A 112,918-nucleotide genomic window follows, 5' to 3' on the forward strand; every position below is an offset into this window, starting at 1 on the left:
CGAACACCGGCGGCTTGTCGTCCTGCATGTCCTTGGAATAGGCGAGCGGCAGGCCCTTCATCGTCACCATCAGCGCGGTCTGGCAGCCGATGATCCGCCCGGCATGGCCGCGCACCAGCTCGGCCGCATCGGGGTTGCGCTTCTGCGGCATGATCGACGATCCGGTCGAGAAGCTGTCGGGCAGCTTGACGAAACCATAAGGCTGGCTCGCCCAGATGATGAACTCTTCGGCCAGGCGCGACAGATGCAGCGCGCACTGTGCGGCCGCATTCAGGTAATCGAGCGCGAAATCGCGATCGGACACGGCATCGAGCGAATTGGCCGTCGGGCGGTCGAAACCTAGCGCCTTCGCGGTGGCGTCGCGGTCGATCGGAAAGCCCGTGCCGGCGAGCGCCGCCGAACCCAGCGGACACTGGTTCATCCGTGCGCGGGCACTGGCGAAGCGGTCGCGGTCGCGCGCGAACATCTCGTAATAGGCGAGCAGATGGTGGCCCAGCGTCACCGGCTGGGCGATCTGCAAATGGGTGAAGCCCGGCATGATCGCGTCGACATGGCTCTCGGCGCGGTCGACCAGAGCGGTCTGCAGGGCTTTCAGCGCGGCATCGGCGGCATCGCAGGCATCGCGCACCCACAGGCGAAAGTCCGTCGCGACCTGGTCATTGCGCGAGCGCGCGGTATGCAGCCGCCCGGCTGCGGGCCCTATCAGCTCGGACAGCCGCGCCTCGACATGCATGTGAATGTCTTCGAGCGCCCAGTCCTCGGCGACACCATTGGCGGCATATTCCTCCGCGATCTGCTTGAGGCCTTGCGTGATCGCCTCGGCATCTTCGGCGGGAATGATGCCCTGCGCGCCCAGCATCGCGACATGCGCCAGCGACCCGTCAATATCCTGCCGCCACAGCGCCTTGTCGAACGGGATCGAAGCATTTATGGCCCGCATCACGTCGGATGGCCCGGCGGCGAAGCGTCCGCCCCACATGCTGTTGGAGTTGTTTCCCATGCCTATCGTCCATCTTTCGCGCCGCAGCCTCTGGCCGGTGCTGGCCCTGGCCGCGCTGACAATCGGCGGCTGCGATAGGCAATCGCCCGCCGGGGAGCAACCCGCAGGCGCGGAAAAAACCGCAGAAAAGGCCGGGGCCGATGTGCCGCTCTCGGGCACGCTCGATATCTCGCAGCGGGGCAAGGCCGCGCCCGACGTCAGCTTCAAGGCTCCCGACGGCAAGACGGTCACGCTCGCCGCGTTCAAGGGTAAGCCGGTGCTGGTCAATCTCTGGGCGACCTGGTGCGGCCCGTGCGTGGTGGAGATGCCGACACTGGATGCCCTGGCCGCGCGCGAGAAGGACCGGCTGGTCGTGCTGACCATCTCGCAGGACATGCAGAATCTGGACAAGATCGCGCCGTTCTTTGCCGAAAAAGGCTTCAAGAACCTGCAGCCCTATACCGATCAGGAAAACAATCTGGGCTTTAGCTATCAGACCGGCGTGATGCCGACGACGGTGCTGTATGATGCGCAAGGCAAGGAGGTCTGGCGGATGATCGGCGGGATGGACTGGAACGGCACCCGCGCATCGGCGCTGATGGAAGAAACGCTCGCCGCCAAGGGTTGAGCGCTAAGCATCACATCAGGATCGGCGCGATCACGCGGCAGCGCTTGCGCGGGCTTTCCTTCTTGGCGCGGGTCGGCATGGTCGCCACGCGCTTCTTGCCGATGCACTCTTCCTGCGCAGGAATATTGCGATCGAGGTTGACGAACGTCACCGGCAGCAGCGGCAGGGCTGCACCCAGAATCACGGTGAGGACATACTGGCTCGACATGCGCGTGTGATGTGGCGCACAGCCTGACCGGTAGCTGAACGAAACCGGCTTCGTGGAATTTTGCCGAACGGCGTTGCCCTTGCGCAACGCATTGCCGACCATGGTGGGCGATGACAGGCTCGAACTGCCGACCCTCTCGGTGTAAACGAGATGCTCTACCAACTGAGCTAATCGCCCATGGTCGCTGGCAAGGCGCGTCCCCTGCCATTTTTGCACTCGGCTGGCAAGAGGCTTGGCGCTTTCCAATCTGCCAACCGCCCGCTATCGGCGCGGAACGGACAGCGGGTCCGACCTATTGGAGAATCACTTATGCGCCCATCCGGCCGCGCCCCCGACGAAATGCGGACCATCAGCATCGAAACCGGCTTTACCAAGCATGCCGAAGGCAGCTGCCTGATCGGTTTCGGCGATACCCGCGTGCTGGTGACTGCAAGCATCGAGGAGCGCCTTCCGCCCTGGCTCAAGGGCAAGGGCGAAGGCTGGGTGACGGCGGAATATTCGATGCTGCCGCGCGCGACGCACACGCGCGGCCAGCGCGAGGCGGCCAAGGGCAAGCAGTCGGGCCGTACGCAGGAAATCCAGCGGCTTATCGGGCGTTCCTTGCGCGCGGTCGTCGATCTCAAGAAGCTCGGCGAGCGTCAGATCACGGTCGATTGCGACGTCATCCAGGCCGATGGTGGCACGCGCACCGCGTCGATCTCGGGCGCGTGGGTGGCGCTGCGCCTCGCAGTCAACGGACTGATGGCGCAGGGGCTGATCAAGGAAGACCCGATCACTGCCAAGGTCGCTGCGATCAGCTGCGGCATCCACCAGGGCACGCCGGTGCTCGACCTCGACTATATCGAGGATTCGAATGCCGATGCCGATGCCAATTTCGTGCTGATCGAGGGCGGCAATATCGCCGAAGCGCAGGCGACCGCCGAGGGCGCGCCCTATGATGAGGAAGCGCTGTTGCGCCTGCTGCGCCTCGCCCGCATGGGCTGCGCGCAGATTTTCGAAGCGCAGGGCAAGGCGGTCGGTTGACGTCATGGCGGCACGCAGGCTCGAACCCGGCAGGCTGGTGATCGCCAGCCATAACCAGGGCAAGGTGCGCGAGATTCGCGCGCTGCTCGAACCGTTCGGCATCGAGCCCGTCTCGGCGGGCGATCTCGGCCTGCCCGAGCCCGAAGAGACCGGTACGACCTTCGCCGAGAACGCGCTGCTCAAGGCGCATGCCTCGGCCAAGGGGGCCAATTGCGTCGCACTCGCCGATGACAGCGGTCTGTGCGTCGCGGCGCTGGACGGCGCGCCCGGCGTCTACACCGCCGACTGGGCGGAACGTCAATGGTTCGAAGGCGCACCGGGCCGCGACTGGTATATGGCCATGGGCAAGGTCGAGGGGCGGCTGTGCGAACTCGGCCCCGATGTCGATCGCAGCGCCTATTTCATCTGCACCCTGGCGCTCGCCTGGCCTGATGGTCATGCTGAAGTGTTCGAAGGCCGTGTCAGCGGATCGCTGACCTGGCCACCGCGCGGCAAGCTCGGTTTCGGCTACGACCCGGTGTTCGTCGCCAATGGCTTCGAGCAGACCTTTGCGGAACTGGACCCCGAGCACAAGCACGCCATCAGCCACCGCGCCGATGCCTTTGCCAAGCTGGTCAAGGCCTGTCTTGAGCGCTGAACCCGTGACTGCGTCTCCGGTGGCGGATGACCGGGCGGAGCCGCTGGCGCTCTATATCCACTGGCCGTTCTGCGTCTCCAAATGCCCCTATTGCGATTTCAACAGCCATGTCCGCGAGAGCGTCGACATCCCTGAATGGCAGGCGGCCCTGCTCGCCGATCTCGCGCATGAAGCCGCGCTGCTGCCGGGTCGCAGGCTCGGCTCGATCTTCTTCGGTGGCGGCACGCCGTCGCTGATGCCGCCCGCCTTGGTCGAGGCGCTGATCGAGGCGGCCACCGGCCATTGGCCCGCCAGCCAGGACATCGAGATCACGCTCGAAGCCAACCCCTCTTCGGTCGAGGCCGCGCGCTTTGTCGATCTCGCGCGCGCGGGGGTCAACCGCGTGTCGCTCGGCCTGCAGGCGCTCGACGATGCGACGCTCGGCTTTCTCGGACGTGCGCATGGCGTCGAGGAGGGAGTACGCGCGCTCGCTACCGCGCAGCAGCATTTCGGCCGCGTCTCGTTCGACCTGATCTATGCCCGGCCCGGCCAGACGCTCAGCCAATGGGAGGCCGAGCTGCGCCGCGCGCTCAGCTTCGGCACCGGGCATCTCTCGCTCTACCAGCTGACCATTGAGCCCGGCACGCGCTTCGAGACGCTGGTGCGGCGCGGCGAGCTCATTCCCGCCGATGACGACCATTGCGCCGACTTGTTCGAACTGACCCGCAGCCTGACCAGCGCGCACGGCCTGCTCGCCTATGAGATCAGCAACCACGCCCGCCCCGGCGAACAGAGCCGCCACAATCTCACCTATTGGCGCTATGGCGATTATGCCGGGATCGGTCCCGGCGCGCACGGGCGGCGCGGTAGCCTTGCGACCGAGCGGCACCGCAAGCCGGAAAACTATCTCGGCGCGATTGCGCGCAACGGTCATGGCCTGTCGGTCGAGCGCCCGCTGGATGCGGAGACGCGCGCGATGGAAGCGCTGCTGATGGGCCTGCGCCTGGCAGAAGGTGTCGATCTGGCCCGGATCGCCGCGCTATCGGGCGTGGAAGAGGCTGCGCTGATCGACCGGGCGGCTGCCGAAAAGCTGGCGGCGCTGGGCCTGGTGCACATGACCGACTCGCATCTGACCGTGACCGAGCAAGGCATGCCGCTGCTCGATGCCCTGCTCGCTGAACTGGTTGCGATTGAGCCGCCGCAAGCGCTCTGATAGCCTGACAGCATGACCGCGAACCCGCCCCCGCACCTGCTCGAGCGCTGGCGGTCGCACCTTGCCGACAATCGCCGCCGTTCGCTGCACACCGTGCGCGCCTATGTCGCCACCGCCGAGCGGCTGGTCGATTTTCTGGGCGATCATTGGGGTGAGGCTGCGACCGACCGCCGCCTTGCCAGCGCGACTCCGGCGGACCTGCGCGCCTTTCTGGCGTCAAGACGCGGCGATGGCCTGAGCAACCGCAGCACCGCACGCGAACTGTCGGCGATCCGCGCCTTCCTCGCCTTTGCTGCGTCCGAAGCTGGTAGTGAGGTTGCACCTCCCCGCCTCAAGGGGCCAAGGCTCAAGCGTTCGCTCCCTCGCCCGATCGCGCCCGATGACATCATGGCGCTGGGCGACAGCATGGCGGCGCGCGACGCTCCGGCCTGGGTGCAGGCACGCGACTGGGCGGTGCTGCTGCTGCTCTATGGTGCGGGCTTGCGCATCAGTGAGGCTGCGGGACTGAAGGCCGAGATTTTGCCGGTCGGCGAGACGCTGCGCATCATCGGCAAGGGCAACAAGCCGCGCGTCGTACCGGTGCTGCCGCAGCTTCGCGAGGCGATTGCGCATTATGCCGCGCTGGTTCCCTTTGGGCTGGAGCACGACCAGCCGCTGTTCCGGGGTACGCGCGGCGGGCCGCTTTCCCCGGCTTTGGTCCGCCGCGCGATGATGAATGCGCGCCGCCTCCTCGGACTGCCTGAGGATGCGACGCCGCACGCCCTGCGCCACAGCTTTGCGACGCATCTGCTCGCGGGCGGCGCGGACCTGCGCTCGCTGCAGGAATTGCTCGGCCACGCGAGCCTGTCATCGACCCAAATCTACACCCAGGTCGATGCCGCGCATCTGCTCGACGTGTACGAGAACGCGCATCCGCGCGCCTGATCGCGCTCAGTCCTGCTGGACGGGATCGGGATGCGGCCGCCAGAAGATCACGCGGATCACATAGACCAGCACGATGATACCGATCACTGCGGTCGACGCCGGGCCGGTATATTTGTCGATTTCCTCGAACCGTGCGCCCAGCTGATAGCCAATGCTTGCGAACACGACGTTCCACACGCCCGCACCCGCGAAGGTCCAGACGAGGAACTTGGTGCGGCTCATCTCGAAAATCCCTGCGGGCAGCGAGATCAGCGTGCGCACCGTCGGGATCATGCGCGCGAAGAACATGGTCGCGCCGCCATAGCGGTGAAACAGCGTGGTAAATCGATCAATCTCATACCGATCGAGCGTGAACCAGCGGCCCCAGCGCGCGACGAAATGATCCAGCCGCTTGAGCCCGAACGCGCGGCCGATGGCATACCAGAAATAATTGCCGGCGACCGATCCGATGGTGCCTGCGAAGATCACCAGCCACAAGTTCATGTTGCCCTTGCCCGCCTCGATGCCGGCCAGGCCCATGATCACCTCGGAAGGGATCGGCGGAAACACGTTTTCCAGCGCCATCAGGAACGCGACGCCCCAATATCCGCCGCGCGCGACCAGATCGATGACGAAATCGCTCATGCCTTGTTCTCCAGCCGCGCCTCGATCGCGTCCCAGATCATGCCCGCAACATCGCTGTTGTTGAACGCGCTGATCGCAACGATGCCGGTCGGCGAGGTGACGTTGATCTCGGTCAGCCAATGGCCCCCGATCACATCGATACCCACGAACAGCAGCCCGCGTTCCTTAAGCTCGGGCCCCATGGCGTCGCAGATCTCCTGCTCGCGTGTCGTTAGCTCCGCCGCCTCGGCATAGCCGCCGACCGCGAGGTTGGAGCGGAATTCGCCCTCGCCCGGCTTGCGGTTGATCGCGCCGGCGACCTTGCCATCGACCAGCACGATGCGTTTGTCGCCCTGTGCGACTTCGGGAAGGAAGGGCTGGACCATGAACGGCTCGCGCCAGATCTGGCCGAACAGCTCGACCAGGGCGGAGAGGTTCGCGCCATCCTCGCCGATCAGGAACACCGCCTTGCCGCCATTGCCGTGCAGCGGCTTGACCACGATCGCGCCGTGCTTCGCCTGGAAGCGCTTCACCTCGTCGAGCGATCGGGTGATCAGCGTCGGCGGCATGAAGCGCTCGAAATCGAGCACATAGACCTTTTCGGGCGCATTGCGCACCGATGCGGGGTCGTTGACCACGAGGGTGCGGCCCTTCAGGCGCTCGAGAATGTGCGTCGCGGTGATATAGCCGACATCGAAGGGAGGATCCTGCCGCATCAGCACGACATCGACATCCTCGCCGAGATCGAGCCGCACCGGATCGCCGAAGCTGTAATGATCGCCCGGAACGTTGCGCACCGTCACCGGATGCGCGTGGCACGTGATCTGGCCCGCCTCGTAGCTGAGCGTCGCGACGTCATAATGATAGAGCGTGTAGCCGCGCGCCTGTGCCGCCAGCATCAGCGCGAAGCTGCTGTCACCCTTGATGTTGATGCCGGGCATCGGGTCCATCTGCACCGCGATTTTCATGGGGGAAAAGCCTTTGTTCGAACCAGAAAGAGGGGCAGCGGCGGTCAGTCACCCTGCCAGACGTGCGTCAGATGGCGCGGCAAGCGCCCCGGCGCAAGCAGGATCACGTCGATGCGTGCATCCTGGCCGTCGCGCACGAAGCGCGGCATCAGCGCCTCGGCGGCGGCAGCGACGCGGCGCAGGCGGTGATGATCGATCGCCTCGTCGAGCTCGCGCAGGCTCTGGCGGTGCTTGACCTCGACAAAGGCGACGATGCGCCCGCGCCGCGCCACCAGATCGACCTCGCCAAAGGGGGTGCGCACGCGATGGGCCAGGATGCGCCAGCCCTTGAGCCGCAGCCACCAGGCCGCGAGCGTCTCGGCGCGCCGTCCCGCCGCCTCGGCCTGCTTGCGCCGCGCTTCAGCCATCGCGCTCGGCCATGATCCGCGCATAGAGCGCCTTGCGATCGAGCCCGAAGCGCTTTGCGACCTCACCTGCGGCCTTGCCCGGGGGCATGGCGGCGAGCGCCAGTTTCAACGCGGTTTCGACCTCATCCTCGTCCGCCTCGACTTCATCCTCCAGTGGCGGGCCGACGACGATCACGATCTCGCCCTTGGGCGCTGCATCGGCATAGCTTTCGGCCAGCTCGGCAAGCGTACCGGTGCGGGTTTCCTCGAATTTCTTGCTGATCTCGCGCACCACCGCCGCCTCGCGGTTACCGAGCCCCGCGTGCAGTGCTGCGAGACACGCCGCGAGCCGCTTGGCGCTTTCGTAGAAGACCAGGGTCGCAGGGATTGTCGACAGCGCCGCAATTTCGCGGTCGCGCGCGCCTGCCTTGTTGGGCAGGAAGCCGTGGAAGTAAAATCTGTCGGTGGGCAGCCCCGCCAGGGTCAGCGCGACGATCACCGCCGACGGTCCCGGCACCGAATGGATCGCCACCCCTGCCGCGCGTGCCTCGCGCACCAGCTTGTAACCGGGGTCGGAGATCAGCGGCGTGCCCGCATCGCTGACCAGCGCGACAGGCCCTTGTAATGCCGCGGAAATCAGCCGCTCGCGATCCGATGCGCGGGCATGGTCGTCATACCGTATGAGAGGGCGCTTGAAGCCGAGATGATGGAGCAGGCCGCCCGTGACCCGGCTGTCCTCGCACGCGATCAGATCGGCCTGTTCCAGCACCTGCCGGGCGCGTTCCGAAAGATCACCAAGGTTGCCGATTGGGGTCGCAACGATATACAGGCCGGGTTCGGGATCATGAATCACGCGGATGTTCATGGACCGGCAGGGCGGGAGCGACAAGCAGTGAAACAGTTTTATCGCAAATGGCAGGCCATTCTCATGCTGGTGCTGGGGTCGATGGCTTTGGCGGCGTGCCAGACGATGGTACCCAAGACCGCCCCGCCGCCGACGCCCAGCCAGCAGCCGGACAAGCCTGTGACCAAGCCCGATGACGGCAAGATCACCGGCGTGCTGCCGACCGACGAAACGCGCCATCGTATCGCCCTTCTGCTGCCGCTGTCGGGCAAGGACGCCGCGGTCGGCAAGTCGATCGCCAATGCCACGACGCTCGCGCTGATGGACACCAAGGCCAGCAACATCCGCATCACCAGCTATGACACCGCGCTCGGCGCGCAGGCCGCCGCGCAGCGCGCGATCGCCGATGGCAACCGCCTGATCCTCGGCCCGCTGCTGGGCGACGACGTCGTCGCCATCGCCGCCGCCGCCAATGCCGCGCGCGTGCCGATCATCAGCTATTCGAACGATGTCGGCATCGCTGGCAACAACGTCTTCGTCATGGGCTATGTGCCCGCCCAGTCGATCGACCGCGTCGTGCGCCATGCCCGGTCGCAGGGCATCACCCGCTTTGCCGCGCTCGTCCCCGCCGGCACCTATGGCCAGCGCGCCTCATCCGCCATGCTCGCCTCGGTCAAGGCTGCGGGCGGCACGGTCGTGTCGATGCAGAGCTATGGCGCGGGCAATGCCGCGATTACCGCTGCGCTGAAGAAGATGCAGGGCGACACCGCCTATGAAGCGATCCTGATCGCCGATAGCGGCGCGGCCGCGATCCGCATCGTACCGCTGATCCGCGCCAATGGCGGGACCGATGCGCGCATCCTGGGTACGGAATTGTGGAACACCGAACGCGCCCTGCCTTCGTCGGCCGCGATGCGCGGCGCGTGGTTCGCCAGCGTCTCGGACGGCCTTTACCGCCAATATGCCGCGAAATACCGCGCGCAATTCGGCACCGATCCCTTCCGCCTCTCAACGCTCGGCTATGACAGCGTGCTGCTCACCACCCGCATCGCCCGCGACTGGAAGCCCGGCACCCCCTTCCCGATGGACCGCCTGCGCGACGAAGGCGGCTTTATCGGCCTGGACGGCGCGTTCCGCTTCAACCGTGCGGGTGTTGCGGAGCGTCTGCTCGAAGTGCAGCAGGTGGGCGCGGGCACGCTGACGGTCGCGTCGCCTGCACCGAAGAGCTTTGCAGATTGATTAGCTATCGTAACCCCAGTTCCATCGCAAATTCGGCGGCTCCCAATATGGTGGTACGTTGGTGGCGGCGCAGGACAAGTAAGTCGTCCTTGTCCCCTGTTACCAGCCGATCGGCAGCCCCTGCCTCACATAGAGCCAGAAGAAAATCGTCCCGGGCGTCGCGGGAGCGTTGAACCGGGGGAAGCCGGACGGGAATTTCGGCAAGCGAGGTTATGCGGTTAAGCAAGCGTCCTGCCTCATGGGGTTTGACCAGTGCTTTGATCTTTTCGCGTCTGCTTACCTCGCGGAACTCGGCAAACTGAAGTGCATGACTGACCAGTGTGTATCGATTATCAATCCATGCTTGGATCAATATCGCTGGAATGCCATTGGGTGAAATGACGCCGCTGAGCAGGACGTTCGTGTCCAGCACCACGCGCATGCCCTAGCTGCGCTGATCCGGCCAAAAATTCGCACGGACGTCCCGCATCTCGTTTTCAATCACCTGCTCGACATCGGCTGCGCGCAGATGAGCGTTGCGTGCATGGATGTCGTTGATCATTTCTCGCAAAACCTGACGGTTCACCGCATCTTCGACAAAGCGTGACAGGTCTCCGCGCTTCGCACCCTTACCAGCCAGCCATTTGCGCAGAGCGCTATCTGTGTCGCTCGAAACCGACAGATTCCAGCGTACGGCTTCTTCCGGCAATGCGTTGGAGCGCTTGGTCATGGCATCATCCATACACCAAGAGCAAAGATTCAACAATCAGTGGCCCTGCCGAAAGCGACCATTACCCGATCGACTGCCCCGTCTTCGCCCAGTCGGCCATGAAGCCCTCGATGCCCTTGTCGGTCAGCACGTGCTTGAACAGGCCGCGGATCACGCTCGGCGGCATGGTGGCGACGTCCGCGCCGATGCGGGCGGATTCGAGGACGTGGATCGGGTGGCGGATCGAGGCGACCAGGATTTCGGTGTCGAAGGCGTAATTGTCGTAAATCAGGCGGATGTCCTCGATCAGCGCCATGCCGTCGAAGCCGTTATCGTCATGACGGCCGACGAACGGCGAGATGAAGGTCGCGCCCGCCTTGGCCGCGAGCAGCGCCTGGTTGGCCGAGAAGCACAAGGTCACGTTGACCATCGTGCCGTCGTCGGTCAGCTTCTTGCAGGTCTTGAGGCCGTCGAGCGTCAGCGGCACTTTGATCGCGACATTGTCGGCGATCTTGCGCAGGATCTCGGCCTCTTTCATCATCGTCTCATGGTCGAGCGCGACCACCTCTGCCGAAACCGGGCCTTCGACCAGCGCGCAGATTTCCTTCGTCACTTCGAGAAAATCACGGCCCGACTTGGCGATCAGCGACGGGTTGGTGGTGACGCCATCGAGCAGGCCGGTCGCGGCGAGATCGGCGATTTCGGCGGTGTCTGCGGTGTCGACGAAGAATTTCATGGGCTGGCTCCTCAGCAAGGGGGCGATTCTCGCTGGCCTATAGCGCGCGGGGGCTTGCGCGTTAACGGAAATCGGCCCGAGGGCGATTGTCGCCCATGCAAAAGGCCCGCCCCGCGTGGTGCGGAGCGGGCCCTTATCTGTCCTGGTTCCGGCAGATCCGGAACGCAGCGGATCAGTAGCGATATTCGTCCTTCTTGAACGGACCGGTCAGCGGCACGTCGATATAGGCTGCCTGTTCCTTGGTCAGTTCGGTCAGCTTCACGCCCAGCTTGGCGAGGTGCAGACGGGCGACCTTCTCGTCGAGGTGCTTGGGCAGCACATAGACCTGGTTCTCGTACTTGTTGGCGCCGCTGAACAGTTCGATCTGTGCCAGCACCTGGTTGGTGAAGCTGGCCGACATCACGAAGCTGGGATGGCCGGTGGCGTTGCCGAGGTTGAGCAGACGGCCCTTGGACAGCATGATGATGCGCTTGCCATCGGGGAATTCGACCATATCGACTTGCGGCTTGATCTCGGTCCACTTCATGTTCTCGAGCGCACCAACCTGGATCTCGTTGTCGAAGTGACCAATGTTGCCGACGATCGCCATGTCCTTCATCGCGCGCATGTGATCGAGCGTGATGACGTCCTTGTTGCCGGTGGTGGTGACGAAGATGTCGGCGGTCGACACGACGTCTTCCAGCGTCTGCACGGCAAAACCGTCCATCGCCGCCTGGAGCGCGCAGATCGGGTCAATTTCGGTGACGATCACGCGCGCGCCGGCGCCCTGCAGCGAAGCCGCCGAACCCTTGCCCACATCGCCATAGCCGCACACGACGGCGACCTTGCCGGCCATCATCACATCGGTACCGCGACGGATGCCGTCGACCAGCGATTCCTTGCAGCCGTACTTGTTGTCGAACTTCGACTTGGTGACGCTGTCGTTGACGTTGATCGCGGGGAACGGCAGCTTGCCCTTCTTGGCGAGGTCATACAGGCGGTGCACGCCGGTGGTGGTTTCTTCCGACACGCCCTTGATATTCTGGACGGTCTTGGTGAGGTAGCCGGGGGTCTGGGCCAGGCGGCGCTTCAGCACCTTGACGAAGCACTCTTCTTCCTCGTTGGTCGGGGTGAACAGCTCTTCACCCGCTTCCACGCGCGCGCCCCACAGCGCGTACATGGTGGCATCGCCGCCATCGTCGAGGATCATGTTGCAGGTGGTGCCTTCTTCGGCGCCCCAATCGAAAATGCGATCGACATATTCCCAATATTCTTCCAGCGTCTCGCCCTTGATGGCGAACACGGGGATGCCCTGCGCGGCGATCGCGGCAGCGGCGTGATCCTGGGTCGAATAGATGTTGCAGGTTGCCCAGCGGACTTCGGCACCCAGCGCGACCAGCGTCTCGATGAGCACGGCGGTCTGGATGGTCATGTGCAGCGATCCGGTGATCTTGGCACCCTTGAGCGGCTGGGCGGCGCGATATTCTTCGCGGATCGCCATCAGGCCGGGCATTTCGGTTTCGGCGATCGCGATTTCCTTGCGGCCGAAATCGGCGAGCGAAAGGTCGGCAACGACATAATCGTTGCGGTCGAGGGTCGGGGCACTGGCCACGCAATATCTCCTGAATGTCTGTCCGAATGGCCAAGGGGGCGATCGGAAACTCCGGCTCCCATAGCCAGACTCGGCCTGACAGGCAAATATAAAGATTCCTTTATATGCCTCGACCAAGACCAACAATCGGGAATTGGGGCAGGCTCGGCGATGGGCTCTTGCAATGCGCTGGCGACGGGACAACATGCAGCCCGGTTCCAATATCCAGCAGGAGACGAATGCCATGATCAACGTCGGCGACACCATCCCCAACACCAAGTTCGTCCGCGCGACCGCCGAAGGGCCGCAGCAGGTCGAGGCGAAGGATTTCTTCGCGGGCAAGACCGTCGCGCTGTTCTCGGTCCCCGGTGCGTTCACGCCGACCTGTTCGGCCCGTCACCTTCCCGGCTTTGTCGAAAAGGCCGATGCGCTCAAGGCCAAGGGGGTCGACGAGATCGCCTGTACCGCCGTGAACGATGCGTTCGTGATGGGCGCCTGGGGCAAGTCAGCCAATGCCGATTCGATCGCGATGCTCGCGGATGGCAATGGCGATTTCGTCGAGGCTCTGGGCCTCACCATGGACGGCACCGGCTTCGGCATGGGCAAGCGCGGCCAGCGGTTCGCCATGGTCGTCAAGGACGGCGTGGTCGACAAGCTGTTCGTCGAAGAGCCGGGCGACTTCAAGGTCAGCAGCGCGGATTACATGCTCGAGCAGCTTTGAACTTTGCTGAATGCCCTCTCCCCTGGCAGGGAGAGGGCTATTCGGGCCTCAATAGCCCATCAGGCCCATCACTTCCTTGCGCGAGCGATGGTCATCCAGGAAGCAGCCGAGAAGGCGACTGGTGATCATGCCGACACCCGGGGTGCGGACGCCGCGCGCGGTCATGCAGCTGTGGCTCGCCTCGATCACCACCGCCACGCCATGCGGCTGCAGATGCTCCCAGATGCAGGCGGCGACTTCTGCGGTCAGACGCTCCTGTACCTGCAGCCGCCTGGCATAGCCGTGCAGCACGCGCGCCAGCTTGGAAATGCCCACCACGCGATCCCTGGGCATATAGGCGATCGAGGCCTTGCCGATAATCGGCGCCATATGGTGCTCGCAGTGCGACTGGAACGGAATGTCCTTGAGCAGCACCAGCTCGTCATAACCACCGACCTCCTCGAACGTGCGGCTGAGATGCACGCTCGGATCGTCGCCATAGCCCGAGCAATATTCCTTCCACGCCCGTGCGACGCGCAGCGGCGTATCGCGCAAGCCTTCGCGCTCGGGATCGTCGCCGGTCCAGCGCAGCAATGTGACTATGGCCTGCTGAACGTCCTGGGGAACGGGTATCTTGCCCTTTTCCGTCAGATCGCCGTCATCCTCGGCATCATGGTACAACATCAGGCATTCCCCCTTCATCGTGAACTTCCGCGTCAGATAGGGTGCGCGACACCGCACTACAACCTTGCAAGGGAGCGCGCTCGGCCTGGTCCGCTACAACCTGACCACGATTGTGGAACAATCCTCGCATTTGCGGGTTGCGCCAGATGAGTTGCAAAAAACAAACATAGATTAGTTGTTAATTGCAACTTTTTTCTCTGGACCTTCCGTTACGTTTCCGCCACGATGTTGCGGTGCAATATCAAAATCCGGAGTCACTGATGCGCGTCCCCCCCAGATGCGCGCTCTTCGCGGCAGCCTTCGCGCTGCTCGTCAGCGCTTGTTCGTCCGAGCCACCCACGCCGCCCCCGCCGCCCGCCGCGACCGTCGCCGTGCCGTTGCAGCGCGAGGTCGTCGATTGGGACGAATATATCGGTCGCTTCACGGCGGATGAGGATGTCCAGCTGGTCGCTCGGGTCTCCGGGCCGATCTCGCGCGTCGCATTTCGCGATGGCGGCGATGTCGGCAAGGGACAGTTGCTCTTCGTGATCGATCAACGACCCTTCCGCGCTGCGCTGGCCGAGGCTGAAGCGAGCGTCGCCAGCGCGCGTGCCGCTCTCGCCAATGCTCGGGCGCAGGCCACGCGGGGTCGCGAGCTTGTCGGCTTCGATGCCATCAGCAGGGAAGAAGCCGATACGCTCGCCGCCAATCTGCGCAGCGCTCAGGCATCATTGGCCGCTGCACAGGCGCGGCGACAGCAGGCCCAGCTCGATCTTTCCTTTACCGAAGTGCGTGCTCCCATCTCGGGCCGCACCTCGAACCGGATGGTCGATGTCGGCGATTTCGTCACTGCCGGGCAGACCGAGCTGACGCGCATCGTCCGCATCAACCCGATCCGGTTCAGCTTCGATGGTGCCGAGGCCTTCTACCTCAAATATATCCGCCAGGATGCAGGCGGCGAGCGGCGCAGTTCGCGCTATGCGCCCAATCCGGTCGAAATCCAGCTCGCCGACGAGCCCAGCTTCCGCTGGCGCGGTCGCATGGCGTTCCTCAACAACGGCATCAGCCCCGATACCGGCACGATCACCGCCTATGCGATGGTGGACAATCCCAACGGTTTCCTGGTCCCGGGCATGTTCGGGCGCGCGCGATTGCTGGGCTCGGGCACGTACAAGGCGTTGCTGGTGCCCGACGAGGCGATCATCACCGATCAGACGCGCAAGCTGGTCTTCGTTCTGGGCAAGGACAACAAGGTCGCTCCGCGCCCGGTCCAGACCGGACCCATGGTGGAAGGGTTGCGCGTGATCCGCGAAGGCATCGCGCCGACCGAGCGGATCGTCATCGACGGCCTCACCCGGATGCAGCCAGGCATGGTGGTGACCCCGCGCAAGGGCCAGATCAAGGCACGCGCCAGGGATGACGCACCGATCGCGCAGCCCATTTCCACCCCCGCCCCCGCCCAGGCAACGGCGAGCTAAGCCATGCGCATCGCCCATTTCTGCATCGACCGCCCGATCTTCGCGGCGGTCCTGTCGATCCTGATCGTCATTTTCGGTGTGGTCGCCTATCCGACGCTGCCGGTATCGCAATATCCCGAGATCGCGCCGCCCACGGTGGTGGTGAGCGCGAGCTTCCCGGGCGCCAGCGCCGAAACCATTGCCGATGTCGTCGCCGCGCCGCTCGAGGAGTCGATCAACGGCGTCGAGGACATGCTGTACATGTCCTCGTCCTCGACCGGTGATGGCAACCTGGCGATCACCGTCACCTTTGCCCAGGGCACCGATGTCGACCAGGCGCAGGTGCTGGTGCAGAACCGCGTCAGCAGCGCCGAACCGCGCCTGCCGCAGGAGGTGCGCCAGATTGGCGTCACCGTGCGCAAGAACTCGCCCGACCTGCTGATGGTCGCGAATTTCTACTCGCCCGATGGCTCGCTGAGCCAGCCCTATATCAGCAATTATGCGACGCTGCAGATCATCGACCGCATCTCGCGCATCGAGGGCGTCGGCTCGGCCAGGCTGTTTGGCGGGCGCGATTACAACATGCGCGTGTGGATCGATCCCGAGCTTGCGGCCAGCCGCAACCTTACCGTGGACGAGATCGTCGGCAAGATCCGCGCGCAGAACGCGCAGGTATCGGCAGGCTCGATCGGCCAGCCGCCGTTCAACAGCGGCGGCACCGCGTTCCAGCTGGGCGTGCAGACCCAGGGACGGCTGAGCACGCCCGAGGAGTTCGGCCAGATCGTGATCAAGCGCGACGGCCTGGCGCTCACGCGGCTTGCCGATGTCGCGCGGATCGAACTGGGCGCGCAGGATTACAGCGTCAACGCCTTTGCCAGCGGCAAGCCGACGGTGGCGCTCGCCATCTCGCAGCTGCCCGGGTCGAATGCCCTGACCGTCGCCAAGGCGGTCGAGGATGAACTCAAACGCGCCGAAGGCAATTTCCCGCCGGGCATGGCGTACAGCATCCCCTATAACCCGACGAGCTATGTCGAGGCGTCGATCGCAGCGGTGCAGGACACGCTGGTCGAGGCGATCATCCTCGTCGCCATCGTCGTTCTGCTGTTCCTGCAGAGCTGGCGCGCGGCGATCATCCCGATCATCGCCATCCCGATTGCGCTCGCGGGTGCGATCGCGGTGCTGGCGGCCTTGGGCTTCTCGCTGAACTCGCTTTCGCTGTTCGGCATGGTGCTGGCGATCGGCATCGTCGTCGACGACGCGATCGTGGTGGTCGAAAATGTCGAGCGCCTGATGGAGGAAGAGGGGCTGAGCCCGCTCGATGCGGCGCACAAGACGATGGACGAGGTTTCGGGCGCGCTGATCGCGATTGCCTTGGTGCTGTGCGGCGTGTTCATTCCGACCGCCTTCATCCCGGGCATTTCGGGCGCCTTCTATCAGCAGTTTGCGGTCACCATCGCGGGTGCGACGGCTTTCTCGGCATTCGTGTCGCTGACGCTGTCGCCGGCGCTGGCCGCGCTGCTGTTGCGTCCGCGCAGCCACGAGGACAAGGACATTCCCGCCGGATGGCGCGGATGGGGCGCGCGCTTTGCACGCGGCTTCAACCGCGGCTTTGCCAAGCTGTCAGAGCGCTATGGCCGCCTTACCGCGCGCACGATCCGCAGCCTGATGTTCATGGGGCTCGCCTATCTCGCGCTGATCGCGGTGGCGGGATGGCGCTTTGCCGCCACCCCTGCGGGCTTCATTCCCGCGCAGGATCAGGGCTATCTGATCGGCGTGGTGCAGATGCCGCCGGGCGCCTCGCTCCAGCGCACCACCGCGACGCTCGAGGAAGCGCAGGCGCTGGCGCTGAAGAACCCGAATGTCGTCAGCACCATTGCCTTTGCCGGCTTTGACGGCGCGACCTTCACCAATGCGCCCAATGCCGGCGCGATCTTCATCACGCTGAAGCCGGCGGGCACGCGCATCGGCGCGACCGAGGTCGCAGGCGAGCTGTTCGGTGCGATGGCGCAGATCACCGCGGGCAACATCCTGGTGATCGCCCCGCCCCCGGTCTCCGGGCTGGGTACCGGCGGCGGCTTCAAGATGATCATCGAGGATCGCGGCAATGCTGGCTTGCAGGCTCTGGAAGGGGCGGCCTTCGCCATGATGGGCGGGGCCAACCAGACCGAGGGCATTGCCGGCGCGTTCACCACGTTCAATACCCGCACGCCGCGGCTCTTCGCGGATATCGACCGCGCGCGCGCCGAACAGCTGGGCGTTCCGGTGGAGAATATCTTCTCGACGCTCGGCACCTATCTCGGCTCGAGCTATATCAACGACTTCAACTTCCTGGGCCGCACCTTCCGGGTGACCGCGCAGGCCGATGCCCCCTATCGCGACGATGTCTCGGATATCGGACGGCTGCGCACGCGCTCGTCCACGGGGCAGATGGTGCCACTCGATGCGGTGATGAGCCTGCGTAACGATTCGGGGGCCTATCGCGTGGTGCGCTACAATCTGTACCGCGCGGCGGAGCTGCAGGGCGACACCTTGCCCGGCTATTCGAGCGGCCAATCGCTCGATGCGATGGAGAAGCTGGCGCAGCGCGTGCTGCCGCAGGGCTTCGACTATGAATGGACCGAAATCGCCTATCAGCAGCGCGCCGCCGGAAGTACCGGGACCCTTGTCTTCGCGTTGGGCGTGATCTTCGTCTTCCTGCTGCTCGCCGCGCAATATGAAAGCCTGGTGCTGCCGCTGGCGGTGATCCTGATCGTGCCGATGTGCCTGCTCGCCGCGATCCTCGGCGTGAACCTGATGGGGCGCGACAACAATATCCTTACGCAGATCGGGCTGGTCGTGCTGATCGGTCTGGCGGCAAAGAACGCGATCCTGATCGTCGAGTTCGCCAAGCATAATGAGGATCATGGCCAGTCGGTGCTGGAGGCAGCGCGCCATGCCGCCGCCCAGCGCCTCCGCCCGATCCTGATGACGTCGCTCGCGTTCATTCTGGGTGTGCTGCCGCTGGTGATCTCGTCGGGGCCGGGGGCGGAAATGCGCCAGGCGCTAGGCATCGCGGTGTTCTTCGGCATGATCGGCGTGACGATCTTCGGCCTGCTGTTCACCCCCGCCTTCTATGTGATGGTGCGGACGCTCGAGGAGCGGATCAAGGCGTGGTCGCGCCGCCGCCGCAAGGATGATCCGCCCCCGCCCGCCCCAAGCCAGCCCGTTCTGGAGGGCAACCAGCCATGACCTTGAAATTCCGTCTGCTCGCCGCCGCAGCCCTCAGCGCCACGCTCGCTGCGTGCACCGTCGGCCCCGATTTCGAGCGACCGACCACGCCTGCCAGCGCTGCACAGGGCTTTGCCGAAGGCGGTGATCCGCGCTTTGCCGCCACGCCGCTGCCCGAAGGCTGGTGGAGGCTGTATCAGGACCCGGCGCTCGATGCGCTGGTCAGCAAGGCGCTCGAGCGCAATACCGATGTGCGCGAGGCCAGCGCCAATCTGCGCCGTGCGCGCGCGCTGATCCGCGAGGCCCGCGGACGGCTGTTCCCCAGCCTGAGTACCAGCGCCTCGGCCAATACCAACCAGGTCGGTACCGGGCAGAATGCCGGAGTGGGCTTTGCCCCGCCCGAGCCGCTGACCTTCGATTTCTATCAGCTCGGCAGCGATGCATCCTATGAGATCGACCTGTTCGGCGGCGTCCGTCGCTCGGTCGAGGCGACGCGCGGCGATGCACTGGCCGCGGCGGCCGATCTCGATGCGGCGCGGGTCAGCGTGGCAGCGGAGGTCGCGCGCAACTATGCCCTGGCCTGCTCGAGTCGCTTGCAGGCTGACATCGCCCGTGAATCGCTCGCCACGCAGCAAAGGACGCTCGATCTCAACCAGCGGCTGTTCGCCGCAGGCCGCGGACAGCGGCGCGATGTTGCCAATGCCGAACTGCTCGTCGCCCAGGCCCAGGCCCAGGTACCGCAGTTCGAGGCGGAACAGCGGGCAGCGCTTTATGCGCTCGCCACGCTGACCGGCGATACGCCGGCCAGTATTGATGCCGCCGCAGCGGCCTGCACCACGCCGCCACGGCTCGACAACGCGATCCCGATCGGCGACGGCGCTGCCCTGCTCGCGCGGCGTCCCGACGTCCGCGCGGCCGAAGCCAGGCTCGCGGCAGATACGGCGAGGGTCGGCGTGGCGACCGCCGCGCTCTATCCCTCGATCCGGCTGGCTGGCTCGCTGACCATTGGCGGAACCAGCCCGAGCGCGCTGGGCGAATCGAACAATATCGGCTTCAGCCTGGGCCCGTTGATCTCATGGTCGCTGCCGATCGATGGCGCGGCACGCGCGCGGGTCAATGCGGCCTCGGCGCAGGCCGATGCCCGATTGGCGGCCTTTGATGGTGCGGTGCTCACCGCACTGCAGGAGACCGAACAGGCGCTCGCGCGGCTCAAGGCCGCCATCGAGCAGGAAGCCAGCCTGCGCGATGCGGCCAAGGCCGCCGAGGAGGTCGCGCGGATAACGCGAATCCGGTTCAGAGCGGGTCGCGACAATGCGCTGCAACTGCTGGAGGTGGAACGCAATCTTCTGGCGGCGCGCGCTTCCAGCGGGTCGGCCGCCGCGGCGCGCGCAGAGGCCGAGGTCTCGCTGTTCCGAGCCCTGGGTGGCGGCTGGGAAAATGCGCCGCCGGTGCAGGAGGTCAGCGCGACGAAGCGCAACTGACCGGCGTGGTCAGTTGCGCAGTCGCTCGATCGCCTGGGCCAGCGCGACGTAAAGCTTGCCCGTTTCCGACGACAGCAGCGTGACCCCCATCACGCCGCCGTCGCGGGTGGACAGCACGGTGCGCAGCATGCTCTCGAAATCGTGGATATAGCGGTTCACCAGCTCGAAAAATTCGGGGTCGTTCTCATAGGCGGACGCGATATCCTTCGCCTCGCCATTGTCGATCAGTCGGACGGCACGCCGCGTGAACACGCCGCGATCGCCGCGCAGATAGGCCGACCAGGCCGTATCGCTGACCTCGGCAGAGAGGATCTTGTCGACATCGATCGCGGTGGAATTGAGCGATTCGGTGAGCAGCGCCAGCCGCCGCGCAAAATCATTGTCGGTGCGCTCTTCGGCCAGTTCGCGCGCATCGGCAACGCGGCGCTCGAGATGCGTGGCAAGATCGTCGACCCGTGCCAGCTGGTCCCTGAGATGCAGGCTGGCATCGCTGGTAGCGCCGACCGCACGGTTGATCGCGCTCTCCAGCTTGCCGACCAGCTCTTCCGCCTTGCCGCGCAGCACCTTTTCGAGCGCTGCGGCACTGTCCTGACCCAGCTTGTCGGTCGCGCCTGCAATTGCGCGGTCCATGGCCCTGCGCGCCTCGTCGGCAGCCGCCTGCGCTTCGCGATGAACATCGCGCATCGTTTCGACCAGCTTGATCGCCGAAGTTTCGTTGATCTGGTCGATATCGTCGCGCGCGGCGCGCATGGCCGCAATCAGCGCGCCGATATCGTCGGCCCGCTCGCGCCAGCCAGCCTCGCTGCTTCCGGACAGTCTGGCGATCTCGGCCGATTGTTCAGCTATGCGCTGCTCGAAATTGCCGAGGATCGAGCCCAGCCGGATCATCTCGTCATCGACCTGCGAAACATGCGCGCGCAGGCTAGTTACGCCCTGTTCGCTCGTGCCGGTCTTGTGATCGAGTTCATCCAGGGCAGCGGGAATCGTCACTTCCGCCTGCCGCTCGATCGACTCGAGCAGCGTGCGAACGCGCTGCGACTTGCTATCGAAAATCTCGGCATGTCCGCTGCCTGCAGCCAGTTTCTCGGACAGGCTCTCAACATTGGCATCGAGCGCCGAGAGGGCAAAGGCCAGACGGGCGAGCGCCTCGCTGCTATGTTCGTCCATCGCCTGCAGGCGGCGCTCGGCATTGCCGATCTGCGCATCGGCGGCGGCAATGATATGGCGGATCGTGGCTTCGCTCTCGCCAGCAGACGTTGCCAGCGTGCCCAGCGTCAGCTCCAGATCCCCGGCAGCGGCACGCATGTCCTGGCGACTGCGCGCGGCGCGCTCCGTCATCGCTTCGGCCAGGGTTGCGAGCGAACGTTCGAGCTCGGTGACATGTGCGTGCAGCTGTTCGGCCTGGGTCTCTGCCGTCCGATCGAGATTGCTGCGCGTGTTGGCCAGGCGGCTGGCGACCGTTTCGATCGCGCGGTCCATCTGCTCGCTTGCCTCGGCGACATGGCCGGTGAGCGCGGCACCGCTGGTTTCGACCGACTGAGCAAGCCGGGCCGTCGCGGCATCCGATTGCTGCACCAGAGTGCCGATCTGGGCGCTGGCCGCCTGGCCGAATTCGTTCAGCTTCTGGAACGCGGCGATCATGCTTTCGACCTGGCCTTGCGCCGTGCGCCCGGCATTGCCGATCTGATTGGTCACATCCTTGGCCGAATTGGCAATTACCGGCAGATGGTTGCGCAGCTTTTCCATATTGCCCTGCGCGGCCGCGCTGACCTCGCCGATCGCGCGCATCCCGGTGTCGCTGGCCTGGATGGTCGCGCGCAGTTCCTCGGCAAAGCTGCGCAGCCGGTCGCTCGAAACCCGCCCGAGCGATTCGAGCTCGAGGCTCTGATTGGCAAGGAACTCGCGCGCCAGCGACAGCTCGGCATTGACGTGCGCCAGCCGGGTTTCCAGCAGGCTGCTCTCCGCCCGCAACGACCCGGCAAGCTGCGCGAAACGGCGCGCTTCGCTGTGGCTGTTGCGCTGCATGACCAGATAGAGCGCGGCGATCAGTGCTACCGGCATTGCCCATTGTGCGATCGCCTGCATCGCCAGTTCGGGGGTCATCATCGCGAGCCACATCGGCAACGACGCCCAGACGAATGCCGCCGTCCAGGCAACGCCCAGCGCCAGCGCGGCCCAGCCCCACCGTCCGATCACCGGCGCGGCCACAGGCACTTCCTCGTCGCTCGCCCAGGGCGCGTGCGAATCGCGCGGCTCTTCGGCTCCCGCACGCGCCATATTGGTCGGTGCCGCCATGTCCGGAACCGGCTCCTGCGCCGCAGGATTTTCTTCGCTGCGGCCATGCCGCAGGTCGATGATCTTCTTCCCCTCACCCATGCCGACATGCTTAACAGATTTTGCCCGGCCAGAAACTGAAAGTTAAGGCGGTTGGTCTATTCCGATGCTCCATGGCATATGAATCCGGAGCTTTGAACGCGGCGCTGGCCGCCGCTGTCGGCAGCGATCCCGATCTGGTCGCTGAGCTGCGCGGTGCCTTTATCGAGAGCGCCGCACGGCAGATCGACCTTCTGGGCCGGGCGCGGTGCGATGCCAACTGGCATTTCGCGGCGCTGCGGCTCAAGAGCCTGGCCGCCAGTTTCGGTGTGCAGGGCATTGTCGATCTGGCCGACCAGGCGCTCGAGGGTGCGCCGGGCGATCCCGTGGTCTTGCGCGAACTGGCCGCCGCGATGCGCGACTTCGGCGAGATCCCGGCCTCCGACCTGTAAACTTGCGCATTGCACCTTCGGCTGCGCCGCAGCTGGTTGGCATCCCCGTGCCCAACCGATAAGAGGGCCGCTCCCGTTCATCTGGAGCTCCATGACGTGCGTACCGCACTGATATCGCTGATCGAAACCGTGCCCGGCAGCACCGCGCTGCGCGGTGCGCTGCCGCTCGCGCACGGTCGGCTGGCGATGCTGCATATCGATCTGGCGGTCCAGGCGGGCGCTGGCGAAATCCTGTGCCTCGTCGGCACGGTCGACGATCGCATCCGCGAGATCGAGGGCTATGCCGCTCAGCGAGGACTGGCGTTTCACCTGGTACGATCGGTTGCCGATATCAGCGTGCGGCTTGCCAGCGAGGACGAACTGCTGGTGATCGCGGATGGTCTGTATGTCGCTCCCGCCGACATGGACAGGCTCGCCCGCGAGACTGGACCCTTCGTCGCCAGCTTCGCCCCCGGTGACGGCGCGCGCGTGCTGATCGAGCGGTTCGAGCGGATCGATATCAACCATGTCTGGGCGGGGCTCGCCTGTGTTCGTGCACGCGATCTGGTCGAGGCGCGCGACCTTCCCGAAGACTGGAGCATCCAGTCTGCGTTGCTGCGCCTGGCGGTGCAGCGAGGCTATCGGCGCGAGGTGCTGCCGTTCTCGCTGGCCGAAGCCGGGCGGATCGCGATCGTGCGCGAAGCGGGAGAAGCCGAGATACTCGCTCTGCAGGAGCTGGCCGGAGTATCGGGAGGGCTGGGCGGCAAGGTCGTTCAGACCGGCGCGATGGCCTCGCTGGCAAGACGCGTCTGGTCGGCCGGATGGAGCCGCCCGGCGCTCAGGCTCGCGGGCATCGGCCTGCCCGTGATCGGCATCGGTATGGCAGGCGCGGGATGGGGCATGGCGGCGCTCGCCATGCTCGTGATGGGGCGCGCGGCGGGCCATGCCGCCAACCGGCTGTTCGGGCGCTTTGTCGGCAGTCTGACAAGGCCTGCCGAACAGATCGCGCGCGACATGGCGTTCGCGATCGCCTTCATCATCGTCACGGTGCTCAGCGTGGCCGCGTCGGACCGGCTGTCCGGGCTGTTCGCGGCGTTGCTGCTGCCGGGTCTTGCCACCGTGCTGGACCGGGTGCCGGGACCGCTGCCGCAGCTGTGGCGCAGGCTTGCGGGATCGGCTAGTCTCGTCGCCCTGGCGGCCATGGTTGCGTTGCCGCTCGGCCTGCTGATGCCGATGCTGATGCTGTGGAATCTCGCGCTGACGGGGCTTTTGCTGTGGCAGACGCACCGCGCGCCGCTTGCAGCGGACAAGGCCTGAACCCATATCGATGGCAGGGCGCTGATCCTTTCAACTAACAGCATTTTAACCAGCCATTGGTAGGGCAAGGCGATGAGTACCGACATGGCCCCCGCACGCCCGACCTTACGGGACGTAGGCGCGCTGCTGCGCCAGGCCGACGTTCAGGCCCGGCAGGCCATGGCGGTCCCCACGATGGTGCGCCAGCAATTGCTCCCCGAACAGGCCCAGGCGCTGCGTGAGGACGACCTCAGCCTTACCGGCGGCTTTGTCGAATCGCTGGCCGTGCAGCTCGCCGAGGCGCTCACCGGCTCGGCCGATCTGGGTCCGGACATAGCGCGCCATGTGGTGCTGGCGCATGCCCCGACCACGCGGCTGCTGTTTGCCCGCGCCATCGAAGCGCGGCTTTGCCGCCAGTCCTCGCTGGTCGGCCACGGAACACCCGAATTGCCTCCACGTGTCGAAGCCCAAGTGGGCGATGCACAGGACGAGCTTGCCGAAGCCGCGATGGCACTGATCATCGCGCAGAGCCGGTTTCTGAGCCGCGCACAGGCATTCGCGATCGACACCGGCGAACTGCCGCCCGAGACGCTGCACGGAGTGGTGCGGAGATGCCTGGCCTTTCTGCAGGAACGCCCGGATAGCGACCCGCTGGAGCTGAACAGGGCGGCTGCAGCATTTCTGCAAGGCTTTGACGAGCGTCGCGGACGCCCGCACCGGCTGATGCGGTTCTGCCATTTGTTCGAACTGCCCCGCAGCGCGGAAGCCTGGTCGCTCGCCGAAAATGGCGCGAGCCTGACCGTCGCGATGCTGGAACGGGCGAGTGGGCTCCCCGCCGATCTTCTGTTCGACATGCTGCGCGATGCCGATCTCGCGCGGCTGGCCGTGGTCTTGCGCGCCTGTGGCCTGGAGACCGATTTGGCCGCCGGGCTGCTGCAAGGGCTGGCTGCCCTCGCCTCCTTGCGACCTGACGCCTTGCCGCCTGCCGCAGACCTGCGCGCGCTCGTTCCGGAGGATGCGGCCCGGCTCGTGGCAGGCTGGCGCAATCTCGATCCGCTGGCGCATCCGGGAGCCCTGTGGTGATCGCTCGCGCCAATCCTTCGGAGGCAGGCCCGGCAAGCGCCAAGGCCGATTCCCCACACGTCGTGAAGATTGATCGCGACGGGCGGCTGCTGCATGCCGACGCCCGGGTGGCTGAGCTGCACAAGGCGCTCGGTGGTGCAGAGGGCGAGGTGCTCGCCATTCCCGCGCTGCTCGATCTGGCCCGCCACGCGATGCGGCTGGGCATGCGCCTGTCGCGACCGCTGACGATTATCGGCCCGAAGGAATCGGTCGATCTGTGGTGCGACTGCGAACCGGGTACGCAAGGGATCGATCTCCGGATCAGCCAGTGGCGAGAAAGACCGCTGCCCGAAGCCGGACCTGCCGCCCCGCTGCCCATCTTCGTGCCTTCTTCCGAGACAAGCGTGGATATTCGCGTCGATCCGCTCGGCCGCATCCTGCATGTGCAGGATATGGTGACGCTGCCGGCTCACTGGGATGCCGAGCGCGTCACGCTGAAGCCCGTGGGCGCGCTGATCGCGACCGAGGATGGCGCGCCGCTGGTGCTGGCGGATTGTCACAACGGCGTGCGCGTCCGCCTGATCGGCGACCCCCGGTGCTGGACCCTGTATCGCTCTCGCAGCGATGCTGGCGCCGGATGGAACCTGCAACTGACCGAAGCGCCCGCCGCACCGGAGCCGCAAGCCGCCCCTTCCCCCCCGCCGCTGTTCGATGGCGAACGCCTCGCGCATATGTTCGGCAGCCAGATCGGACCGGCGCTGCGCCAGCCGATCGGACGGATCATCGCCAATGCCGAGACCATCGGTGGTCGGCTCGAGGGACCGTTGCGTTCGGATTATGCCGGCTATGCTGGAGATATCGCCTCAGCCGGACGACACCTGCTGGCGCTGATCGACGATCTGGCGGATCTGGAAGCGATCGAAGCCAGCGGGTTCAGCGCTGCGAGCGAACCGGTCGATCTTGCCGATCTCGCCCGGCGCGCAGCGGGTCTTCTCGCGCTCAAGGCCGCCGACCGCTCGATCCGGATCGACAAGCCTGCCGAGGACGAAAGCCTGGCTGCGACCGGCGAATTCCGACGCGTGCTTCAGGTCCTGCTCAATCTGCTGGGCAATGCCATCAATTACGCGCCCGATGGATCGATGATCTGGCTGCGGCTCGACGAGGGTCCGGATTGGGCCAGCGTGACCGTCGCCGATCAGGGACCCGGGCTTTCGGAAGAAGATCAGCAGCGGCTGTTCAACAAATGGGAGCGGCTGGGCCGTAGCGGCGACGGCGGCAGTGGCCTCGGCCTGTACATATCGCGGCGGCTGGCGCTCGCGATGCAGGGCGACCTGACAGTAGAAAGCGCGCCCGGACAGGGGGCGCGCTTTACCTTGGTGTTGCCGAAAATATAGGGCGCGCGCCACGAGGCGCGCCCCAGTTCATTTTGGCGTGACGGGCGCCTGCGCACAGCGCTTGCGGTCGCCAGCGTTGCAGGCGGCAACATCGGCTTCCCACTGCGTGTAGATGGCGTCGTAGAGCTTCTTCACCTCGGCATATTCGGACTCGGCCCGCGCGCGCGAATCGACCGTATTCTCGTACAGCTTCATCTGGTTTTCGTAGCTGGAACGGCGCGCCTCGTAATTCGCGAGATTGGCGGCATTCTGCGCGAGCTGTGCGTTCGACGCTTGCACCTGCGCAGCATTGGCGGCTTCGCGCTCCGCCTGTTCCGCGGGCGTGCTCGGATTGCGGGTAACGGGCGACGGCTCCATGGATCCGCTATCGGGCTCAGCGGCGGCGGGGGCACTGGCCTGCTGTGCGAAAGCGGGCATGGCGAGCGCCGAAGCAGTCAAAGCGATGGCCAGCGAGGCGCGGCTGAACGGGCGAAAAGTCATCATCATATTCCCTCAAGACAAAGTTGATCTCGATTAACACGGCTACGATCATCGCTCAAAGCGGTTCCATTCGTCGCACGCCGCGCCCTTGCAGCCAGCGTGCCGCAGCACCATGTTCCGCCCGCGACCCGGCTCCAGCGCCGCACCGTGCTTTCTGCCGCTTGCCAGCGGAACATCAATAGAACATAAGGCCGTTCATGCTCACTCACATCTCTGTGCGCGGCGCGCGCGAACATAATCTCAAGGGCGTGGACATTGATCTGCCGCGCGATCAGCTGATCGTCATCACCGGGCTTTCTGGCAGCGGCAAGTCGAGCCTGGCGTTCGATACCATCTATGCCGAGGGTCAGCGGCGCTATGTCGAGTCGCTCTCGGCCTATGCGCGCCAGTTCCTCGAGATGATGCAGAAGCCCGATGTCGAGCATATCGACGGGTTGAGCCCCGCGATCAGCATCGAGCAGAAGACCACCAGCCGCAATCCGCGCTCGACGGTCGCGACCGTCACTGAAATCTACGATTACATGCGCCTGCTCTGGGCACGCGTCGGCGTGCCTTATTCGCCCGCGACCGGCCTGCCGATCACCGCGCAGACCGTCAGCATGATGGTCGACCGCGTAATGGCACTACCCGAAGGCACGCGCTTCTATCTGCTCGCGCCCGTCGTGCGTGGTCGCAAGGGCGAATATCGCAAGGAACTGGCCGAGTGGCAGAAAGCCGGTTTCACCCGCGTACGCATCGACGGCGAGATGTACGAGATCGACGCCGCGCCTGCGCTCGACAAGAAATACAAGCATGACATCGAGGTCGTCGTCGACCGCATGGCGGTGCGTGAGGGCATCGAGACACGGCTGGCCGACAGTTTCGAGACCGCGCTCAAGCTCTCCGATGGGCTGGCCTATGTGGATCTGGCCGATGGGACGGTAAATGCCCTCTCCCCTTCAGGGGAGAGGGAGGAGCCGCGCAGCGGCGGAGGGAGAGGGGAAAATGCATCCGATGCGCCTGCCCCCCTCCCAACCCTCCCCCCTAAAGGGGAGAGGGCGCAAAAGGGCATGAAGAACGCGGGCATCCCCGACAACCGCATCATCTTTTCCGAACGCTTCGCCTGTCCTGTATCGGGCTTTACCATCGAGGCGATCGAACCGCGGCTGTTCTCGTTCAATGCGCCGCAAGGCGCCTGCCCCGCTTGCGATGGCCTTGGCGAGAAGATGTATTTCGACCCGCAGCTGGTCGTCCCCAACGAGGAACTGAGCCTCAAGAAGGGCGCGATCGTGCCCTGGGCGAAATCAAACCCGCCCTCGCCCTATTACATGCAGGTGTTGGCCAGCCTGGCGCGCGAATTCGGTTTCTCGCTCGATACGCCATGGCAGGACCTGCCCGGCGAGGCGCGGCTGATCATCCTGCACGGCACGGCGGGCAAGCCGGTGACGCTGCGCTTTCAGGACGGGCGCAAGAGCTATGAGGTCAAGAAGCCGTTCGAAGGCGTGATCGGCAATCTGAACCGCCGCATGCTGCAGACCGACAGCGCCTGGATGCGCGAGGAACTGAGCAAGTATCAGACCGCGCAGCCCTGCGAAGTCTGCGATGGCGCGCGCCTGAAACCCGAAGCGCTTTCGGTCAAGGTGGCGGGCGAGGACATCTCGATCTCGACCCGCCGCTCGGTCGCCGATGCGCTGCATTTCTTCGAGACGCTGAGCGACAAGCTCGGGCCGCAGCAGCAGCAGATCGCCAAGGCGATCCTCAAGGAAATCATCGAGCGGCTTGGTTTTCTCAACAATGTCGGGCTGGATTACCTGAACCTCGACCGGACCTCGGGCACGCTCTCGGGCGGCGAATCGCAGCGCATCCGGCTCGCCAGCCAGATCGGCAGCGGTCTTTCGGGCGTGCTCTATGTGCTCGACGAACCGAGCATCGGCCTGCACCAGAAGGACAATGACCGGCTGCTGGTGACATTGAAGCGCCTGCGCGATCTGGGCAACACCGTGATCGTCGTCGAGCATGACGAGGATGCGATCCGCACCGCCGATTATATCGTCGATCTCGGCCCCGGCGCCGGCGTGCATGGCGGCGAAGTCGTCGCCAAGGGCACGCTGCCCGAGCTGCTCAAGGCGAAGGATTCGCTGACAGCGCAGTACCTTACCGGCGAACGCAGGATCGAGGTGCCCAAGAAGCGGCGCAAGGGCATTGGCAAGAAGCTGACCGTGCACAACGCGCGCGCCAACAACCTCACTGGGGTGACCGCCTCTATCCCGCTCGGAACCTTCACATGCATTACCGGCGTGTCGGGATCGGGCAAGTCCAGCTTCACCATCGACACGCTGTTTGCCGGCGCCGCGCGCGCGCTCAACGGCGCGCGGATCATCGCGGGGCCGCATGACAAGATCACGGGTCTCGAACATTGCGACAAGGTGATCGACATCGATCAGTCGCCGATCGGTCGCACCCCGCGTTCGAACCCGGCGACCTATACCGGCGCCTTCACCAACATCCGCGACTGGTTTGCCGGGCTGCCCGAGAGCCTTGCGCGTGGCTACAAGCCGGGCCGGTTCAGCTTCAACGTCAAGGGTGGGCGTTGCGAGAAATGTCAGGGCGATGGCGTCATCAAGATCGAGATGCACTTCCTGCCCGATGTGTATGTGACCTGCGAGGAATGCGGCGGAAAGCGCTATAATCGCGAGACTCTCGAGGTGAAGTTCAAGGGGCACTCGATTGCCGATGTGCTCGACATGACGGTCGAGGATGCGGTCGAGTTCTTCAAGGCAGTCCCGCCGATCCGCGACAAGATGGCGATGCTGTGGGAAGTGGGCCTGGGCTATGTCAAGGTCGGCCAGCAGGCGACCACCCTGTCCGGTGGCGAGGCGCAGCGCGTCAAGCTCGCCAAGGAACTGTCGCGCCGCTCGACCGGGCAGACGCTGTACATCCTCGACGAACCGACCACCGGGCTGCATTTCGAGGACGTGCGCAAGCTGCTTGAGGTGCTGCACCGGCTGGTCGAACAGGGCAACAGCGTGGTGGTGATCGAGCACAATCTCGACGTCATCAAAACTGCGGACTGGATCATCGACATGGGCCCCGAAGGCGGGGTCAAGGGCGGTCAGATTGTTGCTGAAGGCACTCCCGAACAGGTCGCCAAGGTCGCAGGCAGCTATACCGGTCAGTATCTGGCTCCGCTGCTCAAGCGATAAGGCGTCCGCGCGCCGAGCCCGCGGCGCGGGTTCGGGCGCAATCGGTCGGCTCTTGGCACGTTGTAGACGATCGCAAACCGGTGGTGGGTCACGCTTGTGCATGGCCCGGCCTTCAGCCATGACAATATCCGCCATAACATGGATCAATCGGCCCGGATAACCGTTCGACCAGCGGCAGGTTAGTCTATATCATGGAAAACTGCGTTCGGGGGGAAGCTTCCCGATAGAAAAAACCAATTGCTCCGATAAACCGCTTTCGAATGGGCTTATCGGCGAGGTCGCCTATTTCGTGCGCTGGCGACCTTGGAACAACGGGCAGGCAAAAATGGCATCATCTTCCGAACACCATATCATGGGCGCGCGCGAGGCTATTCGCTGGATGTTTGGCCTGTTGAAGGGCGAACGCAGCTTTCTTGCGCTGGCGCTGGTCTATGGTGTCGCGATCTCCGTGCTGTCGCTGGCAACACCGATTTCGGTGCAGATGCTGATCAATTCGGTCGCGAATACCGCGCTGGTGACCCCGCTGGTGACCCTGGCAGGCACGCTGCTCGGACTGCTGCTGATCGCGGTGCTGCTGTCTGCGCTGCGCATCTACACGATGGAACTCTTTGCCCGGCGTTTCTATTCGCGCCAGGTTGCGGAGATCACCATCCGTTCGATCCATGCCCGCAACCCGTTTTTCGAGGACAGCAAGCGACAGGACCTGTTCAACCGCTATTTCGACGTCAACACCGTGCAGAAGGCGGTTCCGAGCCTGCTGATCGGCGGCTTCACGATCATCCTGCAATCGGCGGTGGGCTTTGCCGTCACCGCTTTCTATCACCCGTTCTTCCTGGCCTTCAACCTGATCGTCATCGGGCTCGCCGTGCTGATTCTGCTGGTCTGGACGCGCGGCGCGATCCGATCGGGCATCGCGCTCAGCCATGCCAAATATGATGCTGCGCGCTGGCTCGAGAATGTCGGCGCGTCGAACGGCTTCTACAAGTCGGGCCGTCACGTCGATTACGCACTCGATGGTTCCGAAGCCGTCACCGCCACTTATGTCGCGGCCAAGGCCAAGCACTTCCGCTACACCATGTCGCAAACCGTGGCCTTTCTGCTGCTTTACGCGCTGGCAAGCTCTGGCCTGCTCGCGCTGGGTGGCTGGCTGGTTATCCAGGGCGAACTGTCGATCGGCCAGCTTGTGGCCGCCGAGCTCATCTTGTCTGCCGCGTTTTTCGGTCTCGGCCAGATGGGTGCCTATCTCGATACCACCTACGATCTGATCGCTGCGGCCGAGGAAATCGGACTGATCTATCAGATCGAGCAGGAGGAAGAGATTCGCGAAGGCCAGGATGCGATCAGCGGCAGCGATCTGGTTCTGCGTCGGGTGACCCATAGCGCAACCGCGCCCGGCATTACGCTCGACATCTCGATCCCTGCGGGCACGCAGCTGATCGCGCAGGCGCAGAATCATGGCATCCAGCGGCTGTTCACGCACGCGATGAAGCGCTATCTGACCCCGGAAACCGGCGTGGTCACTCTGGGCGGGCAGGACATTGCGATGGTCGACATGTTCCGGTTGCGCAGCGAGATCATCGTGCTCGACCGTCCGACGATCGTCCAGGCCAGCATTCGCGATTACCTGCGCCTTGCTGGCCCCGAAACGACGTCGGGCGATGTGCTCAAGGCGCTTGCGCTCGTGCGGCTCGAGGATCGGGTGATGCGCTTGCCCGACGGTCTGGACACGCAGCTGTCGACCAGCGGCTGGCCATTGTCCTATGCCGAGGCGCTTCGCCTGAAGCTGGCCGGCGCGATGCTCAAATGTCCGCGCCTGCTGATCCTCACCGGGCTTTTCGACATGATCGACCCCGCCATTCTTGCCGATGTCCGCGCCGCCATGCGCGCCGAAGGATCCACCGTCATCCAGTTCACTTATCGCCCCTCGGGCACCGAAGGTTGCCGCTATCTCTGGTTGGGTGATGATGGGCAGAGGATCATCGATGACCCCGCAGAGTTCCTAAGCATCGTCGATCGCAAGGCAGAGGAGGCAGCCCATGGCAACGCGTGATCGCGCCCTGGTTCGCTTCCGCACGCTTGCGGCCCAGCGAACCCCCCGCCCCCTGCGCGCCATCGCGCTGATGGTGGTGCTCTCCCTCGCCGCCGCGATCGTGTTCATGATCTACGTGCCCTGGATCCAGACCGCCTATGGCGCGGGCCAGGTGATCGCGCTCAACCCGCAGGACCGGGTGCAGAACGTGACGGCGCTGGTCTCCGGCCGCATCGAGCGCTGGTATGTCGAGGATGGCGCCGTCGTGCGCGAAGGCGATCCGATCGTCCAGATTTCCGACAACGATCCGATGCTGCTTGAGCGCCTGCGTGTCGAGCGCAGCCTGGCCGAAGCCAAGGCCGCCGCGGCCGCCTCTGCGCTCAGCACCGCACGCAACGATGTCGGCCGAACCGGCACCCTGTTTTCCGAGGGCCTGGCATCGCGGCGCGAGAATGAACTGGCGCGCATCAAGGTTGCAGAAATGGAGGCCAAGCTCGCCGAAGCGCGCGCCGCCATCACCCAGATCGACATCAATCTCGCGCGCCAGTCGCTCCAGCTCGTCCGCGCCCCGCGCAACGGAGTGATCCAGCGGATCAGCGGCGGGGACAAGGCAACCATGGTCTCGCAGGGCGATGTCCTGGCAACCTTTGCGCCGACCGAAGCCAAGCGTGTGGTCGAAATCTATGTCGACGGCCGTGATGCGCCGCTGATTCGCAAGGGCCAGCAGGTGCGGCTCGAGTTCGAAGGCTGGCCCGCGATCCAGTTTTCCGGCTGGCCCTCGGTCGCGCGCGGCCTGTTCGATGGTGAGGTACAACAGGTCGACCTCGCCGCCTCGCAGAACGGGCTGTTCCGCGTGCTTGTTCGCGAAGCTCCGGGCAAGGCCCGCTGGCCGGGTGAACCCTATGTCCGCCTGGGCGCCAATGTGCGCGGCTGGGTGGCGATGGAGCAGGTCTCGGTCGGCTTCGAACTGTGGCGCCAGCTCAATGACTTCCCGCTGCAGAACCCGGCGCTCACCGAGCAGGGCAGCACCGGCATGACGCAGACCGGAGGCAAGGCATCGTCCTCGTCGTCCTCGTCGTCGGGCTCCTCGAGCAGCTCTTCGGGGAAGAAGTGATGCGCAAGGCATGGATGCTGACCGGGCTGGCCGTTTCGGCCTTGCTCGCTGTTCCGGTCGGAGCGCAGCCGCTCCCTGCCCCGGTCAGCGCGCCCGATCAGGTGCCGTCGTCGCGCGGATTGCAGCTGTCCGAGGTGCTGGCGTCGTCACGCCGCTTTGCGCCGAGCATTCTCGAGGCGCTGGCCAATACGCGCGCGGCGGATGGACGGGTGCTGGCGAGCGAAGGCGCATTCGACCTGCTGTTCAGCGGCGAAGGCTTTTCGCGCATCGCGGGCTTTTACGATGGCACCTATGTGCAGGGAAAGGCGATCCAGCCGCTCACCAACAATGGTGGCCAGCTGGAAGCGAGCTACCGCGTCTCGCGCGGCGACTTTCCGGTCTATGAGGACTACAGCTTCACCGACCGGCTGGGCGAGCTCAAGGTGCGCGGCGTTTTCGCGCTGCTGCGCGACCGCTATATCGACGATCGCCGCTTCGGCCAGCGCAACGCGCTGATCGAGCGCGACATTGCCGGGCTCGACGCGCTGATCATCGCGATCGGCGTGCAGCAGCGGGCGATCCAGGCCTATGGCCAATGGGTCGCGGCAGGCCAGCAGGTCCGCGTCTATCGCTCGCTGGTCGGCCTGGCGCAGGACCGGCAGGACGGTATCCGCCGCCAGGTGCAACTGGGCGCGCGGGCTGCCATCCTGTTGACTGAAAACGAACAGAATTTGCTGCGCCGTCAGTCGCTTCTCGTCGCCGCCGAGCGCGATCTGGCCAATGCGGCCCAGCGGCTCTCGCTGTTCTGGCGCGATGATGATGGGCGGCCGCGTGTGGCGACGCCCGCAGATCTGCCGACATCGCTGCCGATGGTCCGCCAATTGCGCGACACCGATCCCGCAGCGGTGCTGGCGCGGCGCCCGGATATCCAACTGATCGAGCAGCGCCTCGCGCAGGGCGAGGCGAAGCTCGAACTCGAACAGAACAAGCTGCTGCCTTCACTGCGTCTGTTTGCCGAGGCGGGCAAGGATTTCGGCGAGCAGGGACTGGGCGGGCGCTCGCGTGATCCGTTCGAGGCGGTAATCGGGTTCACCTTCTCGATGCCGCTGCAGAACCGCGCCGCCAAGGGCAATGTCGCGGCGGCCGAGGCCTATATCAACGCACTCGAATGGAAGCGGCGGCAGAGCGAGGAACAGATTCTGGCCGAGATCGCGCAGCTTTCGACCAACCTGACAGCAGCCGAGCGGCTCGCAGTGCTCGCGCGCGACGAAGAGGTTCAGGCGGAAAAGCTCGCCGCCGGGGAGCGGCGGCTGTTCCAGGCCGGCGCAAGCGACTTCTTCCTCGTCAACCTGCGCGAGGATGCGGCGGCCAACGCAGCGATCCGCAGACTCGATGCCGAGTTCCGCCTCGCCCAAGCCCGCGCCGATCTGGTCGCTGTTGCGGCCGATCTCGATGCGCTGCAGCTGGGCGAAGACCTTACCGGCGCGCTGCAGCCCTGACCGGAGCCAAGGCCGCGGTCAGACGCGCGGTCAGCGCCCCGTCCATTTGCCAGGGCGCTTTTCGACGAACGCCGCCATGCCTTCCTTCTGGTCCTCGCTGCCGAACAGGCCGTGGAACAGGCGGCGTTCGAACACCACGCCCTGCTGCAGCGTCGTTTCGAACGCGGCATTGACCATTTCCTTGACCGCCAGCGTTGCGAGCGGTGCCATGCCGGCGATCGTCTGAGCCGCCCTGACCGCTTCGTCGACCAGATCGGCCAGCGGCACGACGCGCGCGACGAGACCCGATTGTTCGGCCTCGGTGGCGTCCATCATCCGCCCGGTCAGGCACATGTCCATGGTCTTGGCCTTGCCGATGGCGCGCGCCATGCGCTGCGATCCGCCCATGCCGGGGGTCACGGCGAGCTTGATCTCGGGCTGGCCGAACTTGGCATTGTCAGCCGCGATGATGAAATCGCACATCATGGCAAGTTCGCAGCCGCCGCCCAGCGCATAGCCGGCGACCGCCGCAATCACCGGCTTGCGGGTCGCGGTGACGCGATCATACCCAGCGAAGAAGTTGCTGCCGTACATGTCGGCAAAGCTCTGGGTCGACATCTCCTTGATGTCGGCACCGGCGGCAAAGGCCTTTTCGCTGCCGGTAAGGACTGCGCAGCCCTGCGACGGATCGGCATCGAACGCGCCCAGCGCCGCGATCAGATCGGCGAGCACCTGGCTGTTCAGCGCATTGAGCGCCTGCGGACGGTTGAGCGTGATCAGCGTGACGGCACCGCGCTGTTCGACGAGAAGCGTTTCGTAGGTCATCGGGCAATCTCCAGGGGGGTCCAGGCCTGATCCTCAGGCAGCGGCGCAAAGATGGTGTCGAGCAGCGCGTCGGTGACACCTTCGGCGGTGTCGGGGTTCCAGCGCGGCGCATTGTCCTTCTCGATGATCAGCGCGCGCACGCCCTCGATGAAGTCGTGCATCTGCACCACGCGCGCGCCGATCGCATATTCCTGGCGCATTTCAGCAGCAAAGTCAGCCATTTGCGCGCCTTCCTTGAGCTGACGCAACGCCACCTTGCAGGTCTGGGGCGACTTGGTCGAGAGCGTCTTCAGTTCCTTCGCACTCCAGTCCGATCCATCGGCTTCGAGCGCGGCGAGAATGTCCTCGTAGCGATCCGAGGCAAACAGCTGGTCGATCTGCTCGCGATTGCCCAGGATGCGCGCCTCGGGTGGGGCGACCGACAGATCGGAAAGAATGGCGTCCACATCCTGCGGCGCGGCGGCGATGCGCTGTTTCGCTTCGGCGAGCTTTTCGGCAGGCAGATAATGTGTCGCCAGACCCAGCGCATGGCATTCGGCGCCATCGAGCCGTGCTCCGGTGAGCGCGAGAAATTGTCCCACCCGGCCCGGCAGGCGCGAGAGGAACCAGCCGCCGCCCACATCGGGGAACAGGCCTATCCCCGTCTCCGGCATCGCAAAGCGCGTGTTCTCGGTCGCGATGCGATAGCGCGAGGGCATGGCAAGGCCGACGCCGCCGCCCATGGTGATGCCGTCCATGAAGGCGATCACCGGCTTGGGATAGACGAACAGCAGGTGGTTGAGGCGATATTCGACGAAGAAGAACTCGCGCGCCTCTGTGCCATCGGCCGCGCCGCTGGTCGCGAGCATGCGGATGTCTCCGCCCGCGCAGAAGCCGCGCCCTTCGGCATGATCGATCATCACCGCATCGATCGCCGGATCGGTCATCCAGCCGACAAGCGCTTCGGTCATCGCCTGGCACATCGGTGTGGTCAGCGCGTGGATGGCACCAGGGCGGTTGAGGCTGATGACGCCGGTGCGTCCCTCGATACGGGTGAGAATATCGCTGGTCATGGCAGTTCCCTTACTGGCGCAGCATCTCGCGCGCGACGATCATCCGCATCACCTGGTTGGTGCCTTCGAGGATCGAGTGCACGCGCAGATCACGCCAGAAGCGCTCGATCGGATAGTCCTGCAAATAGCCATATCCACCAAAGAGTTGCAAAGCATCGTTGACAATCTTCGAACCGCTGTCGGTGCTCAGACGCTTGGCCATCGCGGCGAACTTGGTCTTGTCGGGGGCGTTGGCGGTCACCTTGGCGGCGGCGAGATAGAGCAGCGCGCGCGCCGCCTCGAGATCGGTCGCCATGTCGGCGAGCATGAACTGGGTGTTCTGGAAATCGTTGATCCGCTTGCCGAACTGCTTGCGGTCATTGGTATAGGCGATTGCCTCGTCGAGGCAGCGCTGCGCCCCGCCCAGCGAGCACGCACCGATGTTCAGGCGGCCGCCGTCCAGACCCATCATCGCGAAACGAAAGCCATCGCCTTCGGCTCCGACCCGGTTGGCCACGGGAATGCGCGCATCCTCGAAGATTACCTGCGCGGTGGGCTGGCTGTGCCATCCCAGCTTCTTCTCGTTCGCGCCGAAGCTGACACCGGGCGTGTCCTTGTCGATCACCAGGCAACTGATCCCCTTGGGACCATCCTCGCCGGTGCGGACCATGGTGACATAGACGTCGTTCGCGCCCGCGCCGCTGATGAACTGCTTGGAGCCGTTGAGCACATAATGGTCGCCATCGCGCACCGCCTTGGTCTTGAGCGCGGCAGCGTCCGATCCCGATCCCGGCTCGGTCAGGCAATAGCTGGCGATCTTATCCATCGTGACGAGGTCGGGCAGATAGCGCGCCTTGAGCTCGTCCGAACCGAAGCTGTCGATCATCCAGGCGGCCATGTTGTGGATCGAGATGAACGCACTGGTCGAGGGGCAGCCATAGGCCATCGCCTCCATGATCAATGCTGCCTCGAGCCGCCCCAGGCCGATACCGCCGCTTTCCTCGCTGACATAGATCGCAGCGAAACCAAGATCCGCCGCCTCCTTGATGGTGTCGCGCGGGAAGATATGCTTCTCGTCCCATTCGGCGGCAAAGGGCGTGATACGGTCGGCGGTGAACTTGCGTGCCGCTTCCTGGATGGCAAGCTGGTCTTCGGTGAGCTCGAACTGGTCGGTCATGGTCATCCTGTGGCCTGTTGCGGGGAATGCCGCTTTTGATCTGGCGATTAATCCAACCGGGTGGCTTTGGCCAGAGTGCAGGCCCCTGTCCTTTTGGGCCAAGGTGATGCGAAAATGCAGGAAACTTGGCGCTTGGTCGCGATAATGCGGCGAAACTGCGCATTGCCGGGATGACGCGCGCGCTTGCTGCTGTTAGCAGGGCTGCGATGGACCTGCCCGAACCGACTCCTGCCCCTGGTGAGCACCGGAACCAGGCGCTTTCTGCCATCGTCATCCGGTTGTTCGCCGCCATTTCGATCACCGCGATGTTCGCCTGCGTCAAGCTCGCCTCCGACCGCGGGGTGCATGTGCTGGAGAGCGTGTTCTATCGCCAGCTGGCCGGAATCATCGTGCTGATCCCGATTGCGCTGGCGGGGCCCGGGCTCGCTGCGCTGCGTACGGATCGTCCCTGGGCGCATGTCAGCCGGATGGTTATCGGCATGGTTGCGATGTCGCTGAACTTTCTGTCCTTCGCGCTGCTGCCGATTGCCGAAGCGACCGCCATCGGCTTCATGGTGCCAATTGTCGCCACCTTGCTTTCGATCGTGCTGCTGAAAGAAGCAGTCGGAGTACACCGCTGGAGTGCGATTGCAGCCGGGCTCGCGGGCGTGCTGATCGTGGTGCAGCCTGGCGACGGGCACATTCCGATGCTCGGTGCGATCGTGTCCTTGGCCGGCGTGGCGGTGACGGCCTTTGTCAGCATCATCATCCGCAAGCTCGGAGAGACCGAGAATCCGATCACGACGATGTTCTGGTTCTCGCTGAGCTCCATGGTGCCACTGGGCATTGCCATGCTGTTCGTCGGCCAGATGCACGACGCGCACACCTGGGGCATCATCGCGCTGATGGGGCTGTTCGGGGCCTTTGCACAGCTGGGCATCACCTGGTCGCTGCGCCTCGCACCGGTATCGGTGGTGCTGCCGATGGACTATTCCAGCCTCATCTGGGCGGCGCTGTTCGGCTATCTCATCTGGGACAAATGGCCGGTGCCCGCGACCTGGATCGGGGCACCGCTCATCATCGGCTCCGGCATGTACATCGCGCTGCGCGAGAACCGGCTGGCGAAGCTGCGCGATCAGGCGACCGCGCGCTCCTGACCCTCCCAATATGGCGCGCGCAATTCGCGCCGCAGGATCTTGCCCGTGGCATTGCGCGGCATTTCCGGAATGACATCCACGCTCTTGGGAGCCTTGAACGGTGCGATCCGCTCGCGGGCCCAGGCGATGACCGATGCCGGATCGACCTCGTGCCCCGGCTTCGGCACGACCACGGCCTTGACCGCCTCACCCCACTTCTCGTCGGGAATGCCGATCACCGCGACCTCGAGCACATCGGGATGCCCGAAGATCGCGTTCTCGACCTCGGCGGGATACACGTTCTCGCCGCCCGAGATGATCATGTCCTTCACCCGGTCCTGGATATAGACATAGCCGTCATCGTCCATATAGGCCGCATCTCCCGTGCGCAGCCAGCCATCGCCATCCACCGTCTCGCGGGTCTTGGCGTCGTTGCGCCAATAGCCGGTCATGTTGAGCGGTGAGCGCGTGGCGATCTCGCCGATCGTGCCGTTGGGCACCGGGTTGCCTGCCGCATCGATGATCCGGATCTCGACCCCGGGAAGCGCCTTGCCAGCGGAACGCATCCGCTGGTTGCCATTGGGGTCATGGTCTTCCGGGGGCAGCGCGCAGAAAGTGCCAGTGGTTTCGGTCATGCCATATTGCTGGCAGAATTCCGCGCCCATCACGTGCATGCACTGGCGGAGCAATTCGAGCGGGATCGGCGCGGCACCGTACATGACGAGCTTGAGCCGCGCCCAGTCGGTCGTCGCGGCGCGCGGATGGTTGACCACCATCTGCAGCGCGGTCGGCACCAGGAACATGTGCGTGACGCCGTCGCTCACGCAATCGAGCACCGCATCGGGCGAGAATTCGGCGCGGATGACCGCGCGGCAGCCATTGTAGAAGGCGATCGTGCCGACACCCGATCCGGCAATATGTGCGACGGGCATGATGACCAGCATCGAATCCTCGGCACTCACCTTGTACCAGTCTACATCCGATGCCTCGATGATCGGTCGTAGCGCAAACATGTTGCGGTTGCACAGCACTGCGCCCTTGGGATGCCCGGTCGTGCCCGAGGTGTAGAGCTGCAGCACCCCGCGCTCGGGATCGACCTGCGGCAAGGCAGCATCGCCCTGCGCGTTCGCCCAGGCGTCGAGCGATTGCAGGCCCGAGGCGTCGCTCTCGACATCGATCAGCAGCGTCTTCAGGCTGTCCAGCCCCTCGGCTGCCGCCTTGGCGGTCTCGGCGGAAAAGGGCTGGCAGACCAGCAGCGCCGCCCCGGTATCGGACAGGATATAGCGCACTTCGGGCACCGCGAGCCGCCAGCCCACCGGCACCATCGCGAGACCGGCGCGGCTCGCAGCGATCAGCAGCGTGAAATAGAGGCTCGCATTCTTGCCCAGCCAGGCGATGCGGTTGCCTGGCGTCAGGCCCGAAGCGACAAAAGCGCGGGCATAGCGATCTGCCATTTGGTCGAGCTCGCGATAGCTGATACGGGTGATGCCATCATCCATGGCGATGGCGTCGGGTCGCTCTTCGGCCCAGTAGCGGATGGTGGAACCCAAGTCGGTACGCGCATTGGTGGCGGTAGCCAGCATCTCTCTCTCCCACAGGTTCGGCAGGGGGGCGGACCTTTGCGGCCCTGCCCTCGCTCGCACAGGCTAGGCAGAAAGGCTGGCGCTTGACAATAGATTTGCGTCAGGCGCGCCGATAGACGAGCGACAGGTTGTTCGCGGGCATCTCGATCAGCTCGCCGCGCACGAAGCCGCATGCAGCGGCAGCACCGTCGATATCGGCAACATCACGCAACCCCCAATCGGGATTGCGCGCTTTCAGCGAGGCGTCGAACGCCAGGTTGCTGTCGGCCGTCATGACGTCATCACGCACGAACGGGCCATAGAGATACAGCGGCGCACCGGCGGGCAGCAGCGCGGCGGCGTGGCGCAAGAGCGCCAGCGTCGCGCTCCACGGGCTGATATGCACCATGTTGATGCACAGGATCGCATCGGCACATCGGGCGGGCCAGGCTTCCTGCTCGACATCGATCGACACGGGAGGAAGGACATTGACAACGCCGCTTTCTGCCGTCCAGGCAGCGATCGAGCGGAGCGCGGACTGCTCGCAATCGCTCGGCTGCCATTGCAGATGTGGAAAGGCCGCTGCGAAATGCACGACATGCTCTCCGCTGCCGCTGGCAATCTCGAGCACCACGCCGCTTTCGGGAAGGATCTTGCGCAGCACCTGCGCGATGACATCGCGGTTGCGCAGCGTCGCGGGGGCATGGCGGCGGGCTTCGCTGCCCGCCTCGTCGATCAACCAGGGCCTGGGTTCGGTCATCATGGCATCATGGCGCGAAGCGCGGCTATCGGCAATCGTTTGGCTTGCGTCGGCCACGGTGAGGCTCCAGTTTGGGCAATATGGACGACGAACCACCCCAATTGCCGCGCATCGACCCCAGCATTGCGCCATCGGTGGGTTTTCCGCCGCCGCTGGTGTTCCTTGGTTTCCTGATGCTCGGCCTTTTGCTCGACGACGTCATGAGCCTGCCGCCCATACCGATGGGCCGCGCGTTGGAATGGCCGGGCTTTGCACTGATGATGGCAGGGATAGGGCTGATCATCGTCTCATTGGGCATGTTCAGCGCCTATGGCGAGGATCCCCAGCCCTGGACACCGAGCCAGGCCATCATCGCGCGCGGACCCTATCGGCACAGCCGCAACCCGATGTATCTGGGCATGCTGATGATACAGCTGGGCTATGCGCTGTGGGAGGCGAGCATGGGCGTGCTGGCCTTTGTGCCGTTCGCCTTCATCGCCATCGACCGGGCCGTGATTGCCAAGGAAGAGAGTTACTTGCGCCGCAAATTTGGCAAGGCGTTCGAGGACTATTGCGCGCGCGTGCGCCGCTGGATCTGACGAAAAAGCCCGCCCGGTGCAGAACCGGGCGGGCAGTCCGAAGGGATCACTCTGCAGCTTCGGCCTGTTCGACCACCGGCTCGGTCCAGACCAGTACCGGTTTGCGTGCAGCCTGGGTCTCGTCGAGGCGGCGACGCGGCGCGAAGTGCGGCGCGCTGTGCAGCGAGGGATCGCCCTGCTTGGCGCGCAGGGCCACCGAACGCAGCGCGCCGATGAACTCGTCGAGCGCAGCCTTGCTCTCGGTCTCGGTCGGTTCGACCAGCATGGCGCCGTGCACCACCAGCGGAAAATAGACCGTCATCGGGTGGAAGCCCTCGTCGATCAGCCCCTTGGCGATATCGAGCGTCGAGAAGCCCTCAGCGAGACCGTTGTCCGAGAACAAGGCCTCATGCATGCAGGGTCCGGCACCCGCGAAGGGCGCGTCGAGCACGTCCTCGAGCGAACGCAGCACGTAATTGGCGTTGAGCACCGCATCCTCGGCGACCTGGAGCAGGCCGTCGGCACCGTGGCTCAGGATATAGGTCAGTGCGCGGCTGAACATGCCCATCTGGCCGTGAAAGGCGACCATGCGGCCGAAGCTGGAGGCGTGGTGGTCCTCCATGCTCTCTTCCTCTATCAGCGCGAGCTTGCCGTCCTCGGTGCGCTCCACGAACGGAAGCGGCGCAAACGGGGCGAGCGCCTCGGAGAACACCACCGGACCCGAACCGGGGCCGCCGCCGCCATGCGGGGTGGAGAAGGTCTTGTGCAGGTTGATATGCATCGCGTCGACGCCCAGATCGCCCGGACGCACCTTGCCGACCACCGCGTTGAAGTTCGCGCCATCGCAATAGACGAAGCCGCCCGCCTCATGCACCGCATCCGAGATGATCTTGAGATCGCGCTCGAACAGGCCGCAGGTATTGGGGTTGGTGATCATCACGCCCGCGACATCGGGGCCGAGCCGGGCCTTCAGCGCATCGACATCGACACGGCCGTCGGGCTTGGCGGGAATGTCCTCGACCTGATAGCCGACGAACGCCGCGGTCGCAGGGTTGGTGCCGTGCGCGCTTTCGGGGACCAGGATGACCGAACGCTTGTCGCCGCGCGCTTCGAGCGCCGAACGGATCGCGAGGATGCCGCAAAGTTCGCCATGCGCGCCCGCCTTGGGCGACATCGCGACGCCGGCCATGCCGGTCAGCTTGACCAGCCATTCGCCCAGCTCGTCGATGACCGCCAGCGCGCCCTGCACCGTGTGGATCGGCTGCAGCGGGTGGATATCGGCAAAACCCGGAAGCCGCGCCATCTTCTCGTTGAGGCGCGGGTTGTGCTTCATCGTGCACGATCCCAGCGGGAACAGGCCGAGGTCGATGGCATAGTTCTGACGGCTGAGGCGCGTGTAATGGCGCACCGTTTCCTGCTCCGAAAGGCCTGGCAGACCGATGGCGGCCTTGCGCTCCAGCCCGCCGAGCCGCGAGGCGGCCTTCGGGGCTTCAGGCAGATCGACGCCGGTGCGGTTCGAATCGCCGATCTCGAAGATCAGCGCTTCCTCGAGCATCAGTGCGCGGTTGCCGGTGCTGGTCGCCTGCGCCGAGGATGCGGCGCTATCCTCGGCAGGTCGGGTGGGGCGTCCCTGATTGTTCATGCTCATGCCAGCAGCTCCTCAAGGTTCGTGGCAAAGGCTTCGATGTCTTCGAGCGTCGCGGTCTCGGTGACGGCAACGACCAGTCCGTTGGCAAGGTCAGCTTCTTCCGGATACAGGCGGCCCAGCGAGACGCCGCCCAGGATCCTGCGATCCGCCAGCGCACGCACGATCGTCCGAGCATCCTTGGGAAGAACCAGTGTGAACTCGTTGAAAAAGCTCGCGTTGAGTAGCTTGACGCCCGGAACCTTCTCCAGCCGTTCGGCAGCGCTCACCGCCATCGCATGGTTGACCTCTGCGAGACCGCGCAGGCCCTTTTCGCCGAGCAGCGTCATGTGAATGCTGAAGGCCAGCGCGCACAGGCCGCTATTGGTGCAGATGTTGCTCGTCGCCTTTTCGCGGCGGATATGCTGTTCGCGGGTCGACAATGTCAGCACGAAGCCGCGCTTGCCCTCGGCATCGACGGTCTCGCCGCACAGACGGCCCGGCATCTGGCGCACATATTTCTGCTTGCAGCCGAACAGGCCCACATAAGGCCCACCGAACTGCAGGCCGACGCCGAGCGACTGGCCTTCACCCACGACGATATCCGCGCCCATCTCGCCGGGGCTGCGCAGCGCGCCCAGCGCCACCGGCTCGGTGACGACCGCGATCAGCAGCGCGCCGGCGGCCTGAGTCGCTTGCGCGAGCGCCGACAAATCCTCGACGCGGCCGAGAATGTCGGGATATTGCACCACGACGCAGCTGGTATTCTTGTCGATCTGACCGATCAGGTCGGCAATGTCGGTCTCGGGCTTCAGGCTCGGTGCCTGATGCACCAGCGCATCGCCAGTGAAGCGCGCCATGGTCTTGGCAACGCCGACATAATGCGGGTGCAGGCCCGAGGACAGCAAGGCGGTGGCGCGCTTGGTGATGCGCCGCGCCATGCCGATCGCTTCCCAGCACGCGGTCGAGCCATCGTACATCGATGCGTTTGCGACATCGCAGCCGAGCAGCCGGGCGACCTGGGTCTGGAATTCGAACAGCATCTGCAGCGTGCCCTGCGCGATTTCCGGCTGATAGGGCGTGTACGCCGTCAGGAACTCGCCGCGCTGGATCAGATGATCGACCGAAGCAGGGACATGGTGCCGATAGGCGCCCGCGCCCATGAAGAAGGGCACGTCGCCCGCGACCAGATTCTGGCTGGCCAGCGCTTTCATGTGCCGCTCCACCGCCATTTCGGGCGCGTGCATCGGCAGGCCGTGGATCGGACCGGTCAACCGGGCCTCTTCGGGGATATCGATGAACAGGTCGTCGATCGAGGCTGCGCCGATCGTGGCGAGCATCGCGCTGCGATCCTGGTTGTTGAGCGGGAGATAGCGCATTGCGACTAATGTCCTTGGGTCAGAAACGATGAAAAATCAGAGGCCTGCGACGAACTTCTTGTACGCTGCCTCATCCATCAATGCGTCAAGTTCGGCTTCGTCGCTCAGTTCCAGCTTGAAGAACCAGCCATCGCCTTCGGGGTCCGAATTGACCAGGCCCGGTTCATCGGCGAGCACCTCATTGCCCTCGACGATAGTGCCGGAGATCGGGCTGTAGACATCGCTTGCGGCCTTGACCGACTCGACGACGGCGGCTTCGTCGCCCTTGTCGAACTGCTTGCCTTCGGCGGGCACGTCGACGAACACCACATCGCCCAGCTGCTGCTGCGCATATTCGGTGATGCCGACCGTGGCGATCTTGCCTTCGACTTCAACCCATTCATGTTCTTCGGTAAAATAGCGGCTCATGGTGTCACTCCATCGGGTCGTTAGATGTTCAGGCGGTCTTGGGCCGGTGATAGCGGTGCGGCACGAACGGCATGGCTGCGACCGTCACCGGGATACGCTTGCCGCGCACTTCGGCTTCCAGCGCCGTGCCCAGCGGCGCAAAGGCGGACTTGACCAGCGCCATCGCGATCGGCGCGCCGAGCGTCGGTGCGAAACCGCCCGAGGTTACCTTGCCCACCATGCGGTCGCCGGCAAACAGCTCCGCGCCTTCGCGCACCGGCTGGCGACCTTCGATGGCAAGGCCGACGCGCTTGCGGTCGGTGCCTTCCTCGAGCTCTTCGAGAATGCGCTCGGCACCGGCAAAGCCGCCCTCGGCGCGGCGGCGCTTGCTGATCGCGAACGCCAGATCGCCTTCGACCGGGCTGACACTCTCGTCGAGGTCATGGCCGTAGAGCGGCAGCCCCGCCTCGAGCCGCAGCGAATCGCGCGCGCCCAGGCCGATCGGCTTGACCAGATCGAGCGCGCACAGGCGGTCGGCGAGCGCGGCGGCATGATCGCAATCGACGCTGATCTCGAAGCCGTCCTCGCCGGTATAGCCCGAACGGCTGATCCATAGCGACATTCCGTCGAGCGTGAACGCGCCTGCCTGCATGAAATAGAGCGATGCGACATCGGGGATCAGGCTGGCCAGCGCTTCGCCTGCCCTGGGACCCTGGAGCGCGAACAGCGCGCGCTCGTCGAGCAGGGTAATCACCACCTCGTCGGGAAAGGTCTCGCGCATATGCGCCAGATCGTCATATTTGCACGCGCCGTTGACGACAAGATAAAGGTCGCGCTCGCGCCGCGTGACCATCAGATCGTCGAGAATGCCGCCCTCTTCGTTGAGCAGCACCGAATAGCGCATGCGGTTGAGCCCCAGCTTCTGGATTTCGCCCGGCACTACCGCCTCCAGCGCGACATCAGGCGCATCGCCGGTGAGCAGGACCTGGCCCATATGGCTGACATCGAACAGTCCGGCATTCTCGCGGGTCCAGAGATGTTCGGCCATCACGCCTTCATACTGAACGGGCATCTGATAGCCCGCGAACGGAACCATGCGGGCGCCGCGCGCCCGATGCCATGCATCGAGCGGCAGCAGCCTGTCGGCCACACGTTCCATCATATCGGCAATATTATCGGTCATCTGGGCACTCCGGCAGATTGAATTGGAACGCGTTGCACGGCCTTTCCGGCCCTGCGAGCATCCAACCCCCTCTGTCACTTGAACCTGAGAGCTTTCATGGGTTGCGACCAGCGCCGCCCATTTACCCCTTCGGTGGGGCAGCCTTGCACAGCTGCCCGCTTTCCAGAGCGCCGATCAACGACACGGTCCCGATGACCTGAGAGATTCCGGGGCGGTTGCTCCTTCGGTGGCGGTGGTGACCCACCGCGCTCTCCCGTGCCGTTTCATGAGGCTTGCGCCGCATCGACAAAGCCGGAATGCGCAAAGGCCTTCGGACTGTCAATCAAATTGCGCTGCGACGCACAAAATCCTGTTCAAACGTGGCTGAGCCCTTCGGGCGCATGGCCGAAGATCTGGCGGTGCTGCGACAGCGCGAAGCGATCGGTCATGCCGGCGAGGAAATCGGCGATATGGCGGCTCTTGTCCGGCTCGGCTTCGGGCAACCGTTGGCGCCAGTCGTCGGGCAGCAACGCGGGGTCGTCCCGATAGGCGGCAAAGAGCGCCGCAATGACCTGTCGCGCGAGCTCGGCCGCTTCGAGCTGGCGCGGATGATGATAGACCCGTGCATACATGAATCGCTTCAACTCGCGTTCCTGCTCCGCCATGGCATCGGAAAAACCGGCGATCACCTGCCCTGCGGCCCGGACATCCTCGATGCTGCCGATGCCGAGCCCCGCTATCCTGGCCCGCGTCGAGGCAATGACGTCATTCACCATCAACCCGATCTGGTCGCGAACGAATTCGGACTGCAGCCGCGTTTCGGGCACATCAGAGAATTTCGCGCGGATCGCATCCCATTGCCGCAGCGCTGATGGCAGGCTGAGCAGATCATCGAACGAGAGGAAACCGGCGCGCAGTCCATCGTCGATGTCGTGATTGTCATAGGCGATATCGTCGGACACGGCCGCGACCTGCGCTTCGAGCGACGAATAGCGCTTGAGGTCGAGGTCGAAACCGGCGTCGATCTCTGCCAGCGCCCAAGGTGACTCATCGACCGGCCCGTTATGCTTGGCCAGGCCCTCGAGCACCTCCCAGCTGAGGTTGAGGCCCTGCCAGCGCGGATAGGGCGATTCGAGCACGTGCAGCGCGCGCAGCGTATGGGCGTTATGGTCGAACCCGCCCTGCCCCGCCATCGCTGCCTCGAGCGCATCCTCGCCGGCATGGCCGAACGGGGGGTGGCCGATATCGTGCGCCAGGCACAGCGCCTCGGTCAGGTCCTCGTCGAGCCCAAGCGCCCGCGCGATCGTCCGTCCGATCTGCGCAACTTCGAGGCTGTGGGTCAGGCGGACGCGGTAATGATCGCCATCGGGGGCGACGAACACCTGAGTCTTGTGTCGCAGGCGGCGGAAGCTGATCGAATGGATGATGCGGTCGCGGTCGCGCTGGAAGGCGCTGCGCGGTCCGCGCGTGGGCTCGCCCTCTTCGGCATATTGCCGCCCGCGCGAGCGTGAGGGATCACAGGCATAGGGCGCGCGGGGGTGCATGGCTGTTCTACCGTTGAATGCGTGGTGCTCTCCAGCCTCGCCGGAAAACGCCAGCGCCTTCGCCCACATGGGTTAAAAGATCAAGCCTCGCCCATGATCCAGTCGACCGCCGCCTGGGCGTGGATCTCGGTGCCGTCATAGATCGGCAGCACGTTCGCCTTGGTGTCGACGATCATCTCGAGTTCTGTGCAGCCCAGCACCACCGCCTGCACGTCTTCCTTGGCGATGTTGGTGAGGAAGGTCTTCATCGTGCGCTCGGATTCGCGGACGACGCGGCCCTCCATGAGTTCCTCGTAGATGATCCGGTCGATCTCCTCGACGCGCTCCATCTCTGGCGCGAGCAAGCCGATGCCGTGCTTGACCAGACGCTGACGATAGAAGCTCTCCAGCATCACGTTGCGCGTGCCGATGATCGCGGCGCGCTTGATGCCATCGGCCTGCATCTTCTCGCCCACGCAATCGGCGATATGGATGATCGGAACCGAAACCGCGCCCTGCACCCGGTCATAGACCTTGTGCATCGAATTGGCGCAGATCAGGATCGCGGTCGCGCCCGCCGCTTCGAGCGAGCGCGCCGCGATCGTTAGCTTTTCGGTCGCATGGTCCCAGCCCTCGGGCGTACGGATCTGCGCGAGGTCGCAGAAGTTGAGGCTTTCGATCACGATCGGGCCGCTGCACAGCGACCCGGCGCGCTTCTGCACCCCCTTGTTGATCAGCCGGTAATAGGTTTCGGTCGAAACCCAGCTCATGCCGCCGATCAGGCCGATCTTCCGCATGCGGATCAGTGCCCCAGATTCTTGACGATATCCTCGACCATCTTCTTCGCATCGGCGAGCAGCATCATCGTCTGGTCCATGTAGAACACGTCATTGTCGACGCCCGCATAGCCCACGCCGCCCATCGAGCGCTTGATGAAGAACACGGTCTTGGCCTTGTCGACATCGAACACGGGCATGCCGTAGATCGGCGAGGACTTGTCGGTCTTGGCCGCCGGATTGACCACGTCGTTCGCGCCGATGATAAAGGCGACATCGGTCTGCGAGAATTCGCTGTTGATGTCCTCGAGCTCGAACACCTCGTCATAGGGCACATTGGCCTCGGCAAGCAGCACGTTCATGTGGCCGGGCATGCGGCCTGCCACCGGGTGGATGGCATATTTGACACTGACGCCTTCCTTCTTGAGCAGGTCGGCCATTTCGCGCAGCGCGTGCTGCGCTTGTGCCACCGCCATGCCGTATCCGGGGACGATGATCACGCTTTCCGCCTGCTTCATCATGTACGCTGCGTCCTCGGCGCTGCCGCGCTTCCACGGGCGATCGACCTTGGCCGCGCCGTCACCGCCGCTGCTCGCCTCGGCCCCGAAGCCGCCCGCGATCACCGAGATGAAGCTGCGGTTCATCGCCTTGCACATGATGTACGAAAGGATGGCACCCGAAGAGCCGACCAGCGCGCCGGTGATGATCATCGCGGTGTTCGACAGCGTGAAGCCCATCGCTGCGGCTGCCCAGCCCGAATAGCTGTTGAGCATCGAGACGACGACCGGCATGTCCGCGCCGCCGATCGGGATGATCAGCAGGAAGCCGATGATGAACGAGAGCACCGTGATTGCGAGGAACAGCCAGCCCTCGCCCGCGCCGCCATCGGGCGACACGGTATAGACGGCGATCATGCCGAGGATTGCGGCGAGCACGCCCAGATTGATGACGTGGCGACCCGGCAGCATGATCGGCGAGCCCGACATGTTGCCGTTCAACTTGAGGAACGCGATGACCGATCCCGAGAAGGTGATCGCACCGATCGCGACGCCCAGCCCCATCTCGATGCGGCTGACGGTCAGGATCTGGCCATTGGCATCGAGAATGCCGAACGCTTCGGGATTGAGCCACGCGGCGAGTGCGACGAGCACCGCGGCGAGGCCGACCAGCGAGTGGAAGGCCGCAACCAGCTGCGGCATGTCGGTCATCTTGATCTTGCGTGCGATGACGAAGCCTGCGACGCCGCCGATCGCAATCGCGATCAGGATCTCGACGATGTTCGCGATCTGGTGCGTCAGCAGCGTCGTGATGACCGCGATGGCCATGCCGATCATGCCGAAGCGGTTGCCGCTGCGGCTGGTTTCCGGGCAGGAAAGACCGCGCAGCGCCAGGATGAAGAACACGCCCGCGACCAGATAGGCCAGCGACACCCAGGGGCTCACCGGAGCGGCATCACCGCCCGAAGCGAAAGCGGGAACCGAGGTGAGCGCGCTGCAGGCAGCGGCGGCGAAGGTGAGCGATCGGTTGATGTTCATTGCTGCCCCCAGAGCCATCACTTGCGCTCCTTCTTCTTGTACATCGCAAGCATGCGCTCGGTGACGGCAAAACCGCCGAAGATGTTCACGGCAGCAAAGACCACCGCGAGCAGACCCAGATATTTCGCCACCGGCGACACCGCCTCGGCACTGGCGACCAGCGCGCCGACGATGATCACCGACGAGATCGCGTTGGTCACCGCCATCAGCGGCGTATGCAACGCGGGCGTCACCGACCAGACGACATAATAGCCCACGAAACAGGCCATCACGAAGATGGAAAGGATTGATATAAAGTCCATATATTCCCCTATTCGTCTGGTCTGGCCATTTCTTCGCTGACCATCGCTTCTATCTCGTCCAGCGATTGAACCGCCTGCCACGCCATCGCGGGATCGACCCTGTGATATTCATGGGCAACGATGTTGCGAAACCCAATCATATCGAGCCATGGCAAATGCGGATGCCGGGATTTCAACTCATTCGACAGCTTGTTGGCATTTTCCCCGATAATCGAAAGCCTGAACGCCGTCAGCGCCTGCTCGTCACGATCAGCGAGGAAACTGCCGAAATCACAATCCTCCATGCGGCGGCGTATGTCGTCCAAGGCTTCTGCGATGATGCTGAGATACAGCGCATCGCGGTCTGCCGCCATCAACCAAAAATCCGAACTTGCTGAGCCTCGACCCGCGACTTGAGCAAAGGGTGCAAAGCCCGGCGAGGAATGAAATCGACCTTGGCTTTCAACGTTTCGCCAAGCTCGCGGCTGATCCGCGCCTGATCGAACAGGCTAAACCGCGCATCGGGCGCGATATCGAACAGAAGATCGATATCGGAACTGGTCGAAGCATCACCCGTGGCGTGCGAACCGAAGAGATAAAGGCTGCACACCCCCTCCTTTCGCAACCGACCTTCGAGCGCCTTGAGGTCGGCGAGGATCGGCAGGTCAGGCAAGGCGGCGCGAGCAGATGTCACCTCAACAGCCTCTCGCTGACGACCTTGCCGCCCATGGTCACGCGGACGCCCTGGACGATTTCGTCGTCATCGGGGAATGCCGGAGCCTTGGCTTCCTTGTCCCAGAAGGCCGAGAAGAAGTTGAACAGGTTGCGTGCGAACAGCGCCGAGGCATCGGTGGCGAGGCGCGAGGGCACGTTGCGGTGGCCGACGATCTTGACACCGTGCTTGACGACGATTTCGCCGGCGACCGCTCCTTCGACATTGCCGCCTTGCTCCACCGCCAGATCGACGATGACGCTGCCGGGCTTCATGCTGGCGATCTGCGCGTCGGAGATCAGGCGCGGCGCGGGCCGCCCCGGGATCAGCGCGGTGGTGATCACGATGTCCTGCTTGGCGATGTGCGACGAGACCAGCTCGGCCTGCGCCGCCTTGTATTCGTCGGACATTTCGGTCGCATAGCCACCCGCGCCTTCGCCCTCGATCCCCGCGACATTCTCGACGAAGATCGGCTTGGCGCCGAGCGACTGGATCTGTTCCTTGGTGGCAGAACGCACGTCGGTCGCCGAGACCTGCGCGCCCAGGCGGCGGGCCGTGGCGATCGCCTGTAGCCCGGCGACGCCGACACCCATGATGAACACCTTGGCGGCGGACACGGTGCCCGCTGCCGTCATCATCATCGGGAAGGCCTTGCCGTACTCGGCCGCGCCGTCGATCACTGCCTTGTAACCCGCCAGGTTCGACTGGGAGGACAGGATGTCCATCGACTGCGCGCGGGTGATACGCGGCATAAATTCGAGCGCGAGGGCCTGGAAGCCTGCGGCGGCATAGGCATCGATGCGCGCACGCTCGCCGAAGGGATTGAGCGAGGCGGCGATCATCGCGCCGGGCTTGGCCCCTGCAAGGCTGGCCGGATCGGGTCCTTGGACGCCGAAGATGATATCGGCATCGCCGAGCACATCGGCGCGCGACCCCACGCTGGCCCCGGCAGCGGCGAAATCCGCGTCGGAGATCGAGGCGAACTCGCCCGCACCGGTTTCCACCGCCACGGTCGCTCCCAATCCGATGAACTTCTTGACGGTTTCGGGGCTCGCCGAAACGCGCCGTTCGCCCGATGCCTGCTCCTTGAGGACCGCGATCTTCATGCCGCCGCCGGTCAGCTGGCGATGAGAACGACGACGAACGCCGTCACGAGTGCCGCCACGATCGTGCCGGTCTTCAGCAGGCCCATGAAGCCTTCATAGGTTTGCTTGGCATATTCGAAATTGTTGGACGTGTCGTTGGCCATGGTCAGAGCCTTCCCCGTTATTGGTGCCGAAGTTGATATCGGTTCGCCTTAACCGAATGCCGGGTGTCGCTCAATCCCGCAAGCTTCAAATCGCTAGGGTTGGCACAAGCTTAGCTTTAATGGGGTTTTTACCACATGCCGTTAAGGATGACGGTGATGGCCAAGGAACGCACAGACGCAGACCAGCAGATCCGCCGGGTAATGCTGATCGATAACGAGCCGGCGCAATGCCGCCTGGTCGCAGCGCTTGCGGCCAAGGCCGGCTGGCGCACGGTATTCGCGCACGATTCGGAGACCGCGATCGCGATGCTCGGCACGCAGGAGGGGATGATGCTCGATGCGATCATTCTCGACCAATGGGTGCCAGGCGACGAAGCTGCCGAACTCATCAAGGAACTGAAATCGCGCCGTCCGGCGCTGCCAATCCTGATGCTGACCACCAGCACCTCGCCGCTGCTTGCGGTCGAGGCGATGCGTGCGGGCGCCACCGATTATCTGATCAAACCGATCGCGCCCGATCGGCTCGTCGCCGCGCTCAACGCTGCCGCGCGCAAGGACGATGCCGACGAATTGCGCCCGCTCACCGAGAAGATCGCGGCTCCGCTCGACTTCGACGAGATGATCGGCTCCTCGCCGCGCTTCCGTGCCGCGCTCGCCATAGCCGCAAAATCGGCGCGGACGCACACGCCGGCGCTGATCGAGGGCGAAAGCGGCACCGGCAAGGAAATGATCGCGCGCGCGATCCATGCCTCCAGCCCGCGCTCCAAGCTCGCGCTGCGGCTTGTCACCTGTGCGGGCGCATCGTCAGGTCAGATCGAATCGCAGCTGTTCGGGCATGAGCGCGGCGCCTTTCCCGGCGCGTTCGACCGGCATGTCGGCATCATCCAGCGGGTCGAGGGCGGCACGCTGTTCATCGACGAGGTCGATCAGCTTCCGCTCGAATCGCAGGCCAAGCTTGCCGATGCGATCCGTTCGGGCGAAGTCCGCCCGCTGGGCGCCCGGCACAGCTTCCGCTGCGATGTGCGCTTCATCTGCGCCAGCAACACGCCGCTCAAGCCGATGGTCGAAGAGGGTTCGTTCCGCGAGGACCTGTATTTCGCGATTGCACCGGTGCAGATCACCATTCCGGCACTGCGCGACCGATCGAGCGACATTCCTGCACTCGTCCGCCATTTCCTCGCGCGTATCGCCGAGCAGCCGGGATTGCGTGGCCTAGGCATTACCGACGAAGCGCTGTCGCTGCTGTCGAGCTATGACTGGCCGGGCAATGTCCGCCAGCTGCAGAATGCACTCTTCCGCGCCGCGATCTTCTGCGATGGCGATGCGCTGACCACAGCGGAATTTCCGCAGCTCACCAACATGCTCGGCGAAGAGGAGCCGCGCCGGACCACCACTCCGCACGATGGCATCGGCATCACGCTTTATGCCGAGGATGGCAATCTGCGCCCGCTCGAGGAGATCGAGGCGGACGTGATCAGGCTTGCTATCGGCCATTACCGCGGACGCATGACCGAGGTCGCGCGCCGTCTGGGCATCGGCCGCTCGACGCTCTACCGCAAGCTGACCGAGCTCGGCATCGACAACGCCGCATAACCGCGCTTTTCCCCTTCCCTGCGCTGCCCGGCGCTCATAAGAGCGGGCGGATGACCCGCGATCCGCTCGACGTCCTGCACGAGACCTTCGGCTTTTCCGCCTTTCGCGGGGTGCAGGAACAGGTCGTTACGCGCGTGCTGGCGCGGCAGAACACGCTTGCGATCATGCCGACCGGTGCGGGCAAGTCGCTCTGCTACCAGCTTCCTGCCGTCGCGCTCGATGGCTGCTGCGTCGTCATCTCTCCGCTCATCGCCCTGATGCACGATCAGCTGCGCGCCGCGCAGGCGCTGGGCATTCGTGCCGCCAGCCTCACCTCGGTCGATTCAGACTGGCAGGAAACGCAGGACCGCTTCCGCGCGGGCGAACTCGACCTGCTTTATGTCGCGCCCGAGCGGGCCAGTTCCGAAGGTTTTCGCAGCCTCCTGGCGCGCGCGCCGATCGCGCTGTTCGCGATCGACGAGGCGCATTGCGTGTCCGAATGGGGGCACGATTTCCGCCCCGATTACCGGCTGCTGCGGCCGCTGCTCGACAGCTTTCCCGATTGTCCGCGGCTCGCGCTGACCGCCACCGCCGATGCGCACACGCGCGAGGACATCCTCAAGCAGCTCGGCATCGCGCCCGATGGCATGGTGATCGCCGGGTTCGACCGGCCCAATATCCGCTATGCCGTGCACCCGCGCGATGGCCTCACCCGGCAGATCGGCGATCTGGTCGCCGCTAATCCGGGGCCCGGCATTGTCTATGCACAGACCCGCGCGGGGACAGAAAAGCTCGCCGAGCAGCTGGGACGCGATGGCCGCAGGCAGGTGCGCGCCTATCATGCCGGCATGCCACCCGAGGAACGCCGCGCCAACCAGGATGCCTTCATCGCCAGCGAGGACATGGTGATGGTCGCGACCGTCGCCTTCGGCATGGGCATCGATAAGCCCGATGTTCGCTTTGTCGTGCATGCGGGCCTCCCCAAGTCGATCGAAGGCTATTATCAGGAATCGGGCCGCGCCGGCCGCGATGGCGAGCCGGCAGATGCGCATCTGTTCTGGGGCGCCGAGGATTTCATCCGCGCCCGGATGCGGATCGGCGAGATCGAGGCGGAGCGCCAGGCGGGCGAGCGCGCGCGCATCGCGGCGCTGGGGGCGCTGGTCGAGACCGGAGGATGCCGCCGCGCGGTGCTGCTGCGCCATTTCGGCGAGAGCCCCCCCGAAACCTGCGGCAATTGCGACAACTGCCTGAGCCCGCCCGAAAGCGTCGATGCGACGCAGACCGCGCGCAAACTGCTCTCCGCCGTGTACCGCACGGGGCAAAGCTTTGGCCTGGGACATGTCGAGGCGGTGCTGCGCGGACAATCGACCGACAAGGTGCAGCAGCGCGGGCATGACCGGCTGTCGGTCTTCGGCATCGTCGATGGCGAGGAGGCGCTGCTGCTCAAGCCCGTCGCCCGGGCGTTGCAGGTGCGCGATGCGCTGGCGACCAACGAGCATGGCGGGCTGATGCTCGGCCCCGAGGCGCGCGCGATCCTGCGCGACGAGGTTCAGCTGCCGCTGGTGCTGCCGCCCAAGCGTGCGCGGCGCGGTCGGCGCAGCGGCGATGCGGTCAATCCGGTGACCAACCCGCTGTTCGAGGCGCTGCGCGCGTGCCGCCGCGACCTGGCGCTGGAAGCAGGCGTGCCGCCCTATGTCATTTTCCATGACAGCACGTTGCGCGAGATGACCGAACGGCTGCCGCAAACCATGGATGCGCTTTCGCGCATTTCAGGTGTCGGCACCCGCAAGCTCGAGGCCTATGGCGAGGCGTTTTTGCGTGTGCTGCGGGAGCATGGGTAAGCCAGACACCATTTATTGACATTGCCAGTGTCAAAATATAGCCTTTCGGAAAAGCCATGCCGAGAGGATCACAAGATGCCGCAGCCCTTTACCGTCCAGAACGAAGTCTTTCCGGGCAATCCGGAAACGCTCGCCGGGCTGATGCAGCCGGATCCCGATGGGCCAATCTTCATGATCAACCTGCTCAAGTTCAAGGACAAGGCGGAATATGAAGACGGCCGCGAGACCGATCTGACCGGGCGCGAGGCCTATATGATCTATGGCCGCGCGGTATCGCAGCTGCTGCCCAAGTTCGGCGGAGTCGCGATGTTCGCGGCGGACGTGACGTTTCTCTCGCTCGGACAGGTCGGAGAATTGTGGGATGAGGTCGCGATCGGCGTCTATCCCAAGCGCGCAGACATGGTGCGCATGTCGATGTCCGAGGAATGGCGCGAAATCGCGGTGCATCGCAGCGCCGGGCTCGACGGGCAGCTCAATATTGAAAGCGTGCTGTCGCCCGAGGCCATCAACATGCCCTGGATGCAGCAGATCATCGGCATGGTCGGCACCAAGGCGTGACATAGGCTCATCTTGGGGATAAGCGGTTTTACATGATCCAGACACCCCCACCGCGCCATCCCGATGGCCGCAAACAGCGCAGCGAGCGTAGCCGCCAGGCGATCGTCGATGCCATGCTCGACATCATCATGGCTGGAAAGATGGAGCCCAGCGCTGCCGAAATCGCCGAAAAGGCAGGCGTCAGCGCGCGCACCGTATTCCGCCATTTCGAGGAAATGGATAGCCTTTATAGTGAGATGACCGAGCGGATGGAGGCAGAGATCATGCCGATCATCCAGCAACCATTCACCGGCGAAGGCTGGCGCGCGCAGCTCGATCAACTGCTGGATCGGCGCGCAATGATTTACGAACGCATCATGCCGCTCAAGATTGCCGCGAGCATCCGCCGGTTCAGCTCGGACTATCTGATGCTGAATTACGAACGCTTCGTGCATCTCGAGCGCACCGGGCTGGAAGGGGTGCTGCCCGACACTATCCGCAAGGATGCAACCCGCTTCTCGGCGATCGAGATGTGCGCCGGCTTTCAGACCTGGCGGCGACTGCGCCAGGATCAGGGCCTCAGCACCGATCAGGCCGCCGACGTCGTGCGGCTGACAATTTCGCGGCTGGTGGACTAAGCTTGCGGCGCGCGTTCTGGCTTGCCGGGGCCGCGTTGATCATGGCGGTTGCAGGCTGCGGTTCGCAGTCGGAACCCGATAGTGGGCGCACTGAGCCAGCTGGGCGCGAATGCCCTGCGGACGTGTTCGAGCCGGGCAAATTCATTCCCCTGCCTGCTGGCTCCTATGTCAAGGGTGCCGATCCGCTCTATCCCGAGGAACGCCCGTCCATGCGGCTCAGGGTCGAGGGGTTCGCGATCCAGGCGCATGAGGTCACCAATGACCAGTTCGCCGCCTTCGTTGAGGCCACCGGCTATGTCACGGAAGCAGAGAGAGCCGCAACCAGCAATGACCCGCGCGCAGGATCGGCCGTGTTCACACGCGATGCAAAGGGCATGAACGGTCGATGGGTGCTGCGCAAGGGCGCAACCTGGCGAGCGCCGGAGGGCACGGGTTCGTCCATCGATGGCAAGGGCCGCCATCCGGTCGTGCATGTCACGTTTGCCGACGCGCGGGCCTATGCAAAATGGGCGGGCGGCCGTCTGCCGAGCGAGGAGGAATGGGAATATGCCGCGAGCAGCGGCCTGCCCGATCCCGCCAACCGCTTTTCCGGCGCCATTGACGACAAGGGCGTGCCGCGCGCCAACCACTGGCAGGGTGTCTTCCCGGTCAAGGATGAGGGCAAGGACGGCTTTTCGGGCACGGCCCCTGCCAGCTGCTTCCCGGCCGATCGCAACGGGGTGCACGACCTGATCGGCAATGTCTGGGAATGGACCGACAGCCCGGCGGACGACGCCCACATGATCATCAAGGGCGGCAGCTGGCTGTGCGCGGCGAACTTCTGCGCGCGCTATCGCCCCGCCGCGCGCCAGCCGCAGGAGAATGACTTCTCCTCCAACCATATCGGCTTCCGCATCGTCAGGGACGCCGCAGCGCCAGCGCCAGGAACAGCCCGATAACCGGCACTGCCACCAGCACAACATAGCTTTCCGGCGGATGATGATCGCCGGGCTTGAGCACCCAGAAGCTCAAGGCGTGCAGCGTCTTTTCGAGCAGCAGCAGCGCGAGCGCCAGCGGCACCAGCCCGCGATACCACAGGCCGATCGCGAGCATCATGAGCCCCCATGCGATCTGCGTCGCGCCGGCCCAGGCGAACATCGAGACGATGCGGACAGCATCGCGCGACAGGTCGATCCCCGCGATCACCCCCGCCCCGCCATCGGGCAGGAACACATGGATCATGCCGGGGACCACCGCCAGCACCCCGCACAGGACGAGAAAGCGCGACGGAGCCGACGCGGCAACCGGCTCCGACCGGGGTAGCAGCGCGGCCATCAGTTCGGCCAGTAGACGAGCTCGTCGCCCTTCCTGAACTTCACTCCGAGCGGTTTGTCCACCGCGACCGGAGCCTCGATCGTGTGCGGATAGAGCGGTTTGCGCGCGCCCTGCTGGTGCTTGGCGAGCAGAGCCTTGAGCTCGGCGACCTTGGCCGGATTCGCCGCAGCAAGATCGCGCTTCTCGGTCGGGTCGTCCTTCAGGTTGAACAGCCAGGTCTTGCGCGGGCGTTCCGTCACCTGCAGCTTCCAGTCGCCCTGGCGCACCACGCGATAATAGGCGCTCTGCCAGAAGATGGCATCGTCAGGCCGCTTGCCGACCGGATTGGCGGGATCGGGGCCGAGCAAGTCGACGCCATCGATCTGGAGGCCGGCGGGCAGCTTCGCGCCGCCTGCCCTGGCGAAGGTCGGCATCAGGTCGATATGCGCAACCGGCGTGTCGACCCTGGTTCCCGGCGCTATCCGTCCCGGCCAGCGCACGAACATCGGCACGCGGATGCCGCCCTCGAACAGCGTCAGCTTCCATCCGCGATACGGCGCGTTGACCTGCGGCAGCCCGATATAGCCCGCCCCGCCATTGTCGCTGGAAAAGACGATGATGGTATTGTCGTCGAGACCCTGGTCCTTGAGTGACTGCATGATGCGCCCGACCGAGCGATCGAGCGCGCGGACCATCGCCGCATAGACGCGCAGCCGGTGCGGCTTGATGTCGCCGACCGCATCATAATCCGCCTTTGTCGCCTGAAGCGGGGTATGAACGTTCCAGTGCGCCAGATAGAGGAAGAACGGGCGGTTGCGGTTCGCCTCGATCACCTTGATCGCCTCGTCGGTCCAGTAATCGGCCAGATAGCCGCCCGGCTTGAACCATTTGCCGCCATTATAGCTGGTGGCGAACTGCATCCGCGCCCAGAGAAACTTGTCGATCGGGTCGAAATCGACCTTGGCGTTGACGACATTGGGATCGTCCTCGGGCAGATGCATCGCACTCGCCATCAACAGGCTTTCGTCGAACCCCTGTGCATTGGCGCTGAATTCGGGACCGTCACCCAGATGCCATTTGCCGATATGCACGCTGTGATAGCCTGCGGGTTTGAGGATTTCCGCGATCGTCCGTTCGCTGCCCGGCAGGCCCTGCCCGTCGAAATCGGGGGCACCTTCCACCGCCGCGTCGAGATAGGTCACCGGCGGCAGCCCTGAATCCATCTCGTCGGACAGCGCCTTGACGATGCGGCCCATGCCGTCGGGCGTGGGGGTGAATTCGAACCCGGTGCGCGTGGGGTAACGCCCGGTCAGGATCATCGCGCGCGACGGGGCGCAGCTCGCGGTCCCGGCATAGGCCTGCGAATAGATCGCGCCTTCCGCCGCCAGCCGGTCGATATTGGGCGTCGGCACTTTGCCGCCCGCGACGCCGCCGCCGAAGGTCGAGATGTCGTTGATGCCCAGATCATCGGCCAGGATGAACACGATATTGGGAGGGCGCTTGTCGGCGGGCAGCGCCGCAGTTTCGGGACCCTTTTGCCAGACCACCGGTTCGTTCGGCGCGATTTCGTGCTTGCCCATATGCGATGCGGCAAACAGCAGGACCTTGCTCTTGTTGAACCAGGCCCAGGTGCCACCCGCGACGATGACCAGCAGCAGGCCGAACAGGATGCGCTTGATCATGCCACCGCCTCCTCGGCGAACATTGCCTCGCAACCGGTTCCGCCGAGCAGCGCATCGAGCCGATCCCGCGCCTCGGCCGATAGCGCCTGGCGTGCAGCCCGAAGCGTGACCAGGCATTTGGCCTGATAGGGAAAGACCGGCTGCGTCCAGCGCTTGCCATCGATCTCGGTCTCGAAATCGCTCTGCCCGGCAGCGGCGGCTCGGGCGTTAGCGATCAGGAACGGTGCATAGACGCGCCCGATCTCGGTCAGCAATTCGCCGAGCTGGTCGCCCAGCGCATCGTGATCGAGCCAGGCCCCGTCGGGCAGGCCGGACAGGTCCTCCACCCTGTCGAGCCAGGCGCGCAGCCGCGGCGTCGACCGGGCCATGATCGCGGCAGGCGTGGGATCGACGATGCCGAGCTGGGTCAGCTGGCCATAGATGGCGAAATCCGCCGCAGACGGCCGCGTGCCCAGCACGAAGCCGGTGCGCGCGATCGCCCGATCGAGAATGCCGATCAGCCGCGCGTAGCTCGCCTCGATGATCGGCGCGGTGATGTCGTTGGAGCCCACGACATACAGCCGGTCGATCTGCCGCCTGGCAAAGCCGTCGGCCATCTGCTGCGCCTGATCATCGGGATAGGTCGGGCTCTGCCAGAAGATCAGCAGCGGTCCGGCATTGGCGGCGTCGGCCGCAAAATGCCAGCGATAGTGGAACATCATCTTGGTCATCCACTCGTCGGCAAAATCCTCGATCAGCAGGTCGAGAAAGCCGAGCAGCTCGTCTTCGGGCAGCACCGAACGGCCAGGATGTTCCGCCTCCAGCCTGCGGATGATCGGCGTCGAATCGACCACCGCCTCGCGCGCATCGCCCTCGCCGAGATAGAAGGTGGGCAGCAGCTTGACCTTGGGCACCGGATAGCCTGCGGGTGGCTGCATATGGCTGCCCCAGATCATGCGATGGTCGATCCCGCGATAGCGCAGCAGCGCCAGCATCTTGCGCGTATAGGGCGATCCCGGTGCCCCGAGCAGTTCGACAGCCATTCTCTCCTCCGCTTTTATTGTCACAGGCTATGTCAATAATACGAACCGGTCAAGCAGGGCGCGCACGTCCTTTCCGGCGGAGCAGGCGATAGCCACCATAGAGCAGGACGAGCATCAGCACGCCTGCGCCCAGCAGGACGTACCAGTAGCGCGCAGCCATCTTGCGCACGGTATTCTTGCCGATCTGCATCGTGGAGTCATAGCCATCGGGCATCTCGAGCACGCCGTTGCGCTTCGCATAGACGCGATATTCGGCCATCATCTCGTTGAACTTCGCAGGGTCGCTCTTGCTCAGATCGCGGGTCTCGCCGGGGTCGGAGCCGATATCGTACAGCCGCCAGATGCCATCGCCATAGGGCTTGAGGTTGCGCACCAGCTTGTAGCTGCCTTTGAAGAGCGCGGCGTTGCCCGAGACCTCGAAGCCCGTCGCGGTCTCCGGTGTGCGCACCGCATCGGCCTGCCCGGCGAGCAGCGGCACCAGCGAGCGGCCATCGAAAGCGCTCGCATCGGGCGCGCCGCCCGCCATCGCAAGCAGCGTCGGCGCGATGTCGCTCACCGTGGTCATCGCGGCGCTGGGGGCGGCAGGCGCGATGCCTGGCCCCGCCATGATCATCGGCACGTGCAGCCCACCCTCGGCGCTATAGAATTTGAACATCGCACCGGGCGAGGCAGCGGCATTGGCGAATTCGGGGCCGATAAAGGCATAGGTGCCCTTGCCGCCCCAGTTGTCGGCCGAGACGCTGTAGCCGTTATTGTCGAGCCACCATTGCATGGTGCGCGACGTCGCGAGCGGGTTGCTGGGCTCGGGTCCATTATCGGAGGTGAACACGAACACCGTGTTGTCATACTCGCCGGTGCGCTTCAAATGCGCGACCAGCCGTCCGATATGGTGGTCCATCGCCTCGATCATGCCCGCATTGATCGCCATGTTGCGCGCGAACAGCGCCTGTTCCTCGCCCGACAGGCTTTCCCATTGGCGCAAGCCCTTGGGCGGATCGGCGAGCGGTGCCCCCTTCGGAATCAGTCCATTCGCTTGCGCCCGTTCCCAGCGCGCCTTGCGCATTGCGGCCCAGCCCTCGCGATAAGTGTCCTTGTACTTGCGGGTGAATTCGGGCGGCGCCTGGACCGGAATATGGATCGCCTGGAAGCCGATATAGGCAAGGAACGGCTTTTGCTGGTCACCTTCGCCCAGATAATCGACCATTCGATCGATCAGGAAGCGTGAGGAATAGAAGTCCTTGGGCAGGCGTGCCGGTTTGCCGTCCTCGAACCAGGGGGCATCGGCATAATAGGGCATGTACGATTTCTGCTCCCAATTGTCCGCGCCCGATGCATCGAGCACGAACGACCGGTCGAAACCATGCGCATTGGGCAGGTCCCCAGCCTCGTGGCCGAGATGCCATTTGCCGGTCATGAAGGTACGGTAGCCGCGCTGCTTCAGCCGACTGGCAATGGTCGTGACACCGGGTTCGAAGCGCAGCGAATAGCCCTTTTTGCCGATATGCTCGTTCGGGATCACCTCGGGTATGGTCGATACACCGGTGCGGTGGTTGTCGAGCCCGGTCAGCAGCATGGCGCGCGAAGGCGAGCACAGCGGTGAGGTGTAATAGCGCGTAAACATGCGTCCGCGTCGCGCCAGCGCATCGATGTTGGGCGTCCGCGCCTCGCCGCCATAGATGCCGAGATCCATCAGCGCGAGGTCGTCGGCCAGCAGGACGACGAAATTGGGCGGACGGTTCGGAAAAGCAGGGCCGCTCGCGGGATCGGTCGGCATACGCGGCGCGGTTGGCCCTGCCGCCGCCAGCGACAGCGCCAAGCCAATTGCCGCGAGAAACCTCTTCCCGGCCATGCATCCTCCCTGCCGTGATGGGTTCAACCACCTTTTGGCAGAGGCTATGACAGATTATGCTCGGGCGCAAGCGGCTCTTGGCAGAGCCTGTGCCGGCCTCAGCCCTTGGGCTTGAACACCAGGGATGCGGTCACCGGCACGGCGGTGCTGATCGCGGGAAGCTTGGCGATTTCCTGCAGCTTGCCGACCCCGGCCTCCAGCCCGACCGCGGATGCGTCGATGATCAGCGGCTTGGCGGTCTCGACCAGCACCGAATCGCCAGCCAAACGGGTCACCGTGAGCGGCGCCTCGATGGCATTTGTCGTGCCGTGGAGATCGAGCGTGACCGGGACGGCTATGGTCTTGCGCTCGCCGGGCTTCAGCGCCTTGATCGCATTGGGATCAATCTTGGCGGTGAGCTTGGCGTCGGGGAAATTCGCGACTTCGAACAGCATGTCGCGCATCCGCTGGTTGCGGATATCGATCCCCGTGTCGACACTGGCCAGGTCGATCGCGACGGCCACCGTGCCATCGGGTTCTACCGAACCGGAGAGCTTCTTGAAGCTGTGCGCCTCGCCGACATTGCCAGCCTTGACCGAGACGAAACCGACATTCGACTGATCCGCCGCCAGCTGCCAGGCGCCTTCGGGCAGCGGTGCCTCGGCTTTGTCTGCACCCGCGCTACAGGCAGCGACCACCAGGGCGAGCGACAGCGCGGAAACGGGAACGAGCGAACGGATCATGCAGCAGACTCCAGCCTTGAGTTGGACGTCCGTTCTTAACCTTGCGTAACCGGCCTGTCACCGCCTCATGCGCGCATCTGTTCGGGATAGCCGGTCGCGATTTGCGGCGGGCTGGACTGGCGGAAGCGTTCAAGGCTGATCGGCGCGGTGAATTGCAGGCCGCAGCGATCTTCGACCGACCAGCGTGCCACCGCGCGCACCTTCAGATTTGCCCCCAGCGCTATCTCGAACTCGGTACCGGGCGGCACGTCCCACAATCCCTCGATCAGCGCGCCACCGGGCGAGATGTTCTTGATCCGCGCCGGGTAGCAATAGCCATCGTGATAGATGCCGATCGTGCGCAGCACCTTGTAGCGGGTCTCGCGGTTGCGCTTGTGACCTACCGGCTCGACATGGTTCTCGACACCGGCCAGACGCTGGGTGGCTTCAGCGAGCCCGACCGGCTTGCCGTAGATATAGCCTTGCACATGGCTGCACCCCAGCGAGCGGATCAGTTCGAGCTCGTCGATCGTCTCGGCGCCCTCTGCGGTGGTTTCCATGTTGAGCGCTTCGGCGAGCGAGACGATCGAGCGGATGATCGCGCTGTTGGCGCTGCCCGATTGCGATGCACCGCGCACGAAGCTCTGGTCGATCTTGATCTTGTCGAAGGGTGCGCTGCGCAGATAACCGAGCGCGGAATAGCCGGTCCCGAAATCGTCGAGCGCCAGGCGCACGCCGATGCCTTTCAACCGTTCGAAGATGCGGGTCGCATCGAGCTTGTCGTCGAGGAACACGCTCTCGGTAATTTCCAGCTCGAGCCGCTCGGGCTCGAGCCCGCTCTGCGCGAGCGCGTTGAGCACGATCGACGGGAAGGCAGGGTCGGCAAATTGCATCGGCGAGACGTTGACCGCGATACGCACCGATCGGGGCCAGGTGGCAGCATCGGCACAGGCGGTGCGCAGCACCCATTCGCCCAGCTGCATGATCAGGCCCGATTCTTCGGCAATGGGAACAAACACGCCTGGGCTGATCGGTCCGCGCACCGGGTGGTTCCACCGCGCGAGCGCCTCGAACCCGCTGATCGTTTCGGTCGCAACATTGACCACCGGCTGATAGGCGATGCTCATCCCGCCAGCCTGAAGCGCAGCGCGCAGCTCGCCCTCGAGCGCGCGCCGCTCATGCGCGACCTTGTGCATGTCCTCGCTGTAGAATTTCCAGATGCCGCGGCCGTTTTCCTTGGCCGAGTAGAGCGCAAGATCGGCGTTGCGGATCAGCGTCTCGGCCCCTGAATGGGTACGTCCATCGGCAATGGCGATACCCACCGAAGCACCGATCACGATCTGGTTGCCCTCGACCATATAGGGATGGCTCAGATTGATGATCACCGATCGCGCGATATCCGCCAGCCGGTCCTCGCTGATGATGCCGGGCAGCACGACCTGGAACTCGTCGCCGCCCAGACGGCCAACCTCGCCGCTGTCACCGATGGTGCGCTTGAGCCGCTCGGACACCTGCTTGAGCAGCGCATCGCCAATCGGATGGCCGAGCGTGTCGTTGACCTGCTTGAATCGGTCGAGGTCGAGCAGGAACAGCGAGCACGGGCTGGGCTCGCCGCGATGGCCGACCAGCGCCTTCTCGAACAGCTCCTTGATGTACAAGCGATTGGCAAGCCCGGTGAGATTGTCGTAGCGCGCGAGCTGGGTGACCGCCTCGTGCGAACGCTTTACCTCGGTCAGGTCGGTGCCATGACCGCGAAACCCGACGAACTGGCCGAACTCATTGTAGAACGGCGCGCCGGAAAGCGACCAAGCCCGTTCCTCTTCCGACTGCGCGACCCGCACGGCGAGATCACTGAACGCGGTGCGGGCGGAGAAGTGGAAATTGAACGTCCGTTCGCTGCCGCCGCCATCGGCACCCGGCGAACAGATGACCGAGCTCAAGGGCTGGCCGATGATCGTCGCCGGGTCTGCCTGTATCGCGGTCACCGCCTCGGCGCTGATATAGACGATGCGGCCCTGGCGGTCGGTCTCCCAGAACCAACCGCGACCGGATTTCTCGTAATCGGAGAGCAGGCAGCGCGCGCGCTCGTTGTTGAGCTTCTGCAGATCGAGCGCCGCCTCCTCGTCGCGATCGTCCTTGCCGCGGATGAGCGCGATCAGCAGCATCGCCGGCAAAAAGACCAGCGTGCCCACCGCAAAGCGCAGATCCCAGGCGGCGAGCAACACGCCGAGTCCAGTCGACATACACGCAAAGAACATCAGCATGCGATGCGGCACCATGACCGCCAGGGTCGGAAGCAGCGCGCCCAGCAACGCCATCATGCCGATCAGGACGCCGGCTTCCTGGCCGTGCGCCACAAGGCTGACCACGGCAAACGAGAAGCAGACCGTCGACATGCAGACGATTGCCGACAGCATCGGCGGGAAGCTGTCTCCGAGGATCTTGCGAATGGCATCGCTGCGTCCGGGCAGGAAGATCACGAGGTCGATCAGGATCGACAAGGCGGCTGCAAGCACGAATGGCAGGTTGAGGCTGGCCAGCGAAAATCCTGTTGCCGCCGCCGTCAGCAGCATCGCTACAGTGCGAACACCCATGACCACAGGCCAGAGCGCGCAGATCGCCAGCAGCGATCTTGCAGACAGCACAGCAGGTGCTGGCGCGTCTCCCGTTGCCAGTTCTGATTGCTTCTGTCCAAACATCTGCCACGACATAAAGAAGCGCGATTAGCAAAGCGTTACCATGGAGGGGCTCGCGGCCCGGCAAGTCGTGTAGAATAAACGGCTATGACTGCATGAGACGATAGGCGGTCATGATTGGCAAACCCCTTTGCATGCCCCATATTGTCAGCATGCCAGGCTTGCGCGATTCCATCGGAAGCGAAATCCGCCGCATCTTTGCGGAACCCGGTGGGCAGACGATCGAGATCTCGCGCGAGGATAGCGGGCTGTTCGGCCCGCACTCGGTCTGCTGGCAGGTACATGGCGATGTCACCTCGATGATGATCGGCGGCATCGCCTCGCTGCTGATGCAGATGCTGGATCCCATGGTGCTGGCGGGCGTATGGGACCATTCGGTGTTTCGCCAGGACATGCGTGGGCGCTTGCGGCGCACCGCGGCATTTCTGGCCCGCACCACCTATGGCGACCGCGCACAGGCACTGGGCGAGATCGCGCGCATTCGCCGCATTCACGATCATGTGCACGGCACCCTTCCCGATGGCACGCCCTATAAAGCCAATGATCCGACATCGCTGGCCTGGGTGCATGTGACCGAGAGCCTCTGCTTTCTCGATGCCTATGTCCGCTATCGCAAGCCGCACATGACCATGGCCGAGCGGGACCGCTATTTCGCCGAGATGGCACAGATCGGGCGGCTGCTGGGTGCGGACCCTGTGCCCTATAGCCATCGCGAGGCGCAGCGGCTGGTGGCCAAGGCGCGGCCCCGGCTCCGGTTCGACGAGCGGACGCGCGAGATCGCGGATCTGCTGCTCAACCAGCCGCCATCATCGCCGCAGCTTGCGCCGTTCCATCACATGACGATGCAGGCCGGCGTCGATCTGCTGCCGCGCTGGGCTCGCCACATGCACGGACTGTCGATCTCACTACCGGCGCGGCTCGCGGTTCGCGGCGGGACGACGGGTATCGCGGCGATCACCCGCTGGGCGCTGGCGCCGGGACGCACAGTGCGTCCGGCGCGATGATCCCTTTTTCAGCGCGGCCTGAGCGCGCGCCCCGCCACGGCATCAAGCCGGGCGAGCAGCGCCGGATCGCGCGCTTCGGGCGCAGTGATCAGCGCGAAATCGAGACAGGTGTCGATCGGGCTGGACTCGCGCCTCTCAGGCAGCATCTTCGCCAGTTCGATCACCAGCTGGCGGGCTCTCGCCGAATTGGCATTCATCTGAGCGATGATCGCGCCGACCTCGACATGATCCTCGCCCTCGCGCCAGCAATCATAGTCGGTCACCATGCCGACCAGCGCATAGGGAAGCTCGGCCTCGCGCGCGAGCTTGGCCTCGGGCATCGCGGTCATGCCGATGACGTCACAGCCCCAGGCGCGGTACATATGGCTCTCGGCCCGGCTCGAAAATTGCGGGCCCTCCATCGCCAGATAGGTTCCTCCCTGGTGCACTGGCGCACCCGCCGCTCGCGCAGCATCGGCGGCCAGCGCCGACAGCCGGGGGCAGACGGGCTCTGCCATCGAGACATGGGCGACCATGCCGGTGCCGAAAAAGCTGCTCGGACGGTGCACGGTGCGGTCGATGAACTGATCGACCAACACGAACTGGCCCGGCGGCAGCTCCTCCCGCAGCGAGCCGATAGCGGAAATTGCCAGGATATCAGTACAACCGGCACGCTTGAGCACGTCGATATTGGCGCGCGCGTTGACATCGCTCGGGCTCAGGCGATGCCCCTTGCCGTGACGGGGAAGGAACACGAACCTATGGCCGTTGAGCGTGCCGATGACGATATCGTCCGATGCCTCGCCGAACGGGCTGTCGACGCGGATCGACTGGGCATCCTCGAGCCCGTCGATCGCATAAAGGCCTGATCCGCCGATCACGCCGATGGTCCACTCGCTCATTGCCTTTTGCCCCTGTAACGCCGGTTCGACCGTCTGCTAGACCAGCTGGAGCGACGCGCAAAGGCTATTCCGAACGGAGCGATGAAATCCATTCGCGGATGAGCGCAACGCCCTCTTCATGCACCATCGATCGGCCGACCTCGGGCATGGCGACTCCCGGCTCGGTCGAACCCATGCGATGGATCATAATCGACTGGTCGGGCTGGCCCGGGTGGATCGCGAACTCACGCCCACCGCTGCCCCGCCCCGCTGCTACCGGGCGCTTGTAGAACCCGGTGGCCGTCCGATCCGCTGCCGCGCCGTAATGGAGGAACAGCCCCGAATTGCTCGCGGATCCGGTGGGGTTGTGACAATGCGCGCAATTGACCATGAGATAGGCGCGCGCACGCTGATCGAGCGTGCCGGTGGAAGCGTCGTTCCAGATCGGTCCGTTGGCGGCGATCGGCGCTGCGGCCCAGTCAATGCGCTTGCGGAACGCCGCAGCGCCGGATGGTGCGAAATCCATGTTCGCCGCGATCGGGCCGATCGGCACCACTGCGCCGGCGGACGAATGGCATTCCTTGCACTGGTTCTTGTTCGGCACAGCATAGCTGATCTCGCTGCGCCGGCCATCGGCCCGGGTCACGGTCACCGGCAGGCGCGTGCCCGCGACCTTCAGATCGGCATCGCTCAGATCGGCGTTCCAGACATAGGGCAAGGCCTCCCAACCGTTTGCCCGGCGGAGCAGGACGCGGGTTTCGATCGGTCGAAAGGCAGCGCCGCTGCCATAGCCGAAGGTCTTGATCAGCGCGCTGCCCACCGGGAACTCGATCCGGCCATCGGCATTGGCGGACATGCGCGCGCCCTGGGGCACGTAAACGAACCGCTGCTTTTCGGCATAGTCGGAAAAGAGCGGGGTACGCAGGCTGTAGGCCACCAGAGCGGGGGCCGGATCGGTCGCACCGGGCCCTGCGAAGAATCCGAACTCCGACAGTTTGCGCGGCAGCGCCGCTTCGGTAATCGCGGAATCGTTGATGACCGCTGGTGCCGGCAGCGCGCTTACCAGCAACGCCGCAGCAACACCGCCAGCCAGGCCTTGCCAGCGTTTCACCGGATGGCCGCTTCCATGGCGTCGGGCATGACGATCTTCGGCAGCGTGGGCGCTGCGTCGCCCGCGAGCTTGGCGAGCGCTGGCTGCGCTGTCTCGATGGGTTGGTCCGATTTCGTCATGCCCAGGTTGAGCACCGGCACATCGTCGCTCGAATAAACCCTGGCTTCGGCCCCGCCCACGCCATCCCAGATAATCGGCGGCACGCTGCCGCCAAAGGCCGATGCGAGCATCTCGCCGCCTGCGAACTGCGGCGCAAATCCGGTCTTGCCATGCGCATTGTCGCTGATGCGGACATTGCGAACCATCGGCTGGTATTTGGCGTCGTCGAATTTCTGCCGATAGCCGATGATCATGATGTTCGACGATCCATTGCCATCGAACACATTGTCGAAAATCTCGATATCGCGATTGGCCATAACCATCACGCCTGTACCGGCGGGGACGCTGGCGACGATATTGCCCTTCGGCGCGAAATTGGGCGTGTCGTTTTCGACCACGACATTGTCGAACACGCGGACATTATGCCCGCCCTGTTGCGGCAGGTTGGGCAGATCGAACACCAGGATGCCGCCGGTATTCTTGGTCGCGACATTGTCATGGACATCGGCGTTGAAGCTGTTCTCGATCTCGATGCCCGCAACATTGAACCGGGCGATCGAATCGCGCACGATGATGTTGCGCGACTGGCCGACATAGATGCCAGCGTCGGACGCGCCGATCACCAGCACCGAATCGATCAGTACATTTTCGGATTCGACCGGGTAGATGCCATAGGCGCCGTTCGTTTCTTTCGGCCCTCCGGTCCATTCGACGCGGATATTGTGATAGACGATATTGTCCGCGCCCTTGGACTTGATCGCGTCCCCGCGGCTGTCCTCGACCGCAAAATCGCGCAGCACCACATTGTCCGACGTGACAAGTAGCCCCTCGCCCGCCGCCAGCTGCCCCTTGAAGCTGAGCACCGACTTTTCGGGACCCGCGCCCTTGAGCGTGACACCCGCGACATCGAGCGAGAGCCCGTCGGTGAGATCGAAGCGTCCTTCGCCCAGCAACACGACATCGCCGGGCTGCGCGAGAATCAAGGCTTCCTGCAACCGCTCCTGCGCACCAGGGCCGGGCGCGACGGCAAGCTCTTTGGCTAGGATCGGCGCCGCCGAGGTCAGGGCCAATACCGATGCAAATCCCACAAAAATCCGCTTCATCACCGTCTCTCCCCGCGTTATGACCTCGCCAAGTTCCTGGCTGGCGTCCCGGCTATCGCGGGATTGGCGGACAGGCTAATCACAAGCTGGATGGAGAACAATATGCGCTGGTCGGCAATCGCCGCTATTTTGGGGACATCGCTGTCCCTCATGGCTGTCCCTGCACAGGCATCCGAATCCATCCAGGGTCAGTGGTACACCAAGGGCAAGCGCGCCGTGGTCACGATCGCCCCGTGCGGCCAGAACATATGCGGACGACTGACGCGGTTCATCGAACAGCCCAAGAATGGCGTGTCGACCGATGTGAACAATCCCGATCCAGCGTTGCGCAAGCGCAAGCTGGTCGGCCTGCCCATTCTCAGCGGGTTCGTTCCCGACGGCAAGAAGTGGCGCGGCAAGATCTACGATCCCGAAAGCGGCAAGACCTACAGGTCGATCGTGACGGCAGGAAAGAATGGAACACTGAGCGTTGAGGGCTGCATCGCGATGTTCTGCCAGGCGCAGACCTGGACCGCGGCGAAATAAGGTATCACGCGGCTTTTGCCAGGTTACATTCTGGCATTTTGACTGTCATTAAACAGTAACATTCAAATCGTGCAAAATGTTGGCGGGCCGGCGCAGTGCTTGCCTCAAAGCCGCTGCCGACCCGCCACTCCATACCTGCTTCCGTTTGCGACCCGGCAGGCCTGAAGAACTCGAATTCATGTCCGGGGTGTTGAGCCCCCACCCGCCTGGTCCTGTTTCAGTGCCAGCTCGCTGACATAGCGATCGGCCTGCCACAGCAGCGACACGGTGGCGCGCAGACCATGCTTGTCGGTACGCCAATAGCCCGCATCGCGCAGCTTCACCGCCAGTTCGCGCAGGCGCAGCCGCGCCTCGGCAATATCAGAATGCGTGCGTCCGGCCGCGGCGTGATCCAAGGCCCTGGCAAGCTTCTCGCTGGCCTCGACAAACGCCTGCTCATCGATTGCAGACACGGCGCGAGAAACGCCCCGCGCAGAATCGGCGGCGTCGGCGGAGTGACTCGGGAATCGGGCGGCGGAATTGGTCATTCCTCCGCTCTAAGGAAAATTGCTCAGAGTTGTAAGTTTATTACCGTAATTCGAACGTATGTAACGAACGGCTCGTCCCGGCGTTACGGTTAACCGGTGTCAAGCGCTGCCTGGGTTCACCAACAGGCCGGGCATGATGATATCCAGAGTATGGTCGGCATAATCGTCGCGCATCTGCTCGGTCATCTCGGACTGACCGAAGCAATGATGCAGCACGAGCCGCGCGGAGAAGAAGCGGTCTGCAGCCCCGGTGACGGTGAAGTAGAACAGGCCCGCATCGATAGGGCGAAAAAGCCCCTTCTGCACGCCTTCCTCGATCAGCCGTTCATAGGCGTTGGAAATCGGCACGAGATAATCGTCGGCGATCTTGCGCGACACTTCGGGTGCGGCATCGCGCACCATCCGCATCAGCAGCCGGTTGAGATAGGGAAAGCGGAAATAGGTTCCGATCACCGCGCGGATATGCACGCGCAACTTCTCGTCCGGCGGCAGGTCCTTGGCGAGCAGTGCATCGAGGCTGTTGACGATGTTGCGCATGTCGCGTTCGAGCAGCGCGAGCATCAGCCCCTGCTTGTTGCCGAAATAATATTTGACCAACGCGCTGTTCAGCCCGGAGCGCAGGGAAAGCTCGCTCAGCGACAGATCGACCTGATCGCCATCGCGCATAATCTGGCTGGCGGCTTCGATCAGCTGGTCGCGCGCATTGAGCTCACTCTCGGGCGCAGCGTTATTCATATCCGGGTTCATCCCACCATGGATAGAATTCCGGCATGTCCGATGCAACCCGGTCGGGATAGTTGGCCGCGCGCTTTTCGAGGAAGCTCGAAATGCCTTCCGCAGCATCGCCCGAACGCGAACGCGTGTAGATGGCACGGCTGTCGACACGGTGTGCGTGCATTGGATGCGGCGCGGACGGAATCCGCCACAGCATCGCCCGGGTCAGCGCGACCGAAACCGGCGCGGTATTGTCGATAATCTCGCGCGCGAGCGCGATTGCAGCGGGCATAAGCTCTTCGGGCGCATGCACCGAACGCACAAGGCCCCCAGCGAGCGCTTCATCGGCGCCGAACACACGCCCCGTCATGCACCATTCGAGTGCCTGTTGCTGCCCGACCAGGCGCGGCAGGAACCAGGACGAAGCCGCCTCGGGCACGATTCCGCGCCGGGCGAAGACGAAGCCGAAGCGCGCGCTGGTCGAGGCCAGCCGCATGTCCATCGGCAACTGCATCGTCACCCCGATGCCGACGGCCGCGCCATTGATCGCACCGATCACCGGCTTCTTGCACTGGAAGATCCGCAGCGTCAGCAACCCGCCACCATCGCGAACGCGTTCGTCGGACAGATCGGTAACCGGATCGTCGCTGGAAAACGGCCCGCCCCCGCCATCGGGGGTCAGGTCTGCGCCTGCACAAAAGGCCCTGCCCTCGCCGGTCACGATCACCGCACGGACGGAATCGTCGGCATCGATCGCGTCAAACGCATCGATCATCTCGGCCATCATCCGGTTGGTGAAGGCATTCATCTTTTCCGGGCGGCTGAGTGTGATCGTGGCGATGCCATCGGCCACATCGTAGCGAATCGTACTATAGTGCATGCCAGCCTCCCGGAAAGGAATAGGCCCCGCCCGACACGCGAGCGGGGCTTTATCGATCAGCGCGGTGCCATGCGGATGCCGCCGTCGAGACGGACATCTTCACCGTTGAAATAACCGCATTCGATCATGGTCAGCGCAAGCTGCGCATATTCCTCCGGGTCACCAAGACGCTTGGGGAACGGAACCGATGCACCCAGCGCATCCTTGACCGGCTGCGGCGCGGCGGCGAGCAGCGGGGTATTGAAAATGCCCGGTAGGATGGTGTTGACGCGGATCGCTTCGCTCGAAAGGTCGCGCGCGATGGGAAGCGTCATGCCGACGACACCGCCCTTCGATGCCGAATAGGCCGCCTGGCCGATCTGGCCATCCTCGGCCGCGACCGATGCGGTATTGACGATCGCGCCGCGATCGCCATCGGGCAGCGGATCGAGCGTCATCATGCCGGCGGCCGACTTGGCGATGCAGCGGAAGGTGCCCACCAGGTTGATCTGCACGATCCAGTTGAACGCATCGAGCGGGAAATGCTTGATGCTGCCGTCTTCCTTCGAGCGGCTGGCGGTCTTGATGGCGTTGCCGGTACCGGCGCAGTTCACCAGGATACGCTCCTGACCGATCGCGGCGCGGGCCTTGGCGAAACCGGCGTCGACGCTCGCATCGTCGGTCACGTTCACTTCGCAGAACACGCCGCCGATCTCATTGGCGAGCGCGGTGCCTTTTTCTTCCTGCAGGTCGAAAATGGCGACCTTGACGCCCTTGGCGGCGAGAGCGCGCGCGGTCGCGGCGCCCAGGCCCGAAGCGCCGCCGGTGACGACGGCGGAAATGGAGGAATCGAGTTTCATTAAGGTGTCTCCTGAAGAATGATCAAATTTCAATCCTCCCCGCGGCGGGGAGGTGGCAGTCCGAAGGACTGACGGAGGGGTAGCGGGATTGTGCCTCGATCGAGGCAATGCACCTCGACGCTTCCCCTCCAATGCTTCGCGGTCCCCCTCCCCGAGCCGGGGAGGAGCGATAAGTCAGCTCAGGCGTTCGATGATCGTGACGTTGGCCTGACCGCCGCCCTCGCACATCGTCTGCAGACCGTATTTGCCGCCGCGCTTTTCGAGTGCGTTGAGCAGCGTCGCCATCAGCTTGGTGCCCGACGCGCCGAGCGGGTGGCCGAGCGCGATCGCGCCGCCATGGACGTTGAGGCGATCATGGCTGGCACCGAGATAGGACAGCCAGGCCAGCGGCACCGGGGCAAAGGCTTCGTTGACTTCATACAGATCGATATCGTCGATCTTCATGCCCGCGCGATTGAGCGCCCGCTCGGTGGCGAACAGCGGTTCCTCGAGCATGATCACCGGATCGCCTGCGGTCACCGAGACATGGTGGATGCGCGCGCGCGGCGTAAGGCCATGGTCCTTCAGCGCCTGTTCGGACACGATCAGCACCGCCGAGGCACCGTCGCAGATCTGGCTGGCATTGGCCGCCGACAGCACGCCGGTCTCGGAGATCGGCTTGACGCCGGCAATGCCCTCGAGCGTGGCGTCGAAGCGGATGCCTTCATCGACCTTGTGCCATTCCTTGCCCTCGGGGGTTTCGATCTCGACCGGAACGATCTCGTTGTCGAACGCGCCCGCCTGGGTCGCGGCTGCCGCGCGGCGGTGGCTTTCGAGCGAATAGGCATCGAGCGCTTCCTTGGTCTGGCCGTGCTTCTTGACGATCATTTCCGCGCCATCGAACTGGCTGAACATCACGCCGGGAAACGCTTCCTCGAGCCGCGCCGACTTGTAGTTGCCCATGCCGGCTTTCATGTAGAGCATTGCGGTCGAGCCCATCGGCACGCGGGTCATGCTCTCGATGCCGCTCGCCAGCACGATGTCCTGGGTACCGCTCATCACCGCTTGGGCAGCAAACTGCATCGACTGCTGCGACGATCCGCACTGACGGTCGATGGTCACGGCAGGGATGCTGTCGGGCAGCTTCGAGGCGAGCACCGCATTTCGGCCCACGTCCATCGTCTGCTCGCCGCCCTGCATCACGCAGCCAGTGATGACATCGTCGATCGCCTTGGGATCGAAATCGTTGCGCGCCGCGATCGCGTCGAACACCGCTGCGCCCAGATCAACCGGGTGAACACCAGCGAGACGGCCGCCGCGACGGCCACCAGCGGTGCGAACCGCATCTACGATATATGCATGAGCCATAGGGCCTCTCCTTGCAGATTGCGCGGCCCGGCGGTTGTTCACGCCGACTCCGCAATGGATTTAATCGAACGGTTAAACAGATGCGGCGAACACGTCAATGCTGTCGCGGCAAAGCTCTCTCTCCTTCAGGGGAGAGATACGGAGCCTTGTCGGCTTGCCGACTAGGCGAAGTTGAGAGGGGCAATGTCGCGCACTCCCCCTCTCCCAACCCTCTCCCCTCAAGGGGAGAGGGCTTTATCGCTCAAGCCACCGCCTTTTCGCGCTTCACCGTGATCACCTGCGGATAGGTGAATTCGAGCAGGCCTTCCTTGCCATATTCGGCACCGAAGCCCGACTGCTTGTGGCCCGCGAACGGTGCGAAGGGCGAAAGGTGCAGATATTCGTTGACCCAGACCGTGCCGGTCTCGAGCTGCTCGGCGACCTTCACGCCCTCTTCCGGATTGCCGGTCCACACCGCACCTGCCAAGCCGTAATCGGACGCATTGGCGCGCTGGATCGCTTCCTCGACGGTCGAGAATTTCATCAGCGGCATCACCGGGCCGAATTGCTCTTCCGCGACGATGCGCGCGTCTTCGGGCGGATTGTCGAGAATGGTGATCGGCACGTAATAGCCGGGGATCGAGGGATCGTGATCGCCGCCCACCAGGAACTTGTAGCCATTGTCCTTGGCATCCTGGATCAGGTCGAGCACGCGCTCATACTGCTTCTTGTTCTGGATCGGGCCGACGGCAGTGCCCTGCTCGGCGCCATCGCCGACCTTCACGCCCTTGGCATATTCGGCGATTGCGGCAGACAGTTCGTCATAGATATCCTCGTGGATATAGATGCGCTTTGCCGCGACGCAGATCTGTCCGGCATTGGTGAAGCTCGACCAGAACAGCTGTTCGGCAACCTTCTTCACATCGGCGTCGGGCAGTACGATCGAGGCATCGTTGCCGCCGAGCTCGAGCGTGATGCGCTTCAGATCCTTCGATGCCGATTCCATCACCCGCTTGCCGGTCGCCGTCGATCCGGTGAAAGTGATCTTGTCGATATCGGGATGCGAGGTGATCAGCGGGCCGAGATCGTCGCCGCCGGTGATGACGTTGAGCACACCCGCCGGCACCTCGTCGGCGATCAACTCGACGATGCGCAGCGTGGCCAATGGCGTGAACGGCGAGGGCTTGAGCACCATCGTGCAGCCCGAAAGCAGCGCGGGCACGATCTTCTGCACCGCCATCATCACCGGGAAGTTCCAAGGCACGATGCCGCCGACGACACCCACAGGAACGCGGCGGGTGCGCGACAGCCGGGTGTCGCTGTCCTCGTTGATCTCGTCCTCAAGGGTGAGCGTCGACTGCGCCGCTGCCATCGCTGCGGCCCCATGGATTTCGCCAGCTGCCTGGGCGTGGGGCTTGCCCTGCTCGCTGGTCAGCAGCCGCATCAGTTCATCGGCATTGGCCTTGATCGCGGCGGAAATCTTCTGAATGACCGCGCGGCGTTCGTCGATCGGCACGTTCTTCCAGGTCTTGAACGCAGCGCGGGCAGCGGCGACGGCACGGTCCAGCTCTTCCTGTCCGCAATCGGGAACCTGGGCGATCACCTGCTCGTTGGCGGGATTGACGACATCGATCCATTTGCCGGGCTTTTCGAGCTTGCCGTTGATGAGGACGCTGTACTGCTGAACCATCGGAACATTCCTTTCCTGTGATGCCGGCCCGGTATCGAACGATCCGGGCTGTTGTCATATAAGTCCGGCGCGCACGCTATACCGGGTGCCCGCCGCAAACCACTGTCAATTCAACTCGGGACAAAGCGGATCGGCAGCGTCTTGGGGCCGCCGACAAAGGTGCTGCTCGCGCGCTGCGGCGTGCCCGCCAGCTCCACGCTATCGATCCGATCGAGCAACTCGTCGAACAGGATGCGCATTTCCAGCCGCGCGAGGTGCAGGCCCAGACACTGGTGCACCCCTGCCCCGAATGCGACATGGCGGTTGGGCCCGCGCGAGGCATCGAACCGGTCGGGATCGGGAAACACCCGCTCGTCATGATTGCCCGAAACATAGCACAGCATCAGCCAGTCGTCCTTGGCGATGCGCTGTCCGCCGATCTCGCAATCCTCGGCCGCCGTGCGCATGAAATGCTGCACCGGCGTGGTCCAGCGGATCGCCTCCTCGATCAGACCGGGCAGCAGGCTGCGGTCGGCCTTGATCCGCGCGAACTGGTCGGGATCCTTGGCCAGCGCCCACATCGCGCCGGCAGTCGAGGCGGAGGTTGTGTCGTGCCCGGCAGCGGCGACAATGATGTAATAGCCGGCGGCATTGCGGTCGCTGATCGGTTCGCCATCGATCACCGCATTGGCGATGACGGTGGCGACATCGTCCTGCGGGTTGGCGCGCCGGTCGGCGGCGAGCTTCATGAAATAGCCCTCGAAATCGCGCACCGCTTCGATCACGAACTGGGTGACCTGCTCGGGCGTCAGTTCGACCGAGCGCGCGCGGTTGAGGTCGGGATCCTCGCCGCCGAACATCTCCTGCGTCAGCTTGAGCATCAGCGGCTCGTCCTCGTGCGGCACGCCGAGGATCTGCATCACGACATGCAGCGGATATAGCGCCGAGACCTGGTGCACGAAATCGCACGTGCCCCCCGTCGCCAGCATCGCATCGACCGATGCACGCGCGATGCCGCGGATCTTCTCTTCCAGGCTCGCCAGGTTCTTGGGCATGAACCAGCTCTGGGTGAGCTTGCGATAGTCCATGTGTTCGGGCGCATCCATGGTGACCAGCGACCGCACCAGATGCGGGCTGCCGCCGGTGATCATGTGGGTCAGCATCTGCACCGCGATCGGCCCCAGCACCACCGATTTGGGCGCATTGAGGAAGCGTGCATTGTCCTTGCTCACCGTCATGATGTCCTCATGCCGGGTGATCGCCCAGAAAGGCATATAGCCTTCCGCCTGGACCAGCCCGACGGGCATATTGTCGCGGGCCCAGCGGAACTTTTCCTTGATGCCGTTCCACTCGCCATAGGCGACGGGATTGACGATGGCCGACGCGATCTCGGGCGGCAGCACGGCGGGGGCTATGGTCGCCATGGATCAGGCTCCTGCCACGGCTTCGGCCTCTTTGGCCTTTGCCCAATATTCGTCGCGCAGCAGGCGCTTGTAGAGCTTGCCGGTGGCGTGACGGGGCAGCTCGTCCCGGAAGTCGATCTGCCGCGGCATCTTCACCCCCGAAAGCGATCCGCGCAAATAGGTGCTTAGCTCGGCCGCGAGCGCATCTCCCGCCTCGGCAAGGTCGAGCGGCTGCACGATCGCGACGACGCGCTCGCCCATATCCGGGCACGGCGCGCCGATCACCGCCGCATCGGCGACCTTGGGATGGCTGACCAGCAGATTCTCTATCTCCTGCGGATAGATGTTCACGCCGCCCGAGATGATCATGAAGCTCTTGCGGTCGGTGAGATAGAGGAAGCCCTCCTCGTCGACCCAGCCGACATCGCCGAGCGTTGTCCATCCTTGCGGATGCGTCGCTTCCTTGGTCTTGCTGGCGTCGTTGTGATATTCGAACTTGCCGCCGCCTTCGAAATAGACGGTGCCTTCGGTGCGCGCAGGCACCTCCTTGCCCTCTTCGTCGCAGATTCGGATCGTGCCGAGCAGCGAGCGCCCGACCGAGCCCTGGTGCGTCAACCAGTCCTCGCTCGAGATAAAGGTGAAGCCATTGCCCTCGGTGCCGGCATAATATTCCTTGAGCACCGGCCCCCACCAGTCGATCATCGCCTGCTTGACCGGCACCGGACATGGTGCGGCAGCATGCACCGCCGATTTCAGGCTCGACACGTCATAGCGCGTGCGCACCTCCTCGGGCAGCTTGAGCATGCGGGTGAAATGCGTCGGAACCCATTGGCTGACATTGACCTTGTAGCGCTCGATCAGCTGCAGCGCGGCTTCAGGATCGAACTTCTCCATCACGATCACGGTGCCGCCCAGCTTGTGCACGCTCATGCACCAGCGCAGCGGCGCGGCATGATAAAGCGGCGCGGGCGAGAGATAGATGCTGTCCGGGCCGAAGCCGAATGCGCCCTGGGCGAGCATCACCAGCGTGTTGCTCGCGGCGATGTCGCCATCTTCCGGCAGCGGCAGACGCACGCCCTTGGGACGTCCGGTGGTACCTGAAGAATAGAGCATGTCAGAGCCCGCGCGCTGATCGGCGATCGGCGTATCGGGCATCGCGGCGATGGCAGCGGTGGCGGAGGCATCGTCCAGATTGACGATCGGCACGTGCGGACAGGCGCTGGCGATCGCTGGCAGATGCGCCCCGAGATAATCGGAGGTGAACAGCAGCTTGGCGCCGCTATCCTGCAGGATATAGCTTATCTCGTCCGCGGTCAGCCGGTTGGAAATCGCCACGAAGATAAGGCCTGCGCGCTGCGCGCCCCAGACGATGTCGAAATATTCCGCCCGGTTCTCCAGACACAGAGCAACGGTGTCGCCGATACCGACACCCTGCTGGCGCAGATACTGTGCGACCTGGTTCGAGCGGCGATCCAGCTCGGCATAGCTTACCTGAAGCCCCGAACCCGCCATGATGATAGCCGGCTTGTCGGCCTGATTCTGGGCGTGGACCGATGGATGCATTGCGACATTCCCTCCTGATCAAGGGAAAGGTCCGTCCCGCCATTCGGCGTGTTCCGTAACGATTCCCGACTACGCAGGCATCATTGTTTAATCGCGCGATTAAAGCAATGGCAAAGCGCGGGGTTGTGCGGCCGACAAACAAAAAGCGCCGGAGAACCGGCGCTTGATGTCAAGATCTGCAAAAATTGCGAGCGACTACTCGGCGGGACCGCCTTGGGCGACCTTGCCGCCATCCTGCATGGCCAGCAGATAGTCGCGCGAGGAGATAAAGGGCATCGGATTGACCGAGTTTCCGGCGATGCGCACTTCATAGTGCAGATGGCTGCCGGTGGAGCGGCCGGTCGAACCCATCAGGCCGATGACCTGGCCCTTGGTGACGCGCTGGTTGGGCTGAACCAGAATTTGCGAGAGGTGGCCGTAGCGCGTCTGGATTTCGCCACCATGGTTGACTTCGACATACTGGCCGTAACCACCGACCCACTGAGCGCGACCCACGATACCGTCGGCGGTGGCATAGATCGGCGTACCGATCGGACCCGCCATGTCGAGACCCTTGTGGCGGGCGCGGCGTCCGGCGAAGGGATCGGCGCGGAAACCGTATTGGCTGGTCAGCTTGAAGGCATCGACGGGCTTGCGCGAGGGGATGGAGACGCGGCCGGTATCGCGGTTCTCCATCGATTTCCAGTCGGCGAACAGGGCGCGGAATTCGGTATCCTGGGCTCCCAGAGCGCCTTCGGTCGAAACCTGCGGCACGGCAGCAGCGATGTCAGTGGCGTTGCCTTCAGCAAAAGCGGGTGATGCAGCGCACAGCAGACCGGCTGTGGTGGTGGTAAGGACCGTTGCGACAATTCTGGTTGCGACCATGAATATTCAGCACCTTGTTGCAAGGGCAACCACCGGGCCGTTCGGACCTTGCGGGTGCCCTTCGTGCTCCGGCGCCTTGTGAAAGGCGGAGCACAAAAACACAAAAATCGTTGGAACCCCTTCCCTCCGATTTCGTTGAACCATGGGTAGATGGAAAGCTTTGTGCACCGCAACCCGCAACCGCCCACCGCGCGTTGAAGCGTCTGGCTGGCGCGTTGAATCGTTTAATCGTGCATGAATGAGACGGTTTTCGGCCCGAATCCGGGCGGCGAAAGCCTCAGAATCGTCCTGCCGCAGCGTCGATCCAAGCCTTCCGTTAACCTTTTGCAGGCCGGAACGATTGGAAATTTTCGTCACGCCAGCAAAAAGGGCCCGCCAAATCGGTTGGCGAGCCCTTGTGGTTAACCATGATTCGCGACGTCTCAATTGGCCCTGGCGGCCTCCAGCACCTCGGCAACATGCCCGGCGACCTTTACCTTGCGCCAGACGCGCACGACCTTTCCATCCTTGCCGACCAGAAAGGTTGACCGGTCCATTCCCATATATTTCTTCCCGTACATCGATTTCTCGATCCACACGCCCATCGCCTCGGCCAACCCGTCGGTCTCCGAATCGCTGGCGAGCGGCACGGTCAGGCCGTATTTCTCGATGAACTTCTGATGCTTTTTCGGCGGATCCTTCGACACGCCGAGCACCGATACCCCTGCCGCCTCGAACTCGGCAAGATGCGCGCTGAACTCCTGCGCCTCCTTGGTGCAGCCGCTGGTGTCGTCCTTAGGATAGAAATACAGCACCAAGGCCTTGCCGGCATAATCGGAGGCGGAAACGCTGCTGCCATCGGGCGCGGTCAGCGCAATGTCGGGGATGGTGTCGCCAATATCGGTCATCGTCTGTCCTTCTCTCTCATGCGCTGGTTGCAGGCGCGCTCGCGCCAAATAGGTGCTGCCAGGCGGTTTGAACACTGGCGCGCGCGCAATCGATCGCTGTGAGCAGCTCCGGCCAGGAGCCGCAGCCGCAGGCCCGCGCCACCAGTGCCTGGCTTGCGGGCGGGGGCTCGCTGCAATCGGGCGCTACCAGACGCAGCGCGACCAGCAGCCGCGTCATCAGGTCATGCGCTTCAGCCAGCGCGGCATCTGCAAGCCCCGCTATAACCAACGCATCGATCGCCTGGCGCAGATCCGGGTGGAAGCCCACCCGGTGGGTCAGTTGCAGCGTGTGGACGATGAACTCCAGATCGACCAGGCCGCCAGGCAGCAGCTTGACGTCGAGCGGACCGAGCGGCTTCTTGTGCGCGGCAATATCCTCGCGCATCTTCAACGCAGCTGCGCGCAGCTCGGCGGCATCGCGCGGGGCATGCAGAACATCGCCAATGATCGCCTCGAGCCGCTCGCGGCTTTCCTGCGATCCGTAAACCACCCTTGCCCGGCACAGCGCCATATGCTCCCAGGTCCAGGCCTGATCGCGCTGATATTCGGCAAAGCTGGCAAACGATACCGCCAGCAGGCCCTGCGCGCCATTGGGCCGCAGCCGCGTATCGACCTCGTACAAAGCGCCTGCCGCCGTCGGCACGGAAAGCGCCGCGATAATCCGCTGCGCAAGCCGGTTGTAATATTGCGTGCTTCCGAGCGGGCGCCTGCCGTCCGATTCCAGCCCGATCTCTCCGCTGAACAGGAAAATGAGATCAAGGTCGGAGGCGTGGGTCAGCGCCCCGCCGCCGAGCCGCCCGAGCGCGAGGATCACCGGCTCGCTGTCGGGCATCCGGCCATGCACCGCGATGAATTCGCTGATGGCGCAATCGGCCAGACGACAGATCGCCGCCTCCGCGACACGGGCATAGCCGCCCGCAATGGCGACCGGATCGTGCCGCCCCTCGATCAGCTGCACCCCGAGGGCAAAGCGCATTTCGCCGACGCGCACGCGCACCGCATCGAGCCGCTGCTGATAGTCGTCGCCCGGCTCCTCGCGGGCGAGGCGTTCGGCAATCTGTTCGACGCTGCCCACCAGATCATAGGCGCTGGCGTCGATCAACCCGTCGAGCAGGTCTCCCCGGCGCGCCAGCGACTCGGCCAGCACCGGCGCATGGCTCAGGATATCGACCAGCGTCTGCATCAGCGCAGGCCGCGCCTGAAGCAGGCGGAACACATTCACCGTGCTGGGCAGCTGCCGCAGCAGATCGTCGAACCGGTTGAGCGCGGCCGCCTGATCGGGCGCATCGGCAAAGGCCGCAAGCAGCGCGGGCAGCACTTCCTCGAACGCCTTGCGGCCCGCTGCGGTGCGCAAGGCCCGCACCGCTCCGCCGCGCCAGCCCTGAATCCGCTCGGCGAGCTTGTCCGGCTGATCGAAGCCGGCGCGATCCAGCGCCTCGGCAAGCAATTCGGGATCGTTGCTCAGTGGAACGACCGCCTCATCGCCCTGACCTCGCTGCGAGGCGATCAGCGCGTCATAGACGGTTGCGACATCCCGTGTCACCGGCTGGAGTGCCGCGATCATCGCTGCACCATCGGTCATTCCATGCAGCCTAGCGACATTGTCGAGCGCCGGCGCGTCAACGGGCAGGCTGTGCGTCTGCTGGTCGTCGATCATCTGCAGCCGGTGTTCGAAGGTGCGCAGCGTGCGATAATGACCCGCCAGTAGCCTCGCCTCATGCCCGGGGATGATCCCTTGATCCTCCAGCGCACCGAGTGCGTCGAGCGTCGAACGCACGCGAAGCGCCGGATTGCGTCCGCCATGGATGAGCTGGTGCGCCTGGGTGAAGAATTCGACCTCGCGAATGCCGCCGCGGCCGCGCTTGAGATCGTAACCCGGACCGAGCGTCTGCCCCTTGTTATAATGATCGCGGATCTGGCGGGTGAGCGCGGCAATCTCGTCGATCGTCCCGAAGTCGAGCGAGCGCCGCCAGATGAACGGACGGAGAGCCTCCATGAAATAGTCGCCGAGCACGCGGTCGCCCGCCGCGGCGCGCGAGCGGATGAAGGCGGCCTGTTCCCAGGTCAGCGCCTGCGATTCATAATGCGACAGCGCCGCATCGACAGGGATGGCCAGCGGCGTGACCTCGGCCGCTGGACGCAGACGCAGATCCATCCGGAAGACATAGCCGTTTCCATCTCTTTGGCTCATCATATCAATCAGTTGCCGCGCAATACGCTGCGCAGCATCGGCCGCCTCTTCGCGTGGTCGGCAGGGCAGTGTCATCGGATCGTAGATGAAGATCGGGTCGATATCCGACGAATAGTTGAGCTCCTGTCCGCCGTGCTTGCCTAGCGCGATGACCGCGAAGCCCCGAGGTTCGGCATCTGGCGTGCGCCGCGCAATGATGTCGGCCAGAGCCGCGTCCAGCGCCTGGTCGGCAAAATCGGACAGGATGCGGGTGACCCGGTCGACGCCGACCAGGCCGGCCAGATCGGCAAGCGCCAGGACCAGCGCAAGCCCGCTCTTGCGACGCCGCAGCGCTTCGGCGACCGGCCCCTCGCGGCCGAGATTGCGAAGATGATCCAGCGCGGCGTCGAGACCCTCCTCCTGGAGGCGGTCGGCAAGGTCGGGTGCGCGCGCCATGGCAGCGGCCAGGAACGGTGCATGGCGTGCGGCGCGCTGACGCGCTTCGGCAAGTTCTGGGTGGACTGGCATGGCGCTGGTGCTAGCCCGGCGCGCGGGCAGAGGCAATCGGGGTGCAGCTGCGCTCAGTCGTCCTCGGCGCTGCGCCCGACCAGCCCGCCGCTCACCCGGTCGACATCGGCCATGATCGCGGCCATCGGGTCGGATGTCCGCTCTGCCCTACCCTCGCTGGCTGCGGTATCCTCGATCAGCGCGGCCAGCGCCGAGCGTCCGCGCGCCACACGGCTCTTGATCGTGCCAAGCGCGACTCCGCAAATGTCGGCTGCCTCCTCGTAGGAAAAGCCGCCTGCGCCGACCAGGATCAGCGCCTCACGCTGGCTTTCGGGCAGCTGCATCAGCGCACGCTGGACATCTGCCAGGTGAAGCTGATCGCCCTGCCCTGCCGGCATCGACAGGATGCGATCGGCGACGACATCGTCCCATTCGGTGGTGAACCGCGCACGCCTGCGCTGCGAGAGGAAGGAATTGCGCAGGATGATGAAGGTCCAGGCGCGCATGTTCGTGCCAGCGGCAAAACGGCCGCGTGCCGCCCAGGCCTTGAGCATGGTGTCCTGAACCAGGTCATCCGCGACATCGCGATTGCCGCTCAATGAGCGGCCATAGGCGCGCAAGTGCGGAATGAGCGACGCAAGCTGGGCCTTGAACGCGTCGTCATCGAGCGGAGGGCCAGTCTCGGGCGAGGCGTCGGCTGTAGTGTCAAACGCCATAGCGAAAAGGCCTGATTTGCGATCGTTCAAGACTGGACAAGCAGCGGTTCGAAAAACCTGACACGCGCCTGTCATTCACACATGTTAACTCTGAAAGCCGCGATACGGAAATTCGTTGCAAATCACAAGCATGGCGCGCGCCGCGCCTGACCGATCCGCTTGCCTGACGCGGACGCAACTGGCAAACAGCCGCGACCAGCGGGCATGGGGCCTGCGCATCCATTTCTCCGGCGAAAAGATCGATCATGTATCTCAAGACCCTGTTCAAACTCGCAGCCGCGCCATTGGCTATACTCGCAGCAAGCCCGTTGGCTGCCCAATCGGTAACGCCTATCGATATTCCCGAGACTGCCCCCCAGCCGATCTCCGAAGCTACGATGAAGGACATTACCCGGATGCTGTCTTCGGATGCGTTCGAAGGCCGGGCGCCCGGTAGCGTCGGTGAACAGAAGACGATCGAGCTGCTCACCGACCGATTTGCCAAGGCGGGGCTCAAGCCAGGCAATGGCGACAGCTGGCTGCAACAGGTTCCGCTGGTCAGCATCGAGGCGGGGAAAATCAGCCCGCTGACGATCACCGGCGGCAAGACGCCGCTCAGCTTCGAATATGGCAAGGACATGGTGATCGGCACCTATCGCGAGGCGCCGACCATCGACATCGCGGGCAGCGACGTCGTGTTCGTCGGCTATGGCATCAACGCGCCCGAAAAGGGCTGGAACGACTATGCCGGGCTCGACGTGAAGGGCAAGACCGTCGTCATTCTGGTCAATGATCCCGATTATGACAGCCCCGGCCTCGACGGCGAGTTCGGCGGCAAGGCGATGACCTATTACGGCCGCTGGACCTACAAATATGAGGAGGCCGCGCGCCAGGGCGCTGCCGCAGCGCTGATCGTGCACGATACCGTGCCTGCCGCCTATGGCTGGGGCGTGGTGGAATCGAGCTGGACCGGCCCGCAATTCTTCGCGCAAAGCGCCGACAAGGGCGCGAGCGAGACCCAGGCCAATGGCTGGATCCAGAAGGAAGCCGCCGAGAAGCTGTTGGCGAGCGCAGGCCAGGACCTGGCGACCCTGAGCACAGCGGCCAAGCGCAAGGGCTTCAAGCCTGTGCCGCTGGGCCTCAAGGCGTCGGTGTCTTTCGCCAATGCGATCGAAACCACGATTTCGAACAACATCATCGGCATCCTGCCTGGCGCCAAGCGTCCCGACGAATATGTGCTCTATACCGCGCATTGGGACCATCTCGGCCATTGCAAGCCCGCCGATGATGGTGACGATATCTGCAATGGCGCGGTCGACAATGCCACCGGCACCGCCGCGCTGGTCGCGCTGGCCGAAGCGTTCAGCAAGGCGGGTGCGCCCGATCGTAGCGTCGTCTTTCTCGCGGTCACCGGCGAGGAATCGGGGCTGCTGGGATCGTCTTATTATGGCGAGAACCCGGTCTATCCGCTGTCCCAGACCGCAGGCGGCATCAACATGGATGCGTTCCTGATGGCGGGCAAGGCACGCAATGTCACCGTGATCGGCAAGGGCAAGTCGCAGCTCGACGATTTTCTCGCCGTCGCGCTGAAAAAGGAAGGCCGGGTGGCCGAAGCCGACCCGATGCCGCAGAACGGCTATTACTACCGCTCCGACCATTTCAGCCTCGCCAAGCAGGGCGTGCCGATGCTGTACATCGATGGTGGCGACGATCTGGTGAACGGCGGCAAACCAGCGGGCGAAGCAGCCGGCAAGGACTATACCGTCAACCGCTATCACGGGCCCAAGGACGAGTATAATCCCAACTGGGACTGGACGGGCGTGATCGACGACCTTTCGCTCTATTACAGCATCGGCCGCAGCCTGGCGATGTCGAAGGACTGGCCGAACTGGGTGGAAGGCGACGAGTTCCGCGCCATCCGCGACAAGAGCCGGGCGGGCCAGTGATCCGATGACGCAGATGATGCCGCCCGAATGGGCTCCGCAGCGCTGGATCTGGATCGGATTTCCGCATCTGGCCGATGAGTGGAACGGCTTTTTGAGCGCTGCCCAGGCGGAGATCGCCGCGTTCGCGCGCGCTGTCGCCGAGAGTGGGCAAGAGGCGCGGCTGATCGTGCCCGATGAAACCCACGCGGCGTTGGCGCGCGAGCTCGCGGGCGATGTGGTGACCATCTGCATGCACCCCTATGGCGATATCTGGTTGCGCGATACCGGGCCGCTCGTCGTGCGGGGACAGGACGGCAATCCCTTCGCCCAGCGCTTCGGCTTCAACGGCTGGGGCGGCAAATATGTCATGCCCGGCGATACCGAGATCGGAGGCCTGCTCGCCGAGGAGGCCGGTCTGGATAGCGCCAGCGCCGATTGGGTGCTCGAGGGCGGCGCGATCGATGTCGATGGCACTGGGCTCGGCGTCACCACCGAGCAGTGCCTGCTCAATCCCAATCGCAACCCGCAACTGACGCGCGCGGATATCGAGGCGCGGCTGAAGCGCGATCTCGGCATCGAGCGGCTGCTGTGGCTCGGCGATGGCCTGATCAACGACCATACCGACGGGCATGTGGACAATCTCGCGCGCTTCGTGGCGCCGGGGACGCTGGCGCTGCCGGTGCCGAGCGGCGCGGACGATCCCAATGCGGCGATCTATGCCAATGCGAAGCTTCGAGCCGAAGCCTTCGGGCTGAAGGTCGTGCCGATCCCCTCGCCCGGCCTGGTAGAGCGTGTCGATGCCGAGGGCGAGGTGAAGGTGCAACCGGCGAGCCATATGAACTTCGCGATCACCAGTCATCTGGTCGTCGTGCCAACTTATGGCACCGCGTCCGACGGTCCGGCGGTTGAAGCCATTGGCGCTTGCTTCCCCGACCGCAGGACCATCGGCCTGCGCGCCGATGCGGTGCTGGCAGGCGGCGGCAGCTTCCATTGCGCCAGCCAACAGATGCCGCTGCTCGATTGATTGGACCTGCAGTGGCAGGTATAGCCAGTCGCAGGACCCGTCCTAAGTTCCCCAGCAACAACCACAAAGAGGATTGCCCCCCATGCGCACCATGATCCTGTCTGCCCTGATCGCAGGCACCGCCCTGCCCCTGATGACCGCTGCGCCTGCCCTTGCAGCCGAGAGCGCCTCTGCCTCCTCGGCGATCGATGCTGCCGTAGCTGCCGATCTGCGCGGCGAGGACAAGGCCCGCGACAAGTATCGCCACCCCAAGGAGACGCTCGAGTTCTTCCAGGTCGGCCCCGAGATGGTCGTCGCCGAATATGCCGCCGATGCCGGCTGGTACACGAAGATCCTCGCTCCGCTGACCGCGACCAGCGGCAAATATGTCGCGCTCGGCGTCTCGCCGATCGCCGCATCGTTCAGCGAACAGCGCAAGGCACAGATGGCGGCCTATCCGACCAGCTATCCCGATCGCGCCGTCAAGGCGACCGGCCTAGCGGCGGACAAGATCCATGCCTATGTGACCAATGCTGTGCCCGCCGAGCTCAACGGCAAGGTCGATCGCATCCTGATCCTGCGCATGCTGCACAACATGAACCGCTGGGGCATTCTGGGCAGCGAGCTCGACGCGATGCACAAGATGCTCAAGCCCGGCGGCATGATCGGCATCGAACAGCACCGCGCCAAGGCCGATGCCCCCGCCGCTTATGCGGATGGTTCGAAGGGCTATCTCAAGGAAGCCGATGTCGTCGCCATGTTCGAGAAGCACGGCTTCGAGCTGGTCGGCAAGAGCGAGATCAACGCCAATCCCAAGGACACCGCCGACTATCCCGATGGCGTGTGGACCCTGCCGCCCAATTATGCGCTCAAGGATCAGGACAAGGCCAAATATGCCGCGATCGGTGAATCCGACCGCATGACCATGCTGTTCCGCAAGAAGTGATGACAGGCTCGCCGCTGGCCATCGGGTTGGTGGCGAGCCTTTGACGCCGGGGGGCGATAATGGGTGCGTTTGTCCTGCGCGCAGTGATTTCGGGCATTCTCGTTGCGATCATCGCCACGGTTTCGCGGCGCAGCCCTGGGCTGGGCGGTCTGATCGCCTCGATACCGCTGGTCTCGACGCTTGGCATGATCTGGCTTTGGAATGACAGCGGCGACCGCGAATTGGTGGCCAATTATGTCTCGGCTGCCTTCTGGTATTTCCTGCCGACACTGCCCATGTTCCTGCTCATTCCGTGGATGCTCCGCTCGGGCGTGAGCTTCTGGCTGAGCTTGGGCGCAGGCTGCGGCCTCACCATCATCTTGTATCTGGGCATGGTCGCGCTCCTGCCCCGCATTGGGATCAACGTTTCGCTATGACCGAGATTACCGTCGCTGCCCTGCAGCTGCCGCTGGGTGGCGGTTTGGCCGAGAATATCGATGCTGTCAGCGATCTCGTCGCGCACGCGGCCGACAAGGGCGCCGACATCATCCTGCCGCCCGAACTGTTCGAAGGCCCCTATTTCTGCCAGGTCGAGGACGAATGCCTGTTCGCGACCGCGCACCCGACCGCCGAGCACCCGAGCGTGCGCGCGATGGCGAAGCTGGCGAAACAGCTCAAGGTCGCGATCCCCACCAGCTTTTTCGAGCGCGACGGACCGCATCATTACAACTCGCTGGCGATGATCGATCCCGATGGCGAGATCATGGGTGTGTACCGCAAGAGCCATATCCCCGACGGTCCAGGCTATGAGGAGAAATATTATTTCCGCCCCGGCAATACCGGGTTCAAGGTCTGGGACGTGTGCGGCACGCGGATCGGCGTCGGCATCTGCTGGGACCAGTGGTATCCCGAATGCGCGCGCGCGATGGCGCTGATGGGCGCGGAGCTGCTGTTCTACCCGACCGCGATCGGATCGGAGCCCTATGATGCCGAGCTCGACACCAGCCGCATGTGGCGGCGCGCGATGCAGGGGCATTCGGTGTCGAACTGCATGCCGGTGATCGCCAGCAACCGCATCGGCACCGAGGGCAATCAGAGCTTCTACGGGCACAGCTTCATCACCAACGAATGGGGTGACCTGATCCTGGAATATGGCGCGGAGGAAACCGGTGTGCTGGTCGCGACGCTCGACCTCGCCCAGGCGCGCAAGCATCGTGCAGGCATGGGCTTTTTCCGTGACCGCCGCCCGCAGCTCTACGGACGGCTGGCCGAGGATATCTGATTGATGAGGCGGGAGCGATGATCCCGCCTTATTCCCCGATTCCGTCCCACATTTCCTTGAGCCTGGCGAAGAAACCCGTGCTTTCCGGGCTTTCCTGACCGGTTTCAGTCGCCTGGAATTCGCGCAGCAGTTCCTTCTGACGGGCGCTGAGCTTGGTCGGCGTCTCGACATCGATCTGGATGACCATGTCACCCGTGCCGCGGCCCTGCAGCACCGGCATGCCGGCGCCGCGCTGGCGCAGCTGCTTGCCCGACTGGATACCGGCGGGAATGCTGATCCGGTGGCGCTTGCCATCGAGCCCGGGAATCTCGAGCTCGCCGCCCAAAGCCGCTGTCGTGATGCTGATCGGGCAGCGCGTGATCAACGTCGTGCCGTCGCGCTCGAAAATGCGATGCCGTGCAACATGGATGAAGATGTACAGGTCGCCCGGCGGCGACCCCTTGGGACCGGCCTCGCCCTTGCCTGACAGACGGATGCGCGTGCCGTTGTCGACGCCCGGCGGAATATCGACCGACAGCGTCTGCTGCTTGTCAACCCGGCCCTCGCCGCGGCAGGTGCGGCACGGGTTCTCGATCACCTGACCGCTGCCATGGCAGTTCGGGCAGGTCCGCTCGACCACGAAAAAGCCCTGCTGCGCCCGCATCTTGCCGCTGCCGCCGCACAGGTTGCAGGTGCGTACCTTGGTGCCCGGCTCCGCGCCCGACCCATCGCAGGTGTCGCAGGTCGCGGCGACATCGATGGTGATCTCGCTCGCCTTGCCATGATAGGCCTCTTCGAGCGTGATCTCCATGTCGTAGCGCAGGTCCGCGCCGCGCACCGGGCCGCGGCGACCGCCTGCTCCGCCAAAGCCGCCGCCGAAGATCGTGTCGAAAATATCGCCGAGATCGGAAAAGCCGCCCGCTGAGCCATGACCGCCACCGCCGCCCGACATCCCGCTTTCGTAAGCCTCATGCCCGAACCGGTCATAGGCAGCGCGCTTCTGGGGGTCCTTCAGGGTGTCATAGGCCTGGCTGATCGCCTTGAACCTGGCTTCTGCCTCGGCATCGCCCGGATTGCGGTCCGGGTGCCATTGCATCGCGAGCTTGCGATAGGCGGACTTGAGCGTGGCATCGTCCGCGTTGCGTGATACGCCCAGGCGCTCGTAATAATCTTTGGCTGTGGTCATGGTCATGGGTCGCGATTCATCATGCAGCGACCGGGCGGGATCGCGACGCCGGGGTGGCCGTAACCACCCCTGCCCCGCAGTCCCGCCCGGCCGGACTGTCGAACATCAATCCGGCAATCAGTTTTTCGCGTCGCCGTCAACTTCCGAGAATTCGGCGTCGACGACATTGTCCTCAGCCGGAGCAGCCTCGGCTGCCGGCGAAGCGGCTGCCGCCTGCTCCTTCTCGTAGATCGCCTGACCCAGCTTCATCGCGGCCTGCGCCAGCGCTTCGGTCTTCGACTTCATCGCATCGGCCTCGCCGCCCTCGACTGCGGTCTTGAGCTCGGCAATCGCAGTCTCGATCTCGCCCTTGACCGCAGCGTCGACCTTGTCGCCATGCTCCTCGAGCTGCTTTTCGGTGCTGTGCAGCAGGCTTTCGGCGTTGTTCTTGGCCTCGGCGGTTTCGCGGCGCTTCTTGTCTTCCTCGGCAAAGCGCTCGGCATCCTTGACCATCTGGTCGATGTCAGCATCGGAAAGACCGCCCGACGCCTGGATGCGGATCTGCTGTTCCTTGCCGGTGCCCTTGTCCTTGGCCGAGACGTTGACGATGCCGTTGGCGTCGATGTCGAACGTCACCTCGATCTGCGGCACGCCGCGCGGTGCGGGCGGAATGCCGACCAGGTCGAACTGGCCGAGCAGCTTGTTGTCCGCCGCCATTTCGCGCTCGCCCTGGAAGACGCGGATCGTCACCGCCTGCTGATTGTCGTCAGCGGTCGAATAGGTCTGCGACTTCTTGGTCGGAATCGTGGTGTTGCGGTCGATCATGCGGGTGAACACGCCGCCCAGCGTTTCGATACCCAGCGACAGCGGGGTCACGTCGAGCAGCAGCACGTCCTTGACGTCGCCCTGCAGCACGCCCGCCTGGATCGCCGCGCCCATGGCGACGACTTCGTCGGGGTTCACGCCGGTATGCGGTTCCTTGCCGAAGAACTCCTTCACGACTTCGCGCACGCGCGGCATGCGGGTCATGCCGCCTACCAGCACGACGTCGTCAATGTCGGCGGCCTTGAGGCCCGCATCTTCGAGCGCCTTCTTGCACGGATCGAGCGTGCGCTTGATCAGGTCGGCGACCAGCTTTTCCAAGTCCGCGCGGCTGATGGTCTTCACCAGATGCTTCGGGCCATTCTGGTCAGCGGTGATGAAGGGCAGGTTCACTTCGGTGGTCTGTGCCGACGACAGCTCGATCTTCGCCTTTTCCGCCGCTTCCTTCAGGCGCTGCAGGGCAAGCTTGTCCTTGGTCAGGTCGATGCCTTCGGCCTTCTTGAAGTCCTCGGCCAGGAACTCGACGAGCTTGGAGTCGAAGTCTTCGCCGCCCAGGAAGGTGTCGCCATTGGTCGCCTTCACTTCGAACACGCCATCGCCGATCTCGAGGATCGAGATGTCGAACGTGCCGCCGCCAAGATCATAGACCGCGATGGTCTTGCCGTCATTCTTGTCCAGGCCATAAGCGAGCGCGGCAGCCGTCGGCTCGTTGATGATGCGCAGCACTTCAAGGCCTGCGATCTTGCCCGCGTCCTTGGTCGCCTGACGCTGGGCGTCGTTGAAATAGGCCGGAACGGTGATGACCGCTTGCGTGACCGTCTCGCCCAGATAGCTCTCGGCCGTTTCCTTCATCTTCTGCAGCGTGAACGCGCTGATTTCCGAAGGCGAATAATCCTTGCCGCCCGCCTTCACCCAGGCGTCGCCATTGCCGCCCTTGACGATGCTGTAGGGCACCAGCTCCATGTCCTTCTTGGTCAGCGGATCGTCGAAACGACGGCCGATCAGACGCTTGACCGCGAACACGGTGTTTTCCGGATTGGTAACGGCCTGGCGCTTGGCCGGCTGACCGACGAGACGCTCGCCATCCTTGGTGAAGGCGACGATCGACGGCGTGGTGCGCGCGCCTTCCGCGTTTTCGATCACCTTGGGCTTGTCGCCGTCCATCACCGACACGCAGCTGTTGGTGGTGCCAAGGTCGATACCGATTACTTTTGCCATAATGCTTTTCCCACGTAACTTTCGATATGCAGATGAAAGAATACGAACCGCCGTCATGCCCCCAAGCATCCGGCAATTCCGTCCCCGTCGGCGGATATAGGATGGCTTTCGCTTGGCACAAGGCATCGCAGTATCTACATCACGGCCATGGCCGATCCGGCCCGTTCCGGCACAGGATGATGAGGGAGAATTCGCCGATGCTGCGCATAGTTACGCTGATGGTCACTGGGCTCGCGCTGGCCCTGCTCGCCGCGTGCCAGCCGCCCGCACAGCTGCTGGTCGAAAAGGCCTATGTGAAGCTCTCACCGGTCGAGGGCAGTCCTTCGGTGCTGTATTTCACCATCAAGGGCGGTCCCAGCGACACCGTCCTGCGTTCGATCACCTCGCCGAACATCCTGCGGCTCGAAATGCACGAGACGGTCGAGGAGAACGGCATGTCGACGATGAAGCCGATCACGGCAGTCGCGGTGCCGACGCGCGGCAAGGTCGAGTTCGAGCCGGGCGGTAAGCATGTGATGGTCTGGGGCTTCGACAATGCCTCGCGCAAGGCGGGCAAGGCGACCTTCCTGTTTTCCTTCTCCAATGGCGAGAAGATCGAGGTCGATGCGACGCTCAATGCGATCAAGCCCGAAGACGGCATGGCCCATCACTAATGGCAACCGCGCCGATCGACCGCCCCCTGACAAAGACGGAGATCGATCTGTCGCGTTCGGTATTCGGCGACGCGATCGCTTATGATCGTGTGCGCATAAGGCTGAAGAAATGGATATTCTTCCAGCCCAAGCGCACGATCATGGCGCCGATGGGGCATATCCATTTCCATCCGGGCGGCAGCGCCTATTGTGACGATTTCAGCTGCGCGAGCCTGTCGCGCCAGGCGCTTTTCATCCACGAGATGGTACATGTCTGGCAGTATCAGCAGGGCATCTTCCTGCCGCTGAAGCGCCACCCGTTCTGCCGCTATGACTATGCGATCAAGCCGGGCCAGCGCTTCAGCAAATACGGTATAGAGCAACAGGCCGAACTCGTACGCCACGCCTTCATGCTGCGCCAGGGCGCCAAGGTACCGGGGGCGCCGTCAATCGAGACCTATCGGCAGATTGTGCCGTTCCCGGTCTGACACACCTTTGATTTACCCCGTCACCCCGCAGAAGCGGGGGTCCCGCTTCTGCGCAGCCTTGGCCAAAAAGCGGGATTCCCGCGTTCGCGGGAATGACGGGTCAATTTGCGCTGAGGGCGATCAATCCGGCTTCTTCGCCACCGCGACCAGCGCCGGGCGGAGCAGGCGGTCCTTGATCATGTAGCCGGCCTGAAGTTCCTGCACCACGGTGCCGGGCTCTGCCTCGTCGCTGGGCAGTTCGATCATCGCCTGGTGCTGGTTGGGATCGAGCGGCAGGCCGATCGCGGCGATGCGCGAGATACCATGCTTGCCGAACACGCTTTCGAGCTCGCGGCCCGTCGCTTCGAGACCGACGACCAGCCCCTTCCACGCCTCGTCATTGCGCGCATCTTCCGGGATCGCCTGCAGCGCGCGCGTCAGATTGTCCGAGACCGAAAGGATGTCGCGGGCAAAGCCGGTCGCGGCATAAGCGCGGGCATCCTGCGCGTCCTTTTCCAGACGGCGGCGCACATTCTGCGTGTCGGCGCGCGCATAGAGCACGTCCTGCTTCGCTTCGGCGAGCTGCGCTTCGAGCGCGGCAATGCGCTCTTCCAGCGCCGCCTGGCCATCGCCCTGTTCCTTCAGGCTGTCCGGCACGCCCTCGAGTTCGACGGCCGCTTCGGCGTCGATATCGGCGGATTTGCTGGTGTCGTTCTGCGTCACGGTTTCGTCCTGAATCACGGTGTTCCTGCTCATTTCAACAATCGGGTCAGGCTCTGCGCGGTAAAGTCCACCATCGGCACAATACGCGCATAATTGAGGCGGGTGGGGCCGATGACCCCCACCACGCCGACAACACGGCCCTCGCCGTCACGATAGGGCGCCGCTATCACGGATGACCCGGAAAGCGAAAACAATTTGTTTTCCGCTCCGATGAAGATGCGGGCCGATCCTGCCTCGCGCGCGCTATCGAGAAGATGGGCAATGTCCTGCATCGCTTCAAGCTCGTCGAGCAGGCGGCGCACGCGTTCCAGATCCGCCACCGCCTCATTGTCGAGCAGGTTCGCCTGTCCGCGCACGATCAGCACCGGACGATCCGACCCGTCGCGCGACCACATGGCGAGCCCGCGGCGGACAAGGTCCGAACTCGCATTGTCCAGCGCAGCCCGCTCGCTGAGAATCTCGGCCTCAAGAGCCGCCAGCGCCTGCGAAAGACTGCGCCCCGAAAGCCTGGCACTGATGAAATTGCCTGCCTGGACCAGCATGCTGTCCGTCACGCGTCGGTCCATTTCGAGCACGCGGTTTTCGATGCTGCCGTCATGCCCGACAAGCACCGCCAGTACCTGGTTGTCCGAAAGCCGCACGAAGTTCATCTGGCGCAGCACCGGCTCGCGACGCGGCACCATGACGATCCCGGCGCAGGCGGACAGGCCCGACAGCGCCTGGGTTGTGGCGGCAAGCGCAGCTTCGATCGGCCCGGTGCTTTCCAGCTGCTTCTCGATTGCCGCACGCTCTTCGGCCGAAGGCTCGGCGACCTGCATCATCCCATCGACAAAGAGCCTGAGACCCTGCTCGGTCGGCATGCGCCCCGCACTCGTATGCGGTGCAGCGAGCAGGCCAAGTTCCTCGAGGTCCTGCATCACGTTGCGGATCGAGGCTGGCGACAGATTGACCGCCGACGTTTTCGAGATCGTGCGCGATCCGACCGGCTGACCGGTTTCGAGATAGCTCTCGACAACAATGCGGAAAACGTCGCGCGCGCGGTCGTTCAGTTCGGTGAACGGACTGGTCATGCTCGCAAACTAGGGAGAACCGCCCCCGCTGCCAAGATGGCATGCATGGTGGCAGTCACACGCCCAGACCGCCACGCTGCTCGACCATCGCGAACCAGCCGCACACCTTGGCAAAGGCCGCATCCGACAGATCGACGAACATCCGCCGCGCATCGGCAGGATCGGCGCGACGCTCGAGCAGCCCCTGATCGGTCATCATGCGGACCCAGCGCAACGCCGTGGTCGGTGGCACGGCGGCGGCAATGCAGAGGCTGGAAACCGAAACCTGCCTCTTCTCGATCCGCGATGCCGTCAGATCGAGCAAGATATCCCACGCAGGGTCGGCGAAAAGATCGGACCGGAAAAATCGGTCGCGCAAACGTCGCATCGCGATGAGATGACGAATGCGCTGCGCGCTGGGTGGCTTGGCCGGTATCGGGTCGAGCGGCTCTTCGGCCTGGTAGGCAAGGCTACGATCGGCGAGCGACGCGCCGTCCCCGTCGTCACCGCCCTCTTCCGAAAGTGCGCCGAGCTGTTCGGCCAGCCGCGCAAGTTCGCTCGCCAGCGATTGGAGCCGTGCGCGTTCGTCGCTGCTGGGATCGCGCGCCTGCCGGGTCTGTACCAGCGCGGCGAGCTCGGAAAGCTCGGTCGCCATCAGCACGGGATTGCTGCCGACGACAAAGCGGACACTGTGGCCCGCCAACACGGCGTCAGCAGCGTCCATAGTCTCCAGGCTGACCAGTGCGAGCAATCCGCAGTCCGTTGCAAGCGCGGGAAGCACCCCCGGCACCTGCAAACGCCAGTCAAGCACCAGTATATCCGCGGTTTCGGCCTGATCTATGCTGAAACCTATGGCGCGCCATCCTGCTGCGTCCACCAGCGCTGCGGTTTCCGCACTGTCGGTGACGAGCGTCAATGGGGGGCGGGAAGCCGCAGGCCAGTTGGTAAAGCGTAGCCCTGCGTCTTCTGACATGCCTGTCCCAGCCCCCCTGGATTGCCTCAATCCGCGAAGGGATCGCGGACCAATATGGTATCTTCACGCTCGGGTGAGGTCGATACCAGCGCCACCGGACACTGGATCAGTTCCTCGACACGCTTGATATACTTGATGGCCTGAGCGGGCAGGTCAACCCAGCTGCGCGCGCCGGCGGTCGATTCGTGCCAGCCTTCCATTTCCTCGTAAATGGGCTGCACCGCCGCCTGGTCGCCCGCGTGCGCCGGGAAATAATCCAGAACCTTGCCGTTGAGCCGGTAGCCGGTGCAGATCTTGAGCTTGGGAAATCCATCGAGCACGTCAAGCTTGGTGAGCGCGATCCCGGTCACCCCGGCGACGGCACAGCTCTGCCGCACCAGCGTCGCATCGAACCAGCCACAGCGCCGCTTGCGCCCTGTCACCGTGCCGAATTCATGGCCCCGCTCGCCGAGCCGCTGGCCGGTTTCGTCCTCGAGTTCGGTCGGGAACGGACCCGATCCGACGCGGGTGGTATAAGCCTTGACGATGCCGAGCACGAAACCGCTCGCCTGCGGACCCAGCCCGCTGCCGCCCGAAGCCGAGCCGGTGATGGTGTTCGACGACGTCACGAAGGGATAGGTGCCGTGATCGACATCGAGCAGCACACCCTGCGCGCCTTCGAACAGCATCCGAGCCCCTGCGCGGCGGATCTCGCCGAGGCGCTTCCATACCGGTTGCGCGAACTCGAGCACGAACGGTGCTATCTCGGCCAGTTCGTCGACGAGCTTCGCCCGATCGATCGGCGGTTCGCCGAAACCGGCGCGCAGCGCATCATGGTGCGCGCACAGCCGGTCGAGCTGCGGATCGAGCGCATCGAGATGCGCAAGGTCGCACACGCGAATAGCCCGCCTGCCGACCTTGTCCTCATAGGCCGGGCCGATACCGCGACGTGTGGTTCCGATCTTGCCCTGGCCGCTCGCATCCTCGCGCAGCGCGTCGAGATCGCGGTGAAAGGGAAGGATCAGCGGGCAATTATCGGCGATCGCGAGGTTGTCCGGGGTGATCTCCACACCTTGGCCGCGCAGCTTCTCGACCTCGTCGCGCAGCGCCCAGGGATCGAGCACCACACCATTGCCGATGACGCTGAACGTGCCGCGCACGATCCCCGAAGGCAGCAGCGACAGCTTGAAGACCTTTTCACCGATGACCAGCGTATGCCCCGCATTATGGCCGCCCTGGAAGCGGATCACCGCATCGGCCCGCTCTGCGAGCCAGTCGACGATCTTGCCTTTGCCTTCATCGCCCCATTGGGCGCCGATCACGGTTACATTGGCCACAAACCAACCCTTTTTGATGGTGGAGCGCATGGGGCCGCCACGCGCAAAGCGGGGCTGTCCTAGTGACGCCAGGCGCTGGCGTCCAGTCCGTTGCGCCCATCCGCGATACAATTTGATGCACTTCGAGGATGGACCTTCGCGAACCGGTCGCGGCAAATTGCCTCGAGGCAAGGGTTGGAGGACGACGCATGCTGAAGAAAGGACTTGTCATTCTGGGCGCGGGTCTGCTGATCGCGCCGGTACTGGCGCAACAGGCGCGCGAAGGCGGACGCATGTTGTCGCGCGAATGCCGCCGCGAGGTCGTGCAGCTCTGCGGTTTCAACCGCGGCGAGATGCGCGAGTGTCTGCGCGAGAAGAAGGACCAGCTGTCGCAACCGTGCAAGGGCGAGATGATGCAGGCGATGGCCAGGCGCATGCAGCAGAGCGACACCAGCGCCGAAACGACCGCCCGCGCCCGGACCATCGCCTATGGCAGCGATGCGGCGCAGAAGCTCGACCTCTACTCCCCTGAAACAGCGCGCCCGGCCAGCGGCTATCCGGTCGTGGTCTATGTCCATGGCGGCGGGTGGAGCAAGGGCAGCAAGGACATGGTCCAGCAGAAGCCCGATTTCTTCAACGCGCAAGGCTGGGCCTTCGCCTCGGTCGGTTATCGCCTGCTGCCCGAAGCGCCGGTCGAGCGGCAGGCGGCGGATGTCGCCGCTGCGGTTGCCCGATTGAAGCGCGACGCCGCGACGCTGGGCATCGACGCCAACCGGATCGTCCTGATGGGCCATAGCGCCGGGGCGCACCTTTCCGCGCTGGTCGGCACCGATCCGCAATGGCTGGGGCCGGACATGACTGACCTGTCCGGCGTCATCCTGCTCGACGGAGCCGCCTATGACGTCGCCGAACAGATGCGCCAGGGTAGCTTCATGACCAAGCGCACCTACGAGCCCGCCTTCGGCACCGAACCGGCCCGCCAGGCCAGGCTTTCGCCGACGCTCCACGCCGCCGCCCCGAATGCACCGCGCTGGCTGATCCTCTACGTTTCGAGGCGGGCCGACGCTACCGCTCAATCCCATGCGCTGGGCCGAGCGCTGCAACAGGCCGGCGCGAAGGTTCAACTCGAGGGCGTGGACGGGGAATCGCACATGACGATCAACCGCGAACTCGGCCAGCCCGGCAACCCCCAGACCCGTTCGGTCGAGGCGTTCCTGAAATCCCTCTAGATCGCGACGGTATCCTGTCCCATCAGGCGGTGCGTGCAGCCCAACGCAGCAGCATCGTCCTCGGCGGTGATCGCGGCAACCGTACGCCAGCCGATCGCGCGCAGACGCGCCGCCGTGCCGCGATCATGGCCCAGCGGAAGGAACAGCTTGCCCGCGCCTGCGGCTTCGCCGACACCGCCCAGATCGAGCAGTGCGTCGGGATAGAGCGAGAAGCCGGTCGCGACCTCCTCGCCGCCTTTTCCGTTCGGGATGGCATAGGTGCCACCGCGACCCAGCGCGCCGGGGCAGCCGTCGGCATAGAGCGAAAAGCCGAACCAGCTCTGATATTCGAAGCCGTGGCGCTCGGTCGGATCGAGCGTGACCGTCACCGTGTCGGGCAAGGCAGCCGCGATCTCGCGCAGCGCGCGAATGCGGCTGGCCAGCGCGCCGCCGGCATCGATCGCCGCCAGTGCGTCGATCGCGGCCTCGAACGGCCCCATAGCGTAGAGCAGCGGCAGATAGGCGTCCGCGCCCAGCGCAGTCAGTCCGCCGGCATCCTTCATGTCGAGTTCGCGCCGGACCGCTCCGATCATGCCTGGCGGCAAGGGAAACGCACTGCTGGCGAGCGTATCGACCAGATCGGGCAAGGTCAGGTCGACGGTGATGCCGGTGGCACCCGCCTGGACCAGCGCCTCGATCGCAATCCGCACCACCTCCTGCGCGGCGGCGATATTGTCATGCCCGATCAGCTCCGCGCCGATCTGCAACCGCTCGCGTTCGGGCGCGAGCTGGTCGGACGCGATCCGCAGCACTTGCCCTGCATAGCTCAGTCGCAGCGGACGCGGCGCCGACGCCATCAGCGTCGTCGCGACGCGCCCCACCTGCACAGTAATGTCCGAGCGGATGGCGAGCGTGCGCATCGAGGAGGGATCGACCATCCGGAAAAGATGCTGACGCCCCGTGCCTTGCATCCGCGTGGCGAGCGAGCGCTCATATTCCACCAGCGGCGGCGACACCCGGTCATAGCCATGCGCGGCGAAAACCTGCATCGCGTTGCGGGTCAGCCAGGCAGCCTGTTCGGCGCGCGGGGGCAGCAGATCGGCGAGACCTGCGGGAAGGATATCGGGATTCGCTTCAGACATGCCGCTGCGCTTAGACGATAAGCGGCGCGGGGAAAACCGTGCAGCGGCGGTTGGAATCAGACAGTCAGGATCAGGCGGCTTTGAAGCCCGCCGTGTTAACCATCGCATCCTTGATGGCAAAGGCATCGCGCGCCCAGTTGGTGCTGTGCGGCACCTTCGTACTAGCATCGATCGTTGCGTCCTCGATCAGCGGGAACAGCTCGGCCTCCTCGCGGTCGACGCGAGCGAACATGATCAGGACGCGCTGCTTGGCCTTGTGCCGGTATCCATGCCAGTCGGCGGCAATGCGCTCCTGCGTCCAGTATTTGCCCTGTTCGACATAGTCGCCGAACAGCGAGGACAATTCCTGCTGAAAGCACTCGCCCTTTGCACGGACATCGGGCCGTGGGTCGTTGAGCAGCTTGGCATAAAGATAGCGGTCTTCGAGCGCGAGATGCTGCATGACATGGCTGCTGAGACGCCAACGTCTTTCCGCCAGTTCCTGCGGGTCGGGCATTTCAGGAAGGTCGAGCAGGGCGATCAGACTTTCGCCCATCTGCCGCAACACGGCGTGATCGTGCAAAAACTTGTCGAGCATCAAGCGGCTCCTTCAGGAGAAGCTGACAATAGCACCGACATATTAAGTCCGTGTAAACGATTGCGAGCGGATCGCTCTTGGTTCTGCGAGCCTGCGGAGCGGCAGAGCCGCCCCGCAGGCCGAATGCAGACGATCAGGCTGCCGAAGACAGGCGCACAGCCGCCATCTTGCCACGACGATCCTGTTCCAGCTCGAAGTTCACGCGCTGGTCGCGATCGAGCGTGTGCATGCCCGACGCTTCGACCGCGCTGATGTGCACGAACGCGTCGTTGCCGCCGTCATCGGGCTGGATGAAGCCATAGCCCTTGTCGGCGTTGAAAAACTTTACGGTGCCAATAGGCATAGTCATTTCCTTAAGAGTAGAACGCGGCAGGCCACGAATGTTGTGGACAATCCTTGCCGCGCGGTTGGAGCCGGAAGTTCGATTGCGACCCCTGCAACGCCCGGCTCCGGCCATTGCGAGGGAAGAAGAGCGCATCCATGAAGGACACGCTCCGATGGCTTCAGCAGGGCAGGAAGCTGCCGGGCTGAGGGTAAGCGTGGACGTGCAATTGCGCACGATGATGCCGCACATGCCCGCGCTGCGCCTCGCGCTCGCCGCCGGTAGGAGCGTAAAGCGCGCGCAGTTGCGCGATGTGGAGATTCTGGAAGAGCTGATTGATATCGGGCAAGGCTGTCGCTCAATTTGCTGTACAAGCAAGAGCGTGGAGCAGCGATGCCGCAGGTCTCTCAGTCGCGCGTAGGCTTGGGATCAGGATCGCACGATGACGAAGCTATAGCAGCAAATGCTGCAGAAGTCGCATGGCAATTGCAGAAATCGTGCATTGTGCGACGAATGGCCTATTCCGCTCCCGGGGGTTTGCCAAAGATGTTCACATCGTCTGGGCCGATCCAGCCGTTCATGTAATTGGCATAGAACAGGCCGAAGGCGGCTGCGGAGATCACGGTGGTGATCGCCATGACCTTGAGCGGCTTGAAATTGGCCGGCGCACTGTCGGCCTGGCCGCGCACTTTCTCGACACCCAGCTCGTCCGCCGTGCGCACACCAAAAGGCATCACGACAAAGGCCGTGATGACCCAGAAAAGCAGATAGATGGCAAGAATGCTCGTCCAGCTCATGTCGATATGCCCCTGATGGCCGCGCTCAAAATGGGTCAGCCCGCCTCGATCATCAAGACCGTAACCACGGGCTTCTTGCCCGTCCAGCGGGTCGCCGCGCGGCGCACGGCAAGGCGGATCGCCTCCTGCACGTCATCGCTCGTTTGCGGTCCCCGCGCCTTGCCCTTGCCCTTTGAAGCGGGCTTTTCAATCGCTTCGCGCACGTCCTCCACTGCCTCGGCAATGAAGGCGTCGAGATCATCCTCGACCGGCAGACCCAGCGGACGCAGCACCGGATCGCCGACCAGGCGGCCCTTGCTGTCGAGCGCGACCGCCACACTCACCTGCCCGTTCAGCGCCAGCTTGCGCCGCTCCCCCATGGTCAGGCCATCGGCGGGCAGGATGACATCGCCATCCAGCACCAGCCGTCCGGCGCGCTCGTGCCCGATCACGCCGGGTTCGCCCGGTGCCAGCCGCACCAGATCGCCGTTCTTCTGGACGACGGCATGCGGTATGCCGAGCTCGAGCCCGAGCCGCGCCTGTTCAGCCATGTGGCGCATCTCACCATGCACCGGCACCAGCACCTTCGGACGGATCCAGCGGTACATCTCTGCAAGCTCGGGACGTCCGGGATGGCCCGAGACATGAATGTCGGCCTGGCGATCGGTGATCATCTGGATGCCGTCCGCTGCCAGCCGGTTCTGGATGCGGCCGATGGCGATTTCGTTGCCCGGAATGACCTTGGACGAGAAGAGCACGGTATCGCCCTCTTCCAGCTTGATCTGGTGATTACCCTCGGCCACGCGTGCCAGCGCCGCGCGCGGCTCGCCCTGGCCGCCGGTCGCCACGACCAGTATCTCGCGCCGAGGCAGGCCCATGGCGGTGTCGAAATCGACGAGTTCGGGCAGATCCAGCAGATAGCCGTTCGCCTTGGCCACCGCGATGATGCGATCGAGCGAGCGGCCGGCGACGCACAGCTGGCGGTTGGTCGCACGCGCCACCTCGCCCAGCGTATGCAGCCGCGCGACGTTCGAGGCGAAGGTGGTGATCAGCGCACGACCTTTCAGCGGTTTGACCGCCGCGATCAGCGCATCGCGCACCTCGCCTTCGGAGCCCGAGCTTTCCGGATTGAACACGTTGGTCGAATCGCAGACCAGAGCGAGCACACCCTCGTCGCCCAGCTGGGTGAGCGCTTCCGGGGTAGAAGGCACGCCGATCAGCGGCTCGTCATCGAGCTTCCAGTCGCCGGTGTGGAAGACGCGGCCATAAGGCGTGTCGATCAACAGCGCATTGCCCTCGGCAATCGAGTGCGCGAGCGGCAGATAGCGGAAGCCGAAGGGGCCCAATTGCAGGCTGCCGTCATTCTCGACGACATTGAGCGTGACGTCGTTGACCAGTCCCTGCTCCTCGAGCTTGCGGCGGATCAGATCGGCGGTGAAGGGCGTCGCGAACAGCGGCACGCCCAGGTCTGCCGCCAGATAGGGCAGCGCGCCGATATGGTCTTCATGCCCATGCGTCAGCACGATCCCGAGCAGATCCTCGGCGCGCTCCTCGATGAATTCCAGATCGGGAAAGACCAGCTCGACACCCGGATAGGCGGGGTCGCTGAACGTCATGCCCAGATCGACCATGACCCATTTGCCGTCACAGCCATAGAGATTGGCGTTCATGCCGATCTCGCCCGACCCGCCAAGGGCCAGGAACAACAATTCTTTACCGGGTGTCATCTGGTCAAAAAGCCCTTTCGGCGATCATGGCCAGCCCCTGAAGCGTCAGGTCCGGCTCGACCGCATCAAATATCGTCGTGTGCCGATCGAACAGCACTGCCAGCCCGCCGGTGGCGATCACCTTGGCGGGGCGACCAATCTCGGCGCGCATCCGGGCAACCAGCCCTTCCATCATCGCGACATAGCCCCAGAAGACGCCGATCTGCATCTGGTCTTCGGTATTGCGCCCGATCACCGATCCGTCGGTATCCGGAATCTCGATGGCGATACGGGGCAGCTTGGCAGCGGCGCTCACCAAGGCATCGAGCGACAGGTTGATGCCTGGTGCAATGATGCCGCCCTTGTAAGCGCCGGTATAATCCACGACGTCATAGGTGGTTGCGGTGCCAAAGTCGATGACGATCAGATCGCCGGGGTGCAATGCGTGCGCGGCGATCGTGTTGACCGCTCTGTCCGCCCCCAGCGAGCGCGGCTCATCGACATCGATCTGGATGCGCCAGTCCGCCGGCTCCACCCCCGCGACCAGCGGCTCGACATCGAAATACTTGCGCGAGAGCATCTGCAAGTTGTGCAACGCACGCGGCACCACCGTCGAGATGATCACATTGGCGATGTCCTGCCGGACAAAGCCCTCGATTGCGAGCAGCTGGTTGAGCCACACCGCATATTCGTCCGCTGTGCGCCGGGGGTCGGTGGAAATTCGCCAGCGCGCCTTGATCGTACGGCCGTTGAACAGGGCGAACACGGCATTGGTGTTGCCGACATCAATCGCAAGCAGCATTTCGCACACCCCTCGTTAGAAACCCTGTGGTATCAACCGACAAGATCGACATCTCCGGCGCTGATCGTCTCCGATCGACCGTCGGCCAGGCGCAGTCGCAATGCGCCATCGGCGGCGAGGCCATCGAAAACCCCTTCCAGGCGATCATCAGTTCCGCGCTGGACCGCCATCGCTTCGCCGGGCTTATGCGCGGCGGCGCACCAGACATCAAGCAGCGTTGCAGACGTCACCGAACGCCATTGCGCGAGGCGGGCAGCGAACCGATCGGCAAGCAGCTCGATGACTGCAGCCGCATCGATCTGCGCCATGGCGCCCAGATCGCGCAGGCAGGTAACCTTGCGTCCCGGAACATCCGGGGCGAGCGCGACATTCATGCCGATCCCGACCACGACCGCATCGGCTCGCCGCTCGAGCAGGATGCCTGCAAGCTTGGCGCCTTCGACATGCACGTCATTGGGCCATTTCAGCCGCGCGCCACAATCGGGCAGGATCTGCAGCACGGTATCATGCACCGCGAGCGCGGTGACGAAGGCGAGCAGGTGCGCGGGCGGATCGTCAGGGCGAAGCCGCACGAGCGTGCTGCAGTAAAGATTGCCGATCGGGCTCAGCCATTGCCGGCCAAGCCGCCCCCTGCCCCCGTCCTGCTGCTCGGCACGCAGCCACAGACCCTCGGGCGCGCCCGCATCGGCGCGCGCCATCATGTCGGCATTGGTGGAGCCGGTCAGCGCGACCGTTTCGATCACGCTGCCCAGAACAGTGCCTTGGCTGCGCCTGCCGTGACCGGGCTGAGCGCCAGCGTCGCAAAATAGCCGAGCGGCGACACGAACAGAGCGGTCAGCGTCACCAGCGCCATGCGCGCGGCGGAATCGCTGGGCGCGATGACGTCGGCAGGTTCGTCAAAATACATGACCTTGACGACCTTGAGATAATAGAACGCGCCAATCACCGAGGCCGCGATACCGATCGCGGCGAGCGGGATCAGCCCGGCAGCGACCGCAGCGTCGAACACCACGAACTTGCCCCAGAAGCCGAACAGCGGCGGAATGCCCGCCAAGCTGAACATGAACACGGCGAGCGCCGCTGCCAGGCCCGGACGCGTCTTCGACAGTCCGGCAAGCTTGGCAATCTCTTCCACCGGGCGGCCTTCGCGATCGTTCAGGTCGAGAACGCAGATGAAGCTGCCCAGCGTCATCGCGACATAAATGATGAGATAGGTCATCATCGCCGACGCGCCTTCGGGCGTGCCGGTGGCGAGGCCGATCAGGATGAAGCCAACATTGTTGATCGACGAATAAGCGAGCAGGCGCTTGATATTCTGCTGACCGATCGCCGCGACACCGCCGAGGATGATCGAGGCGAGCGCCACGAAGATCACGATCTGCTGCCACACCGCCTGCTGGCCACCGAACGCCTCGATCGCAACGCGCATGGTCAGCGCCATGGCGGCGACCTTGGGGGCGGTGGCAAAGAAGGTCGTCACCGGGGTCGGCGCGCCTTCATAGACGTCGGGCGTCCACATATGGAAAGGCACCGCGCTGATCTTGAACGCCAGGCCCGACAGCACGAAGACGATGCCGAACAGTGCGCCGGTCGACACGCCATCGGTGAACGCCGTCTGGATGCCGATAAAGCTGGTCGTCCCGGTAAAGCCGTAGAGCAGCGACATGCCGAACAGCAGAATGCCGCTCGCCAGCGCGCCGAGCACGAAATATTTGAGGCCCGCTTCTGCCGAGCGATCGTCGCTGCGCAGGAAGCTTGCCAGCACATAGGCGGCAAGGCTCTGCATCTCGAGCCCGACATAGAGCGTCAGCAGATCGACCGCCGAGACCATCAGCCCCATGCCGATCGACGCGAACAGGATGAGGATCGGATATTCGGGGCGCATCAGATTGCCGCGCGCGAAGAATTTGGGCGCAACGATGATGCAGCCGATCGCCGAAAGGAACACCAGTATCTTCGACAGCGAGGCGAAGCGGTCCATGCGGTACTGGCCGTAAAACGCGTCGGCGCCTTCAGCAAACGACGGGTTCAGCAGGAAGTTGAACGACAGCGCGAGTGCGCCGAACAGAGCGACTACGGTCAGCACGCTCACCAGCCGCGACGACTGCACGCCGCCCCAAGCCGCGATCAGCAGCAGGAAAAGGCTGGAGAGGCTAAGGACGATTTCCGGCGAGGCCAGCTGGAACCAAAGTTCGTAATTCATCAGTGATGGCCTTTTTCAGCATGGGCGGCGGGCATCAGCGCAGGCGCCTTGCCCATCTTCACCTGCGCGTCACCCGCAGGCTTGACCGAGGCGAGCCGCGCTTCGAGCGCACCCACATCCTTGCGCATCGGCGCCATGAAACTTTCGGGGTAAACGCCCATCCACAGCACGACGAGCGCGATGGGGAGAAGCAGCGCAATCTCGCGCTTGTTGAGATCGGGCATGGCGGCAACGTCATCGGACTTGATCACGCCATAGGCCACGCGGCGATAGAGATAGAGCATGTAGGCCGCGCCAAGAATGATGCCGGTGGTGCAGACGATCGCGGCCCAACTCGACACCTCGTAGACGCCGACCAGCGAGAGGAATTCGCCGACGAAGCCGCTGGTGCCCGGCAGGCCGATCGAGGCCATGGTGAACAGCAGGAACAGCAGCGCATAGCGCGGCATGTTGATCGAAAGGCCACCATAGCGATCGATCTCGCGGGTGTGCAGTCGGTCGTAGATCACGCCGACACACAAGAACAGCGCGCCCGAGACCAGACCATGGCTGAGCATCACGACGAGCGCGCCTTCCAGACCCTGACGGTTGAACGCGAACAGCCCGACGGTGACGATCGCCATATGCGCAACCGACGAATAGGCGATCAGCTTCTTCATGTCGCTCTGCACCAGGGCGATCAGCGAGGTATAGACGACCGCGACCATCGACAGCGCGAGGACGAGCCACATGTAATCGACCGAGGCTTCCGGGAACATCGGCAGCGAGAAGCGGATGAAGCCATAGCCGCCCATTTTCAGCAGCACGCCGGCGAGGATCACCGAGCCTGCGGTCGGGGCCTGCACGTGCGCATCGGGCAGCCAGGTGTGCACCGGCCACATCGGCATCTTCACCGCAAAGCTGGCGAAGAACGCGAGCCACAGCCAGGCCTGCGCCTCGACCGGGAAGTCATAGGCCATGAGCGTCGGGATGTCCGACGTGCCCGCCTCGTTCACCATCCAGAACATCGCGATCAGCATCAGCACCGATCCGAGCAGCGTGTAGAGGAAGAACTTGTACGACGCGTAAATGCGGTTCGCACCGCCCCAGATGCCGATGATCAGGTACATCGGGATCAGGCCGGCCTCGAAGAAGATGTAGAACAGATAGATGTCCTGCGCGGCGAACACGCCGATCATCAGCACTTCCATCAGCAGGAACGCGGCCATGTATTCGCCGACGCGCGTCTCGATCGCTTCCCAGCTCGCGCCGATACAGATGGGCATCAGGAAAACCGAGAGCATGATGAGCATCAGCGCGATGCCGTCGATGCCCAGCGCCCAGCTGAAGCGGTCGAAAAGCGCCGCCTTCTCGACGAACTGCCACTGTGCGCCGCCGATATCGAAATGCATCCACAGCACGATGCCGAGCACCAGATCGATCAGCGTCGCGAGCAGCGCGATCCAGCGCGCAGCCTGCGCGCTGACGAACAGGCAGGCGATAGCCGCAACCATCGGCACGGCGAGCATCAGCGACAGGATAGGAAAGCCCAGTTCGTTCATGTCAGCGCACCATCAGCCAGGTCAGCGCGGCCACAAGGCCCAGCAGCATCACCAGCGCATAACTGTAGAGAAAACCCGATTGCAGCTTCATCGCGATGCGGCTGCCCGACGTGACCAGCACTGCGGCACCATCGGGGCCGAAGCGGTTGATCGTGCCCTCGTCGCCGACCTTCCAGAAGAAGCGGCCCAGCGCAAAGCTCGGCTTGACGAAGATGTGATTGTACAGCTCGTCGAAATACCATTTGTTGAGGAAGAAGCGGTAGAGCGGCGACAGCGCGGTCGCGAGCCTGGCCGGAAGGCTGGCGTTCACCAGATACATCAGAATCGCGGTCAGCAGGCCAATCAGCATCGCCACGGTCGAGGCAAGCTTCACCCAGAGCGGAACCTCGTGCATCTCGTGCATCAGGTGCGCGTTGAAGAACAGGCTGCCGTTCCAGAACGCCGCGCCATGCTCGGCATCGATGAACGCATGGTGGAAGACGAAACCGGCAGCCACCGCGCCCACGGTGAGCACGCCCAGCGGGATCAGCATCGGCAGCGGACTTTCGTGCGGATGATAGCCGCCCGTAGTGTCCGCGCCCGCTTGGGCCGGGGTCTTGTGAACGCTGTGCTGGATATGCTCGGATTCGATCCAGCGCGGCGTGCCGAAGAACGTGAGGAAGATCAGGCGCCAGCTGTAGAAGCTGGTCAGCAGTGCTGCGAACACGCCAATGGTGAAGGCAAACTGGCCGACCTGGGTTCCGCTCGCGAACGCAGCTTCGATGATGCCGTCCTTCGAATAGAAGCCGGCAAAGCCTGCGACGCCGACGATACCGACGCCGGTGATCGCGAGCGTGCCCGCCATCATCGCCCAGAAGGTCAGCGGGATGTGCTTACGAAGGCCGCCATAATAGCGCATGTCCTGCTCGTGATGCATCGCATGGATGACCGAGCCAGCGCCGAGGAACAGCAGCGCCTTGAAGAAGGCGTGGGTGAACAGGTGGAACATCGCCGCACCATAGGCGCCGACGCCCGCCGCGAAGAACATGTAACCCAGCTGCGAACAGGTCGAATAGGCGATGACGCGCTTGATATCGGTCTGCACCAGACCGACGGTCGCCGCGAACAGAGCGGTGCAGGCACCGACGACGGTGACGACGGTCAGCGCGGTCGGGCTGGTTTCGAACATCGGCGACAGGCGGCAGACCATGAAAACGCCCGCGGTCACCATAGTCGCGGCATGGATCAGCGCCGACACCGGGGTCGGGCCTTCCATCGCGTCGGGCAACCAGGTGTGCAGGCCGAGCTGCGCAGACTTGCCCATAGCGCCGACGAACAGCAGCAGGCACAGAACGGTCATCAGATCGAAACGGCCACCCAGGAAGCCGATGGTCGAACCCGCCATGCCGGGTGCGGCCTCCAGGATCGCGGGGATCGAGACAGTGCCGAACACCAGGAAGGTGCCGAAAATGCCCATCATGAAGCCGAGATCACCGACGCGGTTGACGACAAATGCCTTGATCGCGGCGGCATTGGCGCTCGGCTTGCGGAACCAGAAGCCGATCAGCAGGTACGAGGCGAGGCCCACACCTTCCCATCCAAAGAACATCTGGACGAGGTTGTCGGCGGTCACCAGCATCAGCATGGCGAAGGTAAACAGCGAGAGATACGCGAAGAAGCGCGGCTGATCGGGATCCTCGTCCATATAGCCCCAGCTATACAGGTGAACGAGCGCCGAAACCGAGGTCACGACGACCAGCATTACGGCGGTCAGCGTGTCGACGCGCAGCGCCCAGTCGAACTGCAGATCGCCCGAGCGCAGCCAGGACAGGACCGGCACGACATATTCGGTGCTGCTGCCCGAAAGGAAGCCGAGGAAGATCGGCCAGCTGAGGCCGCAGGCTACGAACAGGGCGGCGGTCGTCACCAGCTTGGCCGGGACATTGCCGATGATGCGGTTGCCCAGGCCCGCGATGATCGCTGCCAGAAGCGGCAGGAAGACGATGAGGGTAATGCTCATGTGCCTCAACCCTTCATCTGGTTGATATCGTCAACCGCGATCGTGCCGCGGCCACGGAAATAGATGACGAGGATCGCGAGGCCGACGGCCGCTTCGCCGGCGGCGACGGTCAGCACGAACATAGCGAACACCTGACCCACCATGTCGCCGAGGAAAACGCTGAACGCGACGAGGTTGATGTTCACCGCGAGCAGGATGAGCTCGATCGCCATCAGGATGATGATCACGTTCTTGCGGTTCAGGAAGATGCCCAGCACGCCCATCACGAACAGGATGGAGCTGACCACCAGATAATGCTCGATACCGATCATGGCCGCGAAGCTCCTTTTTGCCGCTCATCCTGAGCTTGTCGAAGGATCATAGCTGAACCCCCTGGCCAACAGCAGGCTGGGTGTTGCGCGTCGCGTCTTCGGGACGACGACGGACCTGCGAGCCGATATTCTGCGGACGCACGCCAGCGCGCTTGCGGTGGGTCAGCACGATCGCACCGACCATGGCGACCAGCAGCACGACGCCGGCGCTTTCGAACAGGAATATGTAGCGCGTGTAGAGCAATTCACCCACCGCCTGGATGTTGCTCGCACCCATGCGCGCCGGGTTCAGTGCATGCTCGCCGAGCGCAATATTGCCCGCCTGATACGCGCCGATGCCGAACACCAGCTCGGCGAGGAACACCGCGGCGAGCGCGAGGCCCAGCGGCAGGTTCTTCATGAAGCCGCCGCGCAGCTCGGCAAAGTCGATGTCGAGCATCATCACGACGAACAGGAACAGCACCGCGACCGCGCCGACATAGACGATGACGAGCAGCATCGCGATAAATTCCGCGCCGATCAGGACCATGAGGCCTGCGGCGTTGAAGAACGCAAGGATCAGCCAGAGCACCGAGTGCACCGGGTTGCGCGCGAGGATCGTGAACGCACCGCTGGCGATCACCACCGACGCGAACAGATAAAAGGCAAAAATCTGGATCAAAGCTTTACAGCCCCCGATGCGCCCAATCGAGCTGGTCTTGTCTCAGGCCCCTGCCCGCCTCTCCCAGCGGACATCGGGACCGTGCGTGAATCGAATTCGAGTGCGCCTTAACGATAAGGGGCATCGGCTTCAAGGTTGGCGGCAATGGCTCGTTCCCATTTGTCGCCATTCTCAAGAAGCTTGCCCTTGTCGTAGATCAGCTCCTCGCGGGTTTCCGTCGCATATTCGAAATTCGGTCCCTCGACGATCGCGTCGACCGGGCATGCCTCCTGACAGAAACCGCAATAAATGCACTTGGTCATGTCGATATCGTAGCGCGTGGTGCGCCGCGATCCGTCCTCGCGCGGCTCGGCCTCGATCGTGATCGCCTGGGCCGGACACACGGCTTCGCAGAGCTTGCACGCGATGCAACGTTCTTCGCCGTTGGGATAGCGACGCAGCGCATGCTCGCCGCGGAAACGCGGGCTCAGCGGGTTCTTCTCGAACGGATAGTTGATCGTCGCCTTGGGCTTGAAGAAATATTTCAGCGTCAGCGCATGGGCCTTCACGAACTCATAGAGCGTGAACGCCTTGATCGTCTGCAACATGGTAATCAGACCCCGTATTTCGTCAGCATCAGGTAACCCGACACCAGGAAAATCCACAGCAGCGAGATGGGCAGGAACACCTTCCAGCCCAGCCGCATCAGCTGGTCATAGCGGTACCGGGGAACGGTGGCCTTGACCCAGCTGAAGATGAAGAAAAAGGCGGAAATCTTGATGATCAGCCACACGATGCCGGGCACGGCATAAAGCGGCTCCCATTCGAACGGCGGCAGCCAGCCACCCCAGAACAGCACCGCGTTGAGCGTGCACATCAGCAGCACGTTGGCATATTCGCCCAGCCAGAACAGCGCAAACGCCATCGACGAATATTCGGTCTGATAGCCTGCGACGAGCTCGCTCTCCGCTTCGGTGAGGTCGAACGGCGCGCGCGCGGTTTCGGCCAGCGAGGAGATCAGGAACATCACCGCCATCGGGTAGAGCAGCAGGTTGAACCCGTACCAGTTGA

At 64.2% G+C, this 112,918-nt stretch carries 108 protein-coding genes, 1 tRNA gene and 1 riboswitch (2 of these 110 only partly in view); of the genes, 35 read left to right on the forward strand and 74 right to left on the reverse strand.

Going from position 1 to position 112,918, the window contains the following annotated elements:
* Window positions 1–979: the 5' portion of an argininosuccinate lyase gene (argH, locus tag AX725_RS15455; protein WP_060976931.1), read on the reverse strand. It extends 398 nt beyond the left edge of the window; the window shows 979 of its 1,377 coding nt (coding positions 1–979); its start codon is at window positions 977–979; its stop codon lies off the left edge, out of view.
* A 19-nt stretch (window positions 980–998) separates the two neighbouring features.
* On the opposite strand from argH, the gene AX725_RS15460 reads away from it, so the two are divergent.
* On the forward strand, window positions 999–1,607 hold the full coding sequence (locus tag AX725_RS15460; RefSeq protein WP_208597777.1) for a TlpA family protein disulfide reductase: 609 nt from the start codon (window positions 999–1,001) through the stop codon (window positions 1,605–1,607).
* Window positions 1,608–1,617: 10 nt separating this feature from the next.
* On the opposite strand, the gene AX725_RS15465 is transcribed toward AX725_RS15460, so the two are convergent.
* Both AX725_RS15465 and AX725_RS15470 read right to left on the reverse strand, forming a co-directional pair.
* A complete protein-coding gene (locus AX725_RS15465) occupies window positions 1,618–1,815 on the reverse strand; it encodes a hypothetical protein (protein WP_155646010.1) in 198 nt (65 codons plus the stop codon).
* A gap of 101 nt (window positions 1,816–1,916) precedes the next feature.
* A tRNA-Val gene (locus tag AX725_RS15470) sits at window positions 1,917–1,992 on the reverse strand.
* A gap of 132 nt (window positions 1,993–2,124) precedes the next feature.
* Between AX725_RS15470 and rph the strand changes: the two genes are divergently transcribed.
* Genes rph through AX725_RS15490 form a run of 4 tightly spaced genes read left to right on the forward strand, consistent with a single transcriptional unit; the run spans window position 2,125 to window position 5,591 of the window.
* Window positions 2,125–2,838, forward strand: a complete 714-nt coding sequence (gene rph, locus AX725_RS15475) for a ribonuclease PH (protein WP_060976928.1) — start codon at window positions 2,125–2,127, stop codon at window positions 2,836–2,838.
* Between the two features lie 4 nt (window positions 2,839–2,842).
* Window positions 2,843–3,475, forward strand: coding sequence for an RdgB/HAM1 family non-canonical purine NTP pyrophosphatase (gene rdgB / locus AX725_RS15480; RefSeq protein WP_060976927.1), 633 nt, complete (start codon window positions 2,843–2,845; stop codon window positions 3,473–3,475).
* Window positions 3,465–4,667 (forward strand): radical SAM family heme chaperone HemW, encoded by a 1,203-nt coding sequence (hemW, locus tag AX725_RS15485; protein ID WP_060976926.1) that lies wholly within the window; start codon window positions 3,465–3,467, stop codon window positions 4,665–4,667. Before rdgB ends, hemW begins: the two co-directional genes overlap by 11 nt.
* Window positions 4,668–4,679: 12 nt before the next feature.
* On the forward strand, window positions 4,680–5,591 hold the full coding sequence (locus AX725_RS15490; protein ID WP_060976925.1) for a tyrosine recombinase XerC: 912 nt from the start codon (window positions 4,680–4,682) through the stop codon (window positions 5,589–5,591).
* Window positions 5,592–5,597: 6 nt separating this feature from the next.
* Here AX725_RS15490 and AX725_RS15495 read toward each other — a convergent pair whose 3' ends face one another.
* Genes AX725_RS15495 through rsmI form a run of 4 tightly spaced genes read right to left on the reverse strand, consistent with a single transcriptional unit; the run spans window position 5,598 to window position 8,413 of the window.
* On the reverse strand, window positions 5,598–6,215 hold the full coding sequence (locus AX725_RS15495; protein WP_060976924.1) for a DedA family protein: 618 nt from the start codon (window positions 6,213–6,215) through the stop codon (window positions 5,598–5,600).
* Window positions 6,212–7,162: a glutathione synthase gene (gshB, locus tag AX725_RS15500; RefSeq protein WP_060976923.1), complete on the reverse strand. Its 951-nt coding sequence runs from the start codon at window positions 7,160–7,162 to the stop codon at window positions 6,212–6,214. The genes AX725_RS15495 and gshB overlap by 4 nt, the downstream gene beginning before the upstream one ends.
* A gap of 44 nt (window positions 7,163–7,206) precedes the next feature.
* Window positions 7,207–7,569: a YraN family protein gene (locus AX725_RS15505; protein ID WP_060976922.1), complete on the reverse strand. Its 363-nt coding sequence runs from the start codon at window positions 7,567–7,569 to the stop codon at window positions 7,207–7,209.
* The gene (gene rsmI / locus AX725_RS15510) at window positions 7,562–8,413 is read right to left on the reverse strand and encodes a 16S rRNA (cytidine(1402)-2'-O)-methyltransferase (protein ID WP_082730717.1); all 852 of its coding nucleotides are present in this window, start codon (window positions 8,411–8,413) and stop codon (window positions 7,562–7,564) included. The genes AX725_RS15505 and rsmI overlap by 8 nt, the downstream gene beginning before the upstream one ends.
* 27 nt (window positions 8,414–8,440) lie before the next feature.
* On the opposite strand from rsmI, the gene AX725_RS15515 reads away from it, so the two are divergent.
* Entirely contained in the window at window positions 8,441–9,631 is a 1,191-nt protein-coding gene (locus tag AX725_RS15515) for a penicillin-binding protein activator (RefSeq protein WP_060976921.1), read from the forward strand.
* A gap of 4 nt (window positions 9,632–9,635) precedes the next feature.
* Here the strand turns inward: AX725_RS15515 and AX725_RS15520 are convergent, their stop codons facing one another.
* The 4 genes from AX725_RS15520 to ahcY form a co-directional block, all read right to left on the reverse strand.
* The gene (locus tag AX725_RS15520) at window positions 9,636–10,052 is read right to left on the reverse strand and encodes a putative toxin-antitoxin system toxin component, PIN family (RefSeq protein WP_060976920.1); all 417 of its coding nucleotides are present in this window, start codon (window positions 10,050–10,052) and stop codon (window positions 9,636–9,638) included.
* Between the two features lie 3 nt (window positions 10,053–10,055).
* Window positions 10,056–10,340, reverse strand: a complete 285-nt coding sequence (locus AX725_RS15525; protein WP_067511881.1) for a ribbon-helix-helix domain-containing protein — start codon at window positions 10,338–10,340, stop codon at window positions 10,056–10,058.
* 61 nt (window positions 10,341–10,401) lie between these two features.
* The gene (fsa, locus tag AX725_RS15530; RefSeq protein ID WP_023836351.1) at window positions 10,402–11,055 is read right to left on the reverse strand and encodes a fructose-6-phosphate aldolase; all 654 of its coding nucleotides are present in this window, start codon (window positions 11,053–11,055) and stop codon (window positions 10,402–10,404) included.
* A gap of 172 nt (window positions 11,056–11,227) precedes the next feature.
* The gene (ahcY, locus tag AX725_RS15535; RefSeq protein ID WP_060976918.1) at window positions 11,228–12,646 is read right to left on the reverse strand and encodes an adenosylhomocysteinase; all 1,419 of its coding nucleotides are present in this window, start codon (window positions 12,644–12,646) and stop codon (window positions 11,228–11,230) included.
* A gap of 223 nt (window positions 12,647–12,869) precedes the next feature.
* On the opposite strand from ahcY, the gene AX725_RS15540 reads away from it, so the two are divergent.
* Window positions 12,870–13,346, forward strand: coding sequence for a peroxiredoxin (locus tag AX725_RS15540; protein WP_060976970.1), 477 nt, complete (start codon window positions 12,870–12,872; stop codon window positions 13,344–13,346).
* 48 nt (window positions 13,347–13,394) lie between these two features.
* Here the strand turns inward: AX725_RS15540 and folE are convergent, their stop codons facing one another.
* Entirely contained in the window at window positions 13,395–14,009 is a 615-nt protein-coding gene (gene folE, locus AX725_RS15545) for a GTP cyclohydrolase I FolE (RefSeq protein ID WP_060976917.1), read from the reverse strand.
* Between the two features lie 260 nt (window positions 14,010–14,269).
* Between folE and AX725_RS15550 the strand changes: the two genes are divergently transcribed.
* The 3 genes from AX725_RS15550 to AX725_RS15560 are packed head-to-tail and all read left to right on the forward strand — an operon-like array spanning window position 14,270 to window position 20,133.
* Entirely contained in the window at window positions 14,270–15,466 is a 1,197-nt protein-coding gene (locus tag AX725_RS15550; RefSeq protein WP_066114806.1) for an efflux RND transporter periplasmic adaptor subunit, read from the forward strand.
* A 3-nt stretch (window positions 15,467–15,469) separates the two neighbouring features.
* Window positions 15,470–18,673: an efflux RND transporter permease subunit gene (locus tag AX725_RS15555; RefSeq protein ID WP_060979623.1), complete on the forward strand. Its 3,204-nt coding sequence runs from the start codon at window positions 15,470–15,472 to the stop codon at window positions 18,671–18,673.
* On the forward strand, window positions 18,670–20,133 hold the full coding sequence (locus AX725_RS15560) for an efflux transporter outer membrane subunit (protein ID WP_060979624.1): 1,464 nt from the start codon (window positions 18,670–18,672) through the stop codon (window positions 20,131–20,133). The genes AX725_RS15555 and AX725_RS15560 overlap by 4 nt, the downstream gene beginning before the upstream one ends.
* A 9-nt stretch (window positions 20,134–20,142) precedes the next feature.
* Here the strand turns inward: AX725_RS15560 and AX725_RS15565 are convergent, their stop codons facing one another.
* A complete protein-coding gene (locus AX725_RS15565) occupies window positions 20,143–22,509 on the reverse strand; it encodes a coiled-coil domain-containing protein (protein WP_060979625.1) in 2,367 nt (788 codons plus the stop codon).
* Between the two features lie 71 nt (window positions 22,510–22,580).
* Here AX725_RS15565 and AX725_RS15570 point away from each other — a divergent pair, with 71 nt between their 5' ends.
* The 4 genes from AX725_RS15570 (at window position 22,581) to AX725_RS15585 (ending at window position 26,629) form a co-directional block, all read left to right on the forward strand.
* Window positions 22,581–22,898 carry an Hpt domain-containing protein gene (locus tag AX725_RS15570; protein ID WP_060979626.1) on the forward strand — a complete coding sequence of 106 codons (318 nt, stop codon included), beginning with the start codon at window positions 22,581–22,583 and terminating at the stop codon, window positions 22,896–22,898.
* A 96-nt stretch (window positions 22,899–22,994) separates the two neighbouring features.
* Window positions 22,995–24,194, forward strand: a complete 1,200-nt coding sequence (locus AX725_RS15575) for a hypothetical protein (protein WP_060979627.1) — start codon at window positions 22,995–22,997, stop codon at window positions 24,192–24,194.
* Window positions 24,195–24,266: 72 nt separating this feature from the next.
* Window positions 24,267–25,256 (forward strand): hypothetical protein, encoded by a 990-nt coding sequence (locus tag AX725_RS15580; RefSeq protein ID WP_060979628.1) that lies wholly within the window; start codon window positions 24,267–24,269, stop codon window positions 25,254–25,256.
* Window positions 25,253–26,629, forward strand: coding sequence for a sensor histidine kinase (locus tag AX725_RS15585; protein WP_208598057.1), 1,377 nt, complete (start codon window positions 25,253–25,255; stop codon window positions 26,627–26,629). The genes AX725_RS15580 and AX725_RS15585 overlap by 4 nt, the downstream gene beginning before the upstream one ends.
* A 27-nt stretch (window positions 26,630–26,656) precedes the next feature.
* On the opposite strand, the gene AX725_RS15590 is transcribed toward AX725_RS15585, so the two are convergent.
* The gene (locus tag AX725_RS15590) at window positions 26,657–27,109 is read right to left on the reverse strand and encodes a hypothetical protein (RefSeq protein WP_156439061.1); all 453 of its coding nucleotides are present in this window, start codon (window positions 27,107–27,109) and stop codon (window positions 26,657–26,659) included.
* 197 nt (window positions 27,110–27,306) lie between these two features.
* Here AX725_RS15590 and uvrA point away from each other — a divergent pair, with 197 nt between their 5' ends.
* The 4 genes from uvrA (at window position 27,307) to AX725_RS15610 (ending at window position 34,912) form a co-directional block, all read left to right on the forward strand.
* A complete protein-coding gene (gene uvrA, locus AX725_RS15595; protein WP_066112531.1) occupies window positions 27,307–30,291 on the forward strand; it encodes an excinuclease ABC subunit UvrA in 2,985 nt (994 codons plus the stop codon).
* A 325-nt stretch (window positions 30,292–30,616) separates the two neighbouring features.
* Window positions 30,617–32,341 (forward strand): ATP-binding cassette domain-containing protein, encoded by a 1,725-nt coding sequence (locus AX725_RS15600; RefSeq protein ID WP_208598060.1) that lies wholly within the window; start codon window positions 30,617–30,619, stop codon window positions 32,339–32,341.
* Window positions 32,328–33,434: an efflux RND transporter periplasmic adaptor subunit gene (locus tag AX725_RS15605; RefSeq protein WP_060979632.1), complete on the forward strand. Its 1,107-nt coding sequence runs from the start codon at window positions 32,328–32,330 to the stop codon at window positions 33,432–33,434. The genes AX725_RS15600 and AX725_RS15605 overlap by 14 nt, the downstream gene beginning before the upstream one ends.
* The gene (locus AX725_RS15610) at window positions 33,434–34,912 is read left to right on the forward strand and encodes a TolC family protein (protein WP_060979633.1); all 1,479 of its coding nucleotides are present in this window, start codon (window positions 33,434–33,436) and stop codon (window positions 34,910–34,912) included. The genes AX725_RS15605 and AX725_RS15610 overlap by 1 nt, the downstream gene beginning before the upstream one ends.
* A gap of 30 nt (window positions 34,913–34,942) precedes the next feature.
* Here the strand turns inward: AX725_RS15610 and AX725_RS15615 are convergent, their stop codons facing one another.
* The 3 genes from AX725_RS15615 to AX725_RS15625 are packed head-to-tail and all read right to left on the reverse strand — an operon-like array spanning window position 34,943 to window position 37,924.
* The gene (locus tag AX725_RS15615; RefSeq protein ID WP_060979634.1) at window positions 34,943–35,716 is read right to left on the reverse strand and encodes an enoyl-CoA hydratase; all 774 of its coding nucleotides are present in this window, start codon (window positions 35,714–35,716) and stop codon (window positions 34,943–34,945) included.
* The gene (locus tag AX725_RS15620) at window positions 35,713–36,768 is read right to left on the reverse strand and encodes an enoyl-CoA hydratase/isomerase family protein (protein ID WP_060979635.1); all 1,056 of its coding nucleotides are present in this window, start codon (window positions 36,766–36,768) and stop codon (window positions 35,713–35,715) included. The genes AX725_RS15615 and AX725_RS15620 overlap by 4 nt, the downstream gene beginning before the upstream one ends.
* A 10-nt stretch (window positions 36,769–36,778) precedes the next feature.
* Window positions 36,779–37,924 (reverse strand): acyl-CoA dehydrogenase family protein, encoded by a 1,146-nt coding sequence (locus AX725_RS15625; protein WP_060979715.1) that lies wholly within the window; start codon window positions 37,922–37,924, stop codon window positions 36,779–36,781.
* A gap of 206 nt (window positions 37,925–38,130) precedes the next feature.
* On the opposite strand from AX725_RS15625, the gene AX725_RS15630 reads away from it, so the two are divergent.
* On the forward strand, window positions 38,131–39,060 hold the full coding sequence (locus AX725_RS15630) for a DMT family transporter (RefSeq protein ID WP_067511873.1): 930 nt from the start codon (window positions 38,131–38,133) through the stop codon (window positions 39,058–39,060).
* Here the strand turns inward: AX725_RS15630 and AX725_RS15635 are convergent.
* Window positions 39,039–40,622 carry a long-chain-fatty-acid--CoA ligase gene (locus AX725_RS15635; protein WP_099046551.1) on the reverse strand — a complete coding sequence of 528 codons (1,584 nt, stop codon included), beginning with the start codon at window positions 40,620–40,622 and terminating at the stop codon, window positions 39,039–39,041. The genes AX725_RS15630 and AX725_RS15635 overlap by 22 nt on opposite strands.
* Window positions 40,623–40,722: 100 nt before the next feature.
* Window positions 40,723–41,364: a DUF938 domain-containing protein gene (locus AX725_RS15640; protein ID WP_060979718.1), complete on the reverse strand. Its 642-nt coding sequence runs from the start codon at window positions 41,362–41,364 to the stop codon at window positions 40,723–40,725.
* A 77-nt stretch (window positions 41,365–41,441) separates the two neighbouring features.
* Between AX725_RS15640 and AX725_RS15645 the strand changes: the two genes are divergently transcribed.
* Window positions 41,442–41,939 carry a methyltransferase family protein gene (locus AX725_RS15645; protein WP_060979636.1) on the forward strand — a complete coding sequence of 166 codons (498 nt, stop codon included), beginning with the start codon at window positions 41,442–41,444 and terminating at the stop codon, window positions 41,937–41,939.
* A gap of 46 nt (window positions 41,940–41,985) precedes the next feature.
* Here the strand turns inward: AX725_RS15645 and gcvPB are convergent, their stop codons facing one another.
* The 12 genes from gcvPB to AX725_RS15705 all read right to left on the reverse strand — a co-directional run bounded on the left by gcvPB (window position 41,986) and on the right by AX725_RS15705 (window position 52,546).
* Window positions 41,986–43,566: an aminomethyl-transferring glycine dehydrogenase subunit GcvPB gene (gcvPB, locus tag AX725_RS15650; RefSeq protein ID WP_060979637.1), complete on the reverse strand. Its 1,581-nt coding sequence runs from the start codon at window positions 43,564–43,566 to the stop codon at window positions 41,986–41,988.
* The gene (gene gcvPA, locus AX725_RS15655) at window positions 43,563–44,921 is read right to left on the reverse strand and encodes an aminomethyl-transferring glycine dehydrogenase subunit GcvPA (RefSeq protein WP_060979638.1); all 1,359 of its coding nucleotides are present in this window, start codon (window positions 44,919–44,921) and stop codon (window positions 43,563–43,565) included. Before gcvPA ends, gcvPB begins: the two co-directional genes overlap by 4 nt.
* Window positions 44,922–44,957: 36 nt before the next feature.
* Window positions 44,958–45,329 (reverse strand): glycine cleavage system protein GcvH, encoded by a 372-nt coding sequence (gene gcvH, locus AX725_RS15660; protein ID WP_060979639.1) that lies wholly within the window; start codon window positions 45,327–45,329, stop codon window positions 44,958–44,960.
* 28 nt (window positions 45,330–45,357) lie between these two features.
* Window positions 45,358–46,491: a glycine cleavage system aminomethyltransferase GcvT gene (gcvT, locus tag AX725_RS15665; RefSeq protein ID WP_081097140.1), complete on the reverse strand. Its 1,134-nt coding sequence runs from the start codon at window positions 46,489–46,491 to the stop codon at window positions 45,358–45,360.
* A 173-nt stretch (window positions 46,492–46,664) separates the two neighbouring features.
* A riboswitch (glycine riboswitch) is annotated at window positions 46,665–46,757 on the reverse strand.
* 87 nt (window positions 46,758–46,844) lie between these two features.
* Complete coding sequence (locus AX725_RS15670; RefSeq protein ID WP_060979640.1) at window positions 46,845–48,014, reverse strand: deoxyguanosinetriphosphate triphosphohydrolase; 1,170 nt, start codon at window positions 48,012–48,014, stop codon at window positions 46,845–46,847.
* 80 nt (window positions 48,015–48,094) lie between these two features.
* Window positions 48,095–48,790, reverse strand: coding sequence for an aspartate/glutamate racemase family protein (locus tag AX725_RS15675; RefSeq protein WP_060979641.1), 696 nt, complete (start codon window positions 48,788–48,790; stop codon window positions 48,095–48,097).
* A gap of 5 nt (window positions 48,791–48,795) precedes the next feature.
* Window positions 48,796–50,322 (reverse strand): NAD(P)(+) transhydrogenase (Re/Si-specific) subunit beta, encoded by a 1,527-nt coding sequence (locus AX725_RS15680; RefSeq protein WP_231733304.1) that lies wholly within the window; start codon window positions 50,320–50,322, stop codon window positions 48,796–48,798.
* Window positions 50,322–50,606: an NAD(P) transhydrogenase subunit alpha part 2 gene (locus tag AX725_RS15685; protein ID WP_023836382.1), complete on the reverse strand. Its 285-nt coding sequence runs from the start codon at window positions 50,604–50,606 to the stop codon at window positions 50,322–50,324. The genes AX725_RS15680 and AX725_RS15685 overlap by 1 nt, the downstream gene beginning before the upstream one ends.
* 8 nt (window positions 50,607–50,614) lie before the next feature.
* A complete protein-coding gene (locus AX725_RS15690; protein WP_060979642.1) occupies window positions 50,615–50,959 on the reverse strand; it encodes a HepT-like ribonuclease domain-containing protein in 345 nt (114 codons plus the stop codon).
* Window positions 50,959–51,279, reverse strand: a complete 321-nt coding sequence (locus tag AX725_RS15695; protein WP_099046552.1) for a nucleotidyltransferase family protein — start codon at window positions 51,277–51,279, stop codon at window positions 50,959–50,961. Before AX725_RS15695 ends, AX725_RS15690 begins: the two co-directional genes overlap by 1 nt.
* Window positions 51,276–52,403, reverse strand: coding sequence for an NAD(P) transhydrogenase subunit alpha (locus tag AX725_RS15700; protein WP_060979643.1), 1,128 nt, complete (start codon window positions 52,401–52,403; stop codon window positions 51,276–51,278). The genes AX725_RS15695 and AX725_RS15700 overlap by 4 nt, the downstream gene beginning before the upstream one ends.
* A gap of 11 nt (window positions 52,404–52,414) precedes the next feature.
* Window positions 52,415–52,546 carry an aa3-type cytochrome c oxidase subunit IV gene (locus AX725_RS15705; RefSeq protein ID WP_060979644.1) on the reverse strand — a complete coding sequence of 44 codons (132 nt, stop codon included), beginning with the start codon at window positions 52,544–52,546 and terminating at the stop codon, window positions 52,415–52,417.
* Between the two features lie 147 nt (window positions 52,547–52,693).
* Between AX725_RS15705 and AX725_RS15710 the strand changes: the two genes are divergently transcribed.
* From AX725_RS15710 to AX725_RS15730, 5 genes are all read left to right on the forward strand, one after another.
* The gene (locus AX725_RS15710) at window positions 52,694–54,139 is read left to right on the forward strand and encodes a sigma-54-dependent transcriptional regulator (protein WP_082737507.1); all 1,446 of its coding nucleotides are present in this window, start codon (window positions 52,694–52,696) and stop codon (window positions 54,137–54,139) included.
* A gap of 50 nt (window positions 54,140–54,189) precedes the next feature.
* A complete protein-coding gene (gene recQ / locus AX725_RS15715; RefSeq protein WP_060979645.1) occupies window positions 54,190–55,959 on the forward strand; it encodes a DNA helicase RecQ in 1,770 nt (589 codons plus the stop codon).
* A 75-nt stretch (window positions 55,960–56,034) separates the two neighbouring features.
* Entirely contained in the window at window positions 56,035–56,517 is a 483-nt protein-coding gene (locus tag AX725_RS15720) for a DUF1330 domain-containing protein (protein ID WP_060979646.1), read from the forward strand.
* Between the two features lie 32 nt (window positions 56,518–56,549).
* Complete coding sequence (locus tag AX725_RS15725; protein WP_067511877.1) at window positions 56,550–57,134, forward strand: TetR/AcrR family transcriptional regulator; 585 nt, start codon at window positions 56,550–56,552, stop codon at window positions 57,132–57,134.
* 2 nt (window positions 57,135–57,136) lie between these two features.
* On the forward strand, window positions 57,137–58,072 hold the full coding sequence (locus AX725_RS15730) for an SUMF1/EgtB/PvdO family nonheme iron enzyme (RefSeq protein WP_208598061.1): 936 nt from the start codon (window positions 57,137–57,139) through the stop codon (window positions 58,070–58,072).
* Here AX725_RS15730 and AX725_RS15735 read toward each other — a convergent pair.
* The 6 genes from AX725_RS15735 to AX725_RS15760 form a co-directional block, all read right to left on the reverse strand.
* On the reverse strand, window positions 58,032–58,448 hold the full coding sequence (locus AX725_RS15735; RefSeq protein WP_066117171.1) for a hypothetical protein: 417 nt from the start codon (window positions 58,446–58,448) through the stop codon (window positions 58,032–58,034). The two genes, AX725_RS15730 and AX725_RS15735, sit on opposite strands and share 41 nt — an antisense overlap.
* Entirely contained in the window at window positions 58,448–60,109 is a 1,662-nt protein-coding gene (locus tag AX725_RS15740; protein ID WP_196490609.1) for a sulfatase, read from the reverse strand. The genes AX725_RS15735 and AX725_RS15740 overlap by 1 nt, the downstream gene beginning before the upstream one ends.
* Window positions 60,106–61,131, reverse strand: coding sequence for a glutathione S-transferase family protein (locus AX725_RS15745; RefSeq protein ID WP_060979648.1), 1,026 nt, complete (start codon window positions 61,129–61,131; stop codon window positions 60,106–60,108). The genes AX725_RS15740 and AX725_RS15745 overlap by 4 nt, the downstream gene beginning before the upstream one ends.
* A 49-nt stretch (window positions 61,132–61,180) precedes the next feature.
* Window positions 61,181–62,980 carry an arylsulfatase gene (locus AX725_RS15750; protein ID WP_208598062.1) on the reverse strand — a complete coding sequence of 600 codons (1,800 nt, stop codon included), beginning with the start codon at window positions 62,978–62,980 and terminating at the stop codon, window positions 61,181–61,183.
* Window positions 62,981–63,078: 98 nt separating this feature from the next.
* A complete protein-coding gene (locus AX725_RS15755; protein WP_060979649.1) occupies window positions 63,079–63,702 on the reverse strand; it encodes a YceI family protein in 624 nt (207 codons plus the stop codon).
* A gap of 65 nt (window positions 63,703–63,767) precedes the next feature.
* Window positions 63,768–66,392, reverse strand: a complete 2,625-nt coding sequence (locus AX725_RS15760) for an EAL domain-containing protein (protein WP_066114677.1) — start codon at window positions 66,390–66,392, stop codon at window positions 63,768–63,770.
* A 137-nt stretch (window positions 66,393–66,529) separates the two neighbouring features.
* Between AX725_RS15760 and AX725_RS15765 the strand changes: the two genes are divergently transcribed.
* On the forward strand, window positions 66,530–67,381 hold the full coding sequence (locus tag AX725_RS15765) for an oxygenase MpaB family protein (RefSeq protein ID WP_060979727.1): 852 nt from the start codon (window positions 66,530–66,532) through the stop codon (window positions 67,379–67,381).
* An 8-nt stretch (window positions 67,382–67,389) separates the two neighbouring features.
* Here AX725_RS15765 and AX725_RS15770 read toward each other — a convergent pair whose 3' ends face one another.
* From AX725_RS15770 to AX725_RS15780, 3 genes are all read right to left on the reverse strand, one after another.
* Window positions 67,390–68,262, reverse strand: coding sequence for an S-methyl-5'-thioadenosine phosphorylase (locus AX725_RS15770; RefSeq protein WP_060979651.1), 873 nt, complete (start codon window positions 68,260–68,262; stop codon window positions 67,390–67,392).
* 64 nt (window positions 68,263–68,326) lie between these two features.
* Window positions 68,327–69,352, reverse strand: a complete 1,026-nt coding sequence (locus tag AX725_RS15775; protein WP_060979652.1) for an SO2930 family diheme c-type cytochrome — start codon at window positions 69,350–69,352, stop codon at window positions 68,327–68,329.
* Window positions 69,349–70,554: a parallel beta-helix domain-containing protein gene (locus AX725_RS15780; protein WP_066114679.1), complete on the reverse strand. Its 1,206-nt coding sequence runs from the start codon at window positions 70,552–70,554 to the stop codon at window positions 69,349–69,351. Before AX725_RS15780 ends, AX725_RS15775 begins: the two co-directional genes overlap by 4 nt.
* Window positions 70,555–70,704: 150 nt before the next feature.
* On the opposite strand from AX725_RS15780, the gene AX725_RS15785 reads away from it, so the two are divergent.
* A complete protein-coding gene (locus AX725_RS15785) occupies window positions 70,705–71,079 on the forward strand; it encodes a DUF2147 domain-containing protein (RefSeq protein WP_208598065.1) in 375 nt (124 codons plus the stop codon).
* Between the two features lie 176 nt (window positions 71,080–71,255).
* Here AX725_RS15785 and AX725_RS15790 read toward each other — a convergent pair whose 3' ends face one another.
* The 13 genes from AX725_RS15790 to AX725_RS21010 all read right to left on the reverse strand — a co-directional run bounded on the left by AX725_RS15790 (window position 71,256) and on the right by AX725_RS21010 (window position 85,430).
* The gene (locus tag AX725_RS15790) at window positions 71,256–71,606 is read right to left on the reverse strand and encodes a hypothetical protein (protein ID WP_060979654.1); all 351 of its coding nucleotides are present in this window, start codon (window positions 71,604–71,606) and stop codon (window positions 71,256–71,258) included.
* A 99-nt stretch (window positions 71,607–71,705) separates the two neighbouring features.
* On the reverse strand, window positions 71,706–72,341 hold the full coding sequence (locus AX725_RS15795) for a TetR family transcriptional regulator (protein ID WP_060979655.1): 636 nt from the start codon (window positions 72,339–72,341) through the stop codon (window positions 71,706–71,708).
* Complete coding sequence (locus tag AX725_RS15800) at window positions 72,334–73,200, reverse strand: crotonase/enoyl-CoA hydratase family protein (RefSeq protein WP_060979656.1); 867 nt, start codon at window positions 73,198–73,200, stop codon at window positions 72,334–72,336. The genes AX725_RS15795 and AX725_RS15800 overlap by 8 nt, the downstream gene beginning before the upstream one ends.
* Window positions 73,201–73,256: 56 nt before the next feature.
* Window positions 73,257–74,039 (reverse strand): SDR family NAD(P)-dependent oxidoreductase, encoded by a 783-nt coding sequence (locus AX725_RS15805; protein ID WP_060979657.1) that lies wholly within the window; start codon window positions 74,037–74,039, stop codon window positions 73,257–73,259.
* A 174-nt stretch (window positions 74,040–74,213) separates the two neighbouring features.
* Window positions 74,214–75,386, reverse strand: a complete 1,173-nt coding sequence (locus AX725_RS15810) for an acetyl-CoA C-acetyltransferase (protein WP_060979658.1) — start codon at window positions 75,384–75,386, stop codon at window positions 74,214–74,216.
* Between the two features lie 241 nt (window positions 75,387–75,627).
* A complete protein-coding gene (locus tag AX725_RS15815; RefSeq protein WP_060979659.1) occupies window positions 75,628–77,055 on the reverse strand; it encodes an aldehyde dehydrogenase family protein in 1,428 nt (475 codons plus the stop codon).
* Between the two features lie 110 nt (window positions 77,056–77,165).
* Window positions 77,166–78,458, reverse strand: a complete 1,293-nt coding sequence (locus tag AX725_RS15820) for a cytochrome P450 (RefSeq protein ID WP_060979660.1) — start codon at window positions 78,456–78,458, stop codon at window positions 77,166–77,168.
* A gap of 3 nt (window positions 78,459–78,461) precedes the next feature.
* Entirely contained in the window at window positions 78,462–80,000 is a 1,539-nt protein-coding gene (locus AX725_RS15825) for an acyl-CoA synthetase (RefSeq protein ID WP_060979661.1), read from the reverse strand.
* Between the two features lie 195 nt (window positions 80,001–80,195).
* On the reverse strand, window positions 80,196–80,864 hold the full coding sequence (locus AX725_RS15830; protein ID WP_060979662.1) for a M23 family metallopeptidase: 669 nt from the start codon (window positions 80,862–80,864) through the stop codon (window positions 80,196–80,198).
* 422 nt (window positions 80,865–81,286) lie between these two features.
* Complete coding sequence (locus AX725_RS15835; protein WP_060979663.1) at window positions 81,287–81,751, reverse strand: peroxiredoxin; 465 nt, start codon at window positions 81,749–81,751, stop codon at window positions 81,287–81,289.
* Window positions 81,752–81,767: 16 nt separating this feature from the next.
* Window positions 81,768–84,488, reverse strand: coding sequence for a bifunctional [glutamine synthetase] adenylyltransferase/[glutamine synthetase]-adenylyl-L-tyrosine phosphorylase (locus AX725_RS15840; protein WP_060979664.1), 2,721 nt, complete (start codon window positions 84,486–84,488; stop codon window positions 81,768–81,770).
* A gap of 53 nt (window positions 84,489–84,541) precedes the next feature.
* Window positions 84,542–85,183 (reverse strand): sigma-70 family RNA polymerase sigma factor, encoded by a 642-nt coding sequence (locus tag AX725_RS15845; RefSeq protein WP_060979665.1) that lies wholly within the window; start codon window positions 85,181–85,183, stop codon window positions 84,542–84,544.
* Window positions 85,173–85,430 (reverse strand): hypothetical protein, encoded by a 258-nt coding sequence (locus AX725_RS21010; RefSeq protein WP_156441510.1) that lies wholly within the window; start codon window positions 85,428–85,430, stop codon window positions 85,173–85,175. Before AX725_RS21010 ends, AX725_RS15845 begins: the two co-directional genes overlap by 11 nt.
* On the opposite strand from AX725_RS21010, the gene AX725_RS15850 reads away from it, so the two are divergent.
* The 5 genes from AX725_RS15850 (at window position 85,429) to aguB (ending at window position 90,297) form a co-directional block, all read left to right on the forward strand.
* The gene (locus AX725_RS15850) at window positions 85,429–87,108 is read left to right on the forward strand and encodes a M28 family metallopeptidase (RefSeq protein ID WP_060979666.1); all 1,680 of its coding nucleotides are present in this window, start codon (window positions 85,429–85,431) and stop codon (window positions 87,106–87,108) included. The two genes, AX725_RS21010 and AX725_RS15850, sit on opposite strands and share 2 nt — an antisense overlap.
* A gap of 4 nt (window positions 87,109–87,112) precedes the next feature.
* Window positions 87,113–88,111 carry an agmatine deiminase family protein gene (locus AX725_RS15855; protein WP_060979667.1) on the forward strand — a complete coding sequence of 333 codons (999 nt, stop codon included), beginning with the start codon at window positions 87,113–87,115 and terminating at the stop codon, window positions 88,109–88,111.
* 82 nt (window positions 88,112–88,193) lie between these two features.
* A complete protein-coding gene (locus AX725_RS15860) occupies window positions 88,194–89,036 on the forward strand; it encodes a class I SAM-dependent methyltransferase (protein ID WP_060979668.1) in 843 nt (280 codons plus the stop codon).
* Window positions 89,037–89,095: 59 nt separating this feature from the next.
* Window positions 89,096–89,452, forward strand: coding sequence for a DUF3147 family protein (locus AX725_RS15865; protein WP_060979669.1), 357 nt, complete (start codon window positions 89,096–89,098; stop codon window positions 89,450–89,452).
* Complete coding sequence (gene aguB, locus AX725_RS15870) at window positions 89,449–90,297, forward strand: N-carbamoylputrescine amidase (protein WP_060979670.1); 849 nt, start codon at window positions 89,449–89,451, stop codon at window positions 90,295–90,297. The genes AX725_RS15865 and aguB overlap by 4 nt, the downstream gene beginning before the upstream one ends.
* 28 nt (window positions 90,298–90,325) lie before the next feature.
* Here the strand turns inward: aguB and dnaJ are convergent, their stop codons facing one another.
* Both dnaJ and dnaK read right to left on the reverse strand, forming a co-directional pair.
* Window positions 90,326–91,462, reverse strand: coding sequence for a molecular chaperone DnaJ (gene dnaJ, locus AX725_RS15875; protein WP_060979729.1), 1,137 nt, complete (start codon window positions 91,460–91,462; stop codon window positions 90,326–90,328).
* Window positions 91,463–91,579: 117 nt separating this feature from the next.
* Window positions 91,580–93,481: a molecular chaperone DnaK gene (gene dnaK, locus AX725_RS15880; RefSeq protein ID WP_060979671.1), complete on the reverse strand. Its 1,902-nt coding sequence runs from the start codon at window positions 93,479–93,481 to the stop codon at window positions 91,580–91,582.
* Window positions 93,482–93,678: 197 nt separating this feature from the next.
* Between dnaK and AX725_RS15885 the strand changes: the two genes are divergently transcribed.
* Both AX725_RS15885 and AX725_RS15890 read left to right on the forward strand, forming a co-directional pair.
* Window positions 93,679–94,134 carry a copper chaperone PCu(A)C gene (locus AX725_RS15885; protein ID WP_060979672.1) on the forward strand — a complete coding sequence of 152 codons (456 nt, stop codon included), beginning with the start codon at window positions 93,679–93,681 and terminating at the stop codon, window positions 94,132–94,134.
* Window positions 94,134–94,601 carry a hypothetical protein gene (locus AX725_RS15890; RefSeq protein WP_060979673.1) on the forward strand — a complete coding sequence of 156 codons (468 nt, stop codon included), beginning with the start codon at window positions 94,134–94,136 and terminating at the stop codon, window positions 94,599–94,601. The genes AX725_RS15885 and AX725_RS15890 overlap by 1 nt, the downstream gene beginning before the upstream one ends.
* A gap of 120 nt (window positions 94,602–94,721) precedes the next feature.
* On the opposite strand, the gene grpE is transcribed toward AX725_RS15890, so the two are convergent.
* Genes grpE through AX725_RS15910 form a run of 4 tightly spaced genes read right to left on the reverse strand, consistent with a single transcriptional unit; the run spans window position 94,722 to window position 98,641 of the window.
* Window positions 94,722–95,336, reverse strand: a complete 615-nt coding sequence (gene grpE, locus AX725_RS15895) for a nucleotide exchange factor GrpE (RefSeq protein ID WP_196490319.1) — start codon at window positions 95,334–95,336, stop codon at window positions 94,722–94,724.
* A complete protein-coding gene (gene hrcA, locus AX725_RS15900; RefSeq protein ID WP_060979674.1) occupies window positions 95,333–96,373 on the reverse strand; it encodes a heat-inducible transcriptional repressor HrcA in 1,041 nt (346 codons plus the stop codon). The genes grpE and hrcA overlap by 4 nt, the downstream gene beginning before the upstream one ends.
* Window positions 96,374–96,428: 55 nt before the next feature.
* Window positions 96,429–97,325, reverse strand: coding sequence for a MarR family winged helix-turn-helix transcriptional regulator (locus tag AX725_RS15905; protein WP_155645693.1), 897 nt, complete (start codon window positions 97,323–97,325; stop codon window positions 96,429–96,431).
* Between the two features lie 26 nt (window positions 97,326–97,351).
* Complete coding sequence (locus AX725_RS15910) at window positions 97,352–98,641, reverse strand: adenylosuccinate synthase (RefSeq protein ID WP_060979731.1); 1,290 nt, start codon at window positions 98,639–98,641, stop codon at window positions 97,352–97,354.
* 188 nt (window positions 98,642–98,829) lie between these two features.
* Here AX725_RS15910 and AX725_RS15915 point away from each other — a divergent pair, with 188 nt between their 5' ends.
* Window positions 98,830–99,849: an alpha/beta hydrolase gene (locus AX725_RS15915; protein ID WP_060979676.1), complete on the forward strand. Its 1,020-nt coding sequence runs from the start codon at window positions 98,830–98,832 to the stop codon at window positions 99,847–99,849.
* On the opposite strand, the gene AX725_RS15920 is transcribed toward AX725_RS15915, so the two are convergent.
* From AX725_RS15920 to nuoH, 15 genes are all read right to left on the reverse strand, one after another.
* Window positions 99,846–100,970 carry an ATP phosphoribosyltransferase regulatory subunit gene (locus tag AX725_RS15920; protein ID WP_060979677.1) on the reverse strand — a complete coding sequence of 375 codons (1,125 nt, stop codon included), beginning with the start codon at window positions 100,968–100,970 and terminating at the stop codon, window positions 99,846–99,848. The genes AX725_RS15915 and AX725_RS15920 overlap by 4 nt on opposite strands.
* A gap of 70 nt (window positions 100,971–101,040) precedes the next feature.
* Window positions 101,041–101,547 (reverse strand): hemerythrin domain-containing protein, encoded by a 507-nt coding sequence (locus AX725_RS15925; protein ID WP_060979678.1) that lies wholly within the window; start codon window positions 101,545–101,547, stop codon window positions 101,041–101,043.
* 133 nt (window positions 101,548–101,680) lie between these two features.
* Window positions 101,681–101,890 carry a cold-shock protein gene (locus AX725_RS15930; RefSeq protein ID WP_031317999.1) on the reverse strand — a complete coding sequence of 70 codons (210 nt, stop codon included), beginning with the start codon at window positions 101,888–101,890 and terminating at the stop codon, window positions 101,681–101,683.
* Window positions 101,891–102,050: 160 nt separating this feature from the next.
* Window positions 102,051–102,218: a hypothetical protein gene (locus AX725_RS21015; RefSeq protein ID WP_155645733.1), complete on the reverse strand. Its 168-nt coding sequence runs from the start codon at window positions 102,216–102,218 to the stop codon at window positions 102,051–102,053.
* 169 nt (window positions 102,219–102,387) lie between these two features.
* A complete protein-coding gene (locus tag AX725_RS15940; RefSeq protein WP_060979680.1) occupies window positions 102,388–102,666 on the reverse strand; it encodes a DUF1467 family protein in 279 nt (92 codons plus the stop codon).
* Between the two features lie 35 nt (window positions 102,667–102,701).
* Window positions 102,702–104,372: a ribonuclease J gene (locus tag AX725_RS15945; RefSeq protein WP_060979681.1), complete on the reverse strand. Its 1,671-nt coding sequence runs from the start codon at window positions 104,370–104,372 to the stop codon at window positions 102,702–102,704.
* A gap of 4 nt (window positions 104,373–104,376) precedes the next feature.
* A complete protein-coding gene (locus AX725_RS15950) occupies window positions 104,377–105,153 on the reverse strand; it encodes a type III pantothenate kinase (protein WP_060979682.1) in 777 nt (258 codons plus the stop codon).
* A gap of 32 nt (window positions 105,154–105,185) precedes the next feature.
* A complete protein-coding gene (locus AX725_RS15955; RefSeq protein WP_208598068.1) occupies window positions 105,186–105,896 on the reverse strand; it encodes a biotin--[acetyl-CoA-carboxylase] ligase in 711 nt (236 codons plus the stop codon).
* Entirely contained in the window at window positions 105,893–107,356 is a 1,464-nt protein-coding gene (gene nuoN, locus AX725_RS15960; protein ID WP_060979683.1) for an NADH-quinone oxidoreductase subunit NuoN, read from the reverse strand. The genes AX725_RS15955 and nuoN overlap by 4 nt, the downstream gene beginning before the upstream one ends.
* Entirely contained in the window at window positions 107,356–108,897 is a 1,542-nt protein-coding gene (locus tag AX725_RS15965; RefSeq protein WP_060979684.1) for an NADH-quinone oxidoreductase subunit M, read from the reverse strand. The genes nuoN and AX725_RS15965 overlap by 1 nt, the downstream gene beginning before the upstream one ends.
* Before the next feature lies 1 nt (window position 108,898).
* Window positions 108,899–110,896, reverse strand: a complete 1,998-nt coding sequence (gene nuoL / locus AX725_RS15970) for an NADH-quinone oxidoreductase subunit L (RefSeq protein ID WP_060979685.1) — start codon at window positions 110,894–110,896, stop codon at window positions 108,899–108,901.
* Window positions 110,897–110,901: 5 nt separating this feature from the next.
* A complete protein-coding gene (nuoK, locus tag AX725_RS15975; RefSeq protein ID WP_017671024.1) occupies window positions 110,902–111,207 on the reverse strand; it encodes an NADH-quinone oxidoreductase subunit NuoK in 306 nt (101 codons plus the stop codon).
* A 46-nt stretch (window positions 111,208–111,253) separates the two neighbouring features.
* Entirely contained in the window at window positions 111,254–111,868 is a 615-nt protein-coding gene (locus AX725_RS15980; RefSeq protein ID WP_060979686.1) for an NADH-quinone oxidoreductase subunit J, read from the reverse strand.
* A 107-nt stretch (window positions 111,869–111,975) separates the two neighbouring features.
* Window positions 111,976–112,455: an NADH-quinone oxidoreductase subunit NuoI gene (gene nuoI / locus AX725_RS15985; RefSeq protein WP_066275282.1), complete on the reverse strand. Its 480-nt coding sequence runs from the start codon at window positions 112,453–112,455 to the stop codon at window positions 111,976–111,978.
* A gap of 5 nt (window positions 112,456–112,460) precedes the next feature.
* Window positions 112,461–112,918: the end of an NADH-quinone oxidoreductase subunit NuoH gene (gene nuoH / locus AX725_RS15990; protein ID WP_060979687.1), read on the reverse strand. Its footprint extends 586 nt past the window's final position; 458 of the gene's 1,044 nt are visible here — the last part of the coding sequence; its start codon lies off the right edge, out of view — the gene reads right to left on this strand; its stop codon occupies window positions 112,461–112,463.

Origin of the sequence: Blastomonas sp. CCH9-A1 (assembly GCF_001557175.1) — a bacterium.
Taxonomy (GTDB): Bacteria; Pseudomonadota; Alphaproteobacteria; order Sphingomonadales; family Sphingomonadaceae; genus Blastomonas; species Blastomonas delafieldii_A.

Bases quoted from the DNA above. Each gene is read 5' to 3' on its own strand.
- AX725_RS15460 (WP_208597777.1), top strand. From the start codon at position 999: ATGCCTATCGTCCATCTTTCGCGCCGCAGCCTCTGGCCGGTGCTGGCC.
- AX725_RS15465 (WP_155646010.1), bottom strand. From the start codon at position 1,815: ATGTCGAGCCAGTATGTCCTCACCGTGATTCTGGGTGCAGCCCTGCCG.
- rph (WP_060976928.1), top strand. From the start codon at position 2,125: ATGCGCCCATCCGGCCGCGCCCCCGACGAAATGCGGACCATCAGCATC.
- rdgB (WP_060976927.1), top strand. From the start codon at position 2,843: ATGGCGGCACGCAGGCTCGAACCCGGCAGGCTGGTGATCGCCAGCCAT.
- AX725_RS15490 (WP_060976925.1), top strand. From the start codon at position 4,680: ATGACCGCGAACCCGCCCCCGCACCTGCTCGAGCGCTGGCGGTCGCAC.
- AX725_RS15495 (WP_060976924.1), bottom strand. From the start codon at position 6,215: ATGAGCGATTTCGTCATCGATCTGGTCGCGCGCGGCGGATATTGGGGC.
- gshB (WP_060976923.1), bottom strand. From the start codon at position 7,162: ATGAAAATCGCGGTGCAGATGGACCCGATGCCCGGCATCAACATCAAG.
- AX725_RS15505 (WP_060976922.1), bottom strand. From the start codon at position 7,569: ATGGCTGAAGCGCGGCGCAAGCAGGCCGAGGCGGCGGGACGGCGCGCC.
- rsmI (WP_082730717.1), bottom strand. From the start codon at position 8,413: ATGAACATCCGCGTGATTCATGATCCCGAACCCGGCCTGTATATCGTT.
- AX725_RS15520 (WP_060976920.1), bottom strand. From the start codon at position 10,052: ATGCGCGTGGTGCTGGACACGAACGTCCTGCTCAGCGGCGTCATTTCA.
- AX725_RS15525 (WP_067511881.1), bottom strand. From the start codon at position 10,340: ATGACCAAGCGCTCCAACGCATTGCCGGAAGAAGCCGTACGCTGGAAT.
- fsa (WP_023836351.1), bottom strand. From the start codon at position 11,055: ATGAAATTCTTCGTCGACACCGCAGACACCGCCGAAATCGCCGATCTC.
- AX725_RS15540 (WP_060976970.1), top strand. From the start codon at position 12,870: ATGATCAACGTCGGCGACACCATCCCCAACACCAAGTTCGTCCGCGCG.
- folE (WP_060976917.1), bottom strand. From the start codon at position 14,009: ATGTTGTACCATGATGCCGAGGATGACGGCGATCTGACGGAAAAGGGC.
- AX725_RS15550 (WP_066114806.1), top strand. From the start codon at position 14,270: ATGCGCGTCCCCCCCAGATGCGCGCTCTTCGCGGCAGCCTTCGCGCTG.
- AX725_RS15555 (WP_060979623.1), top strand. From the start codon at position 15,470: ATGCGCATCGCCCATTTCTGCATCGACCGCCCGATCTTCGCGGCGGTC.
- AX725_RS15560 (WP_060979624.1), top strand. From the start codon at position 18,670: ATGACCTTGAAATTCCGTCTGCTCGCCGCCGCAGCCCTCAGCGCCACG.
- AX725_RS15565 (WP_060979625.1), bottom strand. From the start codon at position 22,509: ATGGGTGAGGGGAAGAAGATCATCGACCTGCGGCATGGCCGCAGCGAA.
- AX725_RS15570 (WP_060979626.1), top strand. From the start codon at position 22,581: ATGGCATATGAATCCGGAGCTTTGAACGCGGCGCTGGCCGCCGCTGTC.
- AX725_RS15580 (WP_060979628.1), top strand. From the start codon at position 24,267: ATGAGTACCGACATGGCCCCCGCACGCCCGACCTTACGGGACGTAGGC.
- AX725_RS15590 (WP_156439061.1), bottom strand. From the start codon at position 27,109: ATGACTTTTCGCCCGTTCAGCCGCGCCTCGCTGGCCATCGCTTTGACT.
- uvrA (WP_066112531.1), top strand. From the start codon at position 27,307: ATGCTCACTCACATCTCTGTGCGCGGCGCGCGCGAACATAATCTCAAG.
- AX725_RS15600 (WP_208598060.1), top strand. From the start codon at position 30,617: ATGGCATCATCTTCCGAACACCATATCATGGGCGCGCGCGAGGCTATT.
- AX725_RS15605 (WP_060979632.1), top strand. From the start codon at position 32,328: ATGGCAACGCGTGATCGCGCCCTGGTTCGCTTCCGCACGCTTGCGGCC.
- AX725_RS15610 (WP_060979633.1), top strand. From the start codon at position 33,434: ATGCGCAAGGCATGGATGCTGACCGGGCTGGCCGTTTCGGCCTTGCTC.
- AX725_RS15615 (WP_060979634.1), bottom strand. From the start codon at position 35,716: ATGACCTACGAAACGCTTCTCGTCGAACAGCGCGGTGCCGTCACGCTG.
- AX725_RS15620 (WP_060979635.1), bottom strand. From the start codon at position 36,768: ATGACCAGCGATATTCTCACCCGTATCGAGGGACGCACCGGCGTCATC.
- AX725_RS15625 (WP_060979715.1), bottom strand. From the start codon at position 37,924: ATGACCGACCAGTTCGAGCTCACCGAAGACCAGCTTGCCATCCAGGAA.
- AX725_RS15630 (WP_067511873.1), top strand. From the start codon at position 38,131: ATGGACCTGCCCGAACCGACTCCTGCCCCTGGTGAGCACCGGAACCAG.
- AX725_RS15635 (WP_099046551.1), bottom strand. From the start codon at position 40,622: ATGCTGGCTACCGCCACCAATGCGCGTACCGACTTGGGTTCCACCATC.
- AX725_RS15640 (WP_060979718.1), bottom strand. From the start codon at position 41,364: ATGATGACCGAACCCAGGCCCTGGTTGATCGACGAGGCGGGCAGCGAA.
- AX725_RS15645 (WP_060979636.1), top strand. From the start codon at position 41,442: ATGGACGACGAACCACCCCAATTGCCGCGCATCGACCCCAGCATTGCG.
- gcvPB (WP_060979637.1), bottom strand. From the start codon at position 43,566: ATGAGCATGAACAATCAGGGACGCCCCACCCGACCTGCCGAGGATAGC.
- gcvPA (WP_060979638.1), bottom strand. From the start codon at position 44,921: ATGCGCTATCTCCCGCTCAACAACCAGGATCGCAGCGCGATGCTCGCC.
- gcvH (WP_060979639.1), bottom strand. From the start codon at position 45,329: ATGAGCCGCTATTTTACCGAAGAACATGAATGGGTTGAAGTCGAAGGC.
- gcvT (WP_081097140.1), bottom strand. From the start codon at position 46,491: ATGACCGATAATATTGCCGATATGATGGAACGTGTGGCCGACAGGCTG.
- AX725_RS15670 (WP_060979640.1), bottom strand. From the start codon at position 48,014: ATGCACCCCCGCGCGCCCTATGCCTGTGATCCCTCACGCTCGCGCGGG.
- AX725_RS15675 (WP_060979641.1), bottom strand. From the start codon at position 48,790: ATGCGGAAGATCGGCCTGATCGGCGGCATGAGCTGGGTTTCGACCGAA.
- AX725_RS15680 (WP_231733304.1), bottom strand. From the start codon at position 50,322: ATGGCTCTGGGGGCAGCAATGAACATCAACCGATCGCTCACCTTCGCC.
- AX725_RS15685 (WP_023836382.1), bottom strand. From the start codon at position 50,606: ATGGACTTTATATCAATCCTTTCCATCTTCGTGATGGCCTGTTTCGTG.
- AX725_RS15690 (WP_060979642.1), bottom strand. From the start codon at position 50,959: ATGGCGGCAGACCGCGATGCGCTGTATCTCAGCATCATCGCAGAAGCC.
- AX725_RS15700 (WP_060979643.1), bottom strand. From the start codon at position 52,403: ATGAAGATCGCGGTCCTCAAGGAGCAGGCATCGGGCGAACGGCGCGTT.
- AX725_RS15705 (WP_060979644.1), bottom strand. From the start codon at position 52,546: ATGGCCAACGACACGTCCAACAATTTCGAATATGCCAAGCAAACCTAT.
- AX725_RS15710 (WP_082737507.1), top strand. From the start codon at position 52,694: ATGACGGTGATGGCCAAGGAACGCACAGACGCAGACCAGCAGATCCGC.
- recQ (WP_060979645.1), top strand. From the start codon at position 54,190: ATGACCCGCGATCCGCTCGACGTCCTGCACGAGACCTTCGGCTTTTCC.
- AX725_RS15720 (WP_060979646.1), top strand. From the start codon at position 56,035: ATGCCGCAGCCCTTTACCGTCCAGAACGAAGTCTTTCCGGGCAATCCG.
- AX725_RS15725 (WP_067511877.1), top strand. From the start codon at position 56,550: ATGATCCAGACACCCCCACCGCGCCATCCCGATGGCCGCAAACAGCGC.
- AX725_RS15735 (WP_066117171.1), bottom strand. From the start codon at position 58,448: ATGGCCGCGCTGCTACCCCGGTCGGAGCCGGTTGCCGCGTCGGCTCCG.
- AX725_RS15740 (WP_196490609.1), bottom strand. From the start codon at position 60,109: ATGATCAAGCGCATCCTGTTCGGCCTGCTGCTGGTCATCGTCGCGGGT.
- AX725_RS15745 (WP_060979648.1), bottom strand. From the start codon at position 61,131: ATGGCTGTCGAACTGCTCGGGGCACCGGGATCGCCCTATACGCGCAAG.
- AX725_RS15750 (WP_208598062.1), bottom strand. From the start codon at position 62,980: ATGGCCGGGAAGAGGTTTCTCGCGGCAATTGGCTTGGCGCTGTCGCTG.
- AX725_RS15755 (WP_060979649.1), bottom strand. From the start codon at position 63,702: ATGATCCGTTCGCTCGTTCCCGTTTCCGCGCTGTCGCTCGCCCTGGTG.
- AX725_RS15760 (WP_066114677.1), bottom strand. From the start codon at position 66,392: ATGTCGTGGCAGATGTTTGGACAGAAGCAATCAGAACTGGCAACGGGA.
- AX725_RS15765 (WP_060979727.1), top strand. From the start codon at position 66,530: ATGCCAGGCTTGCGCGATTCCATCGGAAGCGAAATCCGCCGCATCTTT.
- AX725_RS15770 (WP_060979651.1), bottom strand. From the start codon at position 68,262: ATGAGCGAGTGGACCATCGGCGTGATCGGCGGATCAGGCCTTTATGCG.
- AX725_RS15780 (WP_066114679.1), bottom strand. From the start codon at position 70,554: ATGAAGCGGATTTTTGTGGGATTTGCATCGGTATTGGCCCTGACCTCG.
- AX725_RS15785 (WP_208598065.1), top strand. From the start codon at position 70,705: ATGGCTGTCCCTGCACAGGCATCCGAATCCATCCAGGGTCAGTGGTAC.
- AX725_RS15790 (WP_060979654.1), bottom strand. From the start codon at position 71,606: ATGACCAATTCCGCCGCCCGATTCCCGAGTCACTCCGCCGACGCCGCC.
- AX725_RS15795 (WP_060979655.1), bottom strand. From the start codon at position 72,341: ATGAATAACGCTGCGCCCGAGAGTGAGCTCAATGCGCGCGACCAGCTG.
- AX725_RS15800 (WP_060979656.1), bottom strand. From the start codon at position 73,200: ATGCACTATAGTACGATTCGCTACGATGTGGCCGATGGCATCGCCACG.
- AX725_RS15805 (WP_060979657.1), bottom strand. From the start codon at position 74,039: ATGAAACTCGATTCCTCCATTTCCGCCGTCGTCACCGGCGGCGCTTCG.
- AX725_RS15810 (WP_060979658.1), bottom strand. From the start codon at position 75,386: ATGGCTCATGCATATATCGTAGATGCGGTTCGCACCGCTGGTGGCCGT.
- AX725_RS15815 (WP_060979659.1), bottom strand. From the start codon at position 77,055: ATGGTTCAGCAGTACAGCGTCCTCATCAACGGCAAGCTCGAAAAGCCC.
- AX725_RS15820 (WP_060979660.1), bottom strand. From the start codon at position 78,458: ATGGCGACCATAGCCCCCGCCGTGCTGCCGCCCGAGATCGCGTCGGCC.
- AX725_RS15825 (WP_060979661.1), bottom strand. From the start codon at position 80,000: ATGCATCCATCGGTCCACGCCCAGAATCAGGCCGACAAGCCGGCTATC.
- AX725_RS15830 (WP_060979662.1), bottom strand. From the start codon at position 80,864: ATGGTCGCAACCAGAATTGTCGCAACGGTCCTTACCACCACCACAGCC.
- AX725_RS15835 (WP_060979663.1), bottom strand. From the start codon at position 81,751: ATGACCGATATTGGCGACACCATCCCCGACATTGCGCTGACCGCGCCC.
- AX725_RS15840 (WP_060979664.1), bottom strand. From the start codon at position 84,488: ATGCCAGTCCACCCAGAACTTGCCGAAGCGCGTCAGCGCGCCGCACGC.
- AX725_RS15845 (WP_060979665.1), bottom strand. From the start codon at position 85,183: ATGGCGTTTGACACTACAGCCGACGCCTCGCCCGAGACTGGCCCTCCG.
- AX725_RS15850 (WP_060979666.1), top strand. From the start codon at position 85,429: ATGTATCTCAAGACCCTGTTCAAACTCGCAGCCGCGCCATTGGCTATA.
- AX725_RS21010 (WP_156441510.1), bottom strand. From the start codon at position 85,430: ATGATCGATCTTTTCGCCGGAGAAATGGATGCGCAGGCCCCATGCCCG.
- AX725_RS15855 (WP_060979667.1), top strand. From the start codon at position 87,113: ATGACGCAGATGATGCCGCCCGAATGGGCTCCGCAGCGCTGGATCTGG.
- AX725_RS15860 (WP_060979668.1), top strand. From the start codon at position 88,194: ATGCGCACCATGATCCTGTCTGCCCTGATCGCAGGCACCGCCCTGCCC.
- AX725_RS15865 (WP_060979669.1), top strand. From the start codon at position 89,096: ATGGGTGCGTTTGTCCTGCGCGCAGTGATTTCGGGCATTCTCGTTGCG.
- aguB (WP_060979670.1), top strand. From the start codon at position 89,449: ATGACCGAGATTACCGTCGCTGCCCTGCAGCTGCCGCTGGGTGGCGGT.
- dnaJ (WP_060979729.1), bottom strand. From the start codon at position 91,462: ATGACCACAGCCAAAGATTATTACGAGCGCCTGGGCGTATCACGCAAC.
- dnaK (WP_060979671.1), bottom strand. From the start codon at position 93,481: ATGGCAAAAGTAATCGGTATCGACCTTGGCACCACCAACAGCTGCGTG.
- AX725_RS15885 (WP_060979672.1), top strand. From the start codon at position 93,679: ATGCTGCGCATAGTTACGCTGATGGTCACTGGGCTCGCGCTGGCCCTG.
- AX725_RS15890 (WP_060979673.1), top strand. From the start codon at position 94,134: ATGGCAACCGCGCCGATCGACCGCCCCCTGACAAAGACGGAGATCGAT.
- grpE (WP_196490319.1), bottom strand. From the start codon at position 95,336: ATGAGCAGGAACACCGTGATTCAGGACGAAACCGTGACGCAGAACGAC.
- hrcA (WP_060979674.1), bottom strand. From the start codon at position 96,373: ATGACCAGTCCGTTCACCGAACTGAACGACCGCGCGCGCGACGTTTTC.
- AX725_RS15905 (WP_155645693.1), bottom strand. From the start codon at position 97,325: ATGTCAGAAGACGCAGGGCTACGCTTTACCAACTGGCCTGCGGCTTCC.
- AX725_RS15915 (WP_060979676.1), top strand. From the start codon at position 98,830: ATGCTGAAGAAAGGACTTGTCATTCTGGGCGCGGGTCTGCTGATCGCG.
- AX725_RS15920 (WP_060979677.1), bottom strand. From the start codon at position 100,970: ATGTCTGAAGCGAATCCCGATATCCTTCCCGCAGGTCTCGCCGATCTG.
- AX725_RS15925 (WP_060979678.1), bottom strand. From the start codon at position 101,547: ATGCTCGACAAGTTTTTGCACGATCACGCCGTGTTGCGGCAGATGGGC.
- AX725_RS15930 (WP_031317999.1), bottom strand. From the start codon at position 101,890: ATGCCTATTGGCACCGTAAAGTTTTTCAACGCCGACAAGGGCTATGGC.
- AX725_RS15940 (WP_060979680.1), bottom strand. From the start codon at position 102,666: ATGAGCTGGACGAGCATTCTTGCCATCTATCTGCTTTTCTGGGTCATC.
- AX725_RS15945 (WP_060979681.1), bottom strand. From the start codon at position 104,372: ATGACACCCGGTAAAGAATTGTTGTTCCTGGCCCTTGGCGGGTCGGGC.
- AX725_RS15950 (WP_060979682.1), bottom strand. From the start codon at position 105,153: ATGCTGCTTGCGATTGATGTCGGCAACACCAATGCCGTGTTCGCCCTG.
- nuoN (WP_060979683.1), bottom strand. From the start codon at position 107,356: ATGAATTACGAACTTTGGTTCCAGCTGGCCTCGCCGGAAATCGTCCTT.
- AX725_RS15965 (WP_060979684.1), bottom strand. From the start codon at position 108,897: ATGAACGAACTGGGCTTTCCTATCCTGTCGCTGATGCTCGCCGTGCCG.
- nuoL (WP_060979685.1), bottom strand. From the start codon at position 110,896: ATGAGCATTACCCTCATCGTCTTCCTGCCGCTTCTGGCAGCGATCATC.
- nuoK (WP_017671024.1), bottom strand. From the start codon at position 111,207: ATGATCGGTATCGAGCATTATCTGGTGGTCAGCTCCATCCTGTTCGTG.
- nuoI (WP_066275282.1), bottom strand. From the start codon at position 112,455: ATGTTGCAGACGATCAAGGCGTTCACGCTCTATGAGTTCGTGAAGGCC.